This window comes from Mesorhizobium sp. B1-1-8 (assembly GCF_006442795.2).
In the GTDB taxonomy this organism is placed as follows: domain Bacteria; phylum Pseudomonadota; class Alphaproteobacteria; order Rhizobiales; family Rhizobiaceae; genus Mesorhizobium.
This window is the reverse complement of record NZ_CP083957.1, coordinates 115,343-230,685: the sequence shown is the minus strand read 5'-3', so window position 1 is coordinate 230,685 and position 115,343 is coordinate 115,343. Positions and strand designations below refer to the sequence as shown.

The window sequence follows — 115,343 nt, the reverse complement described above, 5'->3', positions numbered from 1 at the left end:
CTTTTCCTAATTCTCCGCGTGGCTGAAGACCACAGCGCCGTTGTCCTTGCGAACCTCAACGCATACGACGCCGTCGTCGCCTCTTCGGGTCTGGAACATGGCGATTGCATGATCTTTGGCCGTCTTCTCGGCGTCAAAGGTCACCTTGTCGATGATGCCTCGCCTGCCATACCAGATCACAATGAAGGCCATTGTTGCTCTCACGCTTTCCGCCAGCATAGCACATTCTCGGGCCAACCCGCTGGGCTATGGATAGTGGCCGACGCCCTTCCTTCCGTTTGGGGGAAATTGCCTGAAGGCGCCGGCCTGTCGCTCCGTTAGGTCCGCCGCATATGCAAAATGGCTAAGAGAGCTCGCCTGGAGATGGTGCGATCGCGGAATTGGCGCTCTTTTTCAGATGCGTCAATATACTTAACATGGTGGCAGCATCCCGCGTCTTCTCAATCACTAGGCGGAAGGCGCGGGTTTGTTTTACCGGCCCCATCCGGCTCCATCCCGGCTATATGTCATAACGGGTGACAGCTTCGGAGACTGCAGCTCCTGGGCCATTTTTGCTGCCTGGAAATTGTCATGAGAACGTAGGTCGTTTCACCCAGACATGCCGTCGTAAGGCGGTGCTTGACGTCGCTGACCTCGTCAAACGCTTCGGCTCGGAGCAGCCTTGTTTGCACTGGGACCTGTTGAATAATTCTGCCACGAGTGCCGCGGCGCCGGCCGTGACGACCGGAACCTGCAATTCACGAACCATGCGAAGACGCTCGACAAGCGGAGGTAGAGGATTCGCTAATGCGCCTAAAAACGCCTACAAAACGAAACCGGCTCAAACGTCACAATGGAGGAAAAGATGGCTTACGGAATAGTCCACCACTTTCCGGGTGGGACAAAGTCGCAATATGAGGCTTCGCTGGCTGCTGTGCATCCAGCAGGCGGGGCCCTACCAAAGGGCCAGACGTTCCACGCCGCCGGGCCTTCAGCAGGTGGCTGGACGATCGTAGCCATCCACGACTCCAAAGACAGTTGGGAGAGGTTTCGCGATGGGGTCCTCATGCCCACAATGAGCAAGGGCATCAAGGGCGGCTTCACCTCACCACCCCAAGAGACAACATTCGAAGTTCAGAACATTCAAAAGACTTAGTGGGTTCAACTAGGAACGCGCGCCGGAGCGTGGGCTACGGGCCACAGGAGGGCGCCAGGACGCGACTCGCGTTTCGCCCGTGTAGTCTCGAGCGGCCAGCAAGAGACGCGGGGTTGGCGATCTATTCGGTCCTCAAGACGTCGCTAAAATATGCGGGGCCGGTGGAGGGGGGGACAAATGCCGATCCGCGATGATTTGCAGAAACTTTGGAACGTTTACGGCGCTGCATATCGCGCCGGGAATGGACGAGGTCGTTTACACTATCCGCGCTGACATCCGTCACGGGCAGCTGTCGCGGGACCCGAAAGACTGGGAGTGCTGAGCGCCCCCGATGCGAACGCGAAGCAGAACGAGGGGCGCAGCGTCGTCGTGTTTCGAACGTGTCATGTTCCTGAGAGCTCCACCATGGGCGCACGGGTGAGGCCTTCCGGCTCTTCTTTGGTAACGCCCGTGGCCTTCGTGACAAATCGGTCGCTGCGATACCGTTAGGGGCTTTTATCGTCCAGGCGCCTCTCCGACCGTGTCACAATCGACAACCGGTCCTAAGTGGAGCTGATAAGCCGCAGAGTGCACGCTGGCGGACATACCGGCAATTTCATTCACGAGCTTCCTTCGAATCGCGTTTGCAAAGTCGGCTGTGCTCGCGACGGTGACAGTGAACGTCCCGGAACCGCCAATAACACAGCTCTCATAATAGAACTCAACAAAGCCCGGCCCAAAGCTGTCGAGCGTGTCGTGTGCGTGCAGCGAGATCACCAGTCCATTGATGGTCACGCCGTCGGCTATGAGTGTGTCGTGCACCGGTTGCAGAGGTAGACCGGCATTGTTGGGTCCGTCTCCCGAGACATCGATGACTTGGCGATCGCCTGCGGGGCCATCCTCCAGCAGCTTGCCCGCCACCAGGAGCGCTCCAGAGATTGAGGTGCCTCGCCCCCTGACGATTGGTTGGGCCCGCAGCGCCTCTGAGAAGGCGACCGCATCTTCAGGCTGCTCCAGAATAGCCCATGGCATCCGCACGATCTGATGGTCCGGGCCAGCCCACTCGACATTCGTTATGCCGATTCTGCCGCGCCGGCCGGATTTGATGGACTGCCAAACTTTGGCATCCTGGAGTGCTTCGACATATCCTTGCCGCTGCAGCCGTTGTTCCGCCTCGCTCATCGAAGATGATACATCGACGCTAAGAACCAGTTCGAGATCCACCGAGGAAACCGGCTCCGCTGTGGCTGACATCGACGTTGTTAAGCTTACCGCGACAGCGAACAGTCGGCCTCGTGCCTGTCCTTTTTGCGCGGCGCAGCGTGGAACGGAAGACATCATCTCAGCGCGTCCATCCGATGGTCGATCGGGAAGATGCCGCCGGCGACCTTGTCTGCCATCACCCGTATGGGTGAATATCAGGACTGCGATTCTGCTAGTAAATATGGGCCGGAATCCAGCGTCAACGCGCTGAGATTCCTGCTACCCAACCGCGGAGATGGTAGGCCCTGAAACTCTGTTGCGACGCCCTGGCACCGGCACGCCAAGAGCGGCCCCGGAGATGTGTCTCTTTTACGAAAGAATCAAAGCCACCTACTTCCCTGCCTGGTGGCCAAGCGTGCTTGCCGTCGCCCGTAGTCGCGACGATTGACTTTGCTGTACTGATTTTCACGCATCTGTGATATCCTCGCGCCTGATTGGTAGCTCAGCCAATGAAGGTGGTTCGAATGGCTGCCGACGCAGTCGCACTTGCCATAGAGGCTTGCTACGACGCCGCTTTCGAATTTGAGCGGTGGCCCGGAGCACTGCAAAGACTTGCGGAGTCACTGGGGGCGAGGAGCTGCGCTCTCCGCACCTGCGAACAAGCGCACCCTTTTGCGGCCGATCAGCGTAATAAAGTCGGCCGCGTGCCGGACTCGACGGAACATGCTGAATTTTCGGCTCTTTGGCACGCGCGGATCGGAGACGCTCCCAGTCCCCATCTTGAGAGACCGCAGCTGCTCGCGAAACCGCCGGTCAGTTTCACTGTAGAGGACGAAATCACAACTCCGGAGGAACGAAGGGGGCTGCCTTATTATCAAGAGATCGCCCGTCCCGGACACCGAGAATGGTGGGCCTTGGTCGGCTTGGTGGTCAAGAACCACAGATGGGGCGTGTCGCTGTACCGCGATGATCAGAGAGGACCGTTCTACCCGAGCGAAGCTGATCATTTCTTGAGAGTGGCGCCGGAATTGAGCCGGATCATAAGCGCAGCAGAGAAGCTCGGCGACCTATCGATCGGTCCGAGCCTAGTCACTCTTGATCGCTCAATTTTGGCGCGGTGTTGCTAGACTGTCGTGGATGCGTGAGGCGATTCAACGAACGCGCAGCAGCCCTGTTCGGCTCCGACCTCATTGTCCGACATGGCCGCATCCGCGCGATTGATCAGCCGAGTGACGCCCGTCTTCAAGGCTTCATCAGAGCCGCCGTTTCGGGTGTGTCGGTTCGATCCGAACCTGTTGTCATTACGCGCAAAGGGTATCCCTGCCTCATAGCGGATGTCATGCCGATGACTGCGTTAGGGCACGATCTGTTCCCTGGCGGCGATGTCCTACTGTATTTCACAGATCTTCTGAATGAGCCGCTTCTAAATGAGCAATTGCTGAGCTTGACTTTCAAGCTGACAAGAGCGGAAGCTCGTCTGGCCTCGAAATTGGCATCCGGAGAAGGCATTCGCACCGCGAGCGCAGAATTGGGCATTAGTCGCGAGACTGCCCGAACCCAGCTGCGGGCTGTCTTTGCGAAAACGGGAACGCGCCGCCAAGCCGAACTGGCGGCACTGTTGTCCCGCTTGCGTAAACCTTCCCTGCATTAGACGGCCGCCCCATTGCCGTCCAATCGGTCACCCTATTGCGCCAGTTGTTGGTTTCTCTCCACCGCGCCGGTGGAAGACCGAATTCCCGTTTGACAAAGCAAGTGCATGAGATCTGGTGACCTTGCCCCTCTGATCTAATCCGGTTTGAAGTTCGTTCTGGCCTATCGAGAGGACCAGGACATGAAGCGCAGCCGTTTCTCTGAAGAGCAGATCATCGGAATCTTGAAGGAGCATGAGGCCGGGGTTTCGGTCGCCGATCTGTGTCGGAAGCACGGCGTCAGCGATGCTTCGATCTACAACTGGAAGGCCCGCTTCGGCGGGATGGATGTCTCCGAGGCTCGGCGACTGAAGGCGCTGGAGGACGAGAACACGCGGCTGAAGCGGCTTCTGGCCGATGCTATGCTCGACAATGCGGCGTTGAAGGATCTCGTGGGACGCCCGCGGCCAAGCGGAAAGCTGTCGCTCGTCTGAAGGAAGGCTTCGGGATGAGCGAACGGCGGGCGTGTAAAGCCATCGGCTGTTGCCGTATGACGGTTCGCTACGAGACCAGCAGGCCGGACGACCGCGAGGTTCGCGAGCGGATGAAGGCGATCGCGCAGGAGCGTCGCCGGTTCGGCCACCGGCGTCTTCTCGTTATGCTGAGGCGGGAGGGCCTGGTCGTGAACCACAAGAAGCTGTTCCGGCTCTATCGGGAGGAGAAGCTCGCCGTTCGCCGACGTGGCGGCCGCAAGCGGGCGATCGGGACCAGGGCGCCGATGCTGGTGCCGCTGAGGCCAGACGAGCGCTGGTCGCTCGACTTCGTATCGGACCAACTCACCGACGGGCGCCGCTTCCGAATCCTGGCCATCGTCGACGACTGCACGAGAGAGTGCCTGGCACTCATCGTTGATACGTCTCTCTCGGGCATGCGGGTTGCCCGCGAACTGGACCGGCTCATCACCGAGCGCGGCCGGCCGAGGATGATCGTCAGCGACAATGGCAGCGAGTTCACCTCCAACGACATCCTCGCCTGGGCGGAGCAGAACCGCGTCGAATGGCATTACATTGCGCCCGGCAAGCCGATGCAGAATGGCTTCATCGAGAGCTTCAACGGCCGGCTGCGCGATGAACTGCTCAACGAGACGCTGTTTACCTCGCTGGCTCAGGCGCGCGTAGCCATCGCCCTGTGGCGCGCCGACTACAACACCGCGCGGCCGCACTCCCAAATCGCGTGGCAGACACCGGCCGAGTTCGCCACCACCTTCGATCCGCGACGGTCGCTCGCGCTGCGCTATGCCAAAAGCTCCGCGCCAGCGACCGTCGCTTCACCCGCCCAGCAGGGCACAACCCACGCCGGAAACGAACTCAAAACTGGATAGAACCTGGGGGCAACGTCAGTATTTCCCAATTTGACCCGGCAGCCAAAGGACGGCCGGCGTGGAACGCTGGTCGGCAGGTAGGGGCTAAGCGCCCTCTCGATCCGCGGCAGATATTGGCAATCCGCTTCTTCCTCGATCGCGATGGACGAATGCGGGATCGCGCCCTGCCAGACCTTGCCATTAACCTGACGCGAGCCCAGCGATCGGCGAAGGGCCGTATCGCTGCAATTCGGGTCCAAGATGCCAACGATGTCATGGTGTCGAAATCGGCTGGAGGATCGTTGAGGGCGAGGCGGGCGCATTCGCCAGCGTGCCCGGCTGGCGCGTTTGGGCTTTTTGAGTTAGTGCGAGTTGCGAATGGTGAACTTATGGGCCCATATGACAATCGCCGTTCCAAGGTAAAAAGGACCATGATTGAGCCGCGCACACTCGAGCCGCCAGAGTCATATGCAATGAGTTCTAAGCGAATAATTTTTCCGCAACCGCGGTGCGGGCCAGCCCGAATGCCTTGTTTTGGGCAGGTCTAGCCTATGCGGGAAACGCGCATTCGTCCCCGCTCAGGCTGGCAGTGGATCGATCTGAGAGAGCTGTGGCAAGCGCGCGACCTCGTTGGGCTTTTGGTGCGCCGAGACCTGGTAACCAAATACGCACAGACTTTGCTTGGGCCGCTTTGGTTCGCAGTCCAGCCGCTCGGATTGGCGATCGTTCTTTCTGTTGCCATCAACGGCGGGGCTGGTATCGGAACGGAGGGCGTTCCTCCGTTTCTATTCAATCTTTGCAGCTTGGCGCCTTGGCTTTATTTCTCTCAAACATTCGGCGCCGTCGGCGCCACATTTGTGAACAACGCAGATTTGTTTCAGAAGGTATACTTTCCGCGAAGTGCCGTACCCTTGGCGATCGGATTATCGAATCTCGTGTCCCTTGCTATTCAAACGGGCCTTTTCCTGGCGGTGTTGATCTTTTACCATTTCGACGGGATATGGATGTCACTGTCTTGGCGTCTTCTCCTAATCCCAGTCCTTTTCACTGAACTCGTAGTGTTCACGTTGGGCGCGGGCCTATGCGTGGCAGCGCTCGCTGCGCAATATCGCGACTTGGTCCACGCCACCCAATACGTGCTCCTGATCGCCATGTTCGCCTCGCTGGTTTTCGTCCCGATGTCCAACTTGCCGCCTCATCTGCAACTGCTACCCTGGTTCAACCCTCTCGCCGTCATCATCGAAAGCATGAGGTCACTGGCGCTCAATACGGCGGGAGTTACACCGGTTCAGTCGATCGTGTCCGTTTTGACCAGCGCGTCCCTGTTTCTCCTGGGTCTTGTCGCATTTGAGAGGGCGTCGAGGACTGCGGTCGATCTGGCTTGAGATGGAAAACCCGAATGAAGCCGGCGATCGAGATCAAGAACCTGTCCAAGCGCTATGATCTGCAGCGTCGTCCGACGTCACTGCGTGAGAGGCTTGGCCCGTGGTTCGGTGGACCTGGTGGGTTTACGGACAGAGTGGGGGCCTATTGGGCGTTGCGGGACGTTTCCGTCTCCGTCGAGCCGGGCGAAATTGTCGGTGTCATCGGCCTAAACGGGGCAGGAAAATCAACACTACTCAAAATCCTTTCTCGCATAACCGATCCGTCGGAAGGCGAAGTCATCATTCGCGGCCGGGTGGGCGCCCTGCTCGAAGTTGGGGCGGGGTTCCACGGGGATCTTTCAGGGCGGGACAACATCTATCTCAGCGGCGCCATACTCGGCATGTCGAAAGCAGAGCTGGGGAGGCGCTTCAACGATATCGTTGCCTTCGCCGAGATCGAGCAATTTCTGGACGTACCCGTCAAACGCTATTCCAGTGGAATGTTCGTGCGCCTGGCGTTCGCGGTAGCGGTTCATTTGGAACCGGAGATACTAATACTGGACGAGATCTTATCTGTCGGTGACTCGCGGTTCCAGCGAAAGTCTTTGTCCAAGATCGAAAGCCTAGTTACCCAAGGGGGCAGAACGGTGCTGCTGGTAAGCCACAGCATGGACACCATCAACCGTATGTGCTCTCGCTGCCTTTGGCTCGACTCCGGCACTGTCAAGGCTTTTGGAAAAACCCGCGAAATCGTGACTTCTTATCTGGAGTCATCTGGCGATCTTGCAGTTTCAGGGAATCGAATCGACGTCACAGCGGCGCCGCGCACCGGGAACGGCAAAGCCCGGTTTCTCGGGCTTTCGATTACTAGCGGTGATCCTTCGTCGTCCAGCCAAATCTTTACTGGAGGACCGGCACATTGCGAGCTCGAGATCGCGGCCGAGACGCACATGATTGTCGACAGTTTGGCAGTCGTGATAAATAGCCTCTCTGGCCTCAAGCTCATCAATGCAGACACCGCCTTGCTGAAGAACGTATGCCGTCTGCATGCCGGCCTGAACCGGGTCCGCCTTACGATTGACCAGGTGCACCTGCTGCCGGGGACCTACGCCCTGGAGCTATGGATGGCTCAACGATCTGGTGACTACCTAGCCGACGACATTCTTGATCACGTCCACCATGCATGTCGGGTCGAGGTCCTCAGACCCGACGTTGAAGGTGAAAGTCTCCTCCCGTCCGAAGGACTCATACCCTGCACCTACGAGTTTGAAATGGAGGCATAGAGCGACCGTGTTACTGCGCCGACCAGTGAACGCCTGAAAGCGAGCCGGCCGATGCCGGCCCAATTGCCCAGTGCGAAGTGGAGGCCAATTAGCGAAGGCCGTCGATCGCTACCATTCATCCGGTCGCGAATGACATCCTTAAGGGCCCTTACAGTCTGGCGCAGCGCGGATTTCGCACTCTTTGCCAGACATGCAGAAAATCCGTTCTCGAAAGTCAGGGCGTCGACTAATACCTGTGAAATACCCAGTCCAAAAGATAGCCGTTTGAGGTAACTTCGTGACGTCCGCCGGGCGGGTATGATGTGGTCGATCACACATTGAGGCGTGTACCAGACCTCCCACCCGCATGCCAGAAGCCGCAGGCTGATCTCCGTATCGCCCCCGGAGACGAGTTTGTTGCCGATGCGATCGGCCAGGAGCGGCCTCTTGGTCCAGCCCGTCTGCTCGAGTGCGGATCGTCTCAGGACAATTCCTGCTCCCACCAACCCCCAGATCTCGCATGCTGTGGACCCGTGGTCCTGGCATGCGAGGGCCCAACCCACAGAATCTGGAAGGGCCTCGGCTCCGCCCTCCCATTTCGGCCTGACTATTCCGCCAAGGGCGCCGCAACTGGGATGCGCATCCGCAAAACAAATTGCGTTGATCAACCAGCTTTGGTCGAGGAGGCAGTCATCATCAACGAAAGCCAGCCATTCGCCCTCCGTCTCATTGACGCCTCGCTGGCGCGCAGGCGTTAAGCCCTGCCGAGCCTCACTCACGATTCTCAGGCGTTCTATCTTGTTTGAGGTCTTATGCCGGTTCGCGACAAGCAGCGTGTCGTCCGTGCAATTGTTGTCTACAACCAGAACTTCCCACGGTACACCTGGGTTTTTTTGGCATGATAGACATTCGAGCGTTCGATCAAGCAGTGATGAATTATTGTATGTGCAAATAACGACACTTATTTTAATTTTCTCTCTCAACACACGTCATCTTTCGTCCGGCGATCAGAAAGCCTTTACTAGAAGCTTTAGAATTCCTTCCACTCCGATTTTGGCAGACAAGAGCGGATCGGATTTGTTGGCGCGAATCCACTTCCTGGCAAGGGCCGGCCGCAGACCAGACCTTGCGCCTTAGGGCTGAGGCGGCCTAAATTCCCTTCCTGACATGGTAGACAAGTTATGGCTTGGAGCATACCGGGGGAAGCCCGAAAGGACGCGAAATGTATGAAAACCACCTTAGATCAAAGGTGAGACTTTTCGCTCGGAACATCTTGCCCGAATTTGCAGTCAGAGCCTTGAGTCCAACGCTAGGGCAAGGCCGGCCGGTTGTCGGAAAATTTCGCTTTGGTGATTTCGGAAGGACGGATCCGATAAGCCGCAACTACGGATACGATCGGGGCACTCCCATTGATCGCATCTACATTGAAAGGTTTCTTTCGGAGCATGCACCAAGGATACATGGAAGAACACTTGAGGTTGTGAACGACGACTACACGGCGCGCTTCGGCGATCAAAGAACGACTAGGCGTGACATCATTGACTTGCGACCAGAAAATACAGGAGCGACGATTATTGGTGACCTGACTGAGTTGGGAGGAGAATGGAGTGATACGTTCGATGCCATCGTCATCACACAGACCTTGCACATGATCTTCGATATGAAGGCTGCAGTGTCTGCATTGTTCCGACTTCTCAAACGGGGTGGAACCGTATTGGCAACCGTTCCGGGCCTTACGCCAATCGATCACGGTCAAGATTATGAGACCTGGTACTGGTCGATGACAGAGGTATCGGCTCGCCGCATGTTCTCGGATGTCTTCGGCGCGGAGGGGACAAAGGTGGCCACATACGGCAACGTTTTTTCCGCGATATGCTTTTTGGAGGGTCTCGCGGCGGAGGAGCTCAACGCGGAAATGCTATATACTCGGGATCGTCACTATCCCGTCACGATCGGGATTTGCGCTACCAAGGACTGAGGAAATGGGTTGGGGGCTGAGGACAAGATTGCGCCGCGCGTGGGGCAGCAAGCCTTCAAAGCCGGTTATCTTGATGTACCACCGTATCGCTGCGACCGATATTGACCCTTGGGAGCTGGCTGTTTCTCCTACAGACTTTGAACAGCAGATGCGAGCGCTAGCAAGGACCCGACGGGTCCTACCTCTTCGCGAGTTCGTGCGGCGCCATGTCGAGGGAAGCCTGCCCAGGAACGCTGCGGCAATCACCTTTGATGACGGCTATGCGTGCAATGCCTTGGTCGCGGGGCCACTGTTGGAAACCCTCGGTCTTCCCGCCACTTTCTTTCTGGCCACAGCCATGCTCGGACGTGCGAATGAGTTCTGGAGCGACGCTCTCGAGCGTGTCGTTTTCGATAGCAAGGCTGGAGGACCCGCCCGTGTTGTTGTCGACCATTATCGCGAAGTCCACATTGATCTCGGCGAGTGCGCCGACGACAATCAGTTGGGCCGAGGCTGGCGAGCAATGCAAGAGCCGCCCCGAACTCGCCGCGAAACCGCGTATCTTAAGCTCTGGGAATTTTTGAAGCAGGTGCCACTGGAGGTTCAGTACGACGCGATCAATTCGCTGGCGTGTCAAGTCGGCAGCGATTTGAAGCCTCGGGCCAGCCACCGACCTATGACCTTTGATGAAGCTCGAACACACTCAGCGAGGGCGGGGCTGGACATATCAGGCCATACGGAAAGCCATCTGTCACTTCCGATGTGGGATCGCGAGGTTCAACTGCGAGAAATACGGCAAAGCAAGCAGACATGTGAGGAACTGTCGGGGCGCCCCTGCGTGAGTTTCGCATATCCCTATGGTGACTACTCTAACGAGACCGTCGAATGCGCGAAAGAAGCTGGATTGGACTGTGCGCTTTCGGCGTTTCCCAAATCCATTGACGACACTGACTCTGTTTTTGCGCTGCCACGGCTAATGATGAGAAACGGGAACCTTGACGAGCAAGTCGGGTTCGATTGACCAACAGGCAGAAAAGCTACCGCAATCAGCGCACCCTCTCAGTTCGCGATCGGTTCTATGTATTGCGCTGGATCAAAGTGGTATCGAGAACCGGAAGCACGAAAGACTGAGCCAACAAAGCCTGAGCGATTTGTCTTCTTAGCGATGGCGCGATCGAGCCGCTCCCCACAAAGTTCGCCAGCGACAGCAATAAATTCTTCCAATCAGTGACGTGAATAATCATTCCAAAGATCAGAGAGGCGGGGAACCGTTTAAAATAGGCCGAGAAAACCGCTCTCGGATAATGCTCGACCACAATCTCCCGAACCTTTCCGCCAGAGAAGGTTGGATCAACCACAGCCTCCAATTGTCCGAGTTCAGTCCTGTCCGTGCGAACGACGGCGATGAACGAAGTGACGTTGGGGCCAAGATCGAGGTGTGGAATAGACCCGGGAATTCGTACGACCCTTGATGCCATGGCGCCAACGCACGCCCCGTCGTCCGAAGCATTTGCGATTGCGGCAAGACGCTCTGTCGCAAGCAGTGTCTCGCGGACGAAATCCTGTCCGGACCTCGTTGTGTCGCCAAGCTTCTCTAGGAATTTTGAAAGTTGGGGTCTTAAGGTAGGCCAGCATGCTTCCCAGTCGGGCCTGAAGTCGCCTAGTCCAATGGGAATAGCGTCGAGCAGTGTCGCTGCGATATCGCCGGCCGATAAGCGTTCCGCTGGAATGGACTGAATCCCGCGAAGGATGCCTTCGATGGGATGATTTCTAGCTATCGCTAGCCCGCCCAACCAAGTGGCAAATCGATATGCTGCAGGAGAAAACGCCGAGCGTTGAGCGCCTTCGGCATAGGCCGGATACGGTCGGACAACTCGAGGGTCGCGACCGTGGCCGCGGTCGATTACGACAAGACCATCTCTAAGCTCCTGCCCATAGTTGGTGCTGAGCGAGGATTCGGTCTGACGATAGAAAGCCACTATCTCATCAACGCCTGCGTAACGGGCGCCTGACCTCACGACTCGCTGCCACAGGTCCCAATCTGCGCAGCCCATCAATGTTTCATCAAATCCCCCGAGTTCCTGAAAGGTCGATCTCCTCAGAAGGCACGCATGCACCATAAAAGTTGCTGTCCACGTTAGACGGTGGAACAAATCATCCTTTGGAGGAAGCTGCACCTGGGAACGACTTTGGCTGTTTGGCCCGCAAACACGGAGGCCTAGGGCGTGCACCAGATCAATGTTCTCGCCGGCCGCGCAAATGAGAGATTCGACCGCCCGAGGGGCAAGCCAGTCGTCGCTGTCCAGAAAGAGCAGCCAGTCCGCCTTTGCGTTTGCCGCGCCCAAATTCCTGGCAGCCGCCGCCCCTTTGTTCGTCTGCACCAGGAGCGAGATCCTGGCGTCTTGGGCTGCGAGTTTCTGGAGGACCATTGGGGTCTCGTCGGTTGAACCATCATCGACGAGAATGGCTTCCCAGTCGCCGATGGATTGGACCCTAAGCGAGTCCACAGCCTCGAGAACCAAAAGGGGCTGATTGTGAACGGGTATTATGATCGAAACTTGCGGCATTGTTGCGGTGCTACCGTGAACGGCTGATGCGTGTCAGGAAATCGTCTGACTCATGAAACCATCGCCCGCTTGTTGCTCCTCCTACACAGCGTTTATGCAAGCCGTTGGACGGAGATTTGCTTGCTTAAGCCGATCAGCACCATTTCCCGGAGACGAGACCCCTCGTGAATGATCTTACCTGCCGCTGAGCGGTTTGTCATCAGTCGCGGCAGTCCGTCGTCGCCCGTTTTTAGGGCGGCAGTTGTCCGCTTCGCCACTGGTCAGATCGATCGTCGTAACGAGATTTGTCCACGCCCCACAAGCTCCCAAGGTCGGCTACTTCCACGTCGTGTTCACGCTGCCCGCCGCGGCCGCCGTCATCGCGTTCCACAACAAGGCGCCGGTCTATGACCTGCTGTTCAAGGCGGCATCGGAGACGATGCTGACGATCGCGGCTGATCCCAAGCACCTCGGCGCGCGCATCGGCATCACCGCCGTGCTCCACACATGGGGCTCGGCAATGACCCACCATCCGCACGTCCACATGATCGTGCCGGGCGGCGGCGTTGCGCCGGACGGGTCACGCTGGATATCGTCGCGCCCGGCCTTCCTTCTCCCAGTTAGAGTACTGGGCAAGCTGTTCCGCCGTCTGTTCCTGATCCGGCTGGTCGCGCTGCACGACGCCGGTCGGCTCGCCTTCTTCGGATCGGCGGCGCACCTGGCCGACCGTCGGGCCTTCCTGCGTCATCTGAAGCCTGTCCGTAGCAAGCGCTGGGTGGTCTATGCCAAGCCACCGTTCGCCGGGCCGGGGGCGGTGCTCGCCTATTTGTCGCGCTATACCCACCGGGTCGCGATCTCGAACCGCCGCCTCATCGCCTTCGACGAGGCTGGAGTCACCTTCCGCTACAAAGATTATCGCCGCGATGGTGTCGAGCGCCAGCGCGCCATGACGCTTGCCGCCGACGAGTTCATCCGCCGCTTCCTGCCGCGTGGGTTCCACCGCATCCGTCACTACGGCCTGCTCGCCGGCTCCGCCCGCAAGGATAGCCTCGCACTCGCTCGGGCCCTGCTGAGCGTCGCTCCGCCGCCCGAAGACGACACTCCGGAAGAACCGGCTGACGTCCGCCCGCCTTGCCCTTGCTGCGGCGGACGCATGGTCGTCATCGAGAGGTTCGAACGGTGGTGCCAGCCTCGTGCGCCGCCTGCCTCAAGAGCGCCGAACCGGGAGAACGCCCCATGACCCGGCATAGCCAAGTTGCTCTTACGACCACGCCACGCCGGCGCCGGTCAACGGGATGTTATCTGTACGTTGCCGTGGCGCCGGTCATCATGCACACCAATCCCGTCGGAATCACGTCGACCGGCTCTGCGACCCCGCCTGGAGGCCGCTTCCTCGACACGCCCACCGCACCCTGCGCGGCTGTTCGCGACAGGCGCTGGCACACCCCGAGACACAAATTCCCATAGGCAATCGTCTGCGGCCCGCGGGTTCCTGCATGAGAGACTTTCGTACACCTGACGGCACCCGAAACCCTTCAGCATCCCGGTCATTGCCCTGACCACGTCTGCATCCTGCAAGCGGCCGTCGTTTATGGCCGCTTTGCGCAATGCACCGTCCGCTACTTTTACCGCCGACGGTGTCATGGCGACAGGCGTTCTTGAGGCGACTTCAGCACTGAAGTTTTGCGATCCCAGGCGACATTTCGCTGCTTTCCCTCGACGATCTCGACTGGATGCAGTTCGTGGCCTAGGGTATCGCCGCCATCGCGCACTTGATCGGAGCGGCGACACGGAGCTTCTCTTGAAGAGGCAAGCGGAGGCCACGATACCTTTCGAGCACCGCGTCCTTGCCGCTCGTCTCATGGAGCGCAATTCGATCATAGTCCATGCCAACCTGTGATCCGCATTCAGCGGGGGCGGAGGAATCTACCTTGCAGCACGAGTCATGAATGGAATGTCCGCCCCAAATAGCGCGGCGCCCGGAGGACTAGCGGCCGCCGGTGGTCGGCGTGATGCTAGGTCTTCGCTCGTCCATCATCCAAGCCGGCGTGATCAGCTTCCTGGCCCACAACTGAACTGGTTGCTCAATGTACCTCCGCGAAACGACGGCCGTGCCGATCGCAGCCGGGAAAAGGACCGCGATCACGAACCAAGGCTGTCCGCTAAGTTGACCGAACAGATGGCTCAAAACCAGCTTCACCGGCAGGTGCAATAGGTAGAGCGAATAAGAGCAAACCCCTACGCCAACCAGCAATGGGGTCGCGAGAAGTGATGCTCGATCCGACGAAGCAGCCCAAACGGCAGTGATGAATGCTGCATTGACCAAGAAGTAGAGAGTCGGACTGATGTGCGCCCAATCCGGGCGCCCAAAAAGCGAATAAAAAACCGCTAGGATAAGCGCAACGCAAGTCAATTTCGTCGCTCGGCCGGTGCGGATGCGGTAGAGCATCATGCCAGCGATAAACAGGTGCCCGAACTGCGGCATTAGTAGCGACTGCACCAGCCAGTCATTGTAGAAGCCCCACCCGTGGCCGCTTAGCAGGATTGCGCCTCTAAGCAGAATCATAAGCGTTAGCCAGGCAATCGATATAGCGTCTATATTATGGAGTCGGCTGACTTTGAAAATCACCGCCATGGTAGCGTAGAACACGAGTTCATACGCTAAGCTCCAATATGGACTAACAATGTTAGGCGCGTAAAGAAAGGCCTGCAGCATCGTGGCATTGATCAGGATGGTTCGACCGGTGGTTTGATCAGTCACCCATAGGAAAAGGCCGGCTACGCCGATTGAAAGCCAATATGCAGGATACAAACGGGCCGCACGACCGATGACAAATTCGGTCAACGATTTCACTCGCTCGAGCGTCATAAGGATCACGAACCCGCTGATCACAAAGAACAACTCGACGCCAAGCAGGCCATAGTAGGCGGGCCTGTCGACGTAGTGGTAGGCAACCACGCCGAGGGCGGCCAGACCTCGCAATCCGTCAAGAGCGCTGAGTCTTCGCGAGGCGGTCATTGGGTGCAAGCAATGAGATCAAACAAGACCGAGACGTAGCGCGCCTGCGCCATTCGTCAATGATGCTGATTGGCGCCGACCGCCAACGGGAAGCTTGGGTCATGAAGAGTAGCGGTAGGCGAGTTTTAACCGGGCGACAACAGAACACTGCCGCGAACACGAGCGTTCTCCGCCTGGAATGGGGCGATGAAGAACACCGCCCCATTCTGGATGTCGGTTCCGACAGTTGGGGCTGGCGGGATCATACATTCGCGGACTGACGCCGAGACACTTGGATGCCAATCTGCCCCGCCAGCATCCCCGCTTGGCGACCTGGTCCATGCTGCTCGAACAGGGCCTGGACAACGGTAATCTGATCGTTGCGTTGGCGGCTTTGGACGGCATCGAAGCCGCGGAGCGGGAGATCGAAAGCCCGGGACAAGGAACGACTGAGGGCAGTGCTGCGACACGACACCGACGGCGGCAATGTCAATCGTCCCGTTTCCGCAGGTTGATCTTTCGTGGCAGTGTTCGTTATTATGTCGACTATTGAGTATCAAGATAGGTCGACGAAAATCGGCTCTGGGTCGTCAGGCTGAATGGCGGCTTGTCGACGCGATTATCACGAAAGCTGTCGGTCTGATTGCGGCCCAAAGCGGTCGACAGACGGTTCTATAGTTGGCCCTCGACTGAGGTTCCCGAAACCCTTCGAACTTTCTGTCTCGAGCCACCGACGGAATTGCGCGCTTATGAAAGAGATCGGAATATCGGAACAGGCCAGGAGCCTAGCCTGATCGATACGTTCGCTCTTTGGAATTTAGGGCTTGACGCCGAAGGGGATGAAACGGCGGGCGATGCAATACGTCAAGCCCGGCTTAACCTGTCATGCGCAGGCGGGAAAGATCTGCTGCACTGCTGGATTTCCGGGAAGCAGTTTGACGGATAGATCGACGCCGGCCGGAATAGGCATCGCAGTGAGGGTATGGCCGGTCGCACCAGGGTCATGATCGCCGAGCCTGACGAAACATGGCCGGCGGGTGACGCCGGCCATGGAGGCCCATGAGGCCCGCCGCATACGCTAGCTCGGACTAGAAATGATAATTGAGGCCGACACGGACCGTGTCGAACTTGATGGCGTCGGTCGAGGGGTTGCCGAGCGAGTCGAAGTTTGGCTTGCCCAGGTCCACATGCAGATATTCGGTCTTTAGGGAAAGCTTCTGGTTCATGGCCCATTCGACGCCGGCGCCAGCGGTCCAACCCCACCTTGTGTCACTGTAGCTGCAAGTCGGGGTAAAGCCGCATGCGCCGAGGTCGGCGGATCCCTTGACATGGCCGACTGCGAAGCCGCCGGTGGCATAGGGCAGGAAACTGTCGAAAACGGGCGGGGGCTTGGGGTTATCAGCCGGTGCGAGCGCAGACTGTCCGATTTGCCAGCAAGTCGGCAATCGACGGAGGTCCACCCTGCCCGCGGCATTGGTCTGAATCACGAAAAGATATAGCCCTTTATTCCGCTGGGGCAGGTCCCGAGCGATGATCATGTGATTCACGGCGGTTCTCCTTTGCGCCGGCGACTCGGTGGGAACTTGATCTGCCTCGACGGCTTATCCATGATCGCCCACGCATCGTCCGGCGCGGGCCGCAATTCGCCTCCGGCGACGGCCGCCGATCTCTTCGCAGAGGCTCGGCTTGCGTGCCGTGAACTGGGCGGTAACACACACATATCCCCAAGGATAGCCCTTGCTCGGGGTCAATCGGCAGTATGATCCTCCCGCCAGTTGAGGCCGGGTCTAGGTCGCAGTTGCAGCAATCTGTCTTGCCACTGGTTGTCGAAACTGAATGGTGAAATTCCTATTCGGCTGGCGAGTGAGATTGGCCGTCTGCTGAATGTTGAGTATGGCTATCGCTTCTGCGATGCTGCCGATTTAGCACTTTGAGTTTCGAAGGTCACTTTGGAGATTGCAGAGCATAGGGCAACATGAATCCCGATGCCCCGAAGCCGCTGCGTAAGCGCTTGTTCGATTACCCGCTTCTCGTGATCAAGCGGAAACTGTTATATCGCCTGCTGCACCCTCGTCCGCCGCGGCACCCTGCGCCGCTTACAAAACCGGTCTTCATCGTGGGCTCCGCGCCGGTCTCAAACCCGCCGGTGGGTTTTCGGCGCGATGCTTTCACGATCTTTACCGTGAATGGCTCGCAGACGGTCACGGCACGTTGGGGAATGGGTACTCCTGATGCAACATTTCTTTACGTCAACCAGCTTGACGGGGCCAAGCCCAACGCTTTAGCCGTGCGCGCCGTCTTGACCGGCCAGGAGACCGATCTGCTCTGGATTGTGCGCGCACACCGCACGATCGAGGAATTGCGCCGCAACATCGCGGCCTTCAACTACCGCTGCCGCGACCTGCGCAAGATCACCCGTCACCAGCGCATGGCGCTCTACGAGGCAGTGACAGGTGTGGCCAATTTCGAGATGCATCTGGAGGAGAAGTTCTCGACCGGGATCACAGCGGTCCTTTACGCCTTGCACAACTGCGCGCCGGCCGTGATCATCACCGGAATTGACCCAGGTTCGCACGGCCATGTCTACAACGAACTGAACATCGACCGGATGCACATCAGTTCCGACCGTGCCACGCTGCTGGCGCTGTCGGCGCTCGGTTTTCCCCTTTATACGAGCGATCCACATGTGGCCGACTCGCTCGGTCTGCCACTCTGGAAAGGCCAGATCGGGAGATGTGAGGTCCAATAACTGGGCTTGCCGCCATCATGGCCGAAGGAGCGGTTGTGCTGCGTCGTCGGACGCCGGCCATCCCTTGCTGCATTCGTCAAAAAGCAACCGCGCTGCATCATTGGCATGGAGGCGTGCTGCGGCGGCGCTCATCACCTCGCTCGTCAGTTTGCCGCGCTCGGATACGATGTTCGTCTGATGCCGCCGGAGTATGTGAAACCGTACGTGAAGTCGCACAAGAACGATGATCGCGATGCCGAGGCAATCGCCGAGGCGGCGACACGACCGACCATGCGGTTCGTGCCGATCAAGTCGGAGGAGCAACTCGATGTGCAGACTTTGCATCGTGCCCGCGAGCGGCTGGTCGGCACGCGAACGGCACTGATCAATCAACTGCGCGGTGTGCTGTTCCACCGCGGCATCGTCATTCCCAAGGGTCGGCCAAAGCTGAACCTGTGGCTGCGCGATAACCCGCCGAACAACACGATCCTGACCGTCAGGATGCAGCAACTCGTTCACGACATGGTCGATGAATTGCACGCGCTCGATCGTCGGATCAAGCAACTGGATCAGAAGTTCGAAGTGCTTGCCAAAAGCGATGAACGAGCCCGTCTCCTGCGTAGCGTGTCAGGCATTGGCGCTCTCAACGCAACGGCGCTGGCGGCAGCGGTCGCCGACGTGTCGGCGTTTGCCAAGGGACGTGACTTCGCCGCCTGGCTGGGACTTGTCCACGTCAGATCACCACCGGCGGCAAGCCGCGGCTGACCGGGATAAGCAAGCGCGGGAGCACCTAGTGCGCGTTCTGCTGATCCATGGGGCGCGAGCGGCACTGCCATATCTGGCGCGAATGGACACTCAGCTCGGCGCCTGGCTGCAAGCGCTGCTGCAGCGCGCCAAACGCAACGTGGTGGTCGTTGCGCTTGCCAACAAGCTGCACACTTGATGCGTTCGAGGTAGTTTCTGTTGCTTCGTCCACGCCAAGAGCATGCAAGTCTTAAGAATGATTCACGTCGGCCGGTCTATATTCAGACGTAAATCCTCTTCGATCGCCGTCACCGTGCTCCTGTTGCAGATGGGCTGGCGCCATTTCGGCAATCCGCGTCCGGCTGCCCTTCCGGCTTAACAGGCAAATCCGGCACAAAGTTAAATGCTCAAGAGTTTCAAATCCCTTTCCGCCTATGTGGCGCTTCTCGCCGGGATAGCCCGCTGTCGATGGCGCTATCGGCGAGCGACATGATGAGCCGTCCGGCGAAGCAAAAGCCAAAGAAGGCGATTGGGACCCCACTAGACGGCGACCTGGAAGTGGAAGCCGCCTTCTACGCTCCCAAGTGCGCATCACCAGAGACGAAGCTCTCGGGATCATCAAGGAAAGCTCACGCACCAACGCCTTCATTTCTCGGCAAGGATGGCCGGAAGGGTCGATAGCAGCCGAGGTTGTTTGCAACGCCCCGGAACCGACCCGAGCAACTACACGTTCTCCCGTTACCGTCACTACTTAGTGAAGGACACGTAACCGGAGGACATCCAAATGACAATCAAAATGCTCTGCATGGGTGCAATTGCACTCGCAATGACGGGTAGTGCTGCAATGGCTGCTTCCACGAGCGGTACGTCCGCACTCGATGACCCGGCTAAAATGTCGCCGTTCTTCACCGATGCGGGTATGAAGACCATGAAATCGCAAAAGGATTTCAAGACCGCGTGGATGGCTATGAAACCCGACGAGCGTACAGCGATGATAAAGGAATGCGCCGATGCGGGGGTTAAGAAGGCGCACGCAAAGTTCTGCGCGATGGCTAAGAAAATGGGTGGCTAACGTCAGATCTTCCGGGAAAGCCCAGCTCGCTCATCCAGGAGAGTGTCGAGCCCATTGTCGCTCCTGATGGCGTCCGGCAGACCGCGCTCCCTGAAGAGCCGGACAAAGGTTTCGATGACCGGAGCTTCCTTTGTCGAGTCAAGCGCTTCGCAGACCAGCATAGCGCGAGGCCTGGTCGGTGACCGTCAGCGGGTAACAGTGGTGGCCGTTGCCAAGCCTGAACTCACCCTTAAAGTCGGCGCACCACCGATCGTTGGGCTGGACGGCTTGGGAAAGCGGCGTGCCCTCGGCTTGTGAAGCGCCGCGTCTGGCGGGCGCGCTTCACAAGGCCATGGCGATCGAGGACCGCATGCACCGTGCTCTTGGCTGGTAACTGCACATCGCCGGGCTTCGAGCCACCAACAGGCCCCGCCAACCAATCCGGCGAGTGTCGAACGCTCAAGATTGACACCATTGCGGGCGAAGATCTGCGACTGCCTGTAGAGCGGGGTATGGTCGCAATATTTGCTGACCAGCACCTGCGCCAGCAGCGCCGGCGTTGCCAAGCCGCCGGCGATGGGCCGCTCCGGAGCGGGCGCCTGCACCACCGTCTCGCAAGTCCGGCAAGCATATTTTGGTCGCGTCGTCTTGATCACGCGCAGCTGCGCCGGTACCCAGTCCAGCATCTCGCTCACGCTCTCGCCGATGGAATGCAGCGCGCCGCAGGGAGCAGGGAGCGGGGAGCGGGTGAGGCGATGGCTTGGCAAAGCAAGGAGAGGGGTTGCTTAAACACCGTTGGCCGTGGCGTTATCGTCTCCGCAGCCTCGCCGGCGCCCGAAACTCTTCTCGTTAGCGGATCGGCAGCTTCTGGCGTTGGAAAGGTGAGAGCCGACGTTCAGGTCACAAGGCGAGAGGGCGCTTGGAGGGCTCAACTCGACTGAGTTGTGGGGGGCCCAAAGCTAACATTGCTCCTCGCATAAGAGGCGCGGCCCTACCTAGTGTTTGCGATATAGTGCGGGGCAAAGCCTCCACCGCCTGGGAGTTGGCACGTGGATATTCGGGCCTGGCTGATGAGTCTCGGCCTCGGCGAGTATGCCGACGCCTTCGGCAGCCAAGAAATCGATGAAGAGGTGCTCCCGAGCCTGACCGCCGACGACCTAACGGCGCTCGGGGTCACGTCGATTGGCCATCGGCGCAAGTTGCTCAGCGCCATTGCGGCCCTCGCCGAGAATCCGACCCGGCCCACAACGGCTCAGCCCCCGCCCGCACCCTCGGGTGCTCGCGCAGAGCGACGGCAACTCACTTTGATGTTCGTCGACCTCGTCGGCTCGACCGAGCTTGCGCAGGCGCTCGACCCGGAAGACATGCGCGAGGTCATTCTCGCCTATCAGCAGGCGGTTGCGCGGGAGATCGCTCGCTACGACGGGCGCGTCGCCAAGCTGATGGGCGACGGCGTGCTCGCCTATTTCGGCTGGCCGCACGCGCACGAGGATGACGCCGAGCGCGCGGTACGAGCCGGCCTCGCCGCTGCTTCCGCCGCCGGCGAGCTGAACGCGCCCGGCGGCAAGCCGCTAGCGGCGCGCGTCGGCATCGCCACGGGGCTGGTGGTCGTCGGCGACCTGGTCGGCGAAGGCGCTGCACAAGAGGAAGCCGTTGTCGGAGACACGCCCAACCTCGCGGCCCGGCTGCAGGCACTCGCAGAGCCAGGAGCAGTCATCATCGCCGACACGACGCAAAAGCTGGTCGCGGGGCTGTTCGCGACAGCCGATCTCGGTGAGCGCCTTTTGAAGGGCTTTGCCGCTCCGGTGCGGTGCCGGCGCGTCGTCGGCGAAACAGCCGCCGAAAGCAGGTTCGAAGCGCGGCACGCCGTGCTTGCACCTCTGGTCGGGCGGGACCGTGAGCTGGCACTCTTGCTCGAATGCTGGCACCGCGCGACAGCGGCAGAGGGTCGGGTCGTGCTGCTCAGCGGCGAAGCGGGCATCGGCAAGTCGCGCCTGATTGCGGCGCTCACAGAGCGGGTTGCCGCCGAACCGCATGCTGAGCTGCGCTTCTTTTGCTCCGCCTATCATACGAACAGCGCGCTGCATCCTCTCATAGCGCATCTCGAGCGAGCGGCGGGTTTCGTCAGTGACGACAGTGCCGATAGCAGGTTCGACAAACTCAGGGCACTGGTCGCCAGGCTCCAGGTGGAGACGGACGAGGCGCTGCCGCTGCTGGCGATCCTATTGTCGATCGACCCAGGCAGACGCTACCAGCCGCCCAGACTGCCCGCGCCGACGCTCAGGGCGCGCATGCTGGCGGCATTGATAGGGCTGGTCGAGGCGTCGGCGGCGAACAAGCCGACGCTTGTGCTGGTCGAAGACGCCCACTGGATAGACCCGACGACGGCAGAGTGGCTCGGGATGCTGGTTGAGCGGCTCGCCGGCCTGCGCGCCTTGTTGGTGGTGACGGCACGACCCGAATTCGAGCCGCGCTGGAAGGCGCTATCGTCTGTAGAGATGGTGCTGCTCGGACGGCTCGAACAGGAACACGGCATAGCGATCGTAGAGCGCGTTGCAGGCAACAGAAAGCTGCCGCCCGATATTGCCGACCGGATCTTGGCCAACACGGAAGGTGTACCGCTGTTCGTCGAGGAGCTGACGCGGACGGTTCTCGATTCCGGGCTGCTGCGAGAGGCAGACGGGCGCTATCTCGCGATCGGGCCGCTGCCCAACCTGGCAATTCCCTCGACCCTGCAGGACTCGCTGATGGCGCGCCTCGACCGGCTGTCGCCGGTCAAAGAGACGGCCCAGATCGGCGCCTGCATCGGGCGCATCTTCGGCCACCGGCTGCTCGCTGCGGTGAGCGGTACGGACCAGGCGCGGCTCGACGATGCGCTCCACCAGCTCGAACAGGCCGAGCTGGTGTTTCGCAGCGGCGTCGCGCCGGAAGCGACCTATACGTTCAAGCATGCGCTTGTGCGCGACACCGCCTACCAGAGCCTGCTTAGGAGCCGGCGCCAGCAAATCCATGGCAGGATCGCCGCAGCGCTCGAAGCCGAGTTCGCCGAAATCGCCGAAGCCGAACCCGAGACCGTCGCGCAGCACTACACGCTGGCCGGACTGGCGGATCAGGGCGTGCCATGGTGGCTGCGGGCGGGGCAGCGCGCGATGGCAAGGTCTGCCAACCGCGAGGCCGCAGCTCACTTCGCCAAGGGGCTCGAGCTTGCCGCGTCGCTGCCTGCTTCCGAGACCCGGCTCAGGCAGGAAGTCTCACTGTGGACGGCGATGGGCTCGGCTCTTGTCCCCGCCAAAGGTTGGGCCGCCCCGGAGCCCCTGCAGGCATTTTCGACCGCGCGGGAACTTGCCGCGCGGCTCGGCGACAAAGCCAAGCTGTTCGCAGCGGTGCGCGGCGAAAGCGGCTGCCGCACCATCTCGGGCGCGACCTGCGCGCCGCCGAAGTTCTTGCCATGCAGTGCAAGACGCTGGGTATGGAGCTCGCCGAAACATCCGGCGATTCTGAATACCTGCTGGAGGCACACCATCAGCTCTGGGGCGTCAATTTTTACCTCGGCAGGTACGAGTCCGCTGAATCGTTTGTCAGATATGGCCTTGAAACCTACGACTACGAGCGGCATCGCCACCTTGCCTGGGGCTATACCGGGCACGATCCCGGCGTCTGCTGCAGGTCGTTCCACGCGCAGATGCTCTGCATATGCGGCAAGCCTGACAGGGCGATCCAGCAGGCAAGGGAAGCCGTCGCTCTGGCCCAACGCGACTCCCATCCCCTTAGCTTGGCCCAGGCACAGATGGCCCTCGGCGTTGTCCATCTCCTCCGGCGAGAGCCCGGAGAGGCGAGACACTGGACTGAGAAAGCCATTGCAGTGTGCACCGAGTTCGCCCTTCCGCTGCTGCTGGGGCAGGCTCGCGCCTTCTTCGGCTGGGCGCTTGCCGGTCTGGGTGCGTTGGACGATGGGATTGGCGAGATGCGTGATGGGATCGCGGCGATGGCTGCGACCGGCGCCGACATGGGGATGGCTGCTTATCTATGCGCGCTCGCGCGGGCCTGCGGCGAACGCGGCGAGGCAAGCGAGGGACTGGCCGTTCTGGAGCAGGCGTTCGACACGCTCGCCAAATCAGGCTCCACATATCAGCTGCCTGAGCTTTTGAGTGCGAAAGGAGAGTTGCTGTCACGACTGGACCCGCGCGGCGACGCCGCCGAAGACCCTTTGCGGCAATCTCTGGCCGCCGCCCGCGAGCAGGGCGCGATACTGGCCGAGTTGAGAGCCGCTTTTCGCCTCGCGGGACTTTGGGCCAACCACGGCCGCGACAAGGAGGCGCGTGAGTTGCTCGCACCGGTCTATGAGGCATTCGACGAAGGCCTCGACACGCCTGACCTGATGGAGGCCGGACGCCTGCTGCAACGGCTTCCACAAGGAGCGACTGCGGTGCCCTAGGGAGGAGTGCAATGCTTAAATGAATGTGGATCGGCCTGCTGGCGGGCGCTGCACTGCTGCCGCCTAGTGGCCAGGCTTCTGCGACAACCGAACTCACGATCCTGTGGGCAGAATGGGATCCAGCCAACTATCTGCAGGAGCTCGCCAATGAGTATGAGAAAAAGACCGGGGTCGCTGGTGAGGACGGTTGCCAGCAATCTCGTTGGGTGTTCCCATGCGGTTGAAGACACCTGGCGGGACTTCCCACTCGCCCGAGGAGTTCGTGCTCGACGCAGCTTCTATTTCATCGAGTTCTGTGGCGATCCAGCCGGGGCTGACACAATTTGCCCGGATTCCGAATAGCGCACCTTAGACCGCCAGCGAGCGTGTGAGCGCCTCCACTCCCGCCTTCGCAACGCCGTACAATCCCCAGTTTCCGTGCAGTGTGGCCGTCGACGAGATGTTTACGATCGACCCACCGCCGCAGTCGCGCATCACCGGAAGGGCATAGCAGGAGACGAAGTAGGTCGAATCGAAGCAGCGTTGGCCTTCCTCGCAAGCGAGGATGCATCCTTCATCACCGGTCAGACGCTTGTGGTCGATGGCGGATTGTCGATCCTTGATTACACGTCCTTTTCGCTGCTCAAGACGCGCGGCCCCGCGCTGTTTTCGGGAACGTTGGCAGATACGTCCACCCAGCAGGAACCAAAGTGACACAATCAAAAGCGCTCATCACCGGTGCCGGTGCGAAAGATGGAATTGGTTTCGCCTGTGCCAGGCTGCTGGCCGAGGCTGGTTTCACGGTTGCGCTCTCCGCGACCACGGAGCGCGTAATGGATCGTGTGAACGAACTGAATATGGCGGGTCACACGGCAAGCGGCCATATAGGCGATCTGACCAAGGCCGGCGAAGTCGATCGCCTTCTGTCCGAGCTCGGGAACGTCGATATCCTCATCAACAATGCCGGCATGGGCACCAGGGCGAAGCCCTCCCTGGAGAAGCACCTCACGGAAATCACCGCGGACGAATGGGATCATGAGCTTGCAGTGAGCCTGAAGACCGCGTTTTTGGTCACGAGGGCCTTCCTTCCGGCAATGCTGTCGCTAGGCTATGGGCGCATCGTGAATGTGGCTTCGGTCACGGGTCCGTACGTGTCTAACCCAGGCTCTTCCGCATATTCGGCCGCCAAGGCCGGCATGGTTGGGTTGACCCATGCGCTGGCGCTGGAAGTGGCATCGAAAGGCGTCACGGTCAACGCGGTTGCTCCCGGCTGGATTCAAACCGGCGCATCGACGCCGTCCGAGCTCTCAGCAGCCCTGAACACACCATGTGGACGTGCCGGTCGCCCGGAGGAGGTCGCCGCCGCAGTCGCCTTTCTTGCCTCGCCCGCCGCCAGCTACATCAACGGCGCCGTTCTCGTTGTCGACGGCGGGAATATTTTGCAGGAGCGGAAATGAAGCTTGTTCGATGGCGAGGAGTATTGATCGTCCAGTTCGCGCCAAGCCGTCCTGGCGGATGACTATCCGATCGGTATGGGGCTTCCAAGAATTTTCTAGGCCACACCGCTGACCCGAAAGTGACGCACTTTGCTAGGGAGTGAACGGCGGCTCTGCGCCTCAAAGTTTGCCGTAGGGGACCGCATTTGGGCTTCCTGAGAGCAGACGTCGTCTGCAGCTTCACTGGAGGTCAAGCAGGCAACTATTGGCAATAATGCGGGGGAAGCGCAGGACTGTTCAAAGGCCTTCGCCTGCGACAGGACATTTGCGCGATGAGTCAATTTGGTAGCGAACCAGTTCGTGATCCTGCGGACCTCGGCTTCGACAAGGCGCGGCTGGCGCGACTGAAGCGGTGGATGCAGCGATATGCCGACACCGGGCGCTGGCCGGGTGGTGCGGTGCTCATCGCGCGTCATGGCGAACTCGCCTTTTTCGACTGCGCCGGGCACGCCGACGTCGAAGTCAAGCGGCCTTGGCAGCGCGACCTCATCGCCCGCATCTACTCGATGACCAAGCCTGTCACCGCCGTCGCGCTGATGATGCTGTACGAGGAGGCGCGCCTGCATCTCGACGATCCGGTCGAAGCTTACCTGCCGGAATTCAAAAATAGGCAACTTCTGATACCGGGCGCAACGTCGCTGGACCAAACGGTGCCCATCAAAATGAAGATGACGATCCACCATCTGCTGACCCACACATCTGGCCTAAGCCTTTTTACGAACCCCCGACTGCTCGGCGAAGCTTATGCCAAGGAAAAACTCGGCCTCGCCCTTGCCTACGGTGGGCTCGACAAGATGGTGCGCAGGATCGCCGACCTGCCACTGGAATGGGAGCCGGGCACGAGATGGCAATACAGCACCGGGTCCGATGTCATCGGCCGCATCGTGGAAGTCGGTTCCGGAACGACGCTCGACAAGTACTTTGCGACTCGCATCTTCGAGCCCCTCGGCATGACCGACACCGGCTTCTCTGTGCCGGAGTCTGAGATCAGCCGTTTTCCCCCGCTCTATGAGGTTACGGCTGGCGGCATGGCTTTGCACGAAGCGCCGGAGGTTTCGGAGTGGCGGCAAGGCAAGGTTGATACGTTTTGCGGCGGAGGCGGGCTCGTCGGAACCATCGACGACTATTGGCGGTTCGCCGAAATGCTGCGGGCTGGAGGTGAACTCAACGGCGAACACATCCTCAGTCCCCGCACTTTGAGATTGGCGGCGCGCAATCACCTACCGGGAGATCTTGCCTCGATGGCACCCGAAGTTTGGGCCGAGACCCAGTTTGACGGCGTCGGGTTCGGTCTGCTGGGCTCCGTGGTCCTCGATCCGGCTAAGGCGCAAATTTCGGCGCAAGTGGGCGACTATGGCTGGGGTGGGGCGGCAGGTACCTTCTTCTGGGTGAGCCCGGTCGACGACATGGTTGTCATTCTTTTCACGCAACTGCTGCCTTCGAGCGCCATTCCGGTGCGCAAAGAGCTGCGTGCACTCGTCCATGGTGCGTTGACAGGGGCCTGAGACTCGTCAACAGAAACTGCGTGGAGCAACCTTGCGCTAGCAAGCCAGCTCGGCTTCGTCGTGCTCGATGAGCTCTTGGCCCAAGCCGGCGGGCAGTTGCTCTTCCATCTCATCAGCCGGCTTTACGAGCGGAACGCGCTTCCGGCATCGGTCATCTCACGACGATGCCGCGCAACCTGAATGTCCGCCCTTGAGGAACCGCAGCCTGAAGCTACCTGTCCCCTTCCGGGCCATTTCGGACTGAAAGTCAGAAACGCTCTCGGACGGCACTGGATTTGGACAGTTCGAAACAATGCGATCAGGGCGGGGTTAGTGCCGCTTGGCCAAGCGCACACCAGGGCCTCCGCCGTTCTCCGCTAAGAATTCGATTCCTGCCGCCTCAAAGGCGGCACGAATCGCTTGAAGCGTTTTGGGCTTGAGGCGATCGCCTTGTTCCAGACGAGTAATCGTTTGCGTGGCCACCTGCGCTGCTTCGGCAAGTTCACGTATTCCCGCCCGCGCCATCCTGCACTGTACAGGATCTATTTCATCACATGGTGATGATTTCTGTCGCCCGCTCACGGCCGGACCGGCACGGACAGAGCCGCTTCTCAGGTGCGCTTCGAGAGACGAACACCTGGTCCCCCTCCATTTGCCGGGATGAACTCCACACCCGCGCGTTCCAAGGCACGCTGAATGGATTTTAGATTGGACACCGTCGTTGGAGGGACGCCGTCCTCAGCTTCAGCACGTCGGACCGTCGCAACTCCGACACTTGCTGCTGACGCCAACTCACCCGCACCCCATCTAAGCAGAGCCCGCGCAGCTCTGATTTGCGCACCGGTGATCGAAAAATTATCATGTGATATCAAATTGACCTGCGCCGACGTCCGTGGTAATGATCTGCATCCTAAGGTGTCCTCCATGGTGGCTGAACGTCCGCCCCAGGAGGCGCGGCCAAGCGAAGTGCGCCAACACGACGCTCGGCCTAGCCACAATCCAGTTGTTTGGGAACTCGGATCATGACTGATTCTGAGAGTAGCACGAGTCGTTTCGATGTCATCGGCAACCCTGGCTTGGTGGGCACAGTTCGGGCCGCATTGGAGCTGGCGAATGCGTCCATCGCAGCCGATCCAATTGAAGAAACCGATTCGGTCGTTGCACTATGGCAGCAGTGGAATGCTGCCCATGCAAAAACTGTGGAGTTATGCCGAAAGCAGCAGCGGCTCGAATCTCAAGCTATCCGAATGGCAAATTCCGCCAATGGCGCGGACGGAGCTGTGCCAGAAATTACATGGCAAGATGCGGCAAAGACCGTCGGCTATTGCTCGGCCAAAGAGGCCGAAGACAAAGCTGCCGCTGAAGAACAGAAGTTCGCGGCTGCCCTGTGGAATGCACCTGCGCGATCGGCGTTGGGTGTCTGCGCCAAGCTGGCGGCGATAATTGAGGACGGGCAGTGGTCTGAAGAGTGTCCCGATTTCCCATGGCCGCAACTTCGGTCGATCTTAGCCGACCTCGTCCGTATTGAGCAGGCCCAGGAGACCGCCCGGCCGGCCAAAAAGGAACAGAATCCAGAGCATCGCGGAGCCACCTCGGAGCACGAGTAGAGTTCCTCGGCTTAGCACCCACCAAAGAGCGCAGAGCCTACTAGCGATCTACACGAAATGGGCGCCGCCTTGCCTCGGTGAACGGCGGCGAAATCTCAGATTCCCGCTCGCCGAGCAGGTTGAAATCCGCGATCGGCTTGCGCGCCAATGACCGGTCGAGCGCCTTGGCGCGCCATTCGCCCATACCAAGCACGTATGTCGCCCATATGCCGTAGCGCCCGGACATGGCATAGCGCTGCCACTTCAGGTATCCCGATGGGGCAGGGGACTCTACCACCCGCGCCCATCCAGCTCGCAGCATCTGGATCGCGAGATCGTGTCCGTCCACGAAGCACCTGGCAATGAGCTCCCCGTCGCCACCAACAGAGGACGGCCGACAGACAACTTCCCTTGCGCCAATTGTTCGTTTTAGCCACGCCTTGGCAAGTGCGCCGCAAGGGACTGGTTTCAGGTTAGTGCTGTTACCATGTCGGGCCGGATCGAAGGCCCATTGCGGCAATTCACATGTATCGATGCCAGCGAGGCGCACCCGTGCGGCAGGAACAGGAAACCACAAGGTGCGCCCGTCCAAAACCGAAACCCGACCGGTGACCGTCGCAGGAATTTGCGCCGCATCCGGGATGAGCGGCTGACCCGTGGCAGCACCCCGGCTGCTCGCGACATCCGCTGCGAACAAAGCCGAAGGAAAGCAGCCGAACGCCAACGCCGACAGCGCGAGCAGGGTGCGGTGGCTCATGGCCGAACCCCCTTGGCGCCGGCGGCCCGGCCGAGCACGATCGCAGGGTGCTGAACGTCACCGAATTGCCAAAGGCCGGCATGCTTCTCGCGAGCCGACTGTTCGGCGACGGCATAGGGTTCGTACAAAGGCAAGCCGTCGGCGCGCAATGCCGCGAACGCCAAGCCGGTGCTGATCATCAGCGTGCCTAGATCCAGCCTGTCTTGGCCTATGGTGACGAAACATACGACCTGCGTAACGGCACCGGCTTTCGCGACAGGCGCGCATTGCGGTTTTGTGTCAGCAACGTAGGCGGCAAAGACCGAGAGCGAAGCTTCTCCACAATCGCTGCGGCGGCCGGCGGCGTTGGTGTAGAAGGTCCCGCGAAGACAAGCCTGGACACCATAGAGATGGTATCGGGTGCCCTTAGCAATCCAGCTGTCGCCGCTCTCGAGCGTCACGCCTGAACGAAGCGCGAAATAGCCCTGCGGCGTGGCTATCGCGGGGCTCGCCGCGAGGGCGCCCGCAAACGCAAAGGCAGCGATTCTCATTGCGCCTTCATCCTCGGGTCGGCCCACATGCCGTAGCCGCCGCGGCCGATCTTTTGTGCCTCGTCGAGGTCTTTGCGCGCCGGCGTGCCATCAGGCTTTTTGGCGATGCGATGCGTGCCGACGGAAACCAGCTGCTCCTCAAGCATATCCACTGAGTCAAGGACGCCCGGGTAGTTGTAGTAGCCGTAGCAGGTGGCGTCCTGGACCGGAGCGTTGGCTTCGCTGACGAACGCCCGGCAGAAAATCACCTTGGGCGACTTCAACAGCGTCTCCAGGCCCTGCTTGGCATACTCGGCACAGGTGCCCGAGAAATTCTCCCGCCTGTTGACCATATCGCCGTCGCAAGGCTCGATACCGTAGAGATGGATCGTCGTCTTGTCGTTGATCCTGAAATCGGTCGGCGAGACAGCGTGGTATCCCTTTGCGGAAGCGAAGCCCTTGCGCTCGGCGATGCCGCCCTGGCCATCATAGTACTCCATCACCAGAACCGTCTTTCCCGCCGCGGCCAGCGATCTGACGTAGTCCTTGTCGATGGGTTGAGCCGCGATGGCCGGTAAGGCCGAGGCCAGGCAAATCGCCACTCCGCCGCCAACTCTGCGTTTCATCTGATCCTCCTGGTCGAATTGCCCACGCAGAATGCCTTTTCTTCGCCTTGGGGGCAATAAAGAATATCAGTTTGACATTCTTTTCTTCATCCGCTACCGATTCGCCGAATTCCACGATTCAACCGGAGCGTTAGCGCCGATGCCCGACAAGTTGCCCCTCCCGACGAAACGCCGTCCGGCCTTTTTTCTCACGGCGACCGTCTTAAGCGGGATTCTCACTGCACCTGCGGCCTTTGCCACGGAGACGGCCGAAGCCTGGGATTTTGGCCCGAAGCCGCCGCTTGCCGGCAAGTCCAGCGCGCAAGATCATATGATCGAGGGCGTTTTCGACGCCCGCTGGCGAGAGGCACCACAAGCCTATGCCGTCGATAAGCACGGGCGCCTGCGAGAGGAAGCAGACCCGGTTTCGATCTCGGCCAGCACTGCTTCCTGGAAGGTCAACACCTCTGCAAGATCCAACACCAAGGTAAGTCAATTTGACATCCTGGAAAGCGGCCAAGCAACCACTGAGGACGGGCGCTGCGGACCATCTCTGACCAGTACGGATGACATTGTCCGCCTGGTCAAAGACGCGGCCCTGAAATACGGCGTGGACGAACGCTTCGCGCTGGCCATCGCGACAGTCGAAAGCCGGCTCGACCGCTTCCGCAATTCCCCAAAGGGCGCCCGCGGCACAATGCAGCTGATGCCGGCGACCGCTGCACAATTGGGCGTCGCCGACATTTGCGATCCGGCCGACAATATCGACGGCGCCGTCCGGTTCATGGGGATCTGTTTGCCACCTGGCGCAATCCGCTGATCGTCGCGGCTGCCTACAATGCGGGGGAGGCGCGCGTGCGCGAATATGGCGGGATCCCGCCATTCGCCGAGACCGTCCAGTTCGTCGCCGATGTCATCAATCGACAGCTTGGATTGCCCGACCCCAAGCGTCACGCCGGTGCAACCGAAACAGCGCTGGCGCCAATCGACAGCAACCGATCCACCGGATCAGCCACCCCGACCAGACCGCGTCAATGGGTCGGCGGCGTCATGCATTTCTAGCGGAGCCAGAACATGAACCAGACGTTGCGCAACTTCCTGCCTCAGCCTGCCAATCGAACAGCTATCGCCGCTGTCGCCCTCGCGTTTGCGCTGGGCGTTGTCGCAGACCCGGCCTTTGCCCAGACCTCGGGCGCCTTCGCTCCGCTGGAGACGGCGGTGCAGATGATCGTCGATTTCATCACCGGCCCCTTCGGGCGCCTGCTCGCTATTATCGCCGTCATCGGCCTGGGGTTCCTGGCCTTTGCCGGCCGGCTGTCATGGTTCACCGCGGGCGCCGTGGTGATCGGCATCGGCCTGGTGTTTGGCGCGCCGGCCATTGTCGACCAGATGATCTCCGCCGTCGGGAAGTGAGCGATGTCAGAGCGTCCTGACGACAGACCGCAACTGACGCCGCTGGTTATCGGGCTCACGCGGCCGCCGATGATGTGGGGCGTCCCGCTCAACGCCTTCTACATCATCCTCGGCATCACCCTGATCGCCTTCCTGGTGTCCACGAGCTTCTGGGCCGCACTGATCGCCCCGGTTACCTATCTCGCGCTGTTTGCGCTCTGCAGCCGCGACGTCCGCATCCTCGACCTTGTCCAGACGGCAGGCCGGCGGACACCGCGCACGCGCAACAAACTGTTCTGGCAAACCAACTCGTACGGCCCCTGACATGCTGAACCTCATCGCGGAAGAACTGGGTTTCGGGCGCCAGCGCCGGCGCGAGAAGCCCATGGCCAGCCACGTGCCTTACATGCGCCACGTCGCGCGCACGGTGATCGGCCTGGAGAGCGGCGCGCTGGTCTCTGTCATCAGGCTCGACGGCCTGTTCTTCCAGACGGAGGACCAGGCCGAGCTCAACATGCGCGCGAGTGTCCAGAACACCATGATCCGGGCGCTTGGCTCGAGCCGCTATTCGCTTTGGTCGACCATCATTCGCAAGCAGGTCGTGCCGTCGATCGGCGGCTGGTTCGCCGATCCGTTCTGCAATCTCCTCAATCAGCGCTACATGGCCGAACTTACGCAAAGGCGCATGTTCACCAACGAACTCTATCTCACCGTGGTGCGCGCGCGCATGCGCGGTGCCCTGGGAGCCGCCGAGACAATCGCGGGCGTTGTCGGCTCCTCCTCCGGCCAGGAGCAACAGAAGCAACGTCTTGACGAGCGGGTCAGGGAGCTGGAAGAAGCGACCGCCAATATAGTACGCGAGCTCCAGAAATACGGCGCCCGCCCGCTCGGCATTACCTACCGCAATGGCGAGCCTTATTCGGAACCCTGCGAGTTCTTCAACACGATCCTGACCTGCGGATTGTCACGGCCAATGCGGCTGCCGCGCATGGCGATCCGCAATTATGTCGGCACCTCACGCCTGCATTTCGCCAAGCGCACCCTGCAGGCGCAGGGGCCGAGCGAAGCGGAAAACCGCTTCGGCGCGATGCTGTCGATAAAGGAATACCCGCCTTTCTCCGGCCCTGGGATGCTCGACGGGCTGCTGCAGCTCAATCACGAGTTCATTCTGACGCAGTCCTTTACCATCGCCGACAAGCCGATCGCACAGGAACGCATCGCGCGGCTGCAGCGCCAGATCCAGGCTTCCGACGAAGCGGGCAGCACGGTCGAAACCGACATTGATTTCGCCTTCAACAGCCTGGTCAACCAGGAGGCCGTATTCGGGTACCATCATTTCAGCCTGCTGTGCCTGGCCCGCGATTTGGCAGCCCTCGACAAATCGGTCTCGGACCTCGGCGCCTGCCTGACCGAGATGAACATCAACTGGCTGCGCGAGGATCTCAATATGGAGGCCTCCTTCTGGGCGCAGCTGCCGGGCAACCACAGCTACATTGCGCGCTCCTCGATGCTGTCGAGCGCCAACTTTGCCGGCTTCTCCTCAATGCACAACTTTGCCACTGGCAAGGCTGCCGAGAATCATTGGGGGCTGCCGATCGCCGTCCTCGAGACGACTTCGCAGACGCCTTACTGGTTCAACTTCCACCGGCGTGACATCGGCCATTTCCTGGTCACCGGGCCGACCGGCTCGGGCAAGACCGTGGTGCTGAGCTTTCTGCTGGCGCAGGCTCTTCGCATCTCGCCGGAGCCACGGGCCGTCTTCTTCGACAAGGACCGCGGCGCCGAGATCTTCATCCGCGCGGTGGGCGGCAATTACGAGGTTCTGCAGCCCGGGATCGTCACCGGCTTCAATCCGCTGCAGATGGAGAATACCGCCGGCAATCGCGAATTCTTGCTGCGTCTCATCAAGGTGATGCTGCAGCCGGCGGACGGACGTGGCTTCAGCCAGGAGGAGGAGCACACGCTGGAGCAGGCGATCCGCCGCATCTGCGCAGAACCGCTGGAGCAACGCACCCTTTCCAATCTGTCCAGCCTGCTCCTGGGGCGATCGCGTTCGGACTCCAACGATCTCAGATCACGGCTTCGGCCCTGGTTCGAGGGCGAGAAGAGCTGGCTCTTCAACGCGCCCCGCGATGTCCTGTCATTGTCGGGCAGGCGCATCTTCGGCTTCGACATGACGCATGTGCTCGACAACGCCGACATCCGCACGCCGGCGCTGATGTATGTTTACCACCGCCTCGATGAGCTGCTCACCGGCGATCCCGTCCTGATCTTCATGGACGAAGGCTGGAAGCTGCTGCAGGACCCGACCTTCTCCAGCTATATCGTCGACAAGATGAAGACGATCCGCAAGCTGAACGGAATCGTCGGATTCGGCACGCAATCCGCGGCCGATATCGCCAAGGCGCCGCAGTCGCATACGCTGATAGAGCAGTCCTCGACCAACCTGCACTTTCCCAATCCACGGGCCGACGAGGAGAGTTACATCCGTCGCTTCGGGCTGACCACGAAGGAGTTCGACTTCGTCAGGAACACGCCGCCGGAGCGGCGGACATTCCTGATCAAGCACGGCATCGATTCCGTCATCGCTCGCCTGGACCTTTCCGCCATGCCCGACATCCTCAAGGTGCTGTCCGGCCGCAAGGAAACGGTCGAGGCCTGCGCGGCGCTGCGCACCCGTCTCGGCGATGATCCGGCGGCATGGCTGCCGCAATTCTGCGGCTGGGAGGCATCGACATGATCCGGCGACTTCCCCTGCTGCTGGTCCTGCTGGCCTCCCCATGCGCTGCCGACATCCCGACCATAGATGGCACTATCCTCGACAAGCGAAGGGATAGCGCCAGCAGGATCGGTGAGATCGAAAGGGTGGATCGTGATCGTTATGGCGTCAGCGAGAGCGTCACCTGCTCGGTCTACCGACCGGGCCGCAAGGACGACCCGGTCGCTGCCGCCCAGGCCAATCCCTCGATAGCAGGCCTTGTCCGGCGTATCGCCCGCGAGGAGGGCGTGGACGAGAACCAGTTTCTGGCGCTTGTCTATCAGGAAAGCCGGTTCAACCCTTGCGCCAAATCGGGCGCGGGCGCGCTCGGGCTGGCGCAGCTGATGCCTGGAACGGCCGCCGAGCTCGGCGTCAATCCACATAACATCGAGCAAAATTTGCGCGGCGGCGCGCGCTACTTCAGGCAGCAGCTGGCGCGGTTTCACGGAAATGTCTCGCTGGCTTTGGCCGCCTACAATTCCGGGGCCGGCAATGTCGAGAAATTCAATGGCATCCCGCCGTTCCGCGAGACGCAGGGATATGTCGCGGCCATAACTCAAAAATGGCTGCCGGCCTTTGGCGGGTCGGACAAGTCCGGCATTCCCTTGAATTACGGCGGATCGGGCGAAGCCTATGAAGGGATGCGCACCGCGACGTTGAACGGCATGGGGCTGAGCGGCGCCATCGGCGACGGATCGGCTGACGTCGCCTCATGGTTCCAGCAACTCGGGTCGGCCGCCACCGGCACCATCCAGGACAGCTGGGACCAGAATTCCAACGCCCGCACCGCCAATATCGAGATGCTCAATCGCATGATCCAGCTCAGTGCGAGCCTGGCCGATCTCGTCAATTCCAGGAACGCGGCAACGTTGAGCGATCTGTCGGGCGCAAACCGTTCAGGACAGTATTCCGGCCCCAAAGATCAGCCGCCGCCGGGCCGTTCCTGCGACGAGCGCGCCGGCATGGTCTGGAGCGAACAGGCACAAAGCTGCGTGCAAAGGCTCGATCGCAACGCCGAACTGCTTTTTAACCCGCAATGAAAGGTGACCACATGAAACGTTCATTCCTGCTGCTTGCCGCCACGGCGATTACCATCACGTCAGCCAAGGCGGACATTCCCGTCATCGACAGGACCAATTATGCCGTGGCCAAGGACACGGCAGAAAAGACGGCGAAGATCCTCGACACCAACAAGGATATCCTCACCACCGTCGAGAAGACCCTGCAGGCGGTCACGGGCGAGCGCGGCAGCGATGCCGGATCGCTGAAGGATCTGGCCGTCGGCAATGGTTTCAGCGTCTCGTCCGTCCCTTCCTTCGACAGCATGCTCAAGGATGGCGTGCCGGATTTCGGCTCCATGGGGCCAGACATCGCGAAGGCCGCGACGGTGTTCATCAACGGACTGCAGCTGGTGAAGTCGCTTTCGGGCAAGCAGAACAGCTCGCTTGCCAGCGAAAAGTCCTATGAGGAGCTGGTCAAGACGGTGCTGGGCGTATCGGCCTTGATCAAGGGCTCGCAACAGGCCGTGGCGACCCGACGGGCTGCGCTCGAAGACGCCGGGCAGGGGATCGGCCAGGCCAAGGACATCAAAGGGTCGATCGACCAGAATACGCAGCTGCAGGTCCAGACCGGGCTGACGCTCAACGAGATGATCGGGGTCATGAACAGCGCCGTTCAGTCGCTGCAGGCCGAAAACCAGCGACGACTGACCGACATCTCGAACACCAAGAAGGCGCTGACCTACGAATGAGGGCCTGGCTCAGCGCATTCGTGCAGATCTCGGCAGTGTTGCTGCTGACGGCCTGCGGCACGCCGAAAGAAAAGTCGGCGCCCTGCAAACGGCCGCCCGATGTCAGCAGCTACACGGCCGAGCCACGGCTGGAATGCGGGCCGGTGCGGCCGGTCAATCCAGACCGGCGCGCCGCGCTGGCTGCGATCGATGGGCTTGCTCTTCAATCCGAGTAGGACAGGCAGTTGGAAAACTTCATCGGCGAGCTTTTGCAGCGCATCGATGCCTCGGGCAAGAATTTCTCCGAGCGTGCCTTCGACATCCTGAGCCGGGACATCGAGCCGCTGCTGCGGCTGCTGTTTATCCTCGTCGTGCTCTTCTACGGCACGCAGCTCATCTTGGGTTCCTCGCGGCTCGGCGTCGCCCAGATCGTCGGGCGCATCGCGCGCGTGTTCCTCATCCTGATCGTCGTCGGCACCTGGTCCAACTTCGACACGCTCTTCTACGACTGGATCACCAAGGTGCCTGAGGCGGCGGGCCGCGCTATTCTGTCTGCCTCCGGCACCGGCGTCACCGAGCCGACCAACGGCCTGTCGCAGATCTGGGAAACGGCCAATCTGGCAGCCTCAACCTTTTCCGAACAGGCCGGCTACTTCTCAGTCCTGCCTGCGCTGATCGGCATGATCATCATGGCTTTCGCAGGGCTGTTCGTCTCCGTCGCGCTTGGCATCCTGGTGCTTGCGAAGGTGATCCTGTGGGTGCTGCTTGGCACCGCGCCTCTGTTCATCGCCTGCATGTTCTTTGACGTGACCCGCAACTACGCGATCGGATGGCTGAACCAGTCGCTGCTCTACGCGCTCATTCCACTGTTCGTCTATGTGATCGCCGCATTCCTGATCGCGGCCATGGCGCCAGAACTCACCAAGATCGACCAGATCTCGGGCAATCGCGAGCTGAAGCTCAGCGACCTTGCCGCTTTCATCATGTTATGCCTGGCCGGCAGCTTCGTGCTTTTGCAGATCCAGTCGCTGGCGCAAGGCATCGTCGGCGGGCTGGCAATGCCTCTCGGCCACCGCTCGCGCGCCTACGCTGCGCAGGGTGTTGTGCTTGGTCGCATGGCGATCGGCAGCTCGGCCCGGCAGATGCAGGCGGCCGTCCACCGGGTCCAGGCAAGGCTCCATGGCCCGCCGGCCATTTCGGGCGAGGCCATGCAGCGCGCCATCACCGCCAATGGAAGGCCCAGATAGGGCAGGGCCCGACGATCCTCCAGCAATCAGACGAGAAGCATGGCCGACACGACAGACGACAGACTCCGATCGTATTTCCAGGAAGGGGACTTGTGGGAGCACGAGATCCTGAAGGGGGCGAGGCGTTCGAGCCGCATTGCCTGGTTTTTCACGCTGGTTTTCGCCGCGCTTGCCGCGCTTGCCATCCTCGCGCTGGTCCTGATGCTGCCGCTGAAAAGTTTCGAGCCCTATGTCGTCGAGGTCGACCGGAACACCGGCTATATCGAGGTCAAGTCTGGACTGACACGGGCGGCCAACCTCACCGAGCAGGAGGCCGTCACCCAAGCTAACGTCGTGCGCTATATCCGCAATCGCGAAGGGTATGATCCTTTTGCAATAGAGGAATATTTCGGGATCGCGGCGCTGCTGTCGACCGGAGAAGCCGCCCGCGACCTGCAGAACCAGTTCAGCGCCGCCAACCCGCAAAATCCAGCGAAGCTCTATGGCCGGCTGAAGCGAGTTCTGGTCGACATAAAGTCCGTGTCGTTTCCCAATGCAAGCACGGCAATCGTGCGTTTCTCGACCGCTGAAAAGAGCGACACCGAGCAGATCGACCGGCATTGGATCTCGGTTGTCAGGTTCCGCTACACCGACACGCCGCTCAGGAATGAATGGCGCTTCGAAAACCCGCTCGGCTTCCAGGTCTACAGCTACCGGCGCGACCAGGAGACCGTGACGCCGGGTGCCCAATGATGCGGCGCGGTTTTGCCGTTGTGGCCGCGCTGTTTGTTTGGGGATTCCCAGCACCGGCGCCTGCGGCGCAGACGCCAAAGGGCGGCTCGCTCGACGCGCGCGTCACCAGTGTCACCTACCAGGAAAACAATGTTGTCCAAGTGTTCGCCAGCTACGGCATTTCGACAATGATCGTCTTCGACGAGGACGAGAAATTCGAGACGATTTCGCTGGGCGACACTGAAAGCTGGCAGGTGGTCCCGGCCGAGAAGGGCAACATCCTTTTCGTCAAGCCGATTGCGAAAAACGTCAGGACGAACATGAACGTGGTCACCAGCAAACGCATCTACTATCTCGAGCTGCACGATGGCGCTCCGGACAAGGGCAGGCAGGTCTTCGGCATCCGCTTCGTCTATCCGGAGAAGAGCCTCGAGCCGGCTTTGCGCCAAGAGGCCGAGCAGCGCGCCGCCTGGCCGAACATCGCTGGCATCGACAAGGCCAACGTCAACCTCGACTATTCGTTTTCCGGGGACGTCCGTCTCAGACCCTCGCTGCTGTTCGACGACGGCAACAAGACATTCTTCCGGATGGGCCGGCGCGTGCCGGCGATCTTTACGGTCAATTCGGACTACTCGGAAACCCTCGCCAACTTCCGCAAGGAAGGCGAGTACATCGTGGTTGACGGCGTGGCGACGCAGTTCACGCTGCGCGACGGCGACCAGTGGATCTGCATCTTCAATCTGAGAAAGCCCGATTTTGGCGCGCCCGATCCCGACGTCCTCGCTCCCGTCGAGGACAAGCAGGCGAAGGTGCGCAGAAGGAGCGGCAATTGACGCAGCGAAGCCCCGAACTCGAGGTTCTGGCCAGCAGCGGCGATGCGGCGGTTGCCGATCCTTCGGTGCGTCGCAAGCAGCTAGCCGGCGGCGCGGTGCTGGTCCTTTTGGGGCTGGCGGCGGGGTATTTCGTGCTTGCCGGGCGTCAGCCGCCGCCGCACGACATGCTTGAAGGCGACGAGGAATTCTCCACGACGAGCTTCCGCCCGCCTTCATTCATGCGCGAGCGCGAGCCGGCGCCGAAGCCGCCGGCACCGGAGGTGATCGAGCTGCCGCCACCTCCGCCTCCGCCGCCGGCGCCGGCGGTGCAGAATGAGAGCGACACGACGGCCTTCAACGTGCCGCCGCCGCCCGCGTCCACCGCCGAGCATGCTGGACCGGTGGAACCGGTGGAGGAATTTCCGGCGCGTTTGCGCTCCAAGATGATCGTCTATGACAACCAGGCGACCGCAGGCGATGAGAACGGCGAGGCTTCCCGCGATGCTGACGGACGGACCGTCGCGGGCGAGGATCGCAACAGCAAGTTTCTTGCCGCCGCCGCAGGGATCGGCGATCGCTCGGCAAGCGCGAGGAAAATCCAGCGCATCGACGCTCTGGTTCCCGAAGGCACCCTCATCCCCGGGATCCTGGAGACGGCGATCGTCAGCGATCTGCCAGGCCAGATCCGGGCGATCGTCTCTCAGGATGTCTATTCCTTCGATGGCCGTCGCATTCTCATCGCGACGGGCTCGCGGCTGATCGGCGAATACCAGTCGGAGATCACCCGCGGCCAGAAACGGATTTTCGTCATCTGGACCCGCCTGCTTCGGAATGACGGCGTGAGCGTGCGGCTGAACTCGATCGGCGCCGACAGCCTCGGCCGCTCCGGCCTGACCGGGCGCGTCGACAACAAGTTCCGGGAACGCTTCGGCGCGGCGATGCTGCTGTCGGTAGTCGGCGGCGCCTCAAACTATCTCACCGGCTATGGCAGTCAGGCAGCGTCCGGCAAGGGCGACGAGGCACAGCGCGCCGAAGACCTCGCGCGCACGACGATCGCCCAGACCTTCTCGGACATGGCCAACCAGGCGCTTGCCGACAGCCTCAAAATCCCGCCGACAATCAGCGTGCCGCAAGGCGAGCGGATCTTTGTGTTCGTGCGCCAGGACCTCGATTTTTCGGCCCTTTACGACGATCCCGTGACAGAGGCCTACAAGGAAATCCGTCATGCGCGTGGTCTCAACTGAAGCCGCCGACCGCGACCAGCACTACTTTCTTTACCGGTCGCTAGAACCGTTGAAGTCTTTTCTGGTCGATCCCCGGGTGGTGGAGATCTCGATCAACAAGCCCGGCCACGTCTATGTCGAGCGGCTCGGCGCGGCTCATATGGAGTTTCACGAAATCCCGAGGCTCAGCGCTACCGAGATCGCCAATATGGGCGAGCGCGTCGCGGCGGCCACCAACCAGTTCATCAGCCCCGCCAACCCGATCCTGAGCGCCGCGCTTCCGTCCGGCGAGCGCATTCAGTTCGTGCTGCCCCCGGCTGCCCCGGCCGGCGGCGCGGTATCGATCCGCAAACAGGTGGTCGGCGAGTTCACGCTGGAGGATTATCGCGACAGCGGCGCCTTCGATCGCGTGTCCGTGGATGTCGACGGCCTGAGCGACACGGACCGGTCGCTGATCGAGCGCCTGACCCATGGAGATGTCTATGGCTTTGTCCGCGCGGCGATCGCCAACCGCGTTTCCATGCTGATCAGCGGCGGCACTTCAAGCGGCAAGACGACATTCCTGAACGCCTGCCTGAAAGCGGTGAGCAGCAAGGAGCGGATCATCACGCTGGAAGACACGCGCGAGCTGTTTCCGCCGCAGCCCAACGCGGTCCATCTGCTTGCCTCCAAGGGCGACCAGGGAACGGCCAATGTAACGATCCAGGATCTGATCGAGGCCTCGCTGCGCATGCGCCCGGACCGGCTTTTCGTCGGCGAGGTGCGGGGCGTTGAAGCCTTCTCGTTCCTGCGCGCCATCAACACCGGACATCCAGGGTCGATGTCCACGGTCCATGCCGACACGCCGGCCGGCGCCTATGAACAGCTTGCCATGATGGTGATGCAGTCTGGCCTGTCGGCTGCATACCCGAAGGCTGATCTGGTCTCCTATATCCGCAGCGTGATCCCCATAGTCGTCCAGCTCAGGCGCGACGGCGGCCGGCGCGGCGTGTCGGAAATCTATTTTGCGCGCCTGAACCAAGCCCAGGCGAACCGGCCGGGGACAAAAAAGTAATGACCGGCCCGCTTCGCATCGCCTATGTCGCGTTTTGCCTTGTGCTGTCGCTGGTCGTCTGGCTGGTCGCATATGGCACGGGGTTGCAGCTTCTCTACGGCGACGGCCGCATTCTGGAGGCCACGATCACCAGGGACCTGCTGGCGCCGCTGCGACAGCTGGCGCACTATTCAGACAGTCCAGTGTTGCGCTGGATCGGGCTGGGTGCCGCGCTTCCTTCGCTCCTCATTGGCGCGGCGACAGCCTATCTCGGCCTCAGGTCGGTTCCCAATCCGCTAGGCGACGCGCGCTTTCAGGATGCGGTATCGCTTCGACGAGGCAGGTGGTTCCGGCGCCAGGGCCATATACTGGGGCGGCTCGGCCGGCATCTTCTTCGCGTTCAGGACGAGCGGCATCACCTTGTGATCGGGCCGACGCGCTCGGGCAAGGGGGTCTGCTATGTCATCCCGAACGCGCTTACCCACCGCGGTTCGATGATCGTGACGGATCTGAAGGGCGAGATCTTTCGTTCCACCGCCGGCTATCGCAAAGCGCAGGGCAGCCAGGTGTTCCTGTTCGCGCCGGGCTCGGAGCGGACCCACCGCTACAATCCGCTCGATTTCATCAGGCCCGATCGCGGCGATCGCACAACCGACATCCAAAACATCGCCAGCATTCTTGTCCCCGAAAGCCTCGATTCGGAGAACGCGATCTGGCAGGCGACTGCCCAATTGGTGCTGGCTGGCGCCATCAGCTACGTCCACGAGAGCGCGTCTTATCGCGACCGGCGCAACCTTGGCGAGGTGACCTCCTTCTTCAACAGCGGCGTGAACCTGCAGGCGCTGATGACCCTGATCAAGGAAAAGGAGCCGAACCTGTCGCGCTTCACGCTCGAAAGCTTCAACGCCTACCTGGCGCTGTCGGAACGCGCCGCCGCCTCGGCCCTTCTCGACATCCAGAAGGCCCTGCGTCCCTTCCGCAACGAGCGCGTGGCCGCGGCCACCACGGTGACGGATATGGACCTGCGCGCAATGAAGCATCGACCGATTTCGATCTATCTCGCCCCCAATATCACCGACGTGGCGATGCTGAAGCCGCTGCTTTCGCTTTTCATTCAGCAGACGCTGGATACGCTGCTGCTGGCGCATGAACCGGATTCGCTGCCGATCTACTTCCTGCTGGACGAGTTCCGGCAGCTGAGAAAAGTCACCGAGATCACAACGAAGCTGCCTTACGTGGCCGGCTACAACATAAAAATGGCCTTCGTCATTCAGGACCTCAAAAACCTCGACGAAATCTATGGCGAGACCTCGCGCCATTCGCTGATGGGCAATTGCGGGTATCAGCTGGTGCTTGGCGCCAACGACCAGGTAACGGCCGAATATGTTTCAAAGGGGCTGGGCAAGCGAACCGTGCGCTACAAGACGGAGTCCCGCAGCATCGAGCTGATGGGCCTGCATCGCCGCACGAAGGTCGAGCAGCTGCGCGAACGCGATCTGATGATGCCCCAGGAAGTCAGGCAATTGCCCGCCGACAAGATGATCATCCTCGTCGAAGGTCAGCGCCCGGTTTTCGGCGACAAGCTGCGGTTTTTCGCAACAGCCCCGTTCGCCGCGATGGAAGCATTCTCCAGAGCCAATGTCCCGCATGTCCCGGCCACCGAGTTCCTGCCGCGACTGCCCATACCGGCGATCTCCGAAGCGAATGCCAGGGTCGGTGCGTCCGAAATTTCGGTCGTCGCGCAGCTTGCGCAGGACAGGTCTCGGCCCCTCGCTTCCGCCGAGCCCCTTTTGCCGGCCGACCCATCGGCAGGCGCCAGGCTCGCCATCGAGGCGCGCTTTGCCTCCGCGGCACGAAGACTAAAAACGCTGACGACCAAGGCTGCCCAGACCACCGCGGCCGCAAAGCGCGACTGGGCGACCATCTTTGACGAGATCGTCCCCGACGATCCGAACATCGCTGAAGGGGAGGGCGCATAGACCCGTGTAGTCCCTGCCGGCAGCATCCAATGCCGGCATGGACAAGCCCGCTGCCGGGGTGGGGATTGGCAGCGGGCTTGCAGGGAACACTCACCGGAGGCCGCTTCATCCTGAGGAATCCACTGCCTCGCGATGTTCAATCCGCAGCTCAGGGAAATGTTCCGCCGGACGAATGAGCGGCCACGATGCCCTATCTGGCAAAGGGCCTCGTTCCTTCGACAAAGCGGATCTCGGGTTGTGAAGCGCCGAGTATCAGTTTCAAGTCGGCTCGCTTCAACAGGTCGAGCGACTGTTCGATGAGGCGGCGGGTTTCGGCCATCACGGCGGCAGTCTCCTCAAGAAGCTTTCGCCTTTTCTCCTGAGTGAGGGTTGCCTGAATAAGACAGAACGTCACGTCCCGCATGCGGCGCCAACGGCCCGGGTCCGGAAATGTTCCAGAGCTCAGCTGGAAAATTTGTCGAGTTCGTCCTGGCGGGGACAATACCGCGATCCGGCCGGTATTGTTGATGTGTCAACCGCCATTCACGGTTGCGCACGAACGTTTCGCAGGCAGCCGCGACGCGCGGTCGGCCCCAAAGATGTCTGCACATTCGGCCAATTCGAGAAAAGCCACAATTCAGCTTCGCCGATGCCATCGCAGGGCCATTCCGGCCTTCACGCCCGGGTGGGAGTCCTAGTTCTCGGCATGGCTAAAGACGACAGCGCCGCTGTCCTTGCGGACTTCGACCGACACGACCCCATCATCTCCCTTTCGGGTCGCGAACATGGAGACGGCATGAGCCTTCGCCGTCTTCTCGGCGTCGAAAGTCACCTTGTCGATGATGCCCTGCCTATCATACCACACGACAGTGTAGGCCATTCACGCTCCCATCGTTCGGGTGAGCATATAGAAGTTTGGGCGTCTCCGCGACAGCGGCTTTCGTGGCCTCAAATTTGAACGGGACCCGCCAGCTGTCCATACTGCGAACGGCGCACCGATAGAAGGCGAACCGTCCGTCAGGGAGCGGTCCGCCTGTTCCGAAAGCGTCCCAGGCGCTCAGCAGCTGCCGAACTTCCAGACCGGGATGCCGAGCTTTCTTGCCTTGTCGGCGAGGTTGTCGTTGATGCCGGTGCCGGGGAAGTGCATGACGCCTTTCGGCAGGATCGCCAGCATTTCGTCGTTGCGCCTGAAGGGTGCTGCGCGGCCGTGCCTGGTCCAGTCAGGTCCGAACCCGATCTGTGGCACGTTGCGATTGGTGGCCCAGAGGGAGGCGATCTTTTCAGCGCCCGTGGGCGATTTGCCGTGCACCAGAACCATGTCGGGGTGCTTTTGATGCACCCGGTCGAGCCTGGCCCAGATCAGCCGGTGATCGTCGAAATCGAGTCCGCCGGTGACGACGATCTTCGGCCCGGGAGGAAGGAGCACCTCCTGCTCGGCCCGCTTTTTCGCCATCAGGAAGTCGCGGCTGTCGATCATGGCCGCGGTGAGGTTACGATGGTTGAGCTTCGATCCGCTGCGCGGAAGCCAGGCCTTGCCGACGTGGCGTTCGTAGTGCTCGGCCGCCTGGTCGCGCATCAGTTCGAAAGCATTCTGGCGCTCGATGCAGGTCTGGCCCTGGGCGATCAGTTGCTCGAGCTCGACGGACTTGACCTCGCTGCCATCCTGTTCGCGCTGGAGACGCTTCTGCGCCTGCTCATTGTCGTCGAGCTCGCGCGCGATCCGTTGGCAGGCGCGGTGAAAGAGGTTGACTGTGGACCAAAGCAGATCATCGAGATCGGGCTCGAGGCGCGTTTGCCCAAGCGTTGCAATCAGCGCGTCGAAGATGTCGGCGACGGCGCCTGCGACCTCATTGCCGTCCGGCAACGGCCGCTGATCCGGCTCATCGGCGAAGGGGCGGTATCCGTGCAGCTGCAGTTCGGTGAGCATATGGCTCGTGGGCGAAGAGGCGTGGTGCGGTTCGAATTCGTGGTGGTCATTCATCGGAGGGCTCCGCCGGGTGGACCGCGACCGTCGCGGCCTTCATGGCGACGAAGCCCACGGGCGGGGCGGGCCTGCACCCGAAGCGTCAGCGCAGGGCCGGAGCGTGAGGGAAGGATGGCGAAGACCGGCTATTTTGTCTCGCGATGGAAAGGCCCGCGGCTCGCGCGGCTTGCCGCGAGGGCAGAAGGGCCGCCGGAAAATAGCCGGGCTTCGCCATTGCCGGACCGGCCCGCTTGTGGGCCGATCGCCCTTTCGAAGGCCGAGGCGCGGTGCTCCGCGAACCGACCCATGCGTGAGCGCGGACATGGCGCAGCGCAACTTCGCTTGCCGGCTATGCTTGCGCCATGAAGCGCGCGATGTCTTTCGACCCGATCTGCATGCGCGTCCTGTTGCGCACGGCGTCGATGCCGAGGTGGCAGAGGTCTTCGTTGAAGTCGCCCAGCTGAGGCGAGATGACGATGGCCTCGATCCCGGCCGCCCTGGCCCGTTCGACCATGCTGGAACACGCCCATTCGCCGGCCGGATCGTTGTCCTGGAGGATGTAGAGCCGTTGCAGGGTTGCCGGGAACAGGATGGCGGCGAGATGGGCCGCCGAGAGCGCCGCCAGCATCGGCATGCCGGGCAGGACCTGCTTGAGCGAGAGGACTGTCTCGATGCCTTCGCCGGCCGCCATGACTTCGCCGCCGATGCCGAAGCGGACCGCGTTGCCCAGAAGCTCGCCCATGGCGCGGCGTGGCGTGTCGAGCGGCGCCTTGTCGAGGCGTCGCGGATCGAGCCAGGTGCGATGCACTCCGGTAACCTTGCCCTGGAGGTCGGTGACGGCGGCGATCATTGCCGGCCAGACTTCAACCCGCCCATGTCGCTCCGGGCGATGGTAGCAGCGCGGATGGAAGCGGAGATTTCCGGTTTCCCGCAGATCCATGATGCCGCGTTCGCATTGCAGGTATGATTGCACGATGGTGCCGGCGATCGGCCCCGACATGCCGAAGAGCCGGCGAGCCGCTTCGGGCGAACCGCGCGCTGCCGAGGACCGGCTGGCCGTGGACGGCATGGGTGCGGCCGGCGCCACCCTGAGGAAGCGACGCGCCTCGTCTGCCACCTGTTTGAAGTCGACAAGGCCGCAGCTCTCCCGGATCACGTCGAGGAGGTCACCATGCTCGCCGGTGGCGGCATCGGTCCATTTGCCGGACCGGCCTTTTGGCGAGTCCTTGAGGCGAACATATAACGAGCGGCCGGGCGTGTTGCGCACATCTCCCACCAGCCAGTAGCCGCCTGCGCGGCAGCCGTTGAAGAGGTAGTGGCGGCACACCGCCTCGGCCCGCTGGCCAAGACGATGCGCGAGTTCGGAAGCATCGCGATAACTTATCATATGCCACCTCCTCCTGTTGCAGGTCCCGTCCGACGGTGCCAACGCCACCCGCAGCGAAGTCCTTCGAGCATTACCGGAATGCCTATCGCCGGGCGGGCTCGAGCATCCATCGGTGCGGGACGGGCGGAGCGGCCGAAGCCACTCCGCGAAGCCCCTCATTGCGCCGCGGCCAGGCCACGTCCTTCCTCTTCGGCATCGGCGGGGCTTTCGCCCTCGCCATCGCCTTCGGGGAGGGGCGGCAGAGAAGCGCTCGCCTGCGCGTCAGCGACTTTGATGTCGCCGGGCGCGCCGGCTGCGGCGTCGCCGACGAGGCGCAGGGGCTCGGGCAGCCAGCCGGCTTCGGCCAGCAGGCGCTCGGCCTCCCTGGCCATGTCGGCCTTCTTGAGGTGGTCTATGAGCTGGGCGGCCTCTTCGCCGACGCCCTCGCGCACCGCCTGAAGGATGCGAGACTTGGTGACGCGGCCGAGGTAGTTGCCGACGGTCGCTCGCCAGCCGGCGACGCTCATGTCGAGCCCGGTGGCGCGCGCGAGCCGGTCGGCCTGGCTGAGCCGCATGGCGAGGCCTTGCTGGGACACCCCGACGCCGTAAGGGCTGGGCTTCTCGTAGAGGGCGTTCACCCCGTAACTTACGCAATGGGCAAGCAGCGCCATGCGGCTCGCTTCGTCGAGAGCTGCCAGCCAGTGCCATAGCGCCTCGTCATCGCAAGGCGTGTCGCCCTGCCATGCCTGGTGGCGCTCTTTCACGGCGCGGGCCGATGCACTGTCCTTGAGGTCTTCGTCCTGGACAGGGAAGAAGACCTGGCGGACTGAGACCTCCAGCGCGCCGGTGAACGCGCGCTGATGGAAGAAATCGGACACGAGCTTGTGCAGCAGCGCCGTCATGGCCACGTGCGGGTTGTTGGCCAGTGCATCGCGCAGCGCCAGCGTGCGATGGGCCGTCAGTTCGGTGAGCAGGCGATCGGGCAGCGGCTTCATCGCATCGTCCTCGTCCTCCTCCGGCTGGAGGGGCTGACCGCCGGTCGTGATGACGGCGCGCTGTGCCGCCGCGCTGTCGGGATCGCTCGACGGAAGGTCGGCATCCGCGCCTGCCAGGGTTTCGGTCTCGCGAGGCGCTTCGTCCTCGGGCCTGACATAGCCGCGATCGACATCGAGCCTGCCATCATGGGCGATGCTGATGAACACACCGGCACGCGCGATGTCCTGGGCGCCAAACTGCATCGGGCGGGTTTCGAAGGCTTCGAGCGCGGTTTCGATCTCGCCGAGCCGCTGGTCGATTTCGTCCGGCAGCTCGTCGGCCCCATCATATTCGGCCTCGACCTTTTCCTTCTCGCCTTTGAGCGCCGCGATCGCCTGCTCATCCTCCACCGTCAGGTCGAGCGGCTCGCCCTGCAAGGCACGCAGATCGCGCCTGGCGTCATACGGAAAGCTGACCGCCACCTCGATCCACTTCCAGCCTTCCGCAGCGACCTCTTGCGCGGCAGTGTTCAGCTTCTCTGCGACCAGCCGGTCGAGCAAGGCGGCGTCCTGCAGCCAGCCGCCATCGTCGGACTGGAACAGGTCGCGCATGATTGCGCCACCGGCTGCCTGGTAGGCCTTGATGCCGACGAAGACAGCGCGCTTGTCGCAGGCGCGCACCGTCGTCTCGGTCAGCATGCGCCGGATCTGGTAGGGCTCCCTGGACCGGGCGTCCTTGATGGCGTTCCAGACCTGCTCCTGGCGTGCGTGATCGTCCGAGACGGTGAAGGCCATGACCTGCTCCAGCGTTATGCCGTCCTCGGCATAGACATCGAGCAGCGACGGCGCGACGGAAGCGAGGCGAAGTCGCTGCTTTACGACCTGCGCCGAAACGAAGAACGCAGCCGCGATTTCCTCCTCGCCCATGCCCTTGTCGCGCATGTCCTGGAAGGCCCGGAACTGGTCGAGCGGATGCAGCGCCACGCGCTCGATGTTCTCGGCGAGCGAGACCTCCTCGGCAAGGATGGGGCCGGCGCGCTCACGCACTATGCAAGGGACCGGAGTTACCTTGGCGAGCCTCTTCTGCTTGACCAGCAATTCGAGCGCGCGGAAGCGACGGCCCCCCGCAGGCACCTCGAAGATGCCGGTTTCCTTGCCCTGGCCATCGACGACAGGAAAGACGCTCAGGCTCTGAATGAGGCCACGCCGGGCGATCGAGGCCGCCAGATCCTCTATGGAGATGCCCGCTTTGATGCGGCGGACGTTCGACTGGCTCAGCACCAGCTTGTTGAAGGGGATGTCGCGCGAGCACGACAGGGTGATCTTGTGAACTGCTTTAGCCATCGGGATTTACTCCGCGACGGGCGCCGAGAGCCTCTCTCTCGACCTCCAACCCGTCACGAAATCCCAGTCAGCTCTCTTCCTCTGGCCCTGCGCGGCGGCCTCCGGCCGGGCAAGGTCGCGCACGCTAATGGAGCCGGTCGGTCCCGAAAACCGATGACCGCCGCCCCGGTGAGCCGGGAGGTCTGGCGTCCCACTGCGCTATTTACCAACTGTAAACCGAGGCTGTCCTATTTTGAGACAGCGCGGGCCAGCCCATCCCGGCTGCGCGGGCGGCTCCGGCGCCCAGCATCCCCCCCGCACCGTCGGAGCCGCACCGCACGCGTTTTTGTAACAGCACCGGCTGAATCTAACCTTAGCGTACATGCTTTATGAGGTATTTCTGCCAGCGCTACACTTTGACTGACCTCGGAGGCGGGCCGGCCTTGTTGAGCCAGCGCCGCCATTTCCTTATGGGGCAGGAGCCCTGCGGGACTGCGCCTGTGAAAGACGCGGAGCTTTGCGAAAAGCCATGGCGGGATGGAAATGAAAAGCTCACCATTGCCGGTTCATGTTGCGAGCGCGGCAGGCCAGCGTGGCTAGGTGCGCGGAAGGTCGCGATGCTCCGGCAGGAAATCGAGCAGCCAGTCAGCCGCCCTGCTTGCCTGGGATGCGGCGCGTACGATGGCACGGTTGTCGTCTCTCAGCACCTCCAGCCAGGAGCCGATATAATCAGCGTGTCGAACCGTCGGCACGATGGCCAGCGAGGCGCAGCAGAAAGCCGCGGCGATCTCAGCGACGAGCTCTTCGAAAGCGTATTTCTTGCTGCCAAAGGATCCCGAAAGGTCGCGCCCGACCCGCGAGGCATGGCCGGTGGCGTGACCGAGTTCGTGCAGTGCCGTACGATGCCAATTGATCGGCTCGAAGAAGGCCTGCGGCGGCGGAACCTGCACGAAATCCGGCCCGCACGCGTAGAAGGCGTTGTTGCCACCGATCCGGAAATCAATGCCGGTCGCCTTGATGAGGGCCTCGACGCGAGGCTCGACAAGCCCTGGGGTGGGTGGCGCAGTCTGAACGGCAACGTCCTCGGGCAGGTTGTCGCATTGCGCAGCGTTGAATACGGTAAAGCGCCTCAGGAAAGGTATGGCCCGAGCGTTGTCGCCGCATTCGCCGGCGCGCTTTTTCTCGTCCTCCGGCACGAAGCGGTCTGCATAGACGACGCTCGTGCCGTGCTCTCCTTTGCGCACATTTCCGCCAAGCGAAAGCGCCTGGCGGAAGGTCAGCCAGCTCTGCCCGGGAAAGCCGTGCTCTATTACCGCGCCCCACAGGATCAGGACGTTGATGCCGGAATAGCGGCGTCCACTCGAGGCGTTCCTCGGCATGGCGAGCGGCGCTTTCGCCGCCGACGTGCCCCAGGGCTGCACCCAAGGCAGCCGGCCGTCCTCCAGCTCGGCGATGATCTTGGTGGTGATGTCGTCATAGAGGCTCGCCCTTGCGGGGGCAGCCTGGGTAAGATGCTTGGTCATCGCGGGTCTCCGCGACGGGCGCCGGGAGCCTCTCTCCCAGCCTGAAAACCCGTCGCGGCAAATTCCCGTCCGCACTCTCACTCTTGGGGCACGGTCTCAGGCGGACGGAGGGCGGCCGGGCACCGCAGCCCGGGCGGGGCCAATGGCCGAGAGAAGGACCACCCCCACCCTGGCAACGTTCATGAAGAGCGGGCATTCCGGTGCTGGAATGAAGTGATCTTCCGCCAGTTCGAGTCCCGGTGGCGGGTTGACTGCGAATGATGCGCCTTGCCGACATTAAGGTATAAGGTCATTCGCCGTTTTCGGGAGCAGGACTGAGCAACCGCTCGGTCGGCCCTCCTGTTCTTTCGAGCAAGATGCGGGACCGACTAATAGCGTCGAGCGTCTCTCGGATATTGTCGTGGATGTCGCCCAGATCAACCCAACTGGCGCGAATTAGGTTCCGAGTTGCGATGATGACGAGATTTGACGTGAAGTCATTTGCCATGGGTTGCCTGCTCGAGCTCAAATCGGCTGAGACAATCGCGCGGCCCAGTGTCACGTTCAAGCGACCGATGAGCGAAGAAAGCCGAGAAGCATGTGGCGCGAGGCTCTTAGAAAAATTGCCCGCCTAAAAGTAGCCATCGGCACAGCGCAGGGTACCTTAAACGCAAGCGGCCCGACAGCCCGTCGTTGGGGTGTCAATAGAGGGCCGCCGGGCCTGACCGGTCAGGGTAGCCCGCTGAATCGAAAGCTTAATATTAGCGGGGCGCATGAAAAAACCCCGGAAGGTCGAGGGCAAACATCTCCGAAGCTGCACCCTCAGCGGTGGATCTCGCCGCCTGCGAAAACTGCCTTCGCGGTGCGGGGCAGTGTTGAGGCGAAGCCCCTTCTATGTTCAAGCGCGGCTTGAGGCTTGGACAATGTTGGCAGAACGTGTCTACGCTCCGTTTCCTGGGACACCTGGCTCTAGCGCGACTGATCGCCGGGCAGTCGGGCACAATGACGCGAGGGTTTTCAAGGCATGCGGTTTGCAGACAAGAATGTTCTCGTGACCGGCGGCAATTCGGGTATTGGACGTGCCATCGTTCACAGGTTTGTGCGAGACGGAGCCAGAGTGGCCTTCGCCGGCCGCGACGTCGACAAAGGGCGGGCGGTTGAAGCGGAGGCTGCGGCAATGGGCGGGCAGGCGCATTTCTTCCGATGTAATCTCGAAAGTGAAGATGAAGTCGCCGATCTTGTTGAACAAATCGCAAGTTGGGGCCGGTTGACTGTCGCGATCAACAATGCCGGCCTTGGCTCCCGCCGCGCCGGCGTTCTGCCTTCGGACAAACCGGGTCTCAGATGGGACAAGCTGAGGGGACCCAATCTGGATTCGACCTATTTCGTCTCCTCCTACGCCTTGCCGCTGCTTCGCGATTCCGGCGGAGGTGCTATCGTCAACATCTCATCGACCGCCACGCTGCATGGCAACTGGGGACTGTATTGCGTGGCGAAAGCAGCGGTGGAAGCACTGACCAGATCCCTGGCGGTCGAAGGAGCACCGCATGGCATAAGAGCCAACTGCGTCAGTCCAGGCTGGGTGGAGACTGAGGCGGACGCGACCAAGCCTGCTTCAGGCGCAGGCGAGTGGAAGGAACCTCCCAGCGTTTTCAATCGGATGGGCTTGCCCAGCGAGATAGCGGCGGCCGTGGCATTTCTGGCGAGTGACGACGCTTCATTTGTCACCGGGCAAACGCTTATTGTGGATGGCGGCTTGAGCATACTGGATTATCCGTCGCTGCCACTTCTGGAAGAACGCGGTTCGACCCTTTTCTCCGGCACGCTCGAGGATCGAGGCAATTAGCATTTGGGCCAAAGCGCCGATCTGCGCGCCTAACGGCTTATCTCTGGTGTTCTGTCGTAAAAGATCGCCGGGCAGTTGCGCCGATGGAGCTGGCCGGCCAAAGAGCCAATCTTGTCAGGGAGCCCGGATCTTCTCAGGATCCGGTCCAACCCATGCGCGGAGCCCGGAATATCGGCGACCTCACCTCGAAAATCCGGGTGGCACGTTTTTCCAAGGCACGCCGTTGCGGCCCATCTCGTAGCCTTTTTCGAACAGCGCCCGCATGTACCTGTTCTCGAACGGAGTTTTTGGCTCATCAGTGAAGTCGACCGGAACGTCAATGAAGTTATAGGCGATGCCGTCGCGCTTGGAGATGGCGTAAAGCCTGTATAGGTCGCCGATCCCTTGCGTCTTAATAAGGGAGGAGACTGCCTTTTCTGCGATATCTGGCAGTGCGGCCTTCACCATAGATGGTTCCGGCGTCGTCCTGCCGTTGCGGATAATATAGATGCGGGCCTTGACCCGCGCATGGAACGCATGATCGAGCTCGCGCAGGCTCAAACCGGTGGGCATAAGAAAGACCTGGTTGCTGGTGCCTCCGTCGACGTGCATTTCGTGATAAGACTTGCCTTCGGCGGTCACCTTCAACTCGACCGGAGGGAAAATTCCGGGAATGGCGGTGGAGGCCAGGATGACCTGCTTGAAGAGCTTCATCCGATCCGGCCGATGGCTAGCCGCAATCGCGCCCATGTCCCAAATCACCGGCCGATCGGCGTCGAGGTTGGTGGTTCCGATGAACAGCCGCCGTCCCTTGCCGGATTCTTTGGCGATCTGATCCAGCATGTCTTCGGTGACTTCTTCGTCCAGCATCCTGGCAAGGGGGGCGTTGCTTGTGAAGGAGGCGCTCGACAGAACGCCGAGGAAGCTGTGCTCCGTGTAAATGTTGGCATCCTTGATTGTCGTGAAGGCCCGCTTCAATCGATCGTCATAAGACGGGCCAAGGAACGCGAAAGGCGCAATCAAGGCTCCGGTGCTGATGCCGGTGACGATGTCGAACCTGGGCCTGGTCCCGGCCTTGGTCCAGCCGGCGAGAATTCCCGCGCCGAAGGCACCGCTGCTGCCACCGCCTGAAATGGTAAGCGCATCAAGTTCTCGCAGCTTGATCAAAGGGTCGGCCCTTGCCGCCTTAATTCTCTCGTCGCGGAATGAGATGAGACGATCGGGCGGGAAACTTTCGTCAGAATCCCCCCAGACGCGTATGTTGCTGGGATAGCCACTGACATTGGCTGCAGCCATGTGTTCTGTGGGCACGCCATCGCGTGGGTAGGCGGCGATGCAGCCGGTAAGCTGAATTGCGCACAGGCCAAGTAGGATGATCCTCAGCATAGCATTCAGGCCCCCGACGCTATGGCGAAGCTGCGGAAAAGCTGCTCTCCTCCGAGTACGGCGAAGGAGACGACGGTCATCAGCAGAGCGCGATGGAAACGCGCCTGTTTGATCGTTCTAACGCGCGAGGTCTTCAGCAATTCGGCGGCCAGCACCGAGGTCCAATCGGACTGCAAGGCCAGATGGACCAGGTCGCGCACATCGGCGAAAAACCCAGGATCCACATAGTAGATCGGCGGGGTAGCGCAAGCGCCGGCCATTTTGCGATTGAGGTCCTTGTCCGCTCGCTTGCGGCTCGGATAGAGCACTTGCCCGAACTGCATGATGGGCATGATGACGATTCCCCAGACCACCACGTAAAAGAGCGGTCCGAGTGGGGCATGCGTTGGTAACAGATCACCGAAGCGCAGGATCAAATTGAGGGCAAGGATGTAGCCCACGCCCACGATCTGAGCCTTGGTGTCGTAGGAGCGCGCCACCGACTGCGCCTCCTGGAGCGCTGCGGCCAGCATCTTGTCGACATATTCGCGCGAGCTATCGCCGGGTCCAGCACACACCATGGCATCAGTTCCAAGAAAGCGGTCAAGGAGAGTAGGCTGTGATTCCGGCATGGCTGTGCCCTTGCTAATCCACCAACGCCAGGACCGGAATTGAACTGGCGTGTGGCTCGACTATAGTCGACGGCTCGTCCTTTTCCTGAATGCCGTTCACTGCCACATAAAGCGCCGGCAGGAAGACCAGCGTCAGCATGGTGGCGACGGCAAGTCCGCCGACGACGGCATAAGCCATGGGCCCCCAGAAAACGTCGTGCATGATCGGAATCATGCCGAGGATCGCCGCGGCCGCAGTCAGCATTATCGGCCGGAACCTATGGACGGTCGCGTCGATCACCGCGTTCCAGGGCTCGACCCCCTGAGCCCGCTCATGCTCGATCTGGTGCACCAGGATCACCGAGTTACGGATGATCATGCCGGCGAGCGCAATGATGCCGAGCGTCGCGATGAAGCCCATTGGCGTACTGGTGGTGAGCAGCGCGATGGCAACTCCAATCAGGCCGAGGGGCGCCACGCTGATTACCATCGCCAATTGGCGGAAGCTGCCGAGCTGGACCATCAACACGGTAAGCATCAACGTGACCATCAGCGGGAACTGGGCCAGCAGGGCGGCGTTGCTAAGCGCGCTTTTTTCCACCGTGCCGCCGATCTCGAGCGATGTTTCCGCCGGCATCGACTTGGAAAGCGCCTCCAGCGCGCCAGCGATGCGCTGGTGAACGAAGGCGGGCTGCAGTCCCGGCAGCGGCTGGGCCTGCACTGTGATGGTGGGCAGGCGCCCGCGCCTCCAGACATACCCTTCGTCGAGCTCGTATTTGAAATCGGCGAGCTCGCGCAACGGCACGGATGCACCGGTAGGCGTGGTAATCTGCAGGTGGCGCAACGCTTCGATGCTGGAGCGCTCGTCGTTCTGGGCGCGAGCCACGACGTCGACCAGATAGATGGAATCGCGCAGTTGGGTGACCGTCGAACCGTTGAGCACCCGGTTGAGCGCCTGGGAAAGCTGTTCGGAACTTAGTCCCGCCTGCCGGACGCGATCCTGGTTCACGACGATGCGCAGCGCCTTGTTCTTCTCGCCCCAGTCGAAATTGACGGTCTGCACAAGCCCGGAAGCCCGCAGGATCTCGGCAACCTGCTCGCCATATTTCCTGGAATCGTCAGGAGTAGGCGCGCTCACCCGGTACTGCACGGGCCAGCCGACCGGCGGCCCCAGTTCCAAGCGCGAAATGCGTACTGTCACGTCCGGAAAATTGTCGGCGAACAACGTCTGCAGTTTGGTCTGCACGCGATCGCGCGCCTGAAGGTCCTTGGCGACGACCACTGTCTCGGCCATGAAGTCGTTGTCGAGCTGCACATCCAGAGGCAGGTAGAATCGGATGGCACCGCCGCCGACATAGGATGAGAAGTGTTCGATATCGGCGTCGCCAGCAAGCGCCTTCTCCAGTCGTTCCGTCTGCGCTTCAGTAGCGGCGATCGAGGCATTCTTGGGCAGCATCATCGTCACCAGCAGCTCAGGCCGGTTGGAAGACGGGAAGAACTGCTGCTGGACGAAGCCCATGCCGTAAAGCGAGGCGCCAAACGCGATGAGGGATGCGGCGATGGTGAGAAAGCGGTGCCGCACGGTGGAAGCCAGGAGGCGCCCGAACAGTCGCATGAATCGTCCGGGCTCGGCCACGCCATGCGCTTTCATGTGTGCAGGCAAGAGGGTCAGCCCGAGCACCGGAGCGAAGATGACGGCCACAAACCATGAGGCGATGAGCGCGACGCCTATGACGGCAAACAGCGAGAAGCAGTATTGCCCGGTATTGTTGTCCGCAAACCCGATCGGCAGGAAGCCGAGTAGCGTGATCAAAGTTCCCGTCAGCATTGGAAAGGCGGTGGACGTGTAGGCAAAGGTTGCTGCCTTGATCTTCGGCATGCCTTCTTCGATCTTGGAGATCATCATCTCGATCGTGATCATAGCGTCATCGACCAGAAGGCCGAGCGCGATGATCAGCGCACCAAGCGAAATGCGCTGCAGGCTGATTCCCGCGAACTCCATGAATGCGAAGACGATAGCGAGGACAAGCGGGATGGACAGCGCGACCACCAGGCCGGCGCGCAGCCCGAGGCTGAGGAAGCTCACGACAAGCACAATTGCAACCGCTTCGAGGAGAGCCTTGGTGAATTCGCCGATTGCCTCGCGCACGACCTCGGGCTGGTCCGATACCAGATTGAGCTCGATGCCGACCGGGAAACGCTGCTTCAGTCGCTCCGCCGCTGCGTGCAATCCCTTGCCGAACTCGAGGTTGTTGCCGCCATCGCGCATGTTGATGCCGATGCCAATGGCCGGCTTGCCGTTGACGCGAAACATCTTGCTCGGCGGATCGCTATAACCGCGCTGCACCTCGGCGATGTCCGAGAGCTTGTAGAAACGCCCGTCCACGGACAAATTGAGCTTGGCTATGTCATCAGGTGCCAACAGCGAGCCAGTCATGTCGACCAGCATGTTTTCGCTGGACGTGTTGATGATGCCGGAAGGCACAACGGCATTCTGGCGGGCGATCGCCGTCAGCACGTCATCGAGGTTGAGCTTCAGATTGGCGAGCTTCTGCGGTGAGAAATTCAGATAGACCTTCTCGTCCCGGTCGCCGTAAATGTCGACCTTGCCTACATCGGGAACACGCAGGAATGCGGCCCGCGCGGTCTCGGCGAAGTCGCGCGCCTGACGCGGGCTGAAACCGTCATAGGTTATGCCGTAGATGGTGCCGAAGACGTCGCCAAACTCGTCGTTGAAGAACGGCCCGACCACGCCTTGCGGCAGGGTCTGCCTTATATCGTCAACCTTCTTGCGGACCTGGTACCAGATGCCGGCCAGGTCGCGCTTCTGAGTGGATTCCTTCAGGTTGACGAAAATCGTCGCCTGGCCTGGCTTGGTGTAGCTCTTGAGGTAGTCGAGGTTCGGGGTTTCCTCGAGCTTCTTCTCGATCCGGTCCGTAACCTGCTGCAGCGTATCTGCGGCGGTTGCCCCCGGCCAGTTTGCCTGGACGACCATGGTCTGAACCGTGAAATCCGGGTCTTCTTGGCGGCCGAGCCGCTCGTAAGAGGTGATCCCGGCGACGACGCAGACGAGCATGAGAAAGACGACGATCGACCGGTTGTGAACGGCCCATTCGGAAAGGTTGAAGCTTGCCATCACTCGACCTCCGTAGCGGGCTTGACCACTTCGCCGTCAGCAAGCGAGTTGACGCCGGCAACCACCACTTTATCGCCTGCAGCCAGCCCGTGGCTCACGGTGACCGAATTTGCATCGAACTCGAGCAGTTGCACCCTGCGCCGTTCTACCTTGTCATCGTTGCCAACCACCCAAACCTGGGGCTGGTCTCCGGACTGCAGCAGGGCGCTCGGCGGAAGTGTCGCGACCATCTGCCCCCCGTCACTTTCGACGCGACCAACGACGATTGCTCCCAGCCGCATTTGCGGTGGCGGGGCAGGTAGCGCAACCTTCACCTTATAGGTCCCGGTGGTAGTGTCGGCTTCGGGAGAAATCTCGCGGATCGTGCCGGTTACCGCGATTTCCGGGCTGGCCTGGAGCGCAACGCTCACTGACATGCCGAGCTTTGCCTTGATAATGTCCTCGCTGGCCACGGCGAAGACGGCCTCGCGCTCGTCATTGCGCGAAATCTCCACCACCACCTGGCCCGCGGCTACCACCTGACCGGGATCCGCGCCGGTCGCCGTCACGATGCCATCGTCGGGCGCATTGAGCTCCGTATAGGCAAGCTGGTTCCGTGCGATCCGCAGATTGGCCTCAGTTGCCTGGACCTGCGCTTGTGCGCTCAGCAGTGACTTCAGCGCGTCGTCGTATTGCGAATGTGTGGCGAAGCCTTTGCCGAGGAGAACCCGAAATCTGTCTTCCTGGGCAGCGGCCTGGGCAAGTGCGGCCTTGGCTGCATCGAGGTCCGCGGCGGTGGCGGTCACCTTGTTCTGGTAGTCTACCGCGCTGAGTTCGGCGAGCTTCTGGCCTTTTTTGACTGTTGCGCCGGTGTCGACGTCGCGTGAGACGAGCCGGCCGCCGACCTCGAAGCCAACCTGGCTGACATAGCGTGATTGGATACGGCCGGCGCCTTGCGCTACCAGCATGAACTTGTGGGGCGTTACCACCACCACGCGTGCCGTTCGTGGCGCTGCCGGCGCCTCGGCGTCCTTTTGTGAACAACCAGCAAGACAAAGGCCGGCGATACCAGCCAAAAGGAAATGACGCGACGACAGGCGCATGAAAGTCTCCGCTCGAGAAGATCGAGGTTGCAGGGAACTGAAAAGCCGAGCCACCGGCTGAGCTAGTGGCTCGCTTTCGATTTAGACCTATAAGTCAAATCGACTACATAGTCAATATGAGCTCCACGCAATCGTGCCATGCAAAAAGACATGGTGAGTGGAAGACGAGTTCGCAGGCAGAGCGGAAGCCAAATCGGCCGAGCATGCGGAGCCTTCCCTTTGAGAATCGGCTCAGCGGCGCAAGACAATGCGCGCTCCTGTCCAGCCTGCAATAAGTACGTGTGGTCGGAAGGTGGTCTCCGGTGTCCTGAGACCTTCGGCGACCGCGGGCAGGAAAGGAAACACAACGCTGTCGACATGCATCCAGCTCCGTCCTTCGGGCAGGACAATAGAGCCGGCCGTCTACTTCGCACCATTGCCAAGTTGGGCAAATGGCCTAATCGAAACACAAGAGCCACCTCCCGTCTTTTCAAAAAGACCAGGCGCAACTATACGTTGGTATATTCGTATTGCCGTTTACTTCGTGCCAGCGGGCTTAACTGTTACGCCCAGCCTATCCGCCATTCGGACCAAATCCACGAGAGATTTCGCCCGCATCTTCTGCATGACGTGCCCGCGATGGACCTTGACTGTGACCTCGCTGAGGCCGGCTTGAGCAGCGATCTGCTTGTTGACGCTGCCAGCGATCACCAGCTTCATGATTTCGCGCTCGCGCGGCGTCAAGGACTCATAGCGCGCCCCAAGCTCGGCGATGAGGTCGGCCTCGTGCCGCCGAGCGCGGTCCTGGTCGATCCCAGCGTGAACCGCGTCAAGCAGCTCCTGCTCGCGCAGCGGCTTGGTCAGGAATTCGATGGCGCCTGACTTCATTGCGCGCACGGAGATCGGAACGTCGCCATGGGCGCTGATGAATATGACGGGAAGCTGAATGCACAAATTCTGCAGCATGCTCTGGAATTCGAGACCGCTCCGACCCGGCAGCCTGACATCGAGGATAAGGCAGCCTGGAACATCGGCGCGCTTGCTGTCTAAGAACTCCTGGCTGGATGTGAAAGTTTGCACTCCAAGCCCGACCGAGCGCAAGAGATCGCCGAGGCCCTCGCGGACCGATGCGTCATCGTCGACGATATAGACGACCTCTTTCATCCCATGCCCCCCAACGCGAGCTGATCATGGTGGCGGTCCGGATGCTAACCATTAATCTGCTTTCTCCTCACCTGGCAATGTAAACTGAAAAATTGCGCCGCGAGGCTGGCTCGGGACGGCCCAGAGCCTGCCGTTGTGCGCCTCGATGATCGAGCGGCTTATCGTGAGGCCCAGGCCCATCCCGTTGGGTTTGGTGCTGTAGAACGCCTCGAACATTTCGTCGATCTTGGCGGAGTCGATCGGCGGCCCGCTGTCGCGGACCGCCACCAATACTGTCTCCGGTGCAATGCGTTTGGTGCTTATGAGCAGTTTTCGTGACCCCTTTGGGACCGCCGTCATCGCGTCTTTGGCGTTCATGATCAGGTTGAGGATCACCTGCTGTATTTGGACCTGGTCGCCCATAATTTGAGGCAGGTCGTCCGATAGCGCGGTGCTCAATGAGACAACACCACGCTGCAGGTCGGTGGAGACCAACGCTATCGTCTCCGAAACGATGTCGTTGATGCTCAGCCGATCCCGACGTTCGGGGGATTTCTTTGCCATGGCCCGGATTCGGTCGATGACTTCGGAGGCCCGAAAGGCATCGCCGATCATGCGCTCGACGGCGCGACGAGCGGAAACGATGTCGCGTGGATCCGCGTCGAGATAACGAAGACATGCATTGCCGCTGCCAACCAGTCCAGTAAGGGGCTGTCTGACTTCATGGGCTATCGAAGCCGCGAGTTCCCCCATGGTGGTCAGCCTGCTCATATGGGCAAGCTCTGCCTGCGCCAGTTGGAGGGCATTCTCAGCTTGCTTGCGGCTGGTGATGTCACGTGCCAGAGAAAGGCGAAACCATTGCCCTGCCTGCTGGAATTTGCCGACGCGAACCTCGACCGGAAATGCCGTTCCGTCCTTGCGCCGGTGCAGCGTCTCGAAAGTCGGCGTCTGTCCGGCGTCCACTCGATTGACTATCGTCGCGAGCGCCTGCTGGTCGAGACCTCCGTCAAAGTCGCGCGGGTGCATTCCGATCAACTCCTCGCGCTCGTAGCCGAGGCTCTCGCAGGCCTGGCGGTTGACGTCGATTACCGTCAGGTTGTCGGCGTGCAGGAAAAACGCGTCGGTCGCGTGGTCAACGAAGGTTCGGAAACGAGCCTCGCTTGCCCGAACCTTCTCTTCCGCGGCCTTGCGCTCGGACAGATCGACCACGAAGGCGACCGCTTGGTTACCCGTGCCTTCGAAGCTCGCCTCCCCGATGAGCACAGGTATGCGGCCGCCGTCCCTTCGCTGGTATTCCTTCTCGAACGGCTGGACACTGCCACTAATCTGCAACTCGGCCTTAGCCTCGACGTCACGCTCGCGCCATTCCGGCGGCGTCAGATATGCTTCGTTGAGCCGGCCTCCGATGAGTTCGTCGCGACCGTAGCCCACCATGGTGAGGAACGCCTCATTTGCCTCGACAATCCCACCGTCCAAATCCCGGATGAAAATGCCGATGATGTTGGCGCCCACGAGCCGGCCGATCCGGCCCTCGCGTTCTGCGAGGTCGCGATAAAGACCAGTAATCTCAAGCGCCGTGGCGGCCTGCGAAGCGAGCAGCTTCAACACCGTGCTACCTGCCTGCGCGAAGACGTGGCCAGCCAGGTTGTTTTCAAGATAAAGAGCACCGATAAGCTTTGCGTGATTGATCAGCGGCAAGCATAGGATGGATTGGGCCGCGTGGTTTCGGATGTAGGGATCGGCCGCAAAAGAGCTTTCGGCAGAGGCATCATCCAGGCTTACGGCTTCGCGCGTGCGCAGCACGTAGTGGAGAACCGACTCTGGCATCGTTCCGACAGTGGGCACATCGCGCAATTCCACGAGGACCGCTTCCCCGCGTGTCGTCGCTTCCGCAGCAATCCGCGGCCCGCTGCCATGCGACAGGATGAGTAGTCCACGCCCGGCGCCCGCCTGCTCGAGGGCCATTCGCATGACCGTGTCGATCAGCTTCTCAAGCATTATTTCACCGGATACCGCTTGCGAAACTTTGATGACAGTGGCGAGGTCGAGTCTTTCGACCGGCGTTTCAATCGTGGTTGTTCCAACCGATGCTGGTTGGTCGTCCCTTAGTTGAGGAAAGAGCTCATTCAGTTGATGCACCTTGCCATCGGCGCCCCAACGCGCATAGCAGCGGCGGGCGTTTTGCAGGTAGAGGTGAGCAATCTGGTCGAATCCCCGCTGACGGTAGAAGGCCGATGCACGCTCATAGGCGATCGCCTCGTCATGAGGTAGCGCACTCACGTGAGCCAGTCGGATGGCTTTCTCGTATAAGCGCTCGGCATCCGGCAGGCGGTTGCTCAAGCGCGCGGTCTCCGCATTGATCAGCGCGGCGCGGCTGCCAAAATTCTCCGGGCAGTGTTCGGCCCATTGGTCGAGTTGACGGCGATGAACGGCCATCGCCCTTCGAAGCCGGGAGCTCTCGGTGGGCGAGGCTTCGTGGGAAAGCGCAGCCAGCGAGACGCCTGCAAAAAAATGATAGTCTGCCCGCTCAAAGATAGCGGGGGTCATCCACAAGAGACCTTCTGCTTTTGCCGCCGCCGCAAGCGCTGCGAGGTGGTCTCCGGCGAGAGCACACGCCTGTAGCTTGCGGATCCAGTACAAGCAACTGCCCGGCTTGCCGTCGGTTCGCCGCTCGAACTCCAATTCGTCAAATTCTGCTTCATTGAAACAGCCGAACTTCGGCGTCAGCCCGCGTAGCGACCGAATGAGCTGAAGCTGCCCGGTAATGAAGCCGACGGCCACACCAAACCCGGCCTGTCGCGCGAAGTCCAGCCCAGCTTCTGCATCGCCTTCAACTTGGGGGAGGGGCTCGCCGCTGGCGAGCAGGTAAGTCAGGAGATTGTTGCGGCTCAAGACTGCGTAGGTGAGATCGCCCACCTGCTGCGCTGTTTCAAAAACGAGCTGCGCCAGTGGACGGCCGGTCCGGACGTGCCTCGGAGAAGACTTCGCAAGATTGCCAAAGGCAAGGTATACACGTGCCTTAAGGCGGTGCATCTCAGGCTGCTCCACCAGGTCAAGGCCGAGCAGACCGAACCGGAAACCCGCGTCATACTTGCCAAAATATGGTCCCAGCACGGTGCCCACGGCGGTATAGGCGTAAGGGGAGGTGTCGCTATTGCCATATTTGAGACTCACGTTCCCCAGTCGCCCGATAACCAGGCATCGCAGGTTCTCGTCGGTGAAAAGAGCTGGAGTCACGAGTGAGGTCAGGACATCCATTGTCGCGAGCGCGATCGGATCTGCCATAGGCGGCAAGTCGAGCAACGCTTCGATCGGCCGTTGCCCCAGCTGTCGCCATAACTGGACGTATTCGCGCCGCACACGATTTTTGCTGGGATGAGCGGGCCACGTGATGCCCATCCGGCGCAAGCAATCGAGACCGACGACGATAGCCTGATCGCTTCGGCCGAGACTCATGAAAAGGTCCACCCGAAGCCGAGTGACACGCGCCAACTCCGTAAGGCTTGTCGCACGGCGCGCCAAATTCGCCAGGCGCGCCTCCGCCTCCTCCGATGCGCCCGTTAAAAACTCACTTTCGGCTCGGTGCAGCTCGAGCGCGAAGGTGAGCTCATACCGGCGTTCCCATGCGTCGCCCGGCAGCAGCGCCGCACCTGCGCAGGCATAGGCTAGCGCCGAATCATAAGCCGCCGCCGCCTTGGCACGGCGGGCGGCGACCAGATTCAGGTCGGCGAGGCGCTCGCGCTCCTTAGCCCCTGCGATCAGTGTCCTGCCGCGGTTTAGCTGCCCGACGATCTCGAAGATATTTTCTTCAAGTGCGTTTGACGGCGTATGCGTTAGCAAAAGTCTACCTATCGCAAGATGCGCAGCGCTCTGCTCGCTTTGGGGCATCAGCCCGTAGGCGGCCTCTTGCACCCTGTCATGCAGGAACCGGTAGGTCTTCTGTTGCCTCAGCACGAGGCCGGCCCGCGCCGCAGCCCAGAATACCGCGTGGACTGCTTCTTCGCTTTCGTCCCTGATCAAGGTCAGCGTACCAACTGTCGCTCGATTGCCGATACAGGCCAGCATGCTCAGGGCGGCCTGGGTCGCAGCGGGTAAGCGCCGCAGCTTGGCCAGCATGAGGTCCGCGACGTTGTCAGTATAGCCTTTGGCCCGTATGCGCTCGAGGTTCCACTTCCAGCGGGCCTCCGCACGATCAAACTCAAGGAGCCCTTCGTCAGGCAGCGTGCTGAGAAACTGAAGGGCAAAGAATGGATTGCCCGCGCTTTTCTGGTGCACCAGCCTTGCAAGCGGCTGGACACGTTTGCTCCCGCAATGAAGGGCATCGGCGAGCATCTCGCCAACGTCTTCCAGCTTGAGCGGCATCAGCCGGATTTCCCGGACCAATTCTCCTGCCTCGCGAATTGCAGCCAGGCGCCGGATCAGCGGGTGGCTAGCCGTGACCTCATTGTCGCGATAAGCGCCGATCAGCAGCAGATAGCTCAAATCCCGGTGCGTACAAAGATCCTCAAGCAGGTCGAGTGTCGCCGCATCCAGCCATTGGAGGTCATCAAAAAATAGCACCAGCGGATGCTCCGCGCGGGCGAACACTGCAAGCAGTCGCCTTACGATCAAATGGAAGCGGCGCTTGGCATCCTGTGGCGATAATTCGGTCGCGGGCGGCTGCGGACCAGTCAAGGTTTCGAGCTCTGGCACGAGCGTTGTCATCAATTGTCCACTTGCGCCCAAAGCTTCAGCTAGCCAGGCGCGCCACGGCTCGAGCTCGGCTTCGCTCTTGCCCAGCAGAGTCTTCACCAGACCCTGCAAGGCCTGCGCCAAGCTCGCATAGGGGACGTCGCGTTGATCCTGGTCGAATTTCCCTGATGCAAAAAGTCCTTGCGGAACGAGCGCGCGATGAAGCTCGTTCGCCGCCATCGACTTGCCAGTCCCGGCCGGGCCTGAAATTAACACCAGTTCGGTTCGGCCCAAGCAAACAACTCGGTCGAAAGCGGCACGTAAGGCAGTGATTTCGGGCTCGCGCCCATAGGGCCGCTCAGAGATCAGCAGCCTGTCCGACACGTCGTGAGCCCCGAGTGCGAATTCCCCGATACGGCCGTAGCTTTCCATATCGAGCAGGGCCCGACGCAGATCCGCTTCCAGCCCGGCAGCTGTCTGGTAACGTTCCTCGGCATTCTTGGCGAGCAGCCTCATCACGATTGCCGACATGGTGGGTGGCACCTCCATGACGCGCTCGGACGGTGGCACAGGGCGCCTGGCAATATGGCAGTGAACCCATTCCATCGGTTCGGATGCAGTGAAGGGTAGCCTGCCGGTGAGCATTTCGTAATACGTGACCCCGACCGCGTAGAGATCACAACGCGAGTCCACTGACCGGTTCATGCGGCCAGTCTGTTCGGGCGCCATGTATGCAAGGGTGCCGGCAATGATCTCGGGGGCTTCGGGCACCTGGCGCTCCCGAAGGAGGCATGATGCCACTCCGAACCCCGTGAGCCGAACCTGTCCTTCAACCTCGTTCACCAGGATGTTCGCCGGCTTGATGTCCCTGTGAATGAGGCCGCGCTCGTGGAGCTTGCCCACCGTCACGGCAATACTGATGGCCACGCGCAGGAAGTTCGGGAGATCGCGCGTTCTGAGATCTGTTCGGTCTCCGATAATCTGGTGGAGTGGCACACCGCCAAAGTTCTCGAGGATGAGTGCGCTGCGGCCGTTGTCGTTGATAAGTTCCAGCGGCTTTGCCGCCCAGGCGCTGTCCAGCTCGTCTTTCAGGCCATATTCGTGTGTCAGCCTGTCGATGCTGGCGCGGCTGGGATGCGCGGACGCAAGCCGCACGATAAGGACCAACTGCGGTCCGCCCTTCTCGTTCTGGCGTATTTGAGGTGTGAGGATTCGATCGCCGTCATTCCAGGCAGCGTGGGAGGCATTTTCGCCAACCAGAGTCGAGATTGTCCGCCGACCAGGAGAGTCTGACCGCTCCTGCTTGCCTTTCACTTTTCTGGCGGTCCTTTTCAGCCCGCCTTGGACGGTGCCGCCCATCTTCACACCGCTCGACTCCATGCCGCCCGCATCATTGTTGCAGCGCGGGCATCGCAGTTTCACCCACTTCTTTGTCGTGTCAACGCGCCCGGCTTTTGGTACGCAGCAGGGCTGCTCACATCTGTCGCCGATCTTTTCCTGCCTGCATCCTGTTCGCACCGCCCTCGCATCGCCGCGAAAGCGCCTGCCTTTCGAAGAGGGGCCGCGCCGGGAGGACGAGGGGGGTGCGTCATCGGGCTTCCCGGCGCGGCAGGGTTGGCCCTGTTGGGAGGAGCTGAAACTCAGGACCGACGCAACCTTAGCCCGGCATTGAGCACTCCGGGTATTATGCCGGCGTATACGTTCTTAACCCTTTCGGCAGAGTGCCGACCAGTTACGTGGTCCAGCGCCCTCGAATGCCATCTGTTTTACAAACACAGCCGAACTGCCGCTCAATCGTCATCTGGTCCCTAGCTGAGGATAGCGAATGGGAGTGGTGAGCTTAACAGGCGTAAGCGGACCGAAGTCTTTGTCCGATAGAATCTTCCAAGCGGTCTTTGTCGTCGCGGCATCCCAGCAAACCTTCGAACAGAAGTAGTAGTGGAAAGGACGCTCAAGGAAATTTTTTTGGCAGACTATACATGTCATGGCGGTATCTTCCAAAGCCGATGTGGGGCTGGGGTATTCACCAAGGAAAAATCCGACTTCGAACGTGAAACGAATGACAGAATAATCAACCAAATTCTATTATACGGTCGCCTCGTGAGCGCGCCGCGTTGATAGTCACTCACATACTTTCGTATTGACGGGTGAACCGCGCCTGAATGCTCGGCCAGCCAGATCGGCCGGCTAGGCTTTTCCGTCGTTGCCAGATCCAAAGCCGGGCTCGCACAGCCCTTCATGACGCTACGGCTGTCGAAGGCGTATGTTTCCCGAGCTCGCCATTGTTGCTTAAGTCGTCAGCGGCCCGCTGACGAGCCGCCCAAGAGCCGGCCCAAGTCTTCATCTCCTCAATCGACCTCCACTCGCCGTCCAGAGTTGCCGGAATCGTGGAATTGCCCCGGCAAATATGCCGAAAAGGCAAGGCGCCTATACGTCAGAACAATAGCAGGCTGAATTACCCGCGGGATAAAAACGCTCATCACCGAAGAGTATCCCGAACGGGTTCAAGAGAGAGAAGTATGATGGAATACAGCTCATCTCAGTACGGTTACTGCCGGCCCGACGAGTCAGGCGCACCCACCGGGGCAAAAGAACCACGCAGACTTCTCTGGTCTATTGTCCACGACTTCGACAAACTTCTGACACCGGTGCTCACCATTCTTCAAGAGTTGCAAGAGCGCCGCGCCGGCACTTCCAGGCAGATCAGGAAGATCGACGGCGCCATTTTTTGCGCGTTTCGTGCCAAGACTCTTGCCCGGCAACTTCTCGACCTGCGCACCCTCGGCCGGTAATGCCCGAACCAGTAGACATTCGCCGGTCGCTCGAGCTGTTCAAGACCGCGTTCGCCAGCGTCCTCTCGACCGACATCTGTCGAGCCATAGAGGTCGCGGACAATCTTCCGCTGGCATTTGTCGATCGGCAACTCGTGGATCTTGCTCTCCTCAATCTCGTTCTCGGTGCACATGATGCCATGCCAGATGGCGGCAATGTCACTATTGCTGCCGGACTAGGGTTTCCGCCCTCGAGCCACATCGGTTTGTCAGAGCGGATGATCCACCTTTCCGTAACTGAAACCGGCCTCGGTGGGAGTGAAGCAGCAGCGAAGATATCGGAAGACGCCAGTCTCCCGCTGGAGAGCAACGAAAACGGCCTCTCTCTGGCGATGATCGGGCAGCTTATCAAAAGTCTGCAGGGGGAACTCTCGATTACCAGCGCGCCCCGACAGGGTACCTCGGTCGACCTATGGCTGCCGGCTCTGCCAACCCATTCGGAAACTAAACCAGCTTAGAGAAGGAAATAGACCATGAAAGCGCGATCCCTCCTCAAAAACTGTTTCTCGGCAGTTAGGAACTTCATAGCACCGCGCTACAGGCCAGAACTTCACTACATGCGTGGCCGGGTGCCCCTCGATACGCGGCGCGCCATATTGGTCGATTCGAAGCGCGTGCTCCCGCTTTTGCGCAACCCGCCCCGGTAGACCCCTGGCTTGCCGGTGTCCTGCAAGGCTACTGCATAGACCACCCATGGCTGACCACTAGCGACTGGCCAGTCAGAGCGTTAGAGGGGAAGGCCGCGAGAAACAACGCCGTCTCCGCCACATCCTGCACAGTCGTGAACTGGCCGTCGACGGTTTCCTTCAGCATGATGTTTTTGACGACCTCCGCTTCAGATATCCCGAACTCGCGGGCCTGTTCCGGTATCTGCTTTTCCACCAGCGGGGTGCGAACGAAACCGGGGCAAATCACATTGGCACGAACGCCGCGGTCGGCACCCTCCTTCGCTACGACCTTAGCCAGGCCGATCAAGCCATGCTTGGCTGTCACATAAGGCGCTTTGAGCGGCGATGCTTCCTTGGAATGTACCGATCCCATGTAGATGATGCTGCCGCTGTTCTGCTTGTACATCTGCCGTAAGGCGGCGCGGGTGGTCAGGAAGGCACCATCGAGGTGGATGGAAAGGAGTTTCTTCCATTTTGCGAATTCGAATTCGACGAGAGGGCCGACAATCTGGACACCGGCGTTGCTGACTAGGACGTCCAATCGGCCGAAGGCCTGGATCGCTTGGCCCATGCCAATTTCGACCTGCTCCTCATTGCCGACGTCCATCGCGACTCCGAGCGCACGTTTGCCCGTCGGATCGATCTCGGCCGCGGTTCTTCGAGCCGCCTGCTGATCGAGATCTGCGATGACCACCTTTGCCCCCTCACGGGCAAAGGTGAGTGCAATTTCCCTGCCGATGCCGCTCGCAGCTCCAGTGATCATTGCGACCTTGTCCATAAGCCGGCCGCCGGCCTGCTTGACCGACGATGTTTCACTTAGCGAACGCATGGGTTTTTCCTTTGTTATAGGTGGGCTTCGTCTCGGCCAGATAGTCATGGACGACCGTCCCGAGCGGCAGAGTCAGATCGGCAATGATGTGCATCGCCGATACCACCTCCAGGACCGGTAATTCTGCCACGGGGGCCAGCGCGTGCGGCCAAAGGTCGAGCGATGCCGGGCCGTGCCAGGCTTCTTTGAGATCGATATCTTCCAAGCGGTATTCGACCAGTTCACAGATACGTGGCCTGCCGTCGACATGGGGGATGATCTTGAGCAGGAAATTCGGTTCGCTGAGTGAGGCCCTTACGGATGCGAGTTCGGCAGCCCGGTGCTTGTAGCCCATGGTTGCGGTGGCGACCCGGACCGGGCCGTAGTCGAGTGTGCCCACAAGAGTGTCGGTCTCTACGCGGAGCGTGGGACTGGCTAGCTTCTTTGGGAAACCCCACAGTTCGCGTCCACCTGCGATCGGCGGGTGATCGTCAAGAAACATGCAATGGGTGTAGCTGCCATGGCGGCCGCGAAAAGAAATAGGAATGACCTGGCCACTTTCCGTGTAGTCGCCGAACCCCGACGAGTCGGGCATGCGTATGAACTCGAACTTCACCAACGGATCGGGCACATCAAGCGGTTCCGGCACAAGCTCGCGCAACTTCCTCGGATCCGTCCGATAGGTAATGATCAGATACTCGCGATTTCGGAAACGATATGGGCCGAGGGGATAGGCGGGATTGGTCAGAGGCATGGCGAACGCCGTTTCCCGGACAGTGTCTTGATTCATAGTTGGAGTTCCTTGATGAAGCGGTCTGGTTGCCTCAGGAGAAGCCAGTTAGGTGGGAATTGAAGTGCGATCTCGGTCGTGCGGCCGCATCGCGGCGGCTACTCCTGCCCGTCCTGGGCGAGATCGTAAGTGCTGACTCCCTCCAGATTGTTCGGTCTGCTTAGTGCCTCTGGCTGACGCAGCGTGCGCGCCGCGTCGAAGTAGCCGGCTTGCCAATGGTCCTCCATCGACAGCCGCGAAAACTCGAAATCCTTTGAGTGCGTCTCGTACTGTCTGGACCGGTAGATCAGGTGAACCAATTTGTAGACCTTGTGGTCCGCAAGAGAGCTCAGCATGGTGGCTTCATCGCTGCCGAGCAGGTGGGCGGGAAGCTTTGCGAGTAAGCCTGCAAGCGCGTGCCGGGACCGCTGGTGCTGCTTGAACTGCTCGGTGTTGGCGCGGGTGCGGCTGGAATACTGGATTTCCTTCTGCCTGGTCGCCACGTCGGCAAGATTACGAGGAAAATCACCCTGGGCGCTCCAGAGGTCCACCTGGAAGGCGAGCGTGTCCTGCCGAGGCCCGTTCTCGGCCACCCATTGCAACGGGGTGTTCGAGATGAGGCCGCCGTCCCAGTAGAATTCCCCCTCGATCTCAATGGCCGGGAAGCCTGGCGGAAGCGAGCCGCTGGCCATCACGTGCTCTGGACGGATCGTATGGGTTTGATTGTCGAAGTAGACGAAATTACCCGTGCACACGTTTACGGCGCCTGCGCTGAAACGCATGCCGCCTGCGTTGATCCGGTCGAAGTCGACAAGTCGTTCAAGCGTGCTCTTCAGGTGAGTGGTTTCGTAAAAACTTGTGCCCTCGATTGCTCCACCTGGGCGGAGCCAGGGAGCAGGTTGCCGGAGACTGAAAAAACCCGGCGCGCCAGCAATGGCCGCACAGGCTGCACTGAACTGATTGAAGATCGCGCGGGGCAGGTCGCCTTTGGGAGCGAGCGTGCCTGCAGCGGTAGCCCAGTCGAGCAGGGGGTTGGCCGTAATCTCGTGCCAGAACGCACGCAGCTTTGAGACCCGTTCGGAAGGCTCGTTACCGGCAATGATTGCCGCGTTGATGGAACCGATGGACACGCCGGCGACCCAGTCCGGATGAATGCCGGCTTCCGCAAGAGCTTCATAGACTCCCGCTTGGTAGGCGCCGAGCGCGCCGCCACCTTGCAGCACCAGGGCAATACATTCGAACGGCAGCGGCCGGCTCCCTGACTTGAAGTGCTGGGACTGAACATTCATTGATGCCATTCCTTATTGTTCGGATACGCTTGTGTTGCGAAAACTGGAGCCGGGGCCGGTTTGGTTGGCTGAGCAACTTTCATATTGCACAATTAGGTCAAATCGACTATTTGGTCAATATGACATTTGCGTAATGGTGCAATGCAAAAAAGGCAGGACGGATGGCAAAGGTTGATTTGGCGCGCAGGGCGGAGATCGGACGGGAGAAGCGAGAAAGAACACGTACGCTGATCTTGGATGCCGGGACGATGCTGATGGCGGAACGGCCTCGCGAGGCGGTTACGGTCGATGCAGTCGTGGAGGCAGCCGGCGTCGCGAAGGGTACCTTCTACTACCACTTCCAGAGCATCGACGAACTGGCCGCGGCTGTAGGAGAGAAACTCGGGGACAGCTTCGACGCGGTGCTGAAGGATGCGCGCCTCGCACTAGAAGATCCCGTCAAGCGCTTATCCTTCGCCTTCACCAAGTTCTTGGAAAAGGCGATCTCGGATTCGAACTGGGCACGTCTGGTTATCCAGAGTTCTCAGTCGCGCACCGAGTACGCGCGGGGTATCCGCACGAACCTCAAGGCGGATATCGCTCACGCGATAATCCAAGAGCGCGTGACCATACCGGACGCTGAGCTGGCAGTCGACATCGTGATGGGCATATGGCTGCAGGTGACGCGCGGCATCCTTGATCGTGGTGCTAGGCCCGACGTGACACAACAGACTGTCGAGTCGGTGCTTCGGGCCCTGGGCGCATCGCGATCGGACCACCAGAACGCCTGGAAAAAATGGTCATGAATGGCAACTTACGGCCACAAAGCCAATTGCCGCGCCGCACGGTGTGGAACATTAGATCTGTGCATGGGTTCCATTAGCATCTGCTTGCGCACCAGCATTCTGCTGCGCAGTCAGGTTGCCGACTCAACTCGCCCGCTGGCTCTGCCAGCGGGTTTTTTCGGCACGGAGGAGCGCCCCCGAGCGGATTTCCTTTGATCTGCAACCGCAGCGCCCGACAATTACGATAGCTTTGCTCTTCCGTCGCCGCGCCTGGTGAGGCCTGTTTCGACGTGCACATGCTACAGGCTCTTTATCTGCAACTCGGTGAACACGACGACATCTCCGAAAGCAGAGGGCGTTGCTGTAGGTTATTCGGCTCGGCAAGAGAGTTCGCCAGAGGCCAGGATCTGGTCTCGGCAGGGTTCTCGGCCCGGCTACGGCACTTTGATCGTTGAAGCTAGCTACAAGGTCTTGGAACATGGCGGGCGACCATTCACTGACTTCGACGACCTTTCATGCTTTCATGCTTCGAAAAATGGATGGGATTGTAATCATGGCGCGTGCCAGGTGCTGCTTGCCGATCATCGCAAGCTGCGAGAGCTCACACAAACAGCTCTGACCCGGCTGTTGTGGCTCGACACGCTGGTGGATGGCGCGACCAGCAGGCAGGATGTGGCTCGTTGTCGGCGCGGATCCGACAGGTGACTAGCGGTTTTTTTCTGCGCCCGGCCGAGCCTGGCCTTTGCCCCGCTTAGGGTTCCCGGCTTTGCCGAGACCCATTGACTTTGCCAGGGCCGAGCGCGCCGCGGAGTAGTTTGTGGCGCTCATGGGATAGTCCCGCGCCAGTCCCCATTTGGCTCTATACTGATCGGGTGACAAGCCATGGCTTGTGCCTAAATGGCGCCGCAACGATTTGAACTTCTTGCCATCTTCGAGGCAGACGATGAATTCCGGTGTCACCGACTTTCTCGGGTTGACCGCCGGCACGGGCTTCGCCTTGTTTTTTGTGGCCGACTCTCGAGCGGTCGACAGCGACAGGTTGACGCTGATGATCAGGTCCGGCAAAGCGGAGGAAGGGACCGGGTTTCTGCTGACATATGCAGCCACGATCTGTGCTGTCAGTTCGCTCAGCGAACCAAAGCTCGTGTCTTCGCCAGTCATTTGATCGAACCCGCCGTTCTTTCACGATGAACACCAGCGTGTCTCTTTAGTTCCACCGAACATAACTATGGCCTGGCGGACCATTCGCCTGGGCCGGCGCCAAGCTTCTCCGATTCTTGATCCGCAGAAGCCGACAAGAACCCGGGCCAATCGTCCAGCCCTTTTGCTTTGCAAATACCTGACCCCCAGGATGCAACCTTGGAGACTTGTCTCGTTTGCGGACAAAATGATGGCATTCGTCTTGCAGGGCCTTTCATCTCGGAGGAGATGGAATGGCTTTAACCCACGGCCTGCTCGACCAGGATTTGACGTTTCAATGCCTGCGGTGCCTTAATTCGATGATCAGGAAGGGCTCCTGGGTCAAGAGCATCACAACATTCGAGTGCGAGTGGTGCCATGAGCGAATACGCATGACCTATGGGGCCAAACTGGCAATTTTTGATCGGCACAGGCATCTGGCCGCCAAGGGCCGTCAGACAGATCAAGCCTGAAAGCGATGCCGCCGCGGCCGCCCATGTCTGGTTTGATTTCGGCCCGCAAGTTGCTCACGCCCAGCGAGACCGGGCTTCAGCGAAAAATATTCAATTTTACTAAAATATGAGGAACTCATTGCCGGGCCGTGGCTTGAGTCGCGGTTCGGAGCATCAATGCATGGGGAACCTCGCGCAGCCGCTTTCATTCGTCGAATTTCAGTCGCCAACCCTGGTCGACAAGGCTCCCGAGGGTCGTGAGTGGCTGCATGAGATAAAGTATGACGGCTACCGCACAGAACTCATAATTGAGGGCGGCGCAGCGCGAGCCTTTACCCGGCGTGGCTACGACTGGTCGCGCCGCTACAGGAGGATTGTCGAGGCGGCTGCGGCCCTGCCGGTCAAGAACGCGATCATCGACGGGGAGGCTGTCGTGCTTGGAGACACCGGCCTGCCCGATTACCAGGCCCTGGAACGCGAGTTGGGCAACCCGAACTCATCAAGGCTCATTCTCTACGCGTTCGATCTGCTATACCTCAACGGACGGGACTTTAGGGCCCTGCCGCTGGCCGAACGCAAGGCTGGGCTCGAGAAGCTACTGAAGGGCACCGCGCCGACACTGACCTATGCCGAGCATCTGGAGGCCAGCGGCAGGGATGTTTTTGAACATGCCTGCCGCATGGGTCTCGAGGGGATCGTCTGCAAGCGCGCCGACGCTCCTTATCGCTCGGGGGTCCAGACGACCTGGCTCAAGGTCAAGTGCATCAAGAGCGATACTTTTCCCATCGTCGCCTTCGTCGAAAAACTGGGCGCTCACCCGCGCCGGGTCGCATCACTCTACATTGGGCGCCGGGAGGGCGACCGGCTGCTCTATGCCGGAAAGGCTCAGAGCGGCTACACCACTCGGGCTGCACAAGAGCTTCGAGAGCGCCTTGATCCGCTGATCATCAGCAAATCACCTTTGTCAGAGCCGATAAAGAAGCCGAAGGCGACATGGGTCAAGCCGGACGCCTTGGCTGAAGTGCAATTCAGCGGGGTTACGGATCGCGGCATACTGCGCGAGGCCGTGTTCAAGGGATTGCGCGAAGACCTCGCAACCATCCCGGCCAAGCCGCCAGCGGCTTCAAGACGTCGGGAGAGCGCGGTCGGCCACGGCGTCCCGCGCGAAAACATTCTGCAGCTGCTGCCCGATGCTGTCTCGCCCTCCAAGGAAGAGCTTGCCCGATATTGGGAGACGGTAGCCGATCAGGCGCTTCCGCATCTTGCTCGCCGTCCGCTCAAGCTCGTTCGCCACACCCTTGGCGCCACCTTCTTCCATAAGGGACCATTGCCCGATATCCCCTGCGCCGTGCACCAGTTGCGCGTGCAAAAGAGAGAAGGCGGCGAGGGCGTGCGAGTGTGGGTAGATGACCTTGCCGGTTTGCTGGGCCTGGTCGAGATGGACGCGGTCGAGTTGCATCCGTGGAACGCCACGGTGGAGGACATTGAGCATTGCGACCGCATTGTTTTGGACCTTGACCCAGGCCAAGCGGTCGAATGGGATGAGGTGATCGATACAGCCCTTGCGCTCCGCGACATCTTGCGAGCCGCGGGTCTGGAGAGCTGGCCCAAGGTCACAGGCGGGAAGGGCATTCACTTGATGGCGCCGCTCGAGACAAGGATGACGCATGACAAGGCTCGGCACCTGGCGAGATCGCTCGCCCAATGTCTTGTCGATGCGGATCCCGACCGCTACCTTTTGTCCGCCGCTCCGTCGGCGCGAAAAGGCCGAATATTCGTCGACTACCTTCGCAATGGTCGCGGCAACACCGCCGTCGGTGCTTTCTCACCACGGGCGCGGCCGGGCTTTCCGATTGCCCATCCTGTCAGCTGGACCCAAATTGAACGCGGTATTCGTCCGGATGCGTTCGACATCGGCCATCCATTCAGGGCAGCTCCACAGCAGGCCACGCGCAGAGCCGCCGGCCATGCGGCGCGCTAGGGCTCTTCCGAGCGCGGGCCATTCGAGATCTACGGCAGCCCTTCCCGGATGAGAAAGCTGGATGGCGGCAGCGCGGCTGAAGGCTCGCCTATTCGGATGTGCGTTTCAGAATGGCGGCAATCGACTTAGTCCTGAAACTGGTCCTGCGCCTGCTGAGCCACGGCATACGCCGCAAGGCCAAACGCGCCAGTGTCGGCTATTCGTTCCTGTTCATGTAGTCGAGGCGTTGATCTCGTCCTGCACTTTTTTGATGCGGACCAGCACATCATCGAACGGTAAAGGTTTGTCGTCGAACATCATGGGAGCCATGTCGCGGTAGTCGGTGCGAAGGTCTTTGAGACGCTCATCGGCCGGCATGAGCCGCAGCGTTCCTGGCCGAGCGGTGTCGTAGCTGGCCCAGCCTGAACGGAAGAAGGTCGCCTTATGTTTGGCGACCTGAGCCAGCAGATCGAAGTCGGCGGCGGCGGCTTGGCCCTCATGCGTATCGAGGAGCATGGCGAGGTCGTAATAATGCCGCGAGAAGTATTGTGGCGTCGGCGACTCGGCTGGGCGATGCGCTTCCGCGTGGAGCGCCGTCGCCTTCTCCCAGAAGGTGCGCCGAGCTGACAGGACAGTCACGCTGGTATCGGGCTCTTCGAAGAAGGCGGGATAGTCGTCGGCCGCATAGGGGCGGATGATCTTCTCCTCGGTCGGCCAGGGATCGCCGCGCGCGCCGAGTTCGAACTTCACGCGCGGCGTGATGTAGGCCATGCCCTCATATTCTGCGGCAGGCAGCGCGGTCGGATAATGGAAGTTGACCGTTTGGGCGTCGCTAGCGTCGATCTCCAGGACCATTCGCCGCTGGCCGGTTCGCCAAGTTGTTCGACGATCGCGGCGTGGAGCGCCGGGAGCAATTGCTTGGCGACGTGGCGCTCGACGTCGCCGACCAGATCGTCGATCAGCCGCGCCGCCTGCTTCCTGCTGATCCCTTCCTTCTCGGGATCGCGATCGCCGGTGTATCCAAGTTCGGCGCGATCGAACGAAAGGTCGATGTCCTCGGAGAAGCGGCGGATAGCGCCGAACGCCTTGGAGAGCGAGGTGCCGCCCTTGAAGACGAGGCTCGCCGTCGCTCCTTTTGGCAGACCGAACAGGCGCCGCAGGCTCCAGCAGACCCAGAAGTCTTTTTCGATGATAGTCTCGGCGACGCCCCGTCCGGCGCCCGTCTCCCCGAAGAGGGCAGCGCGATCGTCAGCGGGGAGAAGAGCGACCTTATCCATCGATATCGGCCGCTGCAGCGTTGGCGATCGAGACGAGCGTAGGCCGCATCCAGGCAGGCGCCTGAACGGCGGTTGAGGCCAGCGTCTTCTTGTCGTTGGCGGAAAGCCGACGCGCGGCGACGTGCGCGACGTCAGCCGCCCGAACGGGGCCGACATGACGAAGCGCCTGCACCACCGTACCGGCGGGGCTGCCCGGTGCGATCAGATGCTTGGGCGAGGCGTGGCGAACATCGACGACACGCTTGCCCAGGACGACACGCCGCGACGGGCCGTCGGTGAGATAGATGCTTTGAGCAGGAAGCTGCGTCGAGAGACCGAGCGCGTTGGCTGCCCGTGCCCCGGCAATCTGCACCTGCGAACCGGTCTCCCGAGCAAGAGCGTGGGCGACATCGTCCGGAGAAGGCGACAACGGCCCGAGCTTCGGATGCAGCTTAGGGAAATCGTAAAGCCCGCGCGCGAGCCGGCGGAGCTGCCCGCCTTTAACCAGCCGGGAGAGGGCTTGATCGACAGCCGGGCGTGCCGCGACGGTGAGGAAGTCGCTGGGCGTGAAGATGCTGCCGCGTCCGCTGGCGCGGACACGCTTCATCACCCGGTCGGGAACAGAGGCGGTGACCATTTTCATGCGTCAGAAAATATAGTATCTTTTTCTGACATGCAAGAGCTGGGTCTGTGGAGAACTGTCGTCGTCCAGCGTCCAGCGACTGCGGCCAGCGGCGGGCTGGAGCAGGCGGTGGCCCGCTGCGCGCTCCGCCCGGAGCGCGGCTCCTCGCTGAGCGCTGCGTCCAGTGCCGTCAAGATCTACAGCCGGCCAATTGTGTTGCGGTCAACAGCCCGCTTCGGCTTGACCGCCGGACAACTCGCCCGACGGTCGGTATTCATTGCCGATTGGCACTTTCAACGTTCCACGTAAACGATGCGGCGCGTCGATGGCTCAACCAGCACCGGTCGGTTGTTCACATAGACATATCGGTACCGGTAGTTCGGGATCTTCTGTAGGGCTACCGTCTCAGGCAGGGTCGCGCCGGTCACAACCTTGCCTTTAAGGTAAACAGGCTTGACCCGATGCGCACTGATGTAAGTGCGCACCTGTTCCGGCGGATTGATCATGGTACCGGCTGCGCCGCCTCCGACGATCCCCGCCGCGCCGCCCACAGCAGCGCCAACTGGTCCTCCGATGAGAGCGCCGGCGATTGCTCCGGTAGCGCCGCCGGCGACGGCTCCGGCATTACCGCCTTGATTGCGAGGAGGTTTCACAACCGCGATGCCGGAATCGGCCGGCCGCTCGGTTAAGACCATCCGATTGCCCCCGAATTCTGCGGTGACGTAGTCGGAATCGATCCAGCCTTGACCACCGGCCTCGGCGATGGTGCACCATTTCGAGTTTTGCAGGCAGCCGTTCAGTGTGGCCGTCTGGCCCGCCCGCAGCACGCCGATGACCGGATACTGCGACCCCGGACCGGCGCGAACGTTAAGGTTTGTAGCGGCGGATACGGGAGTGTCGGCAAAAGCTGCGCCAGACAGGGCAACAAGAGCGCCTGTTATAGCGGGTAACAAAAGCCTTTTCATCGTTCTCTCTCTCTCCGTTTCATGGTTCCCTCAGAGCCAAAAACGAGGAAGAACCATGTGCGTTCCGGCTAAAATTCCGCGTGCTTTTGATTATTTGTTCCCGTTTCTCGCGAGCTTGGTGGATAGGCCGAAAGAGATGCGGGCGCGCAACTTGGGACACTGCGGTGCCTGGCGCGGGGCGACAACCTGTTCCGGGCACCCAAGCGGTTTTCGGCGAACTCATCCGTCGCTGGGCCGCAGACGGGGCCGCCTGTCCTAAAAGTTAATCTCGCGGGAATCGGGGGGCGCGGTGTTCTCGCGCACCTGACTGTTTACCTTTGCGACCAAGCACAGCGGACCGGGCGCGACGCGCATTATCTGGTCTCGACGGCCAGGGATCCTTCGGGAAGCTAACGTTCTGATATTATTGTATAAAAGACAGTTCCATAACTGATATTATGCGACTTTCCGATGTAGCAGCTAAGTTAAAATGTCCGGATCTGGCAAAGTAGGAATGTCGCTCCTGCCTTGCCAATCTGCCCGCGTTCGAGAGCGCGGGAGATTGCAGATTGGGACTGGTTTTGATGAGCGAACGCGAGCTGCACCGCATCGAGGTCCTGTCGAAGGTCATTGAGCGGCGAATGACGACTGTTGCAGCGGCAAGCCTGCTCGACGTGTCAGTTCGTCAGGTCCAACGGCTGTTGAAGACGTTCCAGGCGGATGGCGGTGCGGCTCTCCGGCACAAGGCGCGTGGCCGGCGTTCCAACAGTCGCATCGTTGATGGCGTTCGCGACTTCGCGCTGGAGCTGATCCGTGAACACTACGTCGACTTCGGCCCAACGTTTGCTCGCGAGAAGCTGATTGAACGGCATCAGTTCGCGGTCAGCAAGGAGACGCTGCGCAAATGGATGACGGAGGCTGGAATCTGGACGTCGCGCCGTGAGCGGAAGCGGCGGCTGCATCAGCCGCGCGGGCGGCGCGACTGCTTGGGCGAGATGGTGCAGATCGACGGCTCGCATCACTGGTGGTTCGAGAGTCGTGGCCCAAAGTGCGCCCTGCTCGTCTTCATCGACGATGCGACCGGCAAGCTTCTGCATCTGCGCTTTGCCGGCTCCGAGAACACGTTCGACTACTTTCACGCGGCCAAGGCGTATATGCGGGAATGGGGCAAGCCGTTGGCCTTCTATAGCGACAAGCACGGCATCTTTCGGACGACCCATGGTTCGGAGAAGGATCGCACCAGCGGCCTCACGCAGTTTGGCCGCGCGCTCTATGAGCTCAACATCGACATCATCTGCGCCAACACCCCACAGGCCAAGGGTCGGGTCGAGCGCGCCAATCAGACGCTGCAGGACCGGCTTGTGAAGGAACTGCGCTTGCGTGGCATCAGCACGATCGAGGCGGCCAACACTTTTGCGCCGGAGTTCATGGCCGACTTCAACGCTCGCTTTGGCAAGGAACCACGCAATCCGAAGGATATGCATCGGCCCCTCGCCGAGCATGAGAACTTGGACGGCGCCATGTGCCGCAAGGAGGTCCGCACGCTGTCGCAGGCTTTGACGCTGCGCTACGACAAAGTGCTGTTCATCCTCGATCCGACCGATACAGCGAAGCGCCTCGCCGGCAAGAAGGTGGTCGTGTGCGACTACCCCGATGGTCGTCTCGAGGTCACCCACGAGGGCATTGCCCTGCCCTACAGGACCTTCGACAAGCTGCGCTCGGTTCACCGATCTGAAGTGGTTGAGAACAAGCGACTTGATGCCGCCCTGGACCTGGTCGCCCAGATGCAGGCTGGCCGGGAGCTTCATCGCAGCCAGCGCGGGCCGCGGCGCACCGGGCAGACGAACCACATGTTCGGCATTCCCGACGGCAGCCAGAGCAATGGCTATATGAAGCGTGGCCGCAAGCCCGGCAAGAAGACGGATTTCACAAAGGACCCCGCGGTCGTCGTGCGGCGTGAGCAGGCACTTGCCAGAATGCCCGCAGCGAAGGTCGAGAGCCAGGCCGTCAAAGTCGATCTGACACTCACACAGAGCGATAGGCATCGTATTGCGGATGTCCTCGCAGTGCTGGAGGAGTTTCCAATCAACCGGAAGGCTCAACCGACAACGGAAGCCGGCTTTTAGCTCGAAGGGGGGCACGCGGCTCTCAAAGCTAAAGCCGACGGAGATCTATTGGATCGCACCCGATCGGGCTGCGCAACCCCGACCAGCTGTCGCCCGATCGGGCGCTGACGTCGCAGCCGGCGGCCCCGTGTTGCGACATTTCTACTTTGCCGGCGACGCGACATCCGAACTTGGTTGCAACATCCGATGTAGGGGCTATATAGAGATGCGACACTTGAGCAATTTAGAGATGCGACAGTCCCCGACTTTCACAGCTCTGACGGCTCGCCAACACGAAGCTGGAAAGGAAGGCTGACGACTTCACAACGCCGGCGTGGGACCGAGCGTATTGCGGAGCCGCCATGCCTTTGATCACGTTGTCGCAAAACGAGCTCAATCGTCTTGAAGCCATCCAGAAGATCCGCGATCGTCGGCTTAGCGTCGTTCAGGCAGCTGAGGTTCTGAACCTCAGTCGAAGTCAGGTGCATCGGCTCTTGCGGGCCTATGATCAGGATGGTGCGAGCGCTCTGGCTTCGAAGAGACGCAGCCGACCGAGCAACCGGCGACACGCCGAGGAGTTCCGCAATGCAGTGTTGGACCTGGTGCGTGATTACTACAGGGATTTCGGGCCAACACTCGCAACAGAGAAGCTACTCGAACGACATCAAATCGCTGTCAGCAAAGAGACGCTACGCCAATGGATGACGGAAGCCGGCATCTGGACGTCGCGTCGGGAGCGTAAGAAGCAACTTCACCAGCCGCGCGGCCGGCGCGATTGCTTCGGCGAGTTGGTGCAGATCGACGGCTCACGTCATTGGTGGTTCGAGAACCGCGGCCCCAAATGCGCCCTGCTCGTCTATATCGACGACGCCACCGGCAAGCTGCTGCATCTGCGCTTTGCCGGTTCCGAGAACACGTTCGACTACCTGATCGCCACAAAGACGTATTTGCAGGAATGGGGCAAGCCTGTCTCGTTCTACAGCGACAAGCATGGGGTTTTTCGTACAACGCATGGATCCGAGAAGGATCGAACGACCGGCCTGACGCAGTTCGGTCGAGCGTTATACGAACTGAACATCGATATCATCTGCGCCAACACCCCCCAGGCCAAAGGCCGTGTCGAGCGCGCCAATCAGACGCTGCAGGACCGGCTTGTGAAGGAGCTGCGCCTGCGCGGCATCAGCACGATCGAGGCGGCCAACGCCTTTGCGGCGGAGTTTGCCGCCGATTTCAACGCCCGCTTCGGCAAGGAGCCCCGCAATCCGAAGAACATGCACCGTCCCCTGGCCAAGCATGAGAATCTGGACGGCGCCATGTGCCGCAAAGAGTTCCGCACGCTGTCGCAGGCCCTGACGCTACGCTACGACAAGGTGCTGTTCATCCTCGAGCCGAGCGCCTTTGCGAAGAGTCTGGCCGGCAAGAAGGTAGTCGTCTGCGACTATCCTGACGGTCGGCTTGAGATCATGGAAGACAGCACCTCCCTACCCTACAAGACATTCGACAAGCTGCGCTCGGTTCACAGATCGGAGATTGTTGAGAACAAGCGGCTGGATGCCGCCTTGGACCTGGTTGCTGCAATGCAGGCTGGCCGAGAGCTTCAACGCAGCCAGCACGGGCCGCGGCGCACCGGGCAGACAAACCACATGTTCGGCATCCCCGACGGCAGTCAGAGCAACGGCTACGTGAAGCGTGGCCGCAAGCCCGGCAAGAAGACGGATTTCACGAAGGATCCGGCGGTCATTGCGCGGCGAGAACAGGCCCTGGCGGGGTTGGCTGCTGCAGAATGAAGCCAGCTCTCAAAGCTAAAGCCGGAGGAGTTTCACTGGAACGCACCCGATCGGGCTGCGCAACCCTGACCAGCTGACGCCCGATCGGGCGCTCTCGTCGGCGCCAAGAAGGCGCGGCTTTACCGTCGATGCGACATTTCTACTTTGCTAGGAACCGAACGCCCCCGCCCTATGAGTGTCGCATTTCTAACTTGCTGGCGCATGTAGCAGCTAAGTTAAAATGTCCGGATCTGGCAAAGTAGGAATGTCGCTCCTGCCTTGCCAATCTGCCCGCGTTCGAGAGCGCGGGAGATTGCAGATTGGGATTGATTTTGATGTGCGAGCGCGAGCTGCAACGCATCGAGGTTCTGTCGAAGGTTTTGGAGCGGCGCATGACGACTGTTGCAGCGGCAAGCCTGCTCGACGTATCAGTTCGTCAGATCCAGCGGCTGTTCAAGACTCCAGCAGCGCCGGCCCGTTGGTGGTCGGGGATCACTCATTCTATTCTCTTTTTGTTCTTTCGAACGCCGGACGGTTACGCCGGACGGTTACATAGTTGAACAGACCCAACCGGCTTCATAGACCTAGCCATTCGTCTGGTTAGGGCGTAGGCTTATCTGGTCGCCCGCGCATAAATCTTTGGCAACGGACGCTTGGAAGAGACGATCACGCTTTCGCCCCAACGGGAGAAAAGCCATGTCCAGAGAGAGCGGCCGCGAGCCTCAGACTGCTAAGGAAAAGCACGCCAACTGGCTTGTGGACAGAACCGGCATCACCCATACACAGGCCCATGAGCTTATCGACTTGCTCGGTGTGGGCAATCTGTCGTCGCTGGTGCGTGAAGCGCTCTTGCTGAAAAAGTAGTCCGCCCCGCTACGCCCTGTCCCGATCTGGAACGTTTCCGCCACTAGCGGATTAACCGTCCAAGACGGTCGATTCCTCAGGGATGCAGCCGTCCTCTCCGTCAGCAAGGCTCGCCACCGGAATTATCGCAGGCCGGGTAGGCGGGCTTTTCGTTGGCATCACCAGCCCCTGTCCCGTTCCACTGGATGAAAGGCGCTTTCACAACGCGCAATAGAATGCGGGACTGCTCAATCGTCCGGTGTGTCTCGCGGAGATGGTAGTCGATGTCGTCAATCTCACCATACGTCGCTTGGGTCTGGTCCCGTGAAGCGGCGATGACAAGCTTTGAGCTGCTGCCGACGTCCATAATGGCAGCAACATAGCACATTTCCGAGTTCCTGGCGACGTTGCGCTTATGTTGACCTTACCGGCCCTGTCCCGTTCCACCGGATAAACGGCGCATCTCTAAGGCGCCGATGTCAGGTCTACGCCGAACACCGGTCAGCCCCGGACTGAGGCCGCCGCGCTCGCGTAAGCGCCATTCCGCAATCAAGCTAGAATCGGCAGGCCAAGCGCATGCTTGACCTGGCCGAGAGCAAAACTGGTTTCGATCGAAGCGACCCCGTCGAGTCTGGTAAGCTTCTGCTTGAGGAACGCTTCATAAGCAGCCAGATCCTTGGCGACAATGCGCAGCAGAAAATCCATCTTCCCCGTCATCAGATAGCACTCAACCACCTCCGGCCAGCGCGAAACGGTGCTTGAGAAACGATCCAGTTCCTCCTCTCGCTGGCGTTCCAGCTTGACCGAGGCAAAGGCGCTGACGGGGAGACCGACCTTGACCTGGTCCACGACCGCTACATAGGCCTTGATCACGCCTGACTTCTCGAGCATCCGCACGCGGCGAGCACAGGGAGACGGAGAAAGCCCGGCGATCTCGCCAAGGCTTTCGGTCGTCGCATGGGCATCCGCCTGCAGTGCTGCCAGCAGCTTGCGATCGATATGGTCGATCCCGTCTTTTAGCATGAATCACCGTTCCTGACACATTGATTGGCTGAGAATAGCAAAACGCGGGTCGGATTGTTACCAGTTTGGCTGCAACCGATCGCGAGTTCTTCCTATGCTGCGGGTCTCAAGCAGTGGAGCAGGAAATGGACGATCTGAAACTTTCCTGCCTGGAAGCCCTGGAGCGCAAGGTGCTGTGGCTGTCCACCTGGATGATCCACCATGCCAACCATGTTCGCCAGAATGACGATGGCCTGAAGGTTGGCGGACACCAGGCGTCCTCGGCATCGCTTGCCACGGTGATGACGGCTCTCTACTTCGCTGTCCTGCGTCCCCAGGACAGGATCGCGGTGAAGCCGCATGCCAGTCCGATATTCCACGCCATTCAGTATCTTTTCGGCAATCAGACGCGCCACAAGCTGGAGGCCTTCAGGGCTTATCAGGGCGCCCAATCCTATCCTTCGCGCACGAAGGATGTCGACGATGTCGATTTCTCCACCGGATCCGTGGGCCTGGGCGTCGCGCAAACGCTTTTCGCCGCTCTGGTGCAAGATTACCTTCGCGCGAAAGGCATGGCCAAAAACCGACCGGAAGGCCGCATGGTTGCGCTTGTCGGCGACGCCGAATTGGATGAAGGCAACATCTTCGAAGCGCTGCTGGAAGGCTGGAAACACGGCCTGCGCAACACATGGTGGATTGTCGACTACAATCGCCAGAGCCTGGACGCCGTCGTCAGGGAGGGGCTCTGGGAGCGCTTTGTCTCACTGTTCCGCAATTTCGGCTGGGACGTGGTAATCCTCAAATACGGAACGCTTCTCGAAACGGCATTCAAAGAGCCCGGGGGCGAGGCGCTGCGTCACTGGATCGATGCCTGCCCCAATCAGCTTTATTCCGCATTGGCGTTCCAGGGCGGACCCGCCTGGCGCAGGCGATTGCTCGATGACCTCGGCGACCAGGGTCCCGTTTCCAAGCTGCTGGAAAGCCGCACGGATGAGGAGCTGGCCCGCTTGATGACCAATCTTGGAGGACATGACCTTCCATCGCTGCTTAAGGCCTTCGATGAAGCAGGCAAGCACGATCGGCCAGTCTGCTTTTTGGCCTACACGATCAAGGGCTTCGGTCTGCCCCTGGCCGGCCACAAGGACAACCATGCCGGATTGATGACGTCGGCGCAGATCGAGGAGTTGCGCGCCAGGCTGGGGGTACGCCCCGGACGGGAATGGGACGCCTTTGAAGGCCTTGCCGTTCCGGCCCGGCAGTTGAAGGAATTCGTCGCGGCTGCCCCTTTCAACGCCGAGGGTCCCCGCCGCTATGACGCGGCAAAGGTCCGTGTGCCCGCGGCGCTTGCAGCGCCCTCCCAGTCGGTTATTTCGACGCAGCAGGGATTCGGACTGCTCCTCAATGAGATTGCCAGGCACGATACCGAACTCGCGCAAAGGATCGTGACCACCTCGCCCGACGTTACGGTCTCCACCAATCTTGGCCCTTGGGTTAACCGCCGCGGTCTTTTCGCCAGGCAGGAAGCCGTCGATCTGTTCAGGAAAGAACGCATACCGTCGACCTTCAGTTGGGACTTCTCCCCTAAGGGCCAGCACCTGGAACTCGGCATTGCCGAGATGAACCTGTTCCTTACGTTATCGGCGTTCGGACTTTCCCATTCTCTGTTCGGGGAAAGGCTGTTGCCGATCGGGACCCTGTACGATCCGTTCATCGAGCGCGGGCTGGATGCGCTGAACTATGCCTGCTACCAGGATGCACGCTTCATTATCGCTGCCACTCCTTCAGGCATAAGTCTCGCGCCGGAAGGCGGCGCCCATCAATCGATCGCCACGCCATTGATAGGCATGGCACAGGATGGGCTTGCCAGTTTCGAGCCAGCCTTTGTCGATGAACTTGCAACCATCTTGCGCTTTTCATTCGAGCATTTGCAGCGTCATGGCGACAGCCACCCCGATCCAGAGACATGGCTCAGCGACGCCCAGGGCGGATCGGTCTATTTGAGGCTATCGACACGTCCGATCGAGCAGCCCGGACGCGCCGTCGACCAAGCCTTGGCCGACGCCATGCTGAGTGGGGGCTATTGGATGCGCAAGCCAGGGCCAAACGCCGAAGTGGTCGTTGCTTACACCGGAGCCGTGGCGCCTGAAGCGTTCCAGGCAGTCGGACTGATTGCAGAGGATCGGCGCGACGTTGGCCTGCTGGCCGTTACCTCCGCTGACCGCTTGAACTCAGGCTGGATCGCGGCGCAACGGGCAAGGGAGCATGGTCTCGCTCACGCGCAAAGCCATGTCGAGCGACTGCTGGCAGACATTTCCTCTCACTGTGCCCTGGTCACGGTTCTGGATGGGCATCCGGCGACGCTTGCCTGGCTGGGCTCGGTCCAAGGTCACAGGACGCGCTCTCTTGGGGTGCAACATTTCGGCCAGACCGGCACCATAGCGGATCTTTACCGGCACTATGGCATCGACGCCCAAAGCATAGTCCGCGCCGCCCAGGCAATGTCTCCGGGAAAGCCCATCAGGCATCTGCGGGCAGCCAGCTGACCTGCCCTGCACTACCCACCAAAATGACAGCCTAGCGCTCACGCTCGCTGCCTTCCCGGTCGGCCTTTTGTTCGAGCTCCCGTTGCAGGTCCTGCAGGCGCGCAACCCGTTGTGCGGAGGGATCGGGCTGAGAAGTTTTCTGCTCGCCCCTCACAGGCTCGCCTGCCCGATTTGGCCGCTCCGTGACATTCCTTGCGGCCCGCGTCTGCATCGCGGGCAAAATACCGGGTGCCGGCTCGCCTTCGCTTTCGGGTCGGTCTCCGCGCTTGGCTCTGCCGCCCTGCTCGGCCGTTGCGCCCGGCGCAGTCGATGCAGCCTGCGCGGACTTGCTGACCGGTCTCTCTCCGGCTCTGGAAGCGGGCGTCGCCGGTCCGGCTGGTTCCAAGCCACTGCCCTTGGCGTCCCGGTCGCGAGTCTGCTTACCTGATCGCTCCTGCGCCCGCGTCGCCTCCGCGGCATCGCGGTCGTGGACCGCCGATCCGCGGGTGGGTTCTGGTGCCGGGTAGGCGCCGCCAGCATGCTGGCGCTCTGAAAGCTCAAGGTACTCGCGTCGGATGTCTATCACCTCGCGCGCGGCCGCGGCGATCGCGAGGAAGTCTTTTCGTTCCCCGGGCTGGATGGAAGCGGCTACGTCGACCAGCATCGCCTCGACGCGGCTGCGGTAGGCCTCGAATTCAGGACGTGTCATTGTGTGCATGGGAGTATCGTGACCTCCGATCAGTTCTCTCAGGGCAGTCATATTGGCTCTAAGGTCTACGCTTCCACCGACGAGATCAAGCCGGCCCGGGTCAATTTGACATTCGTTTGCGGCTCTCTCTATCCGCCGGATCTGATGCTTGGCAAAGGCAGCGACCCTGCTGTCGCCACTGCTCAGAGAGATCGTTCGCCACGTCTTGACCGCTTGCGCGACATAGCGTGCACTGCGCCCGGTCCTGGCAGCGTGCCACTGGTTCATGCGCTTGGCGGCGTAGCGGCGCTGGGCGGCTTCGCTTGTACCCTCATGCTCGGTCCTGCCCGAATAGCCGACCGGCCTGACCTGCGCGCGCGAGTATGAAGGAGCGCTGGCAAACTCTCGACGGTCGGTGAGCTCCATGGCAATTCCGCGCATTCGGGCTTTTTCGGCCATGGATGAACGCCACTGCCGGAATACCTGCGGACTGGTCTCGATGCGCGCTCCCGTTTCGGAGCGCATGGTGACGATTGCATGGACATGGACGTGCGGGCGCTTGCCGCCCTGCCGCACATCTTTCGGATCATCGGCCGGATCGTGCAGGACAAAAATATAGCGATGCGACGTAAATTGCTCGCCGAGGAAGTCCCGCACAGCCGCATTGAACGACGCCACATCTGTGCCTGCGCGCGCCGAAACCAGCAGATGCATCACATCCCTGCCCCTGCGGCTGTGGAGTTGGCTGCGCCATTGCTTGTGGACGAGATCGCCGGCCTGCTCGACGGTGCCGATCGCGCGACCTCCTTCGTCATGCACTTTACCTGGGTGATCTTGCACCAATGCGCGAATGCGGGCCGCAGCAAACTCGACGCCATTGCCATGCGAATGGAACTGGAAACGCGCCGCCATCCCGTTCCCGGCCTGACTTTCCTCGAACCTGCTTTGGACGATCGACGCTGCCTTGGCATCGCCGGTCAGACGCTCTCCCTGTGGGTCTCGCAGCACCAGCACTCCGCGAATCTCGGCTTCGTCATCACCCTTGCGCTCCACCGCATACACGAACCGGCGCTCTGCGAACCCGGCCCGCAACACCCCGCGGCAGACCTCCTCGGTGCTCCCGGCTTCCGAAAGAGCACCGGTCAGCCTGACGCTGAACGTGGCAACGTCCCGGCTCGGCGCGCGATTGTCGAGGAGATGGTCCCATGCGGCCGGCACTTTCGAGAGCGGTATTTTTCCCGAAATCCGCTCACCTTTCTCGTTCTCCACCGGCAGCTCGCCGTTGCGTGAGACATAGTTCATCATCGCCCCCGCGCGCGCAGCGCCGCCATAAGAGGCGAGCTTGACGACCGCCGCCTGACTTCCGCGCGCGAGCGCTGCAAAACGAGTGGGCATCGGCCGGCCCGCATCGCCGACGCTGTTGCGATGCGGGCCGCGAACAAATCCACCACGAGCAGGCTGTCGCTCGTCAGCCTGGCTGTCTTCGAGCAGCGATGCCCCTGCCCTCCGCGGCCATTCCCAGGCCGGCTCTTCATGCCCTCCCCGCTGCAGGTCGTGGAGCAGCGCTGCTCGGCGCCTTTCCCAATCCCGCTCAAAGGCGCCCAGAAAGAACTCCATCAGCTGCTTTCGCCCCGCCTTGCTGCCCCTGCCCTCTTGGTCATCTGGGCGAGTTCGCCCGCTACCGTCATGGCAACCGCGCGAGCATCGTCGACGGAAGCGGCCAGATGCAAGCCCACGTCCGATCCTCCCGCGTTGAGCGCGCGAACGGCATGACTGAGGTTTTTGCCTATGTCGACAAGATCCCTGGCAAGCAGCTGCAAGATCGCGCGATCGGTCTCGCTCAGGAACGGCCGCACCCCGGCGCCCTCGAGCGCCAGCGATCGCAGAAACGCCGAAACCGTCATTCCGGCCGCGTTGGCCGCCGCGGCGACAGCCGCATGTTCCTCGCCCGACATGCGGGTCCGCACCACCTTGTGCTTTCCCGACGCCGAGCGCCGCGCTCGAGTTTGTCCGCCGTCCATTGCTGATCCCGGGACTTCCCGCCGCCGCAGGCGGCGGATCGAGGGCCTGTCCCTCGATCGCTGGAAAAATGTACCACATTTTTCCGTATCCTGCCAAGTCAATTTGACCGTCAATATCGCCAATAGCGCCCTGTTGTCGATTTTTGTCTAGTCATAAAAGCTATGATTTTATAGGATCGTGGAGTTCTGTTTTCACACCGCTCCATGCCGCTACAGAGATGGAGTCGTGTGTGCGTTGAGACACATTTCTGAAGAAAGGCACAGCTATGCCCATCGTGATTTCGGCCATCAACGGCAAGGGCGGTGCGGGCAAGACAACAGCGCTGATGAATATCGGCGGCGAATACGCCTTGCGCGGCCTAACGGTCGCGATGATCGATATGGATGCCCGCAGCAACCTGACCAAGTGGTGGAGCGACTGCCATGAGAAGCGATCACAGCCCGAGGGGATTAGCGTGTTTGGCCACAAGACAACCAGGTCGCTCGCTCAATTCATGGAGCGGCATGCGCATCGCTTTGACTATGTGCTTGTTGATACGCCCGGACAGGATAGCGCGAGCTTCGACCCCGTGATTGGCTGGTCGGATCTGGTGATCTCTCCGATACAGCCGTCCAAGCGCGAGGTCCTTGGCGCCATCGAGTGTTTCGAGTCGGTCGTCAGGGTCAACGAGGACCGTGCTCACGCGTGTCGTCACGGGGTCTTGAAGACCCGCATATCGCTGACTGTCCGGCAAACGGAACTCTACCGCAAGATTCGCCCGATCGTTGAGGACAAGGTCGGGACCTACCTGTTCAGGACCGAGGTGATGGAGAGGAATGTCTACAAGGATATTCAAAACGGGACGGGTACTCTGCAGATGCAGGAAGTGACCGAGGCGGTTGCCAAGGCAAGGCGCGAGACACGGGAAATCGTGGCCGAAATCGACGCCCTGTTCGGTCTGGGCGCCGGGGAGACGCGCCGATGAGCCGCAAGGAAGCTCTTTCGCTAGAAGAATTCGCCACGGCTCCTCGCAAGGCTCCGGCGGTTCCCGCAGGGGAACCGTCGCCCCGGGCCGCCGGCGGCATTGATGATGGGGGCGCGGATGAAACCAAGGGCGGCTATGACCAGGCGCTTGAGGCCCGCAAGGCTTTGAGGCGCACGAAGCGAGCGCGGGTGAAGGGAGAGACTTGCTTTGTCAACGTGCATCTCGATCGACCGACCAAACGCCGCCTTAAGCTCGCCTCCTTCAACACTGATACGTCCATGCAGGTGATCATGGAAAACGCAATTGTGAAATATCTGGATGAGCTCGGCCTGTGATCCTCAAAACGCCACCTTCCAACCGATGGCTGGATTAGACGTTTGATCGGAAGCCACTTCGCCTGTTAGGTGTCGAATTGATCCTGATTTGGCAGATTTGGCGCAAATGAGGGACAGAAGGCATGTCACGTCGATGTGCCCGGGGGATTGGGAGTGGGCCACAAGCCGTAGCCGATGGCACTCAAGGATGTTCACAAATACATTGCCGAGCACGGGCTCGTCGAAACCGAAGATGCTGAATCCGAAAAGCCGGTCTACAGAAAGCCGGGGTTCGAAGGCATTCGAAGTTTTGGCGAAATGGAACTGGCTTTCAGTCACTTCATCCGCGAACGCCGCGATGAAAGGCGCCTCAATCGGGCCCAGATGGGAACCATGGTTGGACTCCATGAGACGATCTTTGCGCGCTATGAACGGGCCTTTTCGAAGCTTCACGCCACGCGCCTGATTCACATCTGCGAAATACTGGATTGTTCACCGATCGAAATGATCCACGCTGCGGCGCCGCATTTTTTCGGGGAAAGCCGCAAGGAGGCGGACGACAAGCTGAAGCTGATCCTGCGCGTGCTGGATATGCCTGCATCGTCGGCAGCCAGTCTTTTGACTCTGGTGAACGGGCTGATCGGCGAGCGCCAAGACGGCCTCTAGCCTGGTCTGGTCGAACTTTAGCGTCGGCTGCCCGGTAACGCCTCGCTGCACGGGGCTGGCCGGCTGCGGCGGCACGCCGGCCAGCCCCGCAAGCTCGACGCGGATGCATCAGGTTCGTGAATCGATGGCGCTCCATTGATTCAAAAAACGCGTTGGACGCTGCGGGCTGCACGCGGATTATGCACCGCATGACACAGACTGCCTGCCCCCAGTTCCTGCGCCGCATTGACCCCTCTCGCAATATGGCGCGCTATTATGCCTTGTCATTGCAGCCGACGCTGTTCGGCGAGGTGTCGCTTGTGCGGCATTGGGGTCGCATTGGCACGCGCGGCCGCCAGAAGGTGGATGTTTTTGACGACGATAAATTGGCCTCCTTGGCGCTGGCCCGGCTTGCAACGCGAAAAACCAGGCGCGGCTACGCCCGAGCGGACCGATAAGGCGCCAATGGCGCCCGCCAATTTTCGCCGCAGGCACGGCGCGCTTTCTGCCGGCTGTTAGAACCCCGCCCGGGCTTGGCCGGGCGGGGCACTCGCAGGCTGCTTAGTCACCGTTGCGGCGATTGGGCCGTGACCAGATGAGGCTGTATCCGTCGCCTTCCTCGTCGTCGAAGAGGTTGGCGTAGATGGGTGCGTTGAAGCTCGGGTCATCCAGCTTGAGGCCGAGATAGTCGCGGCCTTCGTTCGAGCGCTTGGACCAGGCGGCCCCGATTTCTGCCCGGCCGACAAGAACCCGATGGCTCGGCGCGTTCTCGCCGCTGGTTCGCGCATCCGGGACGATCCGGACATTTTTGGTCTGAACGCTGAGGGTGAGTATCTCGCCGGTGAACTCGTTTGCGCCGGTCTTCTTGAAGCTACCGATGGTTGCCATTGAAAGTCTCCTTCATCTTTCTTTCGACCCGCACCATTGCGGCCTCGACGGTGATCGGCCAGCTGGTGGCGATCGCCGACGCACCCGCAGGGCTTGGACAGCAAAGGAGAGACTTTCTTGGCTCCGCGAGGAATGGCGGCGAAGCCGGCAGGGGAAGAAAGTCTTGACGGCGCTGTTGCGTCATAGGCGATCGAGGCGCAGCCGTCCTCCAGCCAGATCTCCACCGAAGAGGACACATGGAGCGTGAGCGCGAAGAAGAAGGGAGGAAGCAAAGGGCAACGTCTTGGCTGCTGGCAAGCCGCGCGAAAGCTGCCGGAGCATGCTGTCGACCGCGAACGGACAACGAAGCCAAATATGACGGCCCGCCTGGCAAACCTCGCGCTGTGCGGTCGACCACGAAACTTCGACCCGTTGGCCGGCAAAATTCTCTGGCACGTCGAGCCCCTCGCCAATGTGCGGCGCTCATCGCGTGCTCGATGCGATCACATACCCGCTACAGGAGCGCTAGAGGAGGGGCAGCGCACTGACAGAGCAGCGGCGCCAACGAGCATGCTGGAGCGCACGGCGCCTTCCTGTGAAGGAGAGCCGGAGCTCGACAGAGCTCTGGCCGCCGCTCGAAGCGCGCCGTCTTTACCGCTTTTGCGCCATCATGGCCTGGTGAGAGCGCACAGACAGGTTCGGCTCAGTTCGAAGCCTTGCGGCGTTCGATGGCCCTGTCCAGCCGTTTCGCCAACTCGAGCATGCGGGCAGGCACAGCCTCTTCTTTCAGTGCGAGCAACGCGGAACGCATGGCGCGAGCAATCGCTGCCGCCTCCAGCTCCTTCGAACGCAGCCCTTCCGGGGTTCTTCTGGCCAACGATCGCGCCCTTAACATGTGTTAAACTCTTGCCACTAACCGGCTGCTTCACAAAAGGTTCCAGCCCTGGCTGCGCATGACAGGAAAGTTGGCGCCGCCCGCAGCCAAAAATGCCATTTGATGGCTGGCATCTGTTGCTACTGGATTTCTCTCGCGAGCGCTGAGCGGCGTTGCCACGTCGATAACTTCAGCTGACGATTGCGTCCTGCAGTATTTTTTGCCTGTTTGCGAGGCATCAGCCCGGACAGATCAAGCGGGACGGTCGGCCTGCAAGTGCCCAAAGACGCAGGGGGGCCGATCAGGCCAGCGTTTGCTGCTTGCGACGGTCCGCCCTGCGCGCCGCGCCAGGCATGAGACGCCGGATCCCGTGGATTGGAACTTACCTCGTCACAGCGCATTGATTTGCCTGAATAATTGAATCTCGCGCCTTTGCACAGCAGACACTCAGCAGCACGGAAGGGATATGGCGGCATGGCCCCGCCGCGCCGTTGCGAGCGGCGATCGCCGCAATCCCACGCCGCAAAGCGCGCAAGATCAGATCGGACAGGAGGATGAGGTGAGATCCCTCGAGGGAGCCAGGATTCTCATAGTTGAAGACGAATTCTTCATCGCCGACGATATCGCGCGTTACTTTGCCGGGCTTGGGGCCGAGATTCTCGGTCCGGTCTCCAGTGTGGCCGGGGCACGGCCATTTGCCGAGCGCGCCGATGCGGCCGTGCTCGACATCAATTTGAATGGCACCTACGTGTTTGCGATCGCCGACCGCCTGGTTGAGCGAGGCATTCCTTTTGTCTTCTTCAGTGGATATGAGAGAAATATTATCCCGCCTCGGCTCGAGCACATTGCCAGCCTTTTGAAGCCCGCGGGCCGCGAGGAGATCAAGGTCGCTCTCTTTCCCGACGCGAGCAAGCAGGACCGGTCCAGCGATGATGCGCTCGGTGTGGTGGACCTGCTGCCTAAGCTCCGGCTAGCTGCGCGCCTGATGCTGACGGACGCCGGGGCGGCCGACCGGCTTGTCGAGAAGACGCTTGAAATAGCCATCACCGAAATTTCGGATCGTTGCGACGATCTATCCACGGAGCAATGGCTGAATTTGCTGCTCAAGCGGCTCTTCCATGGGGGCGCGCATCTGCTCAACTGACCGGATTGCTTGATCCAACGCGCGGAGCATTGCGACACGCAGGCTTTGCAAGCCAATTGGACGAGCTGACCTGTAGCAAGAAATGTGCGAAATGGCATTGCCCGGATGGACGAGGAGGAAGCGAAGGAGATCGAAACAGAGGCGCTCGGCCAGCAGCAGACGGACAATGGGGCAGGCGCAGGGGACTTGATTGCTAGGATCTGTTCGCGAAGGCTGGTGGGTTTAGATGATCCGGGTCGCTACCTTCAACGTCAATGGCGTCAATGGCCGTCTGCCGGTGCTTATCAGATGGCTGCGGGAAACCAGCTATGACGTTGTCTGCCTGCAGGAACTGAAGACGTCGGACGACAAGTTCCCCGCCGATGCGCTCAGAGACGCCGGCTACGGCGCGATATGGCACGGTCAGAAGTCCTACAACGGCGTGGCGATCCTCGCCCGAGGAGGAGAGCCAAGGGAACGTCGACGCGGTTTGCCGGGCGATCCCGACGATACCCACAGCCGCTATATAGAGGCCGACGTGAACGGACTTGTCATCGGCTGCCTCTATCTTCCCAATGGAAACCCCGCGCCGGGGCCAAAATTCGACTACAAGCTGCGGTGGTTCGATCGTCTGATCAGCTACGGCCGGACCTTGCTCGAGGCCAAAGCGCCGATCGTCCTCTGCGGCGACTACAATGTAGTTCCCACCCCGATCGACGCTGCCGTCCCTGGACGCTGGTTGGGTGACGCGGTTTATTTCCCTGAAAGCCGGCGGACCTACGCCGCCATGCTCGATGACGGCTGGATCGATGCAGTGCGGCAGGTCCATCCGCAAAAGGGCGTCTATACCTACTGGAACTTCTCTTTCAGGGGCGGTTACGACCGGACTTCCGGTCTTCGAATGGATCACCTGCTGATAAGCCCGGTGGTTTCGGGCCGGCTCCGCAACGCCGGCGTCGATGTCGAGACACGTGGGTGGGAGAAGCCGAGCGACCATGCGCCGGCCTGGATCGAACTCGATCGACTGTGAGCCGACCCTTTGCTTCATATGCATTGCAAACGGGGCCTAGGCGCACCGAACCGGGCGGCAATGGCTCCAAGAAGCCGGAGATAACAGGGGCCTTGTCGATCGCCCCGGTCGCAAGCAGAACGCAAGAAGCGCCCCAGATATACAGCCGGGCACAAAGGGCCGGCCGGACCACCGCCCACTACTGCTACTTACCACCAGTCATGGTTTGGATCTGCGCTGAAGACCTTGTTCCATGGTCGGAACAATCAACTCGGCCCGTGGTTCGGGCGGCCTAGTCGCAATCATGCGGCAGGAGAAGGCATCATGATCAAAGTTCTTGCAGTAGCAATTCTATCGCTGGGCCTGGCCACCGGCGCAATGGCTCAAACTTCGGGAGGGAGTGGAAACAACAGCAACGCAAATGCGGGCAACTCCAACAACGGCTCCAATTCTGCCAATACGGCAGGAACAGTCACCACCGGCGATCAGTCGGGTGCCGTCGACAAGTGCAAAACCGGTGCGAATGGCAAGACTACGACCACAGATCCCGCGACCACCAAGCAGGAAGCCAAGAACTGCAACTGAGCGCGTCGGCTCGGCGCTATGATTTCGGCGGCGGCCGTGGTTTCGCCGTCGGCCGTGTTGTGTTGGCCTGCCGCTGTCCTGCCCAGCGCCCTGCTGCTGAAACGGGACTGGCCAATGGACAAACAGGCTGATCGGCGACACCGATCAGCCGCTTCGGCACGGCACTCGCCGGAAAGCCGGGTATTTTAGCATATGGTAAGGAACCGTTGCACCGCTCGGGAGTTTGGCACAGCTTTTCGCGAGAAGAGGTCATCGTGCGGGGTCGAGCTTCGGTTAAGGCGGCGCTTTGCGCCGAGGTTGCTGATATGCGAACCAGGATCAGCATCCTCCACGGGGAACTACTGGCGATACCCAAGTCCGCTGTCGGCGCTTTGCGCCTCGGCTACGAGTTGAGTGCTCACAAAGCGCGCTTGGCTCTTTTGGAAAAGGTGCTTGCAGAATACCCTGTCGGTTCAGCTACAGGCGAAAGCAGGACGGCGGACCCGCGATGGGTAAGCGAAAGCCATCTGCCGATCACCCAGCCCTCGCCGGCTGACAGAACGCGATAGACACTGTGCGCCGATGCGCGGCAAAAAGGCTCCTTCACAGGGCCCCCCGAACCCGCGCTCCAGCACAACCGCATGCGCACGCCTCACCCACGGGCTCAGTCTCCGCGTAGCTGGACCCGTCACTTCGTCATTCCCGCCTCTTGACCTTTCGCGATTTCCGACCAGCACCGAAATGTTGTGACTGTGCTTTTTGAGCAGTTCGCGCACTTGTTTCTCGACAACGCCGTTCGCAAGGGCGAAAATGAAGTTCATACGCCTCAGAGCGGCCGCCATATTTCGTGGCTGCATTTAGGTTGGCGACGCGGTCGCAGTTGGCGCGCGCCTGACAGTGCAGCCGATACTCCCTTAAGATCGGTCGTTGCCGATTACCTGACCAAGACGCCACTTGCGTGGAGCGGTTTGCGCTGAGGGCATTTGTGCTTTGGCCCGGCATCACTCGCGACCAGGCCGACTGCTCTCGCAAACCGGCACCATCAACGATTGTCCGTAGCGGGCCCAAAGCTGTTCGCATTGCCCCAATCTCAGGCTTGTCGATTGGGGCTCGCCATAGATGACGACTGCGGAACGAACATCGTAGCCCAAGATCGATGCATTCGCGATAAAATGGATTGCCTCTCCCAGCCGCCCAACATCGATGGCCGTGTCCTGCTTGTTCACTTGATCAAACACCCCGAAAATTCGCGCCTCTTGATCTCGCGACGCCAGCACAGAAGCCATTGCCTCTTCACTCATCGGCCGCATCAATAACAACCGGGCTCCGGCTTAAGCTGCCGCGCGGCGCCACCTTGCCCTCCCCTGCAGGCAAACTGTCCTGGGCTCGTCTTCATTCCCCCCGTGGTCCCATGCAGGATAATTGGAAATGCAAGGCGAGCGTTGCACGACCCTAAGCCGCATATCAGACTCCACTAAAATAGCACCCAACAAGGCCGAAGAGGCTTTGTTCCTTGGCTGCTACTCGGAGCCTCGGTGGAGTTCTAAAGCTTGAGCTTTGCTCGCAACGCGTCGATGCGCTTGGAAGCCTCTGCCTTGCTGAGATCTTCCTGGAATTGTTGCGCGTCGCCGGCTTGTTCGCTCAGGGTTTTCAAATACGAAGCTTGAGAGGGCGTCATCGGGTCGTCACCACTGACCCATTCGTCGGGGTCTTTGCCGACGTTGTCATTTCCACTCGCCTTCGCAATGCCTGGCTCTTTCATGGCGCACGCTCCCTTTGCAGCACAGGAAATGTGTTGGTCCCCTTTTGTTCCCTTCCGGTAGAGGCGATTACCTGGTTGACCAACCCAAAGTGAATTAGGAACAGGTGCCGACGGGCCGGGCCTCAAAGGACTGGCGAAGTACGCTATACGCGGGTATGATTCACCCTTGTGCGGGGAATGGTTTTCGCCCCCGCCTTGCGCGGGGCAACAATGGCGAAAAATGGACTATCTGCGTTCGACGCCGACATTCTGCGGACGACCTTCCATAAGGCAGTCATAGAAGAGAACATTCCAAAGCGTCAGTGGCGAGAATTTGCCGCGCAGCTGATAGCGACATACACCGGCTGTCCGACCATCCATCCCAAACTGGTGGAGTGGATTGTGCGGAGTGAAGGCCACGACCGCCCAACAGATTCACACATGTAATTTCGCCTTTCGCAGTCACGGCCTATAAATTGTTTGGTGCAAATCCTGCCTATCTACCGAGAGCCCGACAACATCTGCGTTGTGGATGATGGCGAGAATTGGCACGTCCTCATCATCGAGGATGGCAACGAGACCGCCCGAACGTTTTCCCTCATGCTGCACGCAATGGCCTACGCGGAGCGCCAACGCCTTCGGCTAGGGCTGGAAAAGTACGACCGGGTATAGGGCGCCCATGCGACGCTTTTTCTTCGACATTACGGATACAGGTGAAGTCTATCACGACGCACGCGGGGCCACGCTTCCGGGCAGCGCATCGGCAAAGGAACGGGCATTCGATATCGTTCGCAAACTCATGACAGGGCCGCTTCGCACGGAACACTGCGATCTGGGGTGCACAGTCCGCGATGTGGACGGCAATCAGCTCATGCAGATCAGAATTGCATTTGGCATGCCAGAAACGACCAACGATCCAAACCTGGCCGATGCCGTTTGATGTTAAAAGGCCCCAGTGCTTGGGTCTGCACCGGGGCCTTAAGGCATGTACGAGCTACACCAGCATGTCCGTTTATGAGACTGCTCTAATATCGTGAATGAATGGTGAATCACAAAGCCCCACGATCCTTTCGAATCGTGAGGCTTTGATTTTTGACTCGCGTCTCCAGCAGGGTTTACCCCCACAGTAGCCGGCGACTCGGGCAAGCCCGGTGATGTAGCCACTGACTAGCCGCGTCCCGGTCCGGCCAGGGCCTTAAAGGTGAGCCTCTGCGAGGCAGCATGGCCTCCTCCCTGGCCTGATTTTGCTATCGTGCCTCTTTCTTCGGTCCCGACCGGCTCGCTCTCTTGCTCGAGCTGGTGCTCCACGCTCTCGCGCGCCCCCTCAACAGGATCTTGGTCGGCATGACTGTCGCGCCGAAATTCCGCCTAACCTTCGGTATTGTTTCCGCCTGACTGCATTTTGTCGGGATCGGTTCGTTTCAGGCTCATCGGTTTTCATCCTGTGCTTTCCACGCGGCGTGCCCAGCAGCCGCTCATGGCGAGAGCAGCGGTCTGCAATGCTCACGGCCTTCAAACCAGATGGCCGAGTCTTTGTCCCAGCCTCTTGCCTGCTACCCCTTCGTCGGCCGGCTGACTACAACCCCTTCGGGCAAGCCGGAGGTCAGCGAGGAAGAGGTCACCCGCGAATGGTTTTCGTTGATACGGGAGGTGCAGCCTGAGGAAAGGAAAAGGCGCGATCCAGCTGATGATCGGCAATAGACCGAAAGCAACCGCGGCCCGAACTGAACGGCCTGTGCGGGTCAAAAGGCGCGGCGGGAACTTGGCGCCCGGTGCATTCTGCCAAAATGCGGAATCGTCATTTCGAACGGGAACAATGCCTGGTTGGGTTTGTTCGGTCGCACTTATCCAGCAAGGAGCATGGGACCATGAACATGCGGATACTTTGTGCACCGCTGGCCGTCGCGACGATCCTGGGGCTCGGTTTGCCCGCCTTCGGCGCCGACGACGCGCAAAGTTTTGTCGACAAAGCCGCCGTCGGTGGATTGTTTGAAGTCGATTCGAGCAAGATCGCCCAGGACAACGCCAAGGACCAGCAGGTCCGGGATTTTGCCCAGAAGATGATCGCCGATCACGGCGCGGCAAATGCCAAGCTGGAGACCATTGCCGGGGAGCAGAAACTGAAGGTGCCGGCTGAACCCGATGCCGCGCACAAGGCGGAACTGGACAAGCTACGCACGACAACGCAGGACTTCGACCAGCCCTATGTCGAGATGCAGCGCAGGGCGCATGCCGATGCGGTGAACCTCTTCCAGTCTTACGCCAAGGAGGGCGACAATGCGAGCTTGAAGGCGTTCGCGGCGCAGACCCTGCCGACGCTCAAGATGCATCGGGACATGATCGAGAGGATTGCCGCGGCGAGGGGTGCCAAGCCGGCAGCGGCTGACACAGGCATGCCCGCCGTGAAAACGGCGTCGACGCCCAAACCGCCTGCCCCGGTTCCGGGTGCCAACAGTTTTACCGAAGGCCAGGCCAAGAGCCGTATCGAGGATGCCGGCTATACGGACGTATCCTCTCTCTCCAAGGACGACCAGGGCATCTGGCGCGGCCAGGCGAAGAGGGACGGGAAGAACACCTCCGTCTCGCTCGACTACCAAGGCAATATCTTTTCCGGCCAGCAATAACTCAGATCCAAGGAGTCACCGGGATGCAAACGATCACCGCACTGTTCGACGACCGTGACGACGCCTCCGATGCCGTCGGCGAGCTCGAATCCATGGGCGTGCCGACGTCCGACATCAGCGTCGTTGCCGGCAATGCAAATGATCGGCACGAAAACACGCTTTCGCCGGCTGGCGAGAACGCCGCAGCCGGCGCCGGCATCGGTGCCGTCGTGGGCGGAGCCGGCGGCTTGATGACTGGATTGGGTACGATAGCGATTCCAGGTCTCGGCCCAATCGTGGCGGCCGGATGGCTGGCAGCAACGGCGGCAGGAGCAGTTGCCGGGGCGGTCGTCGGCGGCGTGGCCGGCGGTATCGTCGGTGCACTGACCGAGGCCGGTGTGCCCGAGAAAGACGCCCATGTCTACGCCGAAGGTGTGCGGCGCGGCGGCACGCTGGTCACCGCGCGCGTCGAGGATGACCTCGCTTCCAAGGCGCGGGAAATCCTCCACCGCCCCAATTCCGTCGACATCGCTGAACGGCGCGGCGAATATGAAGCCGGCGGATGGGCCGCCTTCAACCCGACTGCTGGCGACTATATCGAGGACATCAAGCGCGACACCGTGCGGCGCAGCGACCTGTGATTCCGGCAGCTTGGCCGCCGTGCGGCCGGCTGCCGCCTGAACTGCCAGGAAGGCGCCCCGGATGAAGCGAGTGCTGCTGCCACTGCTGTTAACTGCTGCGGTTCTCTTGGCCTGTTACGCGGCCTTCCTCTATATTGACAAAGGCTGGCCCACATCGCCAGTGAAGCGGGCACCGGAACAGAACCAGGGCGGCAACGCACCTCAGGACACATCGCCGGCGGCGGGCGTCCACAAGAATGCGCAAGACAGCAACAAAATGCCGGGCAACCAGTGAATGGCTGGCTGCACTGGAGGGGGTGCAGAAGGGCTGATATCTCGCCCTTAAACTTCGCCGCAGACGGCGAGCCCGCTCACAATTTGACGGCGCTTTCCCTGGTCCAGAGACGGAGCTTGCGACAGGCTTCGATGAACGGCTGAACCGAACCGGCCGACTCAAGTGCGATGAGACCCTCATCCGCATCGGCTGCCACACCGGCGCTCGCAAGAAGCGGCTCGGCGCCGGCCACGAAACCGATGAACTTCAGATGCGCAAAGGCATCCGACACGAAGTCCTTCGCTGCCGTCTCCTTGGCAAGCACCTCGGCGCTCTCTTCCGAGACAAGCAGCACGACCGCATCGAAGAGCACCGAAGGCCCGCCATCGATCATGTGATTGGCCTCGATATGATCGCCGTCGCTGCCTTTCACGCCGCCAACGCGCCGCGCGATGATCTCGACGGTCGTGCCTTCCGCCTTCGCCGCCTGTCGCAGTTTCTTGAGCAGGCCGGCATCGGCGCCTTCGCCGACGAGCACGCCGATCTTTCGGCCCTTGAAGCTGTTGGGGCCGTTGTTGATGATGCTGAGCGCCGGCGATGGTTCAAGGTCGTCCCGAGGCGGCATGGCAGCGTCGGCTGGATTCGGCATCGTCCTGATGCCGAGCTTATCGGCCACGGTTTGCGCCAGCGTATCGTCGATGTTGAGAAGATGGGCGACCATGCGCTCGCGGATTACCGGCGTCTCGACTTTGCTTAATTCAAAGGTCAAAGCCATGGCGATGTGGCGCTGCTCGGGCTCGGTCTGACTGTCGTAGAACTGGCGCGCCTGGCTGTAATGATCGGCAAAGCTTTCGGCTCGCAGCCGAACCTTTTGGCCCCCTTCGGCATCGGCGAACGAACGAAAGCCGCGCTGCGGCGATTCCCGCGGGCCCTGCCCCCAGGAATTCGGCTCGTAGTTGGCGCGCCCGACCGGGTTGCGCATAGCCATATGTCCGTCCTGCTGGAAGTGATGGAACGGACATTTCGGCGCGTTGATTGGAATATGCGTGAAATTCGGACTGCCGAGACGCTTAAGCTGCGTATCGAGATAGGAAAAATTCCGCCCCTGGAGCAGCGGGTCGTTGGAGAAGTCGATGCCCGGCGGTACGTTCTGCGTCATGAAAGCGACCTGCTCGGTCTCAGCGAAGAAATTGTCGGGCATCCGGTCGAGCACAAGGCGACCCACCGGCATCGGCTCGATGATCTCCTCGGGGATGATCTTGGTGGGGTCCAGGATGTCGAAATCGAAATCGTCGGCGAAGTCCTGATCGAACAGCTGCACGCAAAGCTCCCATTCGGGAAAATCGCCTGACTTGATCGCGTTCCAAAGGTCTCGACGATGAAAATCCGGGTCGGCGCCGTTGATTTTGACGGCCTCGTTCCAAACCACCGACTGCATGCCCAGCTTCGGCTTCCAGATGAATTTCACGAATATCGATTCATCGTCGGCATTCACGAAACGGAAGGTGTGGACGCCAAATCCCTGCATGAATCGGAAGGAACGCGGGATCGCCCTGTCCGACATGATCCACATGATCATGTGCATGCTTTCCGGCGTCAGGCTTATGAAATCCCAGAAATTGTCGTGCGCTGATTGGGCCTGCGGAAAGTTGCGGTCGGGTTCGGGTTTGACGGAATGGATGACGTCCGGGAATTTTATCGCGTCCTGGATAAAGAACACCGGGATGTTGTTGCCGACCAGATCCCAGTTGCCTTCCTTGGTATACAGTTTCACCGCAAAGCCGCGCACGTCACGCGCCAGATCAAAGGATCCCTTGCTACCGGCGACCGTCGAGAAGCGTACGAAGGCGGGCGTCTTTTCGCCCGGCCGTTGGAAGATGTCGGCCCTCGTGTATTTGGCAAGCGACTCATAAGTCTCGAAGAAGCCGTGCGCCCCGTAGCCGCGGGCATGGACCACCCGTTCGGGGATGCGTTCGTGGTCGAAGTGAAAGATCTTCTCGCGGAAATGAAAGTCCTCGATCAGCGTGGGGCCCCGTTCGCCGATCTTCAGAGTATTCTGGTCGTCCGAGACCGGAGTCCCAAGCGCCGTGGTCAACACTTCGGTCTCGCCTTCGGTCACCTGATGCAATTCGCCGCCATTGCCGCGGATAAGCGTTTGATCGTGGATCGCGGCAGCCGATTTGATATCGGCCGGTGTGGCTTTGCGTGGCATTCTCGTCTCCTTGGGGATCAGGTGTGGGGTGACGAGGTCGAACCGGCGACGAGACGGAATGTTCCATCGGCTGCCGTGTTCCGCCGAACGAATGACGCTATGTGTTGCCGAAGTGGTATCGCCGGCTGGCATGCGTGAGGAACATGTTGCGAACGAGAGTGACGAGCCAGGGCAGCAAGGGACGAGAAGTGTCGTAGCTGGCGGCCATTGTCAGGGCGCGGCCAAACCTCCTGAACCAAATCATACGCCTCAGAGTCGTTGCCGGTGAGGACGCGACCGTAACGCCAAAGAGCCTCGAGCTGCGGTATGACGGGTCTCCTCGTTGTGGCGTGGGTATTCGACCCCCGCCGTGGGATAACTTTTAGCTTGGTCCGTCTTGGGCGCTTCGAACCTAAGCGCCGGCTGGCGGAGCATGGCGGACCTCAAACTGCCGCTAGGCGCGTTGTCTGGGCGGCGGCAACGTGTTCTCCTGCAGTCGTTGGAAAGGTCCGGGGGCACTTGCTGTCCTGAACGCACTCAGCGCCAGGGCTGCCCTGGACGCTCCGTCCGGTGCCGCGCATGCGAAGGCGCCGGTATCCGCCGGTTTTAGCCTGTATCGATTTCGCGTGGTCAGGCTGCCGGTTTATCCGTACTCGACGGCAAAGTGGCTGAGACCTTTCCTTGCCCGTTCAACCTCTGGTGCCCACAATGGCGCCGTCCGCGACCGTGCAGGGTAGCCATAGCGGCTTGTGCTTGCCGGATCCCATCCTAGCTAGCCATAATCCGGAATGGACGAACTCTCGATTCCCACGCTCGGGCTCATTCTCCTGACGGCCTCGCTTGTCGCCATGATATCAAGGCGGCTGCGCCTTCCCTATAGCGTCGGTCTGGTAGCGGCCGGGATAGCGCTCGGCTTTGTCCCGGGCGGAACCGAGCTGCCACTGAGCCGGGACCTGATCTTCACGGTGTTTCTGCCGCCGCTGATTTTCCAGGCGGCGCTTGAGATCGAATGGCGCCATTTCCGCGTCAACCTTCCGGTAACTGCTTTGCTTGCCTTTCCGGGCGTGGCGATCGCCGCTGCGGTTGTAGCACTCGGCATGCATTGGCTGCTCGGATGGAGTTGGACTGGCGCAACCCTCTTCGGCGTGCTGATCGCGGCGACGGATCCGGTCTCGGTATTAGCCGCCTTCAAGGAGATGAAAGTGCAGCCGCGCCTCGGGCTGCTGGTCGAATCCGAAAGCCTGCTCAACGATGGAGCGGCGGCAGTCGGTTTCGCCATCCTGGTGGCGGTGGCGTCAGGCGCCAGCGCCACGCCCCTGGCCATCGCCTCTTCCTTTGTCTGGATCGTCGCGGGCGGCATCGCCATCGGAGCGGCCGTCGCAGCGGTGCTCCTTCTCATTGCGGGGCGGACCGAGGATCACCTCGTGGAGATCACTCTCACCACGATCGCGGCCTATGGATCTTTTTTGATTGCCGAGAAATTTGGGATGTCGGGCGTACTCGCGACGCTCACCGCGGGCCTGCTGGTCGGAAATGTGGGCTGGAAAGGTGCGATATCGGCCAACGCACGGAGCCACGTCCTGGCTTTCTGGGGTTATGCGGCCTTTCTTGCCAACTCGATCGTATTTATCCTGATAGGCGGCCATGAAGCGCACCAATCTCTCGGCATTTTCGCAGCCAGCTCGGCGATCGCGGTGGCGCTCGTCCTGCTTAGCAGGGTTTTAGCTATTTACCCGCTCTGTGCCCTGCTCTACCCCACCTCGTTGAAGGTCGATCCCAGATATCAGCATGTTCTTGTCTGGGGAGGCCTGCGCGGCTCGCTTGCCCTTGCCTTGGCGTTGGCACTCCCTCAACACATAGCAGAGCGCGGGGTTATCATCGTCACTGCGTTTGCCGTTGTGGCTTTCTCGATTTTTGTCCAGGGTCTTACGATGCCATGGCTCATCAAGAAGATGGGGCTGACTGCCAACAAAGCCGCGTAAGAGTGGGGCAGCCAAAAATTTGCAATCCGCGAAACGGCCCGGAAGTGGTCTCCCGACCAAGCCAAGAAATACCGCCGCTTACTTCGGGCTGGATTCGATGCGATCCCCGAAGCCTGCTCCCGCGTGACGGCTGGGGCCCCTTTGGGGGCTACAGATTGCTCTATTTGCGATCTTCAAAGCTCTGACGTCGGATCTACCCCAACCCGGCGAGACTTGAACGGCTGGGTTGGTCGCGAGCGTAGGTCCGCTTTCCGGATGGCCAAGGTGGATAGATAGGATGGCATGCGGACCACCTGTGCCTTAGGCTGGTAACCACGGCGCGACCGAAGACAACTACCCGAGGGTTTGACTTGCTAAGGCATAGGTCCTCAGCGAGCCGCCAGCGGCAAAATCGGCCATGCGTTTGCCCAACGACATGGTCAGCACCGTGTCGAACACCGGCATTTCAGCGTACGACAAAAAGGCTGCGAAGTCGCCACTGTCCATGTGCGTGTCGACTCTGAGGAAAGACCCCGAATGCTCGGCCACGTGCGGCCGGGCAACTGCCACCGCATCAGCATCGTTTTCAGCCACGACCGGTCCCAGGACGTGGCCGCGCCCGAACGGGCGGCAGAGCGCGAAAGCGCTAAGCTTATCGCCCCTGAAAAGACCATAGCCGGTCGAGTGCGCGAAGAGCTTTTCAATAAGCGCTGTCCGCCTCACGCCAAACCCCGCCGCGTCGAGGGCGACCGCTGCCGGAACATCGCTTGCGTCCAAAGTCCGGACGTCGCCGCGCTCTTCCGTGGGGCTACCTGCCGTTGGGACGCGGGCGATGCCCTGGCATTGATAGACAGTCCTCTCCGGATGGAAGTCGAGCGAGAGATAGAGCCGCCGTGCGGCGCGGGTTGCATTGAGGCGAAGGTCGCGCCCGGGAATGTTGTCGAAAACCCGCTTCATGAGCCACTGCGCCGCCCCGAGCGTCTGAAGCCGTGGCGAGGTGATGACCATGCCAACGGTCGCGAAGCTGGGACCGTGCCCGAACCACATCGCGGATCCCAGAACCCGGCCGATCTCATCGAGAGCCACCAAGCCTTGTCCCGTTTCGCGCAGGAATTGCCAGTCTTCTGCCCGATGCGGCCAGCCCACAGACAAGGAGAGCGCATGCAATCGGTCCAGTTCAACACCTTTGATGTCGGCGATCCGCACCGAGAAGGCATCGATTTTCAAGCTTTCGGACGGCTTCAATTCCTTGCCTCTGAAAGATTGCGTAACGGGTGACATACAACGTCCCTGCCCGCCAACGCTAAACAACCAGACCGATACGATTTGCTCGAATGACGCGTGCCAACGCAAGATTCAACTGAAACACTTCCGCTTTCGGCACGCAATCGCGAAGGAAAGCGCGCATCCTCTGCGGCAATTCTGCAGTTATGGCCGGCGCCGAACCCGGCGAACCCGAAAATACGTTGAGGGCTGGAATGGACGTCTTCGACATCCTCGACCGTCTCGTCGCCTTTCCCTCCGTCGCCGGCAAGCCGAACGGCGACGTCGCCGGCTGGATCGAGACGTATCTTCGCGAACATGGAGCAAAGGTCACGCTGCTTCCCGGGCCAGAAGGCGACCGCTCCAATCTGTTCGCGACGGTCGGTCCCGCCGATGTCCCGGGCTATGTCCTGTCCGGCCACATGGATGTCGTCCCCGCCGGCGAGCCGCAATGGAGTTCGGACCCGTTCGCCTTGCGCCGCGAGGGCGAGCGGCTCTACGGACGCGGCGCCACCGACATGAAGGGGTTTCTTGCGGCAGTGCTCGCGGCTTTGCCCGTGCTGACGAAACTGCGCCTGGCCAAGCCGATCCATGTCGCTTTCTCCTACGACGAGGAAATTGGATGCCGCGGCGTGCCGCATCTGATCGCCCGCCTTCCCGAACTTTGCGCCAAGCCGCTCGGCGTCATCGTTGGCGAGCCGAGCGGCATGCGCCCAGTGCGCGGCCACAAGGGGAAGGCGGCGGCACGTGTAACCATCTATGGATGTTCCGGCCATTCCTCGCGACCCGATCTCGGGCGCAATGCCGTCCACGCCATGGCCGAAACGCTGAGTGCGATCGTGCGCGAGGCTGAGAGGCTGACGCGCGGGCCGTTCGACGCTGCCTTCGAGCCGCCCTACTCCTCGCTGCAGGCTGGCGTGATCGGGGGCGGGCAATCGGTCAACATCATTCCCGACACCTGCACGCTGGACCTGGAGGCGCGCGCAATACCCGGCGTCGACCCGGCCAGCCTGCTTGCTCCGGTCAGGGCGAAGGCGGAGGCCTGTGGGGCCGACGGCTTTCGGGTCGAATGGACGCCGCTCAGTGCCTACCCAGCGCTGTCGCTGCCACAGGACGCGCCACTGGCAGCGCTGCTCAGCGAGCTGACCGGCGAAACGCCGCTGGCCGCCGTCAGCTACGGCACGGAGGCCGGGCTTTACCAGGCCGCGGGGCTGGACGCGATCATCTGCGGCCCCGGCGACATCGGCCGCGCCCACAAGCCGAACGAATACATCCTCGCCAGCGAGCTCACCGCCTGCCAACGGATGATCGAAGCGCTGGGCGCGCACTGCGCGGTTTGACGGAGCGGCCAGAATGACCTTCCTGTTCAATTCCGATGCGCGCCGCGGCGCAGTTTTCGCGGAGGCGTTCGCCAAAGAACTGCCGGATCTCCCGTTCGCCATGGACGCCGCGACAGTTGATCCCGATAGGGTGCGCTATCTGATCACCTGGGCCGTGCCGGAAAACCTTGCCCGCTACGGGAACCTGGAAATCCTGTTCTCGCTAGGCGCCGGCGTCGATCAGTTCCGCTTCGATGCGGTGCCTGCGAACGTGAAGGTCGTGCGCATGATCGAGGAAGGCATCGTGCGCATGATGCAGGAATATGTGACGCTTGCCGTGCTTGCGCTTCACCGCAACCTGCCGGCCTATCTGGCGCAGCAGCGCGCCGGCGAGTGGTGCGATATCCCGCAGGCTCAGGCCGGGTCGCGCCGGATCGGTGTGCTCGGCCTCGGGCAGCTCGGCCAAGCCGTCCTCGACCGGCTGAAACCCTTCGGCTTCCCGCTCGCCGGATGGAGCCGCTCCCCGTGGCGAGTCGAGGGCGTGACCTGTTATCGTGGCGATCTTGGGCTGGTGCAGATGCTGGCGGCCAGTGACATATTGGTCTGCCTGCTGCCACTCATCGAGGAGACGCGCGGATTTCTGAACGCCAGGCTGTTCGCGAAACTGCCCAAAGGCGCGGCGCTCGTTCACACCGGTCGCGGACCCCAGCTCGACCACGAGGCGCTTGTCGCCGCGCTCGACAGCGATCACCTCTCGGCCGCAATGATCGACGTGACTGATCCCGAACCGCTGCCCGCGCGACATCCGTTCTGGTCGCATCCGAAGATCATCCTGACTCCGCATATCGCCAGCGTCACCCAACCCGCGACAGCCGCGTGCGCCGTCATCGACAACATCAAACGCCACCGTGCCGGCCTCGATCCCGTCGGTCTCGTCGACCGGTCGCGCGGCTATTGAAGCTTCAACTGGAAAGGCCATCCCTTGTCCCTGCTCAAGACCGTCGATACCGACCCGGTTTTCCCGCCGCGCGAGTCCAAGGCGCTGCCCGAGCGGCTGATTGCCGGCGACCCTGCCTTCAAGACCTGGGCGCAGGATGTCGCCAAGGACGATCTCGTGCACACCGGCGTCTGGGAAGCGACACCGGGCGAGACGCGCTCGATCAAGGGTGAGACTTTCGAGTTCTGCCACATCCTCACCGGCGTGATTGAAGTCACGCCCGACGGCGGCGAGACAATGACCTACCGGGCTGGCGACAGCTTCGTGATGAAGCCTGGCTTCACCGGCGTTTGGAAGACCATCGAAACGGTGCGCAAGATCTACGTGACGGTAGGGTAATGGGGTCTGCCCGGGCCGGCGACGCCGCAACAGATTTTGCCGTCCCTCATCGCCAGCACGCAACAATCGTCCGCGGCCGGTCGGTGAACGGCGCCTGCTGCGCTCCTGCCCGCGCTAGGCTCTCCAGAACAGCTGAGAGTGGGCGCCCATGGGCTTGAGCTTCGATCCGGATACCGTCTCCCTTCCCGTCGGCCATTTTGTCGGCGGCGAACTGATCGCGGCCGAGGGCGCGATCGAGATGCGCCGACCTTCGGATGGTAGGCCATACACCGCCTGCCCGGTGGCCGGCGCCGATATGGTCGACCGCGCGGTGGAAAGTGCCAAGGCGGCGCTGAAGGCAAGCAACTGGGGCGGTGTTCGGCCGCGCGAACGCACCAGGGCGCTGCAGGCGTGGGCCGACCTGATCGAGGCGGAAGCCGAAACGCTCGCCCGGATCGAGGCCTTGTGCTCGACCCGGCCCGTGGGCCAGCTCGTCGCCGGCGACATCGCCGTCACCGCCGAGCAGATCCGCTTCTTTGCCGAGTTCGCCGACAAGGAAGGCAGCGAGCTGGCACCGACCGACGACGCCAGCCTCGGCATGATCATAAGCGAGCCCTATGGCGTGGTCGGCGCGATCACTCCGTGGAATTTTCCGATCTCGATGGCCGGATGGAAACTCGGCCCGGCGCTGGCCGCGGGCAATGCAGTCGTGCTGAAGCCGTCGGAAATGACGCCTTTCTCGGCTGTCTACATAGCAGAGCTCGCCGTCAGGGCCGGCTTGCCGGCGGGGCTTGTCAACGTGGTGCTGGGTGACGGTCCGACGACCGGCACGGCGCTCACCGGCCATCCCGAGATAGCCAAGGTCTCCTTCACCGGTTCGACCCGCGCCGGCTCGGCCATCATGGAGAACGTCGCCCGCACAGGCGTCAAGCCGATGACGCTGGAGCTCGGCGGCAAGAGCCCGCAGCTCGTCTTTGCCGATGCCGATCTCGACAAGGCGGCGACGGCAATCGCCGGCAGCGCCACCTTCAATGCCGGCCAGGCCTGCGTGGCCGGCACGCGTCTGATCGTCGAGAGGAGCGTGGCCGACAGGCTGACATCTGTCATCATGGAGAAGATGAAGGCAGTGCGGTCCGGCGCAACCTGGGACGAGGCGACGCAGTATTCGCCTATTATCTCGGAACGGCAGCGGGCGCGTGTGGACGGCATCGTGCGGGCCGCCGTGGAGGCTGGCGGCGAGTGCCTCACCGGCGGCGCTGTCATGGACAACCCCGGTTATTTCTACAAACCGACGCTGATCGCCAATGTCGGCCAAGACAATCCGGCGATCGTCGAGGAAATCTTCGGCCCCGTCCTGACCGTCCAGACCTTCGAGACCGAGGACGAGGCGCTGGCACTGTCCAGTCATCCGACCTACGGGCTGGCATCCGGCCTGTTCACGTCCGACCTTTCCCGCACGATCCGTTTCGCGCGCAAGCTCGAAGCGGGCACCGTCTGGGTCAACCGCTACAGCCGCTCACGCGACCACATCCTGCCGACCGGCGGCTACAAGCGCTCGGGCATCGGCAAAGACCTCGGCCGCGAGGCCTATCTCGCCAACCGCAGGACCAAGAGCGTCCTGATCAGCCTCTAGAGAGATGCCGATGAAGTCCTATTCAATCGCTCTGATCCCCGGTGACGGCATCGGCCGCGACGTGACCGCCGCCGCCTGGACGGTGCTGGAAACCGCGGCCAAAAACTTCGGCTTTACCCTGACGGGAACCGAGTTCCCCTGGTCCTGCCGCTTCTTCAAGGAAACCGGCCGCATGATGCCCGAGGACGGCATCGAGACCTTGCGCGGTTTCGATGCCATCCTTCTGGGGGCGGTCGGCTGGCCGGCGGAGGTGCCGGATTCAGTCTCACTGCACGGGCTGCTGCTGCCGATCCGCAAGGCGTTCGTGCAATATGCCAATATCCGGCCGCATCGCCTGTTGCCTGGCGTCACCGGACCGCTGCGGGCGGAAAGTTTCGACATCCTGTGCATCCGCGAAAACACCGAAGGCGAATATTCAGGCGCCGGCGGACGCGTGCACCAGGGCACCGCGGACGAGGTCGCGGTGGAAACCTCGATCTTCACGCGCGCCGGCGTCGAGCGCATCCTGCGCTTCGGCTTCGAGCAGGCGCGGTCGCGCCGGCGCAAGCTGGCCTCCGTCACCAAGTCCAACGCGCAGAAATATTCGATGGTGTTCTGGGATGAGATCACGCGAAAGCTGGCGGCGGATTATGCGGACGTCGAAGTGACCAGCTACCATGTCGACGCGCTCGCCGCGCGCATGATCATGGCGCCGGAGAGCCTCGACGTGGTCGTCGCCTCCAATCTCTTCGGCGACATCCTCACCGACATTGGCGCGGCGATTCAGGGCGGGCTCGGCTATGCCGCCTCCGCCAATATCAACCCCGACCGCTCGGCGCCGTCCATGTTCGAGCCAGTGCACGGTTCCGCGCCCGACATCGCCCATCTCGGCATCGCCAATCCGATCGCCACCATCTGGTCCGGCGCCATGATGCTCGATCATCTCGGTGCAAAGGCTGCCGCCGTTCGCGTCATGAAGGCGCTCGAGACGACAACTGCCGGAGGCATTGGAACCACCCCCGGCAAGGATCGCTCGGAAGCGATTACTGCCGCCGTCGTCGCGGCGCTTACCTGATTGCAAGGTCGTTTTCGATGAAAAACCTGAAAGACAATAGTCTGTTCCGCGAGGCCGGCCTGATCGGCGGCAAATGGGTGGCCGCCGCTTCCGGCAAAACGGTCGATGTCGCCGATCCGGCGACACAGACAGCGATCGGCACCGTGCCCGACATGGGCGGTGCGGAGACCCGCGCGGCCATAGACGCTGCGACTTTCGCTTATCGGGATTGGAAGGGAAAGACCAACGCCGAACGCGCTGCCCTGCTGGAGGCCTGGCATGGCCTGCTGCTTGCGCATCTGGACGATCTGGCGCTGATCCTGACGACCGAACAGGGCAAGCCGCTGGACGAAGCCAAAGGCGAGATCCGCTATGGCGCGTCCTTCCTCAAATGGTTCGCGGAGGAAGCGCGCCGCATCAGCGGCCACACCATCCCCTCGCCGACCTCCGATCGCCGTATCATCGTGCTGAAGGAGCCGGTCGGGGTGTGCGGCATCATCACGCCGTGGAATTTCCCGAACGCGATGATCACCCGCAAGGTCGCGCCGGCGCTGGCCGCGGGCTGCACGGTGGTCATCAAGCCGTCCGAATTCACGCCTTATTCGGCGCTGGCGCTCTGCGTGCTAGCCGAACGCGCGGGCGTCCCCGCCGGAGTCATCAACATCGTCACCGGCATGCCGGCCGAGATCGGCAACGAGATTATGGCCAATGAGGCCGTTCGCAAGATCTCCTTCACCGGTTCGACGCGGGTCGGCTCGCTGCTGATGCGCGGGGCGGCCGACAGCGTGAAGCGGCTCAGCTTAGAGCTCGGCGGCAACGCGCCCTTCATCGTCTTCGACGACGCCGATCTCGACCTTGCGGTCGAGGGCGCGCTCGCCTCGAAATTCCGCAATGGCGGCCAGACCTGCGTGTGCGCCAACCGCATCCTGGTTCAGGCGGGAGTCTATGACGCCTTCGCCCAGAAGCTCAGCGCCCGCGTTAACGCCATGACGGTTGGGCCGGGCACTCAAGCCGGCGTCGCCATCGGACCGATGATCAATATGGCGGCGGTTGAGAAGATCAACCGCCACGTCGAGGATGCGCTCGCCAAAGGTGCCGCGATCATCACGCAGAAGCCAGCATTGCCCAAAGGTCCGCAATATGTCGCGCCGCTGGTGCTGACGGGCGCCACAAAGGAAATGGAACTCGCCAGCGAAGAGACGTTCGGCCCGGTCGCGCCGCTTTTCCGGTTCGAGACAGAAGCGGAGGCGATCACGCTCGCCAACGGCACACCCTACGGGCTTGCCTCCTACTTCTACACGGAGAACCTGAAGCGCGCCTGGCGTGTCGGCGAGGCACTGGAGTTCGGCATGGTGGGCCTCAACACCGGCTCGGTGTCGATGGAGGTGGCCCCGTTCGGCGGCGTCAAGCAATCCGGCCTCGGGCGCGAGGGGGCACAGGCCGGCATCGAGGAATATCTGGAGATGAAGAGCTTCCACATCGGCGGGCTGGGCTGAGCACCTTGGCTGCAGCCCGACCGCGCCGAAACGATCACTGAACTCGGTCGAGCGCCTTGTAGTAGAGGCCGACCATCGGCAAGAACCAGGGCTTGCCGGAATAGCCGGGGATGGAAGGCCAATCGAGGCCCTTCATCGGATTGCGGTCCTCACGGCCGAGCATGGCATCGGCCAGGATCATGCCGAGATGGGTGGAAAGCTGGGCGCCGTGGCCGGAATAGCCCATCGCGTACCAGACCCCGTCATGGTAGCCGGCGCGGGGGAAGCGATCCTTGGTCATGTCGACCAACCCGCCCCAGCAATAGTCGATCTCGACTTTGGCGAGCTGCGGAAAGATGGCGGCCAGGCTCGCTCGCAAAATCTGTCCGCTCTTGGCATCGGAGCGCTGGTCCGATGTCGCCGAAAAACGTGCGCGGCCGCCGAAGATGAGGCGGTTGTCCGGCGAAAGCCGGAAATAGTTGCCGATGTTCATCGAGGTCACGCATGTCCGGTTGCCCGGCATCGTCGCGGCGATCTCGGCCTGGCTCAACGGTCGCGTGGCGATGATGAAGCTGCCGACGGAAATAATCCTGCGGCGGAAATAATCGAAATTCGGCGTGGTGTAGGCGCCCGTCGCCACCAGCACATTGTCGGCGCTGATGCGGCCACGGGATGTAGTCAGCTCGTGCCTGTTGCCGGCCTGCTTGCGGTCGCTTACCGTCGCGTTCTCGTGGATGACGGCACCGTAGCGGGCGGCGGCCGTGGCGAGGCCGGCGACATAGCGGCCCATATGCATCATGGCGCTTTTCTTCGACAGCATCGCGCCGTGAAACGGCGAGCCGATCTCGGATTTGAGATCGGCCGCCGACAGCAGCGCCGTATCCGGATCCACCTCGGCATGGACGGCTTCGAAGTTACGGGCGATCGCCTCGAAATGCTGCGGCTTGGAGGCGAGCTTCAGCTTGCCGGCGCGGCGGAAGTTGCAGTCGATCCCTTCCGCGGCGATCAGCGCTTCGATCGTGTCGACGGAACCGTCCAGCGCCCGGTAGAGCGCGACGGCGCGTTCCTTGCCGAGTTCCGCCTTGGCCGAAAGGTAGCTGTGGGCGAGGCCGTTGTTCAGGTGCCCGCCATTGCGCCCGGATGCGCCCCAGCCCACCCGCTCCGCTTCCAGCACTGCCACCTTCGCGCCAGCTTTCGCCAGTTGGTAAGCGGCGGCAAGACCGGTGAAGCCGCCGCCGACGATGGCTGCATCGTAATGCCCATCGACCGGGCCTTGCGCCCCGCCGGAAAAGACTGGAGCGGTGTCGTGCCAGTAGGAGACCAACTTCATCGACAACCCGCCTGTTTCAGAGACCGACTACGCCCGGAAGGCCCGCAATGTCGGCGATCTCGACATAACCGTAATAAGGGTTCGCCGGCTCGTGACCGCGATTGATCCAGACCTTGTTCTTGATGCCGAGATCGTGTGCCGACATCAGGTCGTAGCGGAACGACGACGAGCAGTGAAGGATATCCTCCGGACCGCAGCCCAGCCTGTCGAACATGTACTCGAACGCCCTGAAGCGGGGCTTGTAGGCCTGTGCCTGCTCGGCGGTGTAGACGGCATGGAATGGCGCGCCGAGCTTCTCGACATTGGACATGATCTGCGCGTTCATGGCGTTGGACAGGACCACCAGCGGGATTTCCCTGGCGACCTTCGCCAGCCCGGCTGGAACATCCGCGTGGGGCCCCCAGGTCGGGACACGTTCATACACCATTCTGGCGTGGTCGGGACTGAAGGCGACACCGTTGCGCTTGCAGGCACGCTCGAGCGCGTTGTGGATGACGTCGGCATAGGGTTTCCAGTCGCCCAGGATCTCGTCCAGCCGGTAGGCCGCGAAGTTGTTGATGAACTCCTGCATGCGCGCCTCGTCAAGTCGACTGCCGTAGAGGTCGCGCGCCGCCTCCGCCATCTGGAAATTGGTCAACGTGCCGTAGCAGTCGAAGGTGATGTATTTGGGCCTGAAAGAAGCCATGTCCGTCGATCTCCGGTGAAGCACATCCGCTTTGGGACGTCTTTCATCATAGGCCGGCAGGCAACGACCCGCCTGACCGAAAAGCGCCTCCCGAGAGCAGAAAGTTCTGTATCCGCCATCCGGTTTGGCACGCTGTAGCATCTTGAGCGTCAATGGCTGCCGCGGGTCGAGGCGTGAAGCGCGTCCAGTTCGATAGCCGCCAGCACAAGATGCGGCGCACTCCCTGCGCAACGGCGAATGATACCGCCGAAGCCGAAACCTTCAGACGATCTGCGGCGCGCCGATGACCGAGACTTGTGGCACATGGAAGGATGCCTCATGCAGCAGGGCGAAATTGCAATCCAGGCCTTTGGGCCGGACCATATCGAGGGCGCAGTCGCGCTTTCTCGCCAGGAGAACTGGCCGCATCGCCCGCAGGACTGGCAGATGGCGCTGCAGCTC

Annotated in this window: 99 protein-coding genes and 10 pseudogenes (2 of these 109 running past the window's edge); 64 read left to right on the top strand and 45 right to left on the bottom strand. The window is 61.2% G+C overall.

Annotated elements, in window-relative coordinates:
- Positions 1-26 carry the final stretch of a hypothetical protein gene (locus FJ974_RS28785; RefSeq protein WP_181177063.1) on the top strand. Its footprint begins 145 nt before the window's first position, so 26 of the gene's 171 nt are visible here — the last part of the coding sequence; its start codon lies off the left edge, out of view; the stop codon is at positions 24-26.
- On the opposite strand, the gene FJ974_RS28780 is transcribed toward FJ974_RS28785, so the two are convergent.
- Together FJ974_RS28780 and FJ974_RS28770 are read right to left on the bottom strand one after the other, a co-directional pair.
- Positions 7-219, bottom strand: a complete 213-nt coding sequence (locus FJ974_RS28780; RefSeq protein ID WP_140532320.1) for a hypothetical protein — start codon at positions 217-219, stop codon at positions 7-9. The two genes, FJ974_RS28785 and FJ974_RS28780, sit on opposite strands and share 20 nt — an antisense overlap.
- A 1,411-nt stretch (positions 220-1,630) precedes the next feature.
- Complete coding sequence (locus tag FJ974_RS28770) at positions 1,631-2,338, bottom strand: DUF1194 domain-containing protein (RefSeq protein ID WP_181177062.1); 708 nt, start codon at positions 2,336-2,338, stop codon at positions 1,631-1,633.
- A 1,120-nt stretch (positions 2,339-3,458) separates the two neighbouring features.
- Here FJ974_RS28770 and FJ974_RS28765 point away from each other — a divergent pair.
- The 5 genes and pseudogenes from FJ974_RS28765 (at position 3,459) to FJ974_RS28745 (ending at position 7,952) form a co-directional block, all read left to right on the top strand.
- Positions 3,459-3,968 carry a helix-turn-helix transcriptional regulator gene (locus FJ974_RS28765; protein WP_140532314.1) on the top strand — a complete coding sequence of 170 codons (510 nt, stop codon included), beginning with the start codon at positions 3,459-3,461 and terminating at the stop codon, positions 3,966-3,968.
- Between the two features lie 180 nt (positions 3,969-4,148).
- A protein-coding gene (locus tag FJ974_RS28760; RefSeq protein WP_413468376.1) for an IS3 family transposase occupies positions 4,149-5,326 on the top strand; the annotation gives its coding sequence in 2 pieces (ribosomal slippage) (positions 4,149-4,403 and positions 4,406-5,326; 1,176 coding nt in all).
- Between the two features lie 20 nt (positions 5,327-5,346).
- Positions 5,347-5,511, top strand: a pseudogene (locus FJ974_RS28755) (integrase); the annotation flags it as partial.
- Positions 5,512-5,856: 345 nt separating this feature from the next.
- Positions 5,857-6,690 carry an ABC transporter permease gene (locus FJ974_RS28750; protein WP_140532312.1) on the top strand — a complete coding sequence of 278 codons (834 nt, stop codon included), beginning with the start codon at positions 5,857-5,859 and terminating at the stop codon, positions 6,688-6,690.
- A 14-nt stretch (positions 6,691-6,704) separates the two neighbouring features.
- On the top strand, positions 6,705-7,952 hold the full coding sequence (locus FJ974_RS28745; protein ID WP_140532310.1) for an ABC transporter ATP-binding protein: 1,248 nt from the start codon (positions 6,705-6,707) through the stop codon (positions 7,950-7,952).
- Here the strand turns inward: FJ974_RS28745 and FJ974_RS30475 are convergent.
- The gene (locus tag FJ974_RS30475; protein WP_140532308.1) at positions 7,928-8,917 is read right to left on the bottom strand and encodes a glycosyltransferase; all 990 of its coding nucleotides are present in this window, start codon (positions 8,915-8,917) and stop codon (positions 7,928-7,930) included. The two genes, FJ974_RS28745 and FJ974_RS30475, sit on opposite strands and share 25 nt — an antisense overlap.
- Before the next feature lie 494 nt (positions 8,918-9,411).
- On the opposite strand from FJ974_RS30475, the gene FJ974_RS28735 reads away from it, so the two are divergent.
- On the top strand, positions 9,412-9,909 hold the full coding sequence (locus tag FJ974_RS28735; RefSeq protein ID WP_181177060.1) for a methyltransferase domain-containing protein: 498 nt from the start codon (positions 9,412-9,414) through the stop codon (positions 9,907-9,909).
- Positions 9,910-9,982: 73 nt separating this feature from the next.
- Complete coding sequence (locus FJ974_RS28730; RefSeq protein ID WP_181177059.1) at positions 9,983-10,909, top strand: polysaccharide deacetylase family protein; 927 nt, start codon at positions 9,983-9,985, stop codon at positions 10,907-10,909.
- 55 nt (positions 10,910-10,964) lie between these two features.
- Here the strand turns inward: FJ974_RS28730 and FJ974_RS28725 are convergent, their stop codons facing one another.
- Positions 10,965-12,455, bottom strand: a complete 1,491-nt coding sequence (locus FJ974_RS28725; protein WP_140532302.1) for a glycosyltransferase family 2 protein — start codon at positions 12,453-12,455, stop codon at positions 10,965-10,967.
- Positions 12,456-12,765: 310 nt separating this feature from the next.
- Between FJ974_RS28725 and FJ974_RS28720 the strand changes: the two are divergent.
- A pseudogene (locus tag FJ974_RS28720) lies at positions 12,766-13,674 on the top strand (transposase); the annotation flags it as partial.
- A 747-nt stretch (positions 13,675-14,421) separates the two neighbouring features.
- Here the strand turns inward: FJ974_RS28720 and FJ974_RS28715 are convergent.
- Positions 14,422-15,453: an acyltransferase family protein gene (locus FJ974_RS28715; RefSeq protein WP_140532300.1), complete on the bottom strand. Its 1,032-nt coding sequence runs from the start codon at positions 15,451-15,453 to the stop codon at positions 14,422-14,424.
- 319 nt (positions 15,454-15,772) lie between these two features.
- Between FJ974_RS28715 and FJ974_RS28710 the strand changes: the two genes are divergently transcribed.
- On the top strand, positions 15,773-15,985 hold the full coding sequence (locus tag FJ974_RS28710; RefSeq protein ID WP_140532298.1) for a hypothetical protein: 213 nt from the start codon (positions 15,773-15,775) through the stop codon (positions 15,983-15,985).
- 535 nt (positions 15,986-16,520) lie between these two features.
- On the opposite strand, the gene FJ974_RS28705 is transcribed toward FJ974_RS28710, so the two are convergent.
- Positions 16,521-16,970, bottom strand: coding sequence for an outer membrane protein (locus FJ974_RS28705; protein ID WP_226891707.1), 450 nt, complete (start codon positions 16,968-16,970; stop codon positions 16,521-16,523).
- A gap of 437 nt (positions 16,971-17,407) precedes the next feature.
- On the opposite strand from FJ974_RS28705, the gene FJ974_RS28700 reads away from it, so the two are divergent.
- The 3 genes and pseudogenes from FJ974_RS28700 to FJ974_RS28690 all read left to right on the top strand — a co-directional run bounded on the left by FJ974_RS28700 (position 17,408) and on the right by FJ974_RS28690 (position 19,976).
- Complete coding sequence (locus tag FJ974_RS28700) at positions 17,408-18,181, top strand: membrane-anchored protein (RefSeq protein WP_140532294.1); 774 nt, start codon at positions 17,408-17,410, stop codon at positions 18,179-18,181.
- A 17-nt stretch (positions 18,182-18,198) separates the two neighbouring features.
- Positions 18,199-19,103 (top strand): annotated as a pseudogene (locus FJ974_RS28695) (IS110 family transposase).
- A gap of 585 nt (positions 19,104-19,688) precedes the next feature.
- Positions 19,689-19,976, top strand: a complete 288-nt coding sequence (locus tag FJ974_RS28690; RefSeq protein WP_140532292.1) for a hypothetical protein — start codon at positions 19,689-19,691, stop codon at positions 19,974-19,976.
- Between the two features lie 47 nt (positions 19,977-20,023).
- Here the strand turns inward: FJ974_RS28690 and FJ974_RS28685 are convergent.
- Together FJ974_RS28685 and FJ974_RS28680 are read right to left on the bottom strand one after the other, a co-directional pair.
- A pseudogene (locus tag FJ974_RS28685) lies at positions 20,024-20,361 on the bottom strand (DDE-type integrase/transposase/recombinase); the annotation flags it as partial.
- A 7-nt stretch (positions 20,362-20,368) separates the two neighbouring features.
- Positions 20,369-20,680: pseudogene (locus FJ974_RS28680) on the bottom strand (transposase); the annotation flags it as partial.
- A 345-nt stretch (positions 20,681-21,025) separates the two neighbouring features.
- On the opposite strand from FJ974_RS28680, the gene FJ974_RS28675 reads away from it, so the two are divergent.
- From FJ974_RS28675 to FJ974_RS28665, 3 genes and pseudogenes are all read left to right on the top strand, one after another.
- On the top strand, positions 21,026-24,103 hold the full coding sequence (locus FJ974_RS28675) for an AAA family ATPase (RefSeq protein ID WP_264296839.1): 3,078 nt from the start codon (positions 21,026-21,028) through the stop codon (positions 24,101-24,103).
- 14 nt (positions 24,104-24,117) lie between these two features.
- A complete protein-coding gene (locus FJ974_RS28670; protein ID WP_181177058.1) occupies positions 24,118-24,390 on the top strand; it encodes a hypothetical protein in 273 nt (90 codons plus the stop codon).
- A gap of 23 nt (positions 24,391-24,413) precedes the next feature.
- A pseudogene (locus FJ974_RS28665) lies at positions 24,414-24,563 on the top strand (carbohydrate ABC transporter substrate-binding protein); the annotation flags it as partial.
- 175 nt (positions 24,564-24,738) lie between these two features.
- Here FJ974_RS28665 and FJ974_RS30470 read toward each other — a convergent pair.
- Complete coding sequence (locus tag FJ974_RS30470; protein ID WP_140532288.1) at positions 24,739-24,864, bottom strand: SDR family oxidoreductase; 126 nt, start codon at positions 24,862-24,864, stop codon at positions 24,739-24,741.
- 48 nt (positions 24,865-24,912) lie between these two features.
- Here FJ974_RS30470 and FJ974_RS28655 point away from each other — a divergent pair.
- From FJ974_RS28655 to FJ974_RS30465, 4 genes and pseudogenes are all read left to right on the top strand, one after another.
- Positions 24,913-25,083 (top strand): annotated as a pseudogene (locus tag FJ974_RS28655) (SDR family oxidoreductase); the annotation flags it as partial.
- Positions 25,080-25,826: an SDR family NAD(P)-dependent oxidoreductase gene (locus tag FJ974_RS28650; protein ID WP_140532286.1), complete on the top strand. Its 747-nt coding sequence runs from the start codon at positions 25,080-25,082 to the stop codon at positions 25,824-25,826. The pseudogene FJ974_RS28655 and the gene FJ974_RS28650, both read left to right, overlap by 4 nt.
- 311 nt (positions 25,827-26,137) lie before the next feature.
- Positions 26,138-27,370 carry a serine hydrolase domain-containing protein gene (locus FJ974_RS28645; RefSeq protein ID WP_140532284.1) on the top strand — a complete coding sequence of 411 codons (1,233 nt, stop codon included), beginning with the start codon at positions 26,138-26,140 and terminating at the stop codon, positions 27,368-27,370.
- Positions 27,371-27,412: 42 nt separating this feature from the next.
- Positions 27,413-27,511: pseudogene (locus FJ974_RS30465) on the top strand (IS21-like element helper ATPase IstB); the annotation flags it as partial.
- Positions 27,512-27,960: 449 nt separating this feature from the next.
- Here FJ974_RS30465 and FJ974_RS28630 read toward each other — a convergent pair.
- On the bottom strand, positions 27,961-28,218 hold the full coding sequence (locus FJ974_RS28630; RefSeq protein WP_413468379.1) for a transcriptional regulator: 258 nt from the start codon (positions 28,216-28,218) through the stop codon (positions 27,961-27,963).
- A gap of 153 nt (positions 28,219-28,371) precedes the next feature.
- Between FJ974_RS28630 and FJ974_RS28625 the strand changes: the two genes are divergently transcribed.
- The gene (locus FJ974_RS28625; protein WP_140532280.1) at positions 28,372-28,956 is read left to right on the top strand and encodes a hypothetical protein; all 585 of its coding nucleotides are present in this window, start codon (positions 28,372-28,374) and stop codon (positions 28,954-28,956) included.
- A 40-nt stretch (positions 28,957-28,996) separates the two neighbouring features.
- On the opposite strand, the gene FJ974_RS28620 is transcribed toward FJ974_RS28625, so the two are convergent.
- From FJ974_RS28620 to FJ974_RS28610, 3 genes are read right to left on the bottom strand one after another with little or no spacing between them, the layout of a single operon-like run.
- Complete coding sequence (locus tag FJ974_RS28620; protein WP_140532278.1) at positions 28,997-29,692, bottom strand: thermonuclease family protein; 696 nt, start codon at positions 29,690-29,692, stop codon at positions 28,997-28,999.
- Positions 29,689-30,222, bottom strand: coding sequence for a thermonuclease family protein (locus tag FJ974_RS28615; protein ID WP_140532276.1), 534 nt, complete (start codon positions 30,220-30,222; stop codon positions 29,689-29,691). The genes FJ974_RS28620 and FJ974_RS28615 overlap by 4 nt, the downstream gene beginning before the upstream one ends.
- Entirely contained in the window at positions 30,219-30,827 is a 609-nt protein-coding gene (locus FJ974_RS28610) for a hypothetical protein (RefSeq protein ID WP_140532274.1), read from the bottom strand. The genes FJ974_RS28615 and FJ974_RS28610 overlap by 4 nt, the downstream gene beginning before the upstream one ends.
- Positions 30,828-30,858: 31 nt before the next feature.
- Between FJ974_RS28610 and FJ974_RS28605 the strand changes: the two genes are divergently transcribed.
- From FJ974_RS28605 to FJ974_RS28540, 14 genes are read left to right on the top strand one after another with little or no spacing between them, the layout of a single operon-like run.
- A complete protein-coding gene (locus FJ974_RS28605) occupies positions 30,859-31,626 on the top strand; it encodes a transglycosylase SLT domain-containing protein (RefSeq protein WP_226891704.1) in 768 nt (255 codons plus the stop codon).
- Between the two features lie 35 nt (positions 31,627-31,661).
- Entirely contained in the window at positions 31,662-31,868 is a 207-nt protein-coding gene (locus tag FJ974_RS28600) for a hypothetical protein (RefSeq protein WP_226891703.1), read from the top strand.
- A 12-nt stretch (positions 31,869-31,880) separates the two neighbouring features.
- Positions 31,881-32,219 (top strand): TrbC/VirB2 family protein, encoded by a 339-nt coding sequence (locus FJ974_RS28595; RefSeq protein ID WP_140532272.1) that lies wholly within the window; start codon positions 31,881-31,883, stop codon positions 32,217-32,219.
- A gap of 3 nt (positions 32,220-32,222) precedes the next feature.
- A complete protein-coding gene (locus FJ974_RS28590; RefSeq protein WP_140532270.1) occupies positions 32,223-32,522 on the top strand; it encodes a type IV secretion system protein VirB3 in 300 nt (99 codons plus the stop codon).
- A 1-nt stretch (position 32,523) separates the two neighbouring features.
- On the top strand, positions 32,524-34,938 hold the full coding sequence (locus FJ974_RS28585) for a VirB4 family type IV secretion system protein (protein ID WP_140532268.1): 2,415 nt from the start codon (positions 32,524-32,526) through the stop codon (positions 34,936-34,938).
- Entirely contained in the window at positions 34,935-35,996 is a 1,062-nt protein-coding gene (locus FJ974_RS30340; RefSeq protein ID WP_140532406.1) for a lytic transglycosylase domain-containing protein, read from the top strand. The genes FJ974_RS28585 and FJ974_RS30340 overlap by 4 nt, the downstream gene beginning before the upstream one ends.
- Before the next feature lie 11 nt (positions 35,997-36,007).
- Positions 36,008-36,706: a type IV secretion system protein gene (locus FJ974_RS28575; RefSeq protein WP_140532266.1), complete on the top strand. Its 699-nt coding sequence runs from the start codon at positions 36,008-36,010 to the stop codon at positions 36,704-36,706.
- Positions 36,703-36,921 (top strand): hypothetical protein, encoded by a 219-nt coding sequence (locus tag FJ974_RS28570; RefSeq protein WP_140532264.1) that lies wholly within the window; start codon positions 36,703-36,705, stop codon positions 36,919-36,921. Before FJ974_RS28575 ends, FJ974_RS28570 begins: the two co-directional genes overlap by 4 nt.
- Before the next feature lie 9 nt (positions 36,922-36,930).
- Positions 36,931-37,932 (top strand): type IV secretion system protein, encoded by a 1,002-nt coding sequence (locus FJ974_RS28565; RefSeq protein WP_140532262.1) that lies wholly within the window; start codon positions 36,931-36,933, stop codon positions 37,930-37,932.
- A 39-nt stretch (positions 37,933-37,971) separates the two neighbouring features.
- The gene (locus tag FJ974_RS28560; RefSeq protein ID WP_140532260.1) at positions 37,972-38,664 is read left to right on the top strand and encodes a virB8 family protein; all 693 of its coding nucleotides are present in this window, start codon (positions 37,972-37,974) and stop codon (positions 38,662-38,664) included.
- Entirely contained in the window at positions 38,664-39,476 is an 813-nt protein-coding gene (locus tag FJ974_RS28555) for a TrbG/VirB9 family P-type conjugative transfer protein (protein WP_140532404.1), read from the top strand. Before FJ974_RS28560 ends, FJ974_RS28555 begins: the two co-directional genes overlap by 1 nt.
- On the top strand, positions 39,473-40,699 hold the full coding sequence (virB10, locus tag FJ974_RS28550; protein WP_140532258.1) for a type IV secretion system protein VirB10: 1,227 nt from the start codon (positions 39,473-39,475) through the stop codon (positions 40,697-40,699). Before FJ974_RS28555 ends, virB10 begins: the two co-directional genes overlap by 4 nt.
- Positions 40,680-41,732, top strand: coding sequence for a P-type DNA transfer ATPase VirB11 (virB11, locus tag FJ974_RS28545; protein ID WP_140532256.1), 1,053 nt, complete (start codon positions 40,680-40,682; stop codon positions 41,730-41,732). The genes virB10 and virB11 overlap by 20 nt, the downstream gene beginning before the upstream one ends.
- Positions 41,732-43,690 (top strand): type IV secretory system conjugative DNA transfer family protein, encoded by a 1,959-nt coding sequence (locus FJ974_RS28540; RefSeq protein WP_140532254.1) that lies wholly within the window; start codon positions 41,732-41,734, stop codon positions 43,688-43,690. Before virB11 ends, FJ974_RS28540 begins: the two co-directional genes overlap by 1 nt.
- A gap of 190 nt (positions 43,691-43,880) precedes the next feature.
- On the opposite strand, the gene FJ974_RS30245 is transcribed toward FJ974_RS28540, so the two are convergent.
- The 7 genes from FJ974_RS30245 to FJ974_RS28510 all read right to left on the bottom strand — a co-directional run bounded on the left by FJ974_RS30245 (position 43,881) and on the right by FJ974_RS28510 (position 51,305).
- On the bottom strand, positions 43,881-44,012 hold the full coding sequence (locus FJ974_RS30245) for a hypothetical protein (protein ID WP_264296838.1): 132 nt from the start codon (positions 44,010-44,012) through the stop codon (positions 43,881-43,883).
- Positions 44,013-44,363: 351 nt separating this feature from the next.
- On the bottom strand, positions 44,364-44,549 hold the full coding sequence (locus tag FJ974_RS28535; protein ID WP_140532252.1) for a hypothetical protein: 186 nt from the start codon (positions 44,547-44,549) through the stop codon (positions 44,364-44,366).
- Between the two features lie 177 nt (positions 44,550-44,726).
- Positions 44,727-45,650, bottom strand: a complete 924-nt coding sequence (locus FJ974_RS28530; RefSeq protein WP_140532250.1) for a DUF2493 domain-containing protein — start codon at positions 45,648-45,650, stop codon at positions 44,727-44,729.
- Between the two features lie 331 nt (positions 45,651-45,981).
- Entirely contained in the window at positions 45,982-47,016 is a 1,035-nt protein-coding gene (locus FJ974_RS28525) for a toprim domain-containing protein (RefSeq protein ID WP_140532402.1), read from the bottom strand.
- Positions 47,017-47,174: 158 nt separating this feature from the next.
- Positions 47,175-49,316, bottom strand: a complete 2,142-nt coding sequence (locus FJ974_RS28520) for a ParB/RepB/Spo0J family partition protein (RefSeq protein WP_140532248.1) — start codon at positions 49,314-49,316, stop codon at positions 47,175-47,177.
- A 575-nt stretch (positions 49,317-49,891) separates the two neighbouring features.
- Entirely contained in the window at positions 49,892-50,818 is a 927-nt protein-coding gene (locus FJ974_RS28515; protein WP_140532246.1) for an ArdC family protein, read from the bottom strand.
- A gap of 289 nt (positions 50,819-51,107) precedes the next feature.
- Complete coding sequence (locus FJ974_RS28510) at positions 51,108-51,305, bottom strand: hypothetical protein (RefSeq protein ID WP_140532244.1); 198 nt, start codon at positions 51,303-51,305, stop codon at positions 51,108-51,110.
- Between the two features lie 516 nt (positions 51,306-51,821).
- On the opposite strand from FJ974_RS28510, the gene FJ974_RS28505 reads away from it, so the two are divergent.
- Entirely contained in the window at positions 51,822-52,643 is an 822-nt protein-coding gene (locus tag FJ974_RS28505; protein ID WP_140532242.1) for an SDR family NAD(P)-dependent oxidoreductase, read from the top strand.
- Positions 52,644-52,823: 180 nt separating this feature from the next.
- Here FJ974_RS28505 and FJ974_RS28500 read toward each other — a convergent pair whose 3' ends face one another.
- From FJ974_RS28500 to FJ974_RS28475, 6 genes are all read right to left on the bottom strand, one after another.
- The gene (locus FJ974_RS28500) at positions 52,824-54,008 is read right to left on the bottom strand and encodes a patatin-like phospholipase family protein (protein ID WP_140532240.1); all 1,185 of its coding nucleotides are present in this window, start codon (positions 54,006-54,008) and stop codon (positions 52,824-52,826) included.
- 5 nt (positions 54,009-54,013) lie between these two features.
- A complete protein-coding gene (locus FJ974_RS28495; protein ID WP_140532238.1) occupies positions 54,014-54,619 on the bottom strand; it encodes a hypothetical protein in 606 nt (201 codons plus the stop codon).
- Positions 54,620-54,632: 13 nt separating this feature from the next.
- Positions 54,633-57,734: an efflux RND transporter permease subunit gene (locus FJ974_RS28490; RefSeq protein ID WP_319023067.1), complete on the bottom strand. Its 3,102-nt coding sequence runs from the start codon at positions 57,732-57,734 to the stop codon at positions 54,633-54,635.
- Positions 57,734-58,816 carry an efflux RND transporter periplasmic adaptor subunit gene (locus tag FJ974_RS28485; RefSeq protein ID WP_140532234.1) on the bottom strand — a complete coding sequence of 361 codons (1,083 nt, stop codon included), beginning with the start codon at positions 58,814-58,816 and terminating at the stop codon, positions 57,734-57,736. The genes FJ974_RS28490 and FJ974_RS28485 overlap by 1 nt, the downstream gene beginning before the upstream one ends.
- A gap of 516 nt (positions 58,817-59,332) precedes the next feature.
- On the bottom strand, positions 59,333-59,959 hold the full coding sequence (locus tag FJ974_RS28480) for a response regulator transcription factor (protein WP_140532232.1): 627 nt from the start codon (positions 59,957-59,959) through the stop codon (positions 59,333-59,335).
- A gap of 51 nt (positions 59,960-60,010) precedes the next feature.
- Positions 60,011-65,968 (bottom strand): PAS domain S-box protein, encoded by a 5,958-nt coding sequence (locus FJ974_RS28475; RefSeq protein WP_140532230.1) that lies wholly within the window; start codon positions 65,966-65,968, stop codon positions 60,011-60,013.
- Between the two features lie 1,160 nt (positions 65,969-67,128).
- Here FJ974_RS28475 and FJ974_RS28470 point away from each other — a divergent pair.
- Positions 67,129-67,401 carry a hypothetical protein gene (locus FJ974_RS28470; protein ID WP_140532228.1) on the top strand — a complete coding sequence of 91 codons (273 nt, stop codon included), beginning with the start codon at positions 67,129-67,131 and terminating at the stop codon, positions 67,399-67,401.
- Positions 67,401-67,898: an ATP-binding protein gene (locus FJ974_RS28465; protein ID WP_140532226.1), complete on the top strand. Its 498-nt coding sequence runs from the start codon at positions 67,401-67,403 to the stop codon at positions 67,896-67,898. The genes FJ974_RS28470 and FJ974_RS28465 overlap by 1 nt, the downstream gene beginning before the upstream one ends.
- 217 nt (positions 67,899-68,115) lie before the next feature.
- Here the strand turns inward: FJ974_RS28465 and FJ974_RS28460 are convergent, their stop codons facing one another.
- The 3 genes from FJ974_RS28460 to FJ974_RS28450 form a co-directional block, all read right to left on the bottom strand.
- Entirely contained in the window at positions 68,116-68,937 is an 822-nt protein-coding gene (locus FJ974_RS28460) for a 3-hydroxybutyrate dehydrogenase (protein ID WP_140532224.1), read from the bottom strand.
- Complete coding sequence (locus FJ974_RS28455) at positions 68,921-69,706, bottom strand: acetoacetate decarboxylase (RefSeq protein WP_140532222.1); 786 nt, start codon at positions 69,704-69,706, stop codon at positions 68,921-68,923. The genes FJ974_RS28460 and FJ974_RS28455 overlap by 17 nt, the downstream gene beginning before the upstream one ends.
- 98 nt (positions 69,707-69,804) lie before the next feature.
- Positions 69,805-70,974, bottom strand: coding sequence for a patatin-like phospholipase family protein (locus tag FJ974_RS28450; RefSeq protein WP_140532220.1), 1,170 nt, complete (start codon positions 70,972-70,974; stop codon positions 69,805-69,807).
- A 161-nt stretch (positions 70,975-71,135) separates the two neighbouring features.
- Here FJ974_RS28450 and FJ974_RS28445 point away from each other — a divergent pair, with 161 nt between their 5' ends.
- Positions 71,136-71,759 (top strand): TetR/AcrR family transcriptional regulator, encoded by a 624-nt coding sequence (locus FJ974_RS28445; RefSeq protein ID WP_140532218.1) that lies wholly within the window; start codon positions 71,136-71,138, stop codon positions 71,757-71,759.
- 684 nt (positions 71,760-72,443) lie between these two features.
- On the opposite strand, the gene FJ974_RS28440 is transcribed toward FJ974_RS28445, so the two are convergent.
- A complete protein-coding gene (locus tag FJ974_RS28440; RefSeq protein WP_140532216.1) occupies positions 72,444-72,899 on the bottom strand; it encodes a MucR family transcriptional regulator in 456 nt (151 codons plus the stop codon).
- A gap of 651 nt (positions 72,900-73,550) precedes the next feature.
- Here FJ974_RS28440 and ligD point away from each other — a divergent pair.
- Positions 73,551-75,350, top strand: a complete 1,800-nt coding sequence (ligD, locus tag FJ974_RS28435) for a DNA ligase D (protein WP_140532214.1) — start codon at positions 73,551-73,553, stop codon at positions 75,348-75,350.
- A 210-nt stretch (positions 75,351-75,560) separates the two neighbouring features.
- On the opposite strand, the pseudogene FJ974_RS28430 reads toward ligD, so the two are convergent.
- The 3 genes and pseudogenes from FJ974_RS28430 to FJ974_RS28420 form a co-directional block, all read right to left on the bottom strand.
- Positions 75,561-76,606, bottom strand: a pseudogene (locus FJ974_RS28430) (nucleotidyl transferase AbiEii/AbiGii toxin family protein).
- Complete coding sequence (locus FJ974_RS28425; protein WP_140532400.1) at positions 76,599-77,192, bottom strand: DUF6088 family protein; 594 nt, start codon at positions 77,190-77,192, stop codon at positions 76,599-76,601. Before FJ974_RS28425 ends, FJ974_RS28430 begins: the two are co-directional and overlap by 8 nt.
- Positions 77,193-77,500: 308 nt before the next feature.
- Entirely contained in the window at positions 77,501-78,172 is a 672-nt protein-coding gene (locus FJ974_RS28420) for a DUF1236 domain-containing protein (protein WP_140532212.1), read from the bottom strand.
- Between the two features lie 563 nt (positions 78,173-78,735).
- On the opposite strand from FJ974_RS28420, the pseudogene FJ974_RS28410 reads away from it, so the two are divergent.
- The 4 genes and pseudogenes from FJ974_RS28410 to FJ974_RS28395 all read left to right on the top strand — a co-directional run.
- A pseudogene (locus tag FJ974_RS28410) lies at positions 78,736-80,142 on the top strand (ISNCY family transposase); the annotation flags it as partial.
- Between the two features lie 476 nt (positions 80,143-80,618).
- Positions 80,619-82,043 carry an ISNCY family transposase gene (locus FJ974_RS28405; RefSeq protein WP_140532210.1) on the top strand — a complete coding sequence of 475 codons (1,425 nt, stop codon included), beginning with the start codon at positions 80,619-80,621 and terminating at the stop codon, positions 82,041-82,043.
- 299 nt (positions 82,044-82,342) lie between these two features.
- A complete protein-coding gene (locus FJ974_RS28400) occupies positions 82,343-82,582 on the top strand; it encodes a hypothetical protein (protein ID WP_140532208.1) in 240 nt (79 codons plus the stop codon).
- Positions 82,583-82,718: 136 nt separating this feature from the next.
- Positions 82,719-82,886 carry a hypothetical protein gene (locus FJ974_RS28395; RefSeq protein WP_181177056.1) on the top strand — a complete coding sequence of 56 codons (168 nt, stop codon included), beginning with the start codon at positions 82,719-82,721 and terminating at the stop codon, positions 82,884-82,886.
- Positions 82,887-82,986: 100 nt separating this feature from the next.
- Here the strand turns inward: FJ974_RS28395 and FJ974_RS28390 are convergent, their stop codons facing one another.
- Complete coding sequence (locus FJ974_RS28390) at positions 82,987-83,253, bottom strand: hypothetical protein (protein WP_140532206.1); 267 nt, start codon at positions 83,251-83,253, stop codon at positions 82,987-82,989.
- A 161-nt stretch (positions 83,254-83,414) separates the two neighbouring features.
- Positions 83,415-83,888 (bottom strand): Lrp/AsnC family transcriptional regulator, encoded by a 474-nt coding sequence (locus tag FJ974_RS28385; RefSeq protein ID WP_140532204.1) that lies wholly within the window; start codon positions 83,886-83,888, stop codon positions 83,415-83,417.
- A 125-nt stretch (positions 83,889-84,013) separates the two neighbouring features.
- On the opposite strand from FJ974_RS28385, the gene FJ974_RS28380 reads away from it, so the two are divergent.
- Positions 84,014-86,410: a transketolase gene (locus FJ974_RS28380; protein ID WP_140532202.1), complete on the top strand. Its 2,397-nt coding sequence runs from the start codon at positions 84,014-84,016 to the stop codon at positions 86,408-86,410.
- A gap of 31 nt (positions 86,411-86,441) precedes the next feature.
- Here the strand turns inward: FJ974_RS28380 and FJ974_RS28375 are convergent, their stop codons facing one another.
- Both FJ974_RS28375 and FJ974_RS28370 read right to left on the bottom strand, forming a co-directional pair.
- The gene (locus FJ974_RS28375; RefSeq protein WP_140532200.1) at positions 86,442-88,694 is read right to left on the bottom strand and encodes a conjugal transfer protein TraA; all 2,253 of its coding nucleotides are present in this window, start codon (positions 88,692-88,694) and stop codon (positions 86,442-86,444) included.
- Complete coding sequence (locus FJ974_RS28370; RefSeq protein WP_226891702.1) at positions 88,694-89,098, bottom strand: plasmid mobilization protein; 405 nt, start codon at positions 89,096-89,098, stop codon at positions 88,694-88,696. Before FJ974_RS28370 ends, FJ974_RS28375 begins: the two co-directional genes overlap by 1 nt.
- Before the next feature lie 266 nt (positions 89,099-89,364).
- On the opposite strand from FJ974_RS28370, the gene FJ974_RS28365 reads away from it, so the two are divergent.
- The 4 genes from FJ974_RS28365 (at position 89,365) to FJ974_RS28350 (ending at position 91,480) form a co-directional block, all read left to right on the top strand.
- Positions 89,365-90,063, top strand: coding sequence for a ParA family protein (locus FJ974_RS28365; protein ID WP_140532198.1), 699 nt, complete (start codon positions 89,365-89,367; stop codon positions 90,061-90,063).
- Positions 90,060-90,398, top strand: coding sequence for a hypothetical protein (locus FJ974_RS28360; RefSeq protein ID WP_140532196.1), 339 nt, complete (start codon positions 90,060-90,062; stop codon positions 90,396-90,398). The genes FJ974_RS28365 and FJ974_RS28360 overlap by 4 nt, the downstream gene beginning before the upstream one ends.
- Positions 90,399-90,572: 174 nt before the next feature.
- Positions 90,573-91,043: a helix-turn-helix domain-containing protein gene (locus FJ974_RS28355; RefSeq protein ID WP_140532194.1), complete on the top strand. Its 471-nt coding sequence runs from the start codon at positions 90,573-90,575 to the stop codon at positions 91,041-91,043.
- A gap of 188 nt (positions 91,044-91,231) precedes the next feature.
- Positions 91,232-91,480: a WGR domain-containing protein gene (locus FJ974_RS28350; RefSeq protein ID WP_140532192.1), complete on the top strand. Its 249-nt coding sequence runs from the start codon at positions 91,232-91,234 to the stop codon at positions 91,478-91,480.
- Positions 91,481-91,583: 103 nt separating this feature from the next.
- On the opposite strand, the gene FJ974_RS28345 is transcribed toward FJ974_RS28350, so the two are convergent.
- Both FJ974_RS28345 and FJ974_RS28340 read right to left on the bottom strand, forming a co-directional pair.
- Complete coding sequence (locus FJ974_RS28345; protein ID WP_140532190.1) at positions 91,584-91,910, bottom strand: DUF736 domain-containing protein; 327 nt, start codon at positions 91,908-91,910, stop codon at positions 91,584-91,586.
- A 682-nt stretch (positions 91,911-92,592) separates the two neighbouring features.
- Positions 92,593-92,766, bottom strand: a complete 174-nt coding sequence (locus tag FJ974_RS28340) for a hypothetical protein (protein WP_181177055.1) — start codon at positions 92,764-92,766, stop codon at positions 92,593-92,595.
- Positions 92,767-93,229: 463 nt separating this feature from the next.
- Between FJ974_RS28340 and FJ974_RS28335 the strand changes: the two genes are divergently transcribed.
- The 3 genes from FJ974_RS28335 (at position 93,230) to FJ974_RS28325 (ending at position 95,480) form a co-directional block, all read left to right on the top strand.
- A complete protein-coding gene (locus tag FJ974_RS28335) occupies positions 93,230-93,907 on the top strand; it encodes a response regulator (protein ID WP_226891701.1) in 678 nt (225 codons plus the stop codon).
- 229 nt (positions 93,908-94,136) lie between these two features.
- Entirely contained in the window at positions 94,137-94,916 is a 780-nt protein-coding gene (xth, locus tag FJ974_RS28330) for an exodeoxyribonuclease III (protein ID WP_181177064.1), read from the top strand.
- Positions 94,917-95,219: 303 nt separating this feature from the next.
- Positions 95,220-95,480 (top strand): hypothetical protein, encoded by a 261-nt coding sequence (locus tag FJ974_RS28325; RefSeq protein ID WP_140532186.1) that lies wholly within the window; start codon positions 95,220-95,222, stop codon positions 95,478-95,480.
- A gap of 980 nt (positions 95,481-96,460) precedes the next feature.
- Here the strand turns inward: FJ974_RS28325 and FJ974_RS28320 are convergent.
- The gene (locus FJ974_RS28320) at positions 96,461-96,760 is read right to left on the bottom strand and encodes a hypothetical protein (protein WP_226891700.1); all 300 of its coding nucleotides are present in this window, start codon (positions 96,758-96,760) and stop codon (positions 96,461-96,463) included.
- Positions 96,761-97,002: 242 nt separating this feature from the next.
- Positions 97,003-97,221 carry a DUF3072 domain-containing protein gene (locus FJ974_RS28315; protein WP_140532182.1) on the bottom strand — a complete coding sequence of 73 codons (219 nt, stop codon included), beginning with the start codon at positions 97,219-97,221 and terminating at the stop codon, positions 97,003-97,005.
- Positions 97,222-97,879: 658 nt separating this feature from the next.
- Here FJ974_RS28315 and FJ974_RS28310 point away from each other — a divergent pair.
- From FJ974_RS28310 to FJ974_RS28295, 4 genes are all read left to right on the top strand, one after another.
- On the top strand, positions 97,880-98,140 hold the full coding sequence (locus tag FJ974_RS28310; RefSeq protein WP_140532180.1) for a DUF6894 family protein: 261 nt from the start codon (positions 97,880-97,882) through the stop codon (positions 98,138-98,140).
- A 928-nt stretch (positions 98,141-99,068) separates the two neighbouring features.
- The gene (locus FJ974_RS28305; protein ID WP_140532178.1) at positions 99,069-99,824 is read left to right on the top strand and encodes a DUF4142 domain-containing protein; all 756 of its coding nucleotides are present in this window, start codon (positions 99,069-99,071) and stop codon (positions 99,822-99,824) included.
- A 23-nt stretch (positions 99,825-99,847) separates the two neighbouring features.
- Entirely contained in the window at positions 99,848-100,444 is a 597-nt protein-coding gene (locus FJ974_RS28300; RefSeq protein ID WP_140532176.1) for a hypothetical protein, read from the top strand.
- A 61-nt stretch (positions 100,445-100,505) separates the two neighbouring features.
- The gene (locus FJ974_RS28295) at positions 100,506-100,718 is read left to right on the top strand and encodes a hypothetical protein (RefSeq protein ID WP_140532174.1); all 213 of its coding nucleotides are present in this window, start codon (positions 100,506-100,508) and stop codon (positions 100,716-100,718) included.
- Between the two features lie 76 nt (positions 100,719-100,794).
- On the opposite strand, the gene FJ974_RS28290 is transcribed toward FJ974_RS28295, so the two are convergent.
- Complete coding sequence (locus tag FJ974_RS28290) at positions 100,795-102,909, bottom strand: catalase (RefSeq protein ID WP_140532172.1); 2,115 nt, start codon at positions 102,907-102,909, stop codon at positions 100,795-100,797.
- A gap of 767 nt (positions 102,910-103,676) precedes the next feature.
- Between FJ974_RS28290 and FJ974_RS28285 the strand changes: the two genes are divergently transcribed.
- A complete protein-coding gene (locus FJ974_RS28285) occupies positions 103,677-104,870 on the top strand; it encodes a cation:proton antiporter (protein WP_140532170.1) in 1,194 nt (397 codons plus the stop codon).
- A 333-nt stretch (positions 104,871-105,203) separates the two neighbouring features.
- Here FJ974_RS28285 and FJ974_RS28280 read toward each other — a convergent pair whose 3' ends face one another.
- Positions 105,204-106,130, bottom strand: a complete 927-nt coding sequence (locus tag FJ974_RS28280; protein WP_140532168.1) for a GNAT family N-acetyltransferase — start codon at positions 106,128-106,130, stop codon at positions 105,204-105,206.
- Positions 106,131-106,327: 197 nt separating this feature from the next.
- Between FJ974_RS28280 and argE the strand changes: the two genes are divergently transcribed.
- The 6 genes from argE (at position 106,328) to FJ974_RS28250 (ending at position 112,908) form a co-directional block, all read left to right on the top strand.
- Entirely contained in the window at positions 106,328-107,452 is a 1,125-nt protein-coding gene (gene argE, locus FJ974_RS28275; RefSeq protein WP_140532166.1) for an acetylornithine deacetylase, read from the top strand.
- Positions 107,453-107,465: 13 nt separating this feature from the next.
- Positions 107,466-108,389, top strand: a complete 924-nt coding sequence (locus FJ974_RS28270; RefSeq protein WP_140532164.1) for a 2-hydroxyacid dehydrogenase — start codon at positions 107,466-107,468, stop codon at positions 108,387-108,389.
- Positions 108,390-108,413: 24 nt separating this feature from the next.
- Positions 108,414-108,767 (top strand): cupin domain-containing protein, encoded by a 354-nt coding sequence (locus tag FJ974_RS28265; protein ID WP_140532162.1) that lies wholly within the window; start codon positions 108,414-108,416, stop codon positions 108,765-108,767.
- A 148-nt stretch (positions 108,768-108,915) separates the two neighbouring features.
- Entirely contained in the window at positions 108,916-110,379 is a 1,464-nt protein-coding gene (locus FJ974_RS28260; protein ID WP_140532160.1) for an aldehyde dehydrogenase family protein, read from the top strand.
- A gap of 10 nt (positions 110,380-110,389) precedes the next feature.
- Entirely contained in the window at positions 110,390-111,433 is a 1,044-nt protein-coding gene (locus tag FJ974_RS28255) for a tartrate dehydrogenase (protein ID WP_140532158.1), read from the top strand.
- 17 nt (positions 111,434-111,450) lie between these two features.
- Positions 111,451-112,908 carry an NAD-dependent succinate-semialdehyde dehydrogenase gene (locus FJ974_RS28250; protein ID WP_140532156.1) on the top strand — a complete coding sequence of 486 codons (1,458 nt, stop codon included), beginning with the start codon at positions 111,451-111,453 and terminating at the stop codon, positions 112,906-112,908.
- Between the two features lie 34 nt (positions 112,909-112,942).
- Here FJ974_RS28250 and FJ974_RS28245 read toward each other — a convergent pair whose 3' ends face one another.
- Entirely contained in the window at positions 112,943-114,217 is a 1,275-nt protein-coding gene (locus tag FJ974_RS28245; protein WP_140532154.1) for an NAD(P)/FAD-dependent oxidoreductase, read from the bottom strand.
- A 16-nt stretch (positions 114,218-114,233) separates the two neighbouring features.
- Positions 114,234-114,902, bottom strand: coding sequence for a haloacid dehalogenase type II (locus tag FJ974_RS28240; RefSeq protein ID WP_140532152.1), 669 nt, complete (start codon positions 114,900-114,902; stop codon positions 114,234-114,236).
- A 318-nt stretch (positions 114,903-115,220) separates the two neighbouring features.
- Here FJ974_RS28240 and FJ974_RS28235 point away from each other — a divergent pair, with 318 nt between their 5' ends.
- Positions 115,221-115,343 carry the start of a GNAT family N-acetyltransferase gene (locus FJ974_RS28235; RefSeq protein WP_140532150.1) on the top strand. Its footprint extends 717 nt past the window's final position, so the window shows 123 of its 840 coding nt (coding positions 1-123); its start codon is at positions 115,221-115,223; its stop codon lies off the right edge, out of view.

Bases quoted from the DNA above. Each gene is read 5' to 3' on its own strand.
- FJ974_RS28375 (WP_140532200.1), bottom strand. From the start codon at position 88,694: ATGGAGTTCTTTCTGGGCGCCTTTGAGCGGGATTGGGAAAGGCGCCGA.
- FJ974_RS28380 (WP_140532202.1), top strand. From the start codon at position 84,014: ATGGACGATCTGAAACTTTCCTGCCTGGAAGCCCTGGAGCGCAAGGTG.
- FJ974_RS28520 (WP_140532248.1), bottom strand. From the start codon at position 49,316: ATGGCTAAAGCAGTTCACAAGATCACCCTGTCGTGCTCGCGCGACATC.
- FJ974_RS28480 (WP_140532232.1), bottom strand. From the start codon at position 59,959: ATGAAAGAGGTCGTCTATATCGTCGACGATGACGCATCGGTCCGCGAG.
- FJ974_RS28575 (WP_140532266.1), top strand. From the start codon at position 36,008: ATGAAACGTTCATTCCTGCTGCTTGCCGCCACGGCGATTACCATCACG.
- FJ974_RS28595 (WP_140532272.1), top strand. From the start codon at position 31,881: ATGAACCAGACGTTGCGCAACTTCCTGCCTCAGCCTGCCAATCGAACA.
- FJ974_RS28345 (WP_140532190.1), bottom strand. From the start codon at position 91,910: ATGGCAACCATCGGTAGCTTCAAGAAGACCGGCGCAAACGAGTTCACC.
- FJ974_RS28425 (WP_140532400.1), bottom strand. From the start codon at position 77,192: ATGAAGCGTGTCCGCGCCAGCGGACGCGGCAGCATCTTCACGCCCAGC.
- FJ974_RS28395 (WP_181177056.1), top strand. From the start codon at position 82,719: ATGTCCAGAGAGAGCGGCCGCGAGCCTCAGACTGCTAAGGAAAAGCAC.
- FJ974_RS28255 (WP_140532158.1), top strand. From the start codon at position 110,390: ATGAAGTCCTATTCAATCGCTCTGATCCCCGGTGACGGCATCGGCCGC.
- FJ974_RS28750 (WP_140532312.1), top strand. From the start codon at position 5,857: ATGCGGGAAACGCGCATTCGTCCCCGCTCAGGCTGGCAGTGGATCGAT.
- FJ974_RS28315 (WP_140532182.1), bottom strand. From the start codon at position 97,221: ATGAAAGAGCCAGGCATTGCGAAGGCGAGTGGAAATGACAACGTCGGC.
- FJ974_RS28285 (WP_140532170.1), top strand. From the start codon at position 103,677: ATGGACGAACTCTCGATTCCCACGCTCGGGCTCATTCTCCTGACGGCC.
- FJ974_RS28325 (WP_140532186.1), top strand. From the start codon at position 95,220: ATGATCAAAGTTCTTGCAGTAGCAATTCTATCGCTGGGCCTGGCCACC.
- FJ974_RS28625 (WP_140532280.1), top strand. From the start codon at position 28,372: ATGACTGATTCTGAGAGTAGCACGAGTCGTTTCGATGTCATCGGCAAC.
- FJ974_RS28510 (WP_140532244.1), bottom strand. From the start codon at position 51,305: ATGGCAAATGACTTCACGTCAAATCTCGTCATCATCGCAACTCGGAAC.
- FJ974_RS28245 (WP_140532154.1), bottom strand. From the start codon at position 114,217: ATGAAGTTGGTCTCCTACTGGCACGACACCGCTCCAGTCTTTTCCGGC.
- FJ974_RS28585 (WP_140532268.1), top strand. From the start codon at position 32,524: ATGCTGAACCTCATCGCGGAAGAACTGGGTTTCGGGCGCCAGCGCCGG.
- FJ974_RS28455 (WP_140532222.1), bottom strand. From the start codon at position 69,706: ATGAATCAAGACACTGTCCGGGAAACGGCGTTCGCCATGCCTCTGACC.
- FJ974_RS28390 (WP_140532206.1), bottom strand. From the start codon at position 83,253: ATGTGCTATGTTGCTGCCATTATGGACGTCGGCAGCAGCTCAAAGCTT.
- FJ974_RS28725 (WP_140532302.1), bottom strand. From the start codon at position 12,455: ATGCCGCAAGTTTCGATCATAATACCCGTTCACAATCAGCCCCTTTTG.
- FJ974_RS28280 (WP_140532168.1), bottom strand. From the start codon at position 106,130: ATGTCACCCGTTACGCAATCTTTCAGAGGCAAGGAATTGAAGCCGTCC.
- FJ974_RS28295 (WP_140532174.1), top strand. From the start codon at position 100,506: ATGAAGCGAGTGCTGCTGCCACTGCTGTTAACTGCTGCGGTTCTCTTG.
- FJ974_RS28590 (WP_140532270.1), top strand. From the start codon at position 32,223: ATGTCAGAGCGTCCTGACGACAGACCGCAACTGACGCCGCTGGTTATC.
- FJ974_RS28700 (WP_140532294.1), top strand. From the start codon at position 17,408: ATGAATCCCGATGCCCCGAAGCCGCTGCGTAAGCGCTTGTTCGATTAC.
- FJ974_RS28420 (WP_140532212.1), bottom strand. From the start codon at position 78,172: ATGAAAAGGCTTTTGTTACCCGCTATAACAGGCGCTCTTGTTGCCCTG.
- argE (WP_140532166.1), top strand. From the start codon at position 106,328: ATGGACGTCTTCGACATCCTCGACCGTCTCGTCGCCTTTCCCTCCGTC.
- FJ974_RS28645 (WP_140532284.1), top strand. From the start codon at position 26,138: ATGAGTCAATTTGGTAGCGAACCAGTTCGTGATCCTGCGGACCTCGGC.
- FJ974_RS28445 (WP_140532218.1), top strand. From the start codon at position 71,136: ATGGCAAAGGTTGATTTGGCGCGCAGGGCGGAGATCGGACGGGAGAAG.
- FJ974_RS28310 (WP_140532180.1), top strand. From the start codon at position 97,880: ATGCGACGCTTTTTCTTCGACATTACGGATACAGGTGAAGTCTATCAC.
- FJ974_RS30470 (WP_140532288.1), bottom strand. From the start codon at position 24,864: ATGCGCGACTGCGGCGGTGGGTCGATCGTAAACATCTCGTCGACGGCC.
- FJ974_RS28290 (WP_140532172.1), bottom strand. From the start codon at position 102,909: ATGCCACGCAAAGCCACACCGGCCGATATCAAATCGGCTGCCGCGATC.
- FJ974_RS28350 (WP_140532192.1), top strand. From the start codon at position 91,232: ATGACACAGACTGCCTGCCCCCAGTTCCTGCGCCGCATTGACCCCTCT.
- FJ974_RS28675 (WP_264296839.1), top strand. From the start codon at position 21,026: ATGAGTCTCGGCCTCGGCGAGTATGCCGACGCCTTCGGCAGCCAAGAA.
- FJ974_RS28370 (WP_226891702.1), bottom strand. From the start codon at position 89,098: ATGGACGGCGGACAAACTCGAGCGCGGCGCTCGGCGTCGGGAAAGCAC.
- FJ974_RS28605 (WP_226891704.1), top strand. From the start codon at position 30,859: ATGCCTTTTCTTCGCCTTGGGGGCAATAAAGAATATCAGTTTGACATT.
- virB11 (WP_140532256.1), top strand. From the start codon at position 40,680: ATGCGCGTGGTCTCAACTGAAGCCGCCGACCGCGACCAGCACTACTTT.
- FJ974_RS28705 (WP_226891707.1), bottom strand. From the start codon at position 16,970: ATGATCATCGCTCGGGACCTGCCCCAGCGGAATAAAGGGCTATATCTT.
- FJ974_RS28540 (WP_140532254.1), top strand. From the start codon at position 41,732: ATGACCGGCCCGCTTCGCATCGCCTATGTCGCGTTTTGCCTTGTGCTG.
- FJ974_RS28500 (WP_140532240.1), bottom strand. From the start codon at position 54,008: ATGCTGAGGATCATCCTACTTGGCCTGTGCGCAATTCAGCTTACCGGC.
- FJ974_RS28690 (WP_140532292.1), top strand. From the start codon at position 19,689: ATGACAATCAAAATGCTCTGCATGGGTGCAATTGCACTCGCAATGACG.
- FJ974_RS28450 (WP_140532220.1), bottom strand. From the start codon at position 70,974: ATGAATGTTCAGTCCCAGCACTTCAAGTCAGGGAGCCGGCCGCTGCCG.
- ligD (WP_140532214.1), top strand. From the start codon at position 73,551: ATGGGGAACCTCGCGCAGCCGCTTTCATTCGTCGAATTTCAGTCGCCA.
- FJ974_RS28355 (WP_140532194.1), top strand. From the start codon at position 90,573: ATGGCACTCAAGGATGTTCACAAATACATTGCCGAGCACGGGCTCGTC.
- FJ974_RS28495 (WP_140532238.1), bottom strand. From the start codon at position 54,619: ATGCCGGAATCACAGCCTACTCTCCTTGACCGCTTTCTTGGAACTGAT.
- FJ974_RS28730 (WP_181177059.1), top strand. From the start codon at position 9,983: ATGTACCACCGTATCGCTGCGACCGATATTGACCCTTGGGAGCTGGCT.
- FJ974_RS28405 (WP_140532210.1), top strand. From the start codon at position 80,619: ATGCCTTTGATCACGTTGTCGCAAAACGAGCTCAATCGTCTTGAAGCC.
- FJ974_RS28320 (WP_226891700.1), bottom strand. From the start codon at position 96,760: ATGAGTGAAGAGGCAATGGCTTCTGTGCTGGCGTCGCGAGATCAAGAG.
- FJ974_RS28570 (WP_140532264.1), top strand. From the start codon at position 36,703: ATGAGGGCCTGGCTCAGCGCATTCGTGCAGATCTCGGCAGTGTTGCTG.
- FJ974_RS28260 (WP_140532160.1), top strand. From the start codon at position 108,916: ATGGGCTTGAGCTTCGATCCGGATACCGTCTCCCTTCCCGTCGGCCAT.
- FJ974_RS28715 (WP_140532300.1), bottom strand. From the start codon at position 15,453: ATGACCGCCTCGCGAAGACTCAGCGCTCTTGACGGATTGCGAGGTCTG.
- FJ974_RS28475 (WP_140532230.1), bottom strand. From the start codon at position 65,968: ATGGGCGGCACCGTCCAAGGCGGGCTGAAAAGGACCGCCAGAAAAGTG.
- FJ974_RS28460 (WP_140532224.1), bottom strand. From the start codon at position 68,937: ATGCGTTCGCTAAGTGAAACATCGTCGGTCAAGCAGGCCGGCGGCCGG.
- FJ974_RS28465 (WP_140532226.1), top strand. From the start codon at position 67,401: ATGCCCGAACCAGTAGACATTCGCCGGTCGCTCGAGCTGTTCAAGACC.
- FJ974_RS28300 (WP_140532176.1), top strand. From the start codon at position 99,848: ATGCAAACGATCACCGCACTGTTCGACGACCGTGACGACGCCTCCGAT.
- FJ974_RS28470 (WP_140532228.1), top strand. From the start codon at position 67,129: ATGATGGAATACAGCTCATCTCAGTACGGTTACTGCCGGCCCGACGAG.
- FJ974_RS28615 (WP_140532276.1), bottom strand. From the start codon at position 30,222: ATGAGAATCGCTGCCTTTGCGTTTGCGGGCGCCCTCGCGGCGAGCCCC.
- FJ974_RS28485 (WP_140532234.1), bottom strand. From the start codon at position 58,816: ATGCGCCTGTCGTCGCGTCATTTCCTTTTGGCTGGTATCGCCGGCCTT.
- FJ974_RS28440 (WP_140532216.1), bottom strand. From the start codon at position 72,899: ATGACTGGCGAAGACACGAGCTTTGGTTCGCTGAGCGAACTGACAGCA.
- FJ974_RS30340 (WP_140532406.1), top strand. From the start codon at position 34,935: ATGATCCGGCGACTTCCCCTGCTGCTGGTCCTGCTGGCCTCCCCATGC.
- FJ974_RS28560 (WP_140532260.1), top strand. From the start codon at position 37,972: ATGGCCGACACGACAGACGACAGACTCCGATCGTATTTCCAGGAAGGG.
- FJ974_RS28620 (WP_140532278.1), bottom strand. From the start codon at position 29,692: ATGAGCCACCGCACCCTGCTCGCGCTGTCGGCGTTGGCGTTCGGCTGC.
- FJ974_RS28385 (WP_140532204.1), bottom strand. From the start codon at position 83,888: ATGCTAAAAGACGGGATCGACCATATCGATCGCAAGCTGCTGGCAGCA.
- FJ974_RS28505 (WP_140532242.1), top strand. From the start codon at position 51,822: ATGCGGTTTGCAGACAAGAATGTTCTCGTGACCGGCGGCAATTCGGGT.
- FJ974_RS28305 (WP_140532178.1), top strand. From the start codon at position 99,069: ATGAACATGCGGATACTTTGTGCACCGCTGGCCGTCGCGACGATCCTG.
- FJ974_RS28530 (WP_140532250.1), bottom strand. From the start codon at position 45,650: ATGAATGACCACCACGAATTCGAACCGCACCACGCCTCTTCGCCCACG.
- FJ974_RS28610 (WP_140532274.1), bottom strand. From the start codon at position 30,827: ATGAAACGCAGAGTTGGCGGCGGAGTGGCGATTTGCCTGGCCTCGGCC.
- FJ974_RS28270 (WP_140532164.1), top strand. From the start codon at position 107,466: ATGACCTTCCTGTTCAATTCCGATGCGCGCCGCGGCGCAGTTTTCGCG.
- FJ974_RS28490 (WP_319023067.1), bottom strand. From the start codon at position 57,734: ATGGCAAGCTTCAACCTTTCCGAATGGGCCGTTCACAACCGGTCGATC.
- FJ974_RS28780 (WP_140532320.1), bottom strand. From the start codon at position 219: ATGCTGGCGGAAAGCGTGAGAGCAACAATGGCCTTCATTGTGATCTGG.
- FJ974_RS28360 (WP_140532196.1), top strand. From the start codon at position 90,060: ATGAGCCGCAAGGAAGCTCTTTCGCTAGAAGAATTCGCCACGGCTCCT.
- FJ974_RS28365 (WP_140532198.1), top strand. From the start codon at position 89,365: ATGCCCATCGTGATTTCGGCCATCAACGGCAAGGGCGGTGCGGGCAAG.
- FJ974_RS28250 (WP_140532156.1), top strand. From the start codon at position 111,451: ATGAAAAACCTGAAAGACAATAGTCTGTTCCGCGAGGCCGGCCTGATC.
- FJ974_RS28710 (WP_140532298.1), top strand. From the start codon at position 15,773: ATGCTGCTCGAACAGGGCCTGGACAACGGTAATCTGATCGTTGCGTTG.
- FJ974_RS28335 (WP_226891701.1), top strand. From the start codon at position 93,230: ATGGCGGCATGGCCCCGCCGCGCCGTTGCGAGCGGCGATCGCCGCAAT.
- FJ974_RS28535 (WP_140532252.1), bottom strand. From the start codon at position 44,549: ATGGCCTACACTGTCGTGTGGTATGATAGGCAGGGCATCATCGACAAG.
- FJ974_RS28555 (WP_140532404.1), top strand. From the start codon at position 38,664: ATGCGGCGCGGTTTTGCCGTTGTGGCCGCGCTGTTTGTTTGGGGATTC.
- FJ974_RS28240 (WP_140532152.1), bottom strand. From the start codon at position 114,902: ATGGCTTCTTTCAGGCCCAAATACATCACCTTCGACTGCTACGGCACG.
- FJ974_RS28515 (WP_140532246.1), bottom strand. From the start codon at position 50,818: ATGACCAAGCATCTTACCCAGGCTGCCCCCGCAAGGGCGAGCCTCTAT.
- FJ974_RS28745 (WP_140532310.1), top strand. From the start codon at position 6,705: ATGAAGCCGGCGATCGAGATCAAGAACCTGTCCAAGCGCTATGATCTG.